Annotated in this window: 78 protein-coding genes and 1 tRNA gene; 41 read left to right on the forward strand and 38 right to left on the reverse strand. The window is 36.7% G+C overall.

Going from position 1 to position 84,910, the window contains the following annotated elements:
- Positions 1-872 precede the first annotated feature (872 nt).
- Positions 873-1,184 carry a thioredoxin gene (gene trxA / locus AB1444_03320; GenBank protein MEW6525681.1) on the forward strand — a complete coding sequence of 104 codons (312 nt, stop codon included), beginning with the start codon at positions 873-875 and terminating at the stop codon, positions 1,182-1,184.
- Between the two features lie 7 nt (positions 1,185-1,191).
- On the forward strand, positions 1,192-1,641 hold the full coding sequence (gene dtd, locus AB1444_03325) for a D-aminoacyl-tRNA deacylase (GenBank protein ID MEW6525682.1): 450 nt from the start codon (positions 1,192-1,194) through the stop codon (positions 1,639-1,641).
- On the opposite strand, the gene AB1444_03330 is transcribed toward dtd, so the two are convergent.
- The 5 genes from AB1444_03330 to AB1444_03350 form a co-directional block, all read right to left on the reverse strand.
- Positions 1,633-2,166, reverse strand: a complete 534-nt coding sequence (locus AB1444_03330) for a tetratricopeptide repeat protein (GenBank protein MEW6525683.1) — start codon at positions 2,164-2,166, stop codon at positions 1,633-1,635. The genes dtd and AB1444_03330 overlap by 9 nt on opposite strands.
- Before the next feature lie 64 nt (positions 2,167-2,230).
- Positions 2,231-3,280, reverse strand: coding sequence for an ATP-binding cassette domain-containing protein (locus AB1444_03335; GenBank protein MEW6525684.1), 1,050 nt, complete (start codon positions 3,278-3,280; stop codon positions 2,231-2,233).
- Positions 3,264-4,067 carry an ABC transporter permease gene (locus AB1444_03340; protein ID MEW6525685.1) on the reverse strand — a complete coding sequence of 268 codons (804 nt, stop codon included), beginning with the start codon at positions 4,065-4,067 and terminating at the stop codon, positions 3,264-3,266. Before AB1444_03340 ends, AB1444_03335 begins: the two co-directional genes overlap by 17 nt.
- On the reverse strand, positions 4,051-4,983 hold the full coding sequence (locus AB1444_03345; protein ID MEW6525686.1) for a substrate-binding domain-containing protein: 933 nt from the start codon (positions 4,981-4,983) through the stop codon (positions 4,051-4,053). The genes AB1444_03340 and AB1444_03345 overlap by 17 nt, the downstream gene beginning before the upstream one ends.
- A gap of 210 nt (positions 4,984-5,193) precedes the next feature.
- Positions 5,194-5,646, reverse strand: coding sequence for a hypothetical protein (locus AB1444_03350; GenBank protein ID MEW6525687.1), 453 nt, complete (start codon positions 5,644-5,646; stop codon positions 5,194-5,196).
- A 471-nt stretch (positions 5,647-6,117) separates the two neighbouring features.
- On the opposite strand from AB1444_03350, the gene AB1444_03355 reads away from it, so the two are divergent.
- Complete coding sequence (locus AB1444_03355; GenBank protein MEW6525688.1) at positions 6,118-8,322, forward strand: UvrD-helicase domain-containing protein; 2,205 nt, start codon at positions 6,118-6,120, stop codon at positions 8,320-8,322.
- A gap of 82 nt (positions 8,323-8,404) precedes the next feature.
- Positions 8,405-8,764 (forward strand): STAS domain-containing protein, encoded by a 360-nt coding sequence (locus AB1444_03360; GenBank protein MEW6525689.1) that lies wholly within the window; start codon positions 8,405-8,407, stop codon positions 8,762-8,764.
- A 2-nt stretch (positions 8,765-8,766) separates the two neighbouring features.
- On the opposite strand, the gene AB1444_03365 is transcribed toward AB1444_03360, so the two are convergent.
- From AB1444_03365 to AB1444_03385, 5 genes are all read right to left on the reverse strand, one after another.
- Positions 8,767-10,665: an aldehyde ferredoxin oxidoreductase family protein gene (locus AB1444_03365; protein MEW6525690.1), complete on the reverse strand. Its 1,899-nt coding sequence runs from the start codon at positions 10,663-10,665 to the stop codon at positions 8,767-8,769.
- Positions 10,655-11,134 (reverse strand): MarR family transcriptional regulator, encoded by a 480-nt coding sequence (locus AB1444_03370; protein ID MEW6525691.1) that lies wholly within the window; start codon positions 11,132-11,134, stop codon positions 10,655-10,657. Before AB1444_03370 ends, AB1444_03365 begins: the two co-directional genes overlap by 11 nt.
- A gap of 116 nt (positions 11,135-11,250) precedes the next feature.
- Positions 11,251-13,215 carry a helicase C-terminal domain-containing protein gene (locus AB1444_03375; GenBank protein MEW6525692.1) on the reverse strand — a complete coding sequence of 655 codons (1,965 nt, stop codon included), beginning with the start codon at positions 13,213-13,215 and terminating at the stop codon, positions 11,251-11,253.
- Positions 13,216-13,270: 55 nt separating this feature from the next.
- On the reverse strand, positions 13,271-14,980 hold the full coding sequence (locus AB1444_03380) for a DUF4389 domain-containing protein (GenBank protein ID MEW6525693.1): 1,710 nt from the start codon (positions 14,978-14,980) through the stop codon (positions 13,271-13,273).
- Positions 14,981-14,997: 17 nt separating this feature from the next.
- Entirely contained in the window at positions 14,998-15,318 is a 321-nt protein-coding gene (locus tag AB1444_03385) for a hypothetical protein (protein ID MEW6525694.1), read from the reverse strand.
- A 322-nt stretch (positions 15,319-15,640) separates the two neighbouring features.
- Between AB1444_03385 and AB1444_03390 the strand changes: the two genes are divergently transcribed.
- Both AB1444_03390 and AB1444_03395 read left to right on the forward strand, forming a co-directional pair.
- Positions 15,641-18,595 (forward strand): tetratricopeptide repeat protein, encoded by a 2,955-nt coding sequence (locus AB1444_03390; protein ID MEW6525695.1) that lies wholly within the window; start codon positions 15,641-15,643, stop codon positions 18,593-18,595.
- Between the two features lie 53 nt (positions 18,596-18,648).
- Positions 18,649-20,340, forward strand: a complete 1,692-nt coding sequence (locus AB1444_03395) for a Na/Pi cotransporter family protein (GenBank protein MEW6525696.1) — start codon at positions 18,649-18,651, stop codon at positions 20,338-20,340.
- Here AB1444_03395 and AB1444_03400 read toward each other — a convergent pair.
- Positions 20,327-20,827 (reverse strand): 3D domain-containing protein, encoded by a 501-nt coding sequence (locus AB1444_03400; protein MEW6525697.1) that lies wholly within the window; start codon positions 20,825-20,827, stop codon positions 20,327-20,329. The genes AB1444_03395 and AB1444_03400 overlap by 14 nt on opposite strands.
- Positions 20,828-21,173: 346 nt before the next feature.
- On the opposite strand from AB1444_03400, the gene AB1444_03405 reads away from it, so the two are divergent.
- Entirely contained in the window at positions 21,174-23,594 is a 2,421-nt protein-coding gene (locus AB1444_03405) for a hypothetical protein (protein MEW6525698.1), read from the forward strand.
- Positions 23,595-23,603: 9 nt separating this feature from the next.
- On the opposite strand, the gene AB1444_03410 is transcribed toward AB1444_03405, so the two are convergent.
- The gene (locus tag AB1444_03410; protein MEW6525699.1) at positions 23,604-24,131 is read right to left on the reverse strand and encodes a hypothetical protein; all 528 of its coding nucleotides are present in this window, start codon (positions 24,129-24,131) and stop codon (positions 23,604-23,606) included.
- 631 nt (positions 24,132-24,762) lie between these two features.
- Here AB1444_03410 and AB1444_03415 point away from each other — a divergent pair.
- From AB1444_03415 to AB1444_03425, 3 genes are read left to right on the forward strand one after another with little or no spacing between them, the layout of a single operon-like run.
- Positions 24,763-25,395: a DedA family protein gene (locus AB1444_03415; protein MEW6525700.1), complete on the forward strand. Its 633-nt coding sequence runs from the start codon at positions 24,763-24,765 to the stop codon at positions 25,393-25,395.
- Positions 25,396-25,442: 47 nt separating this feature from the next.
- The gene (lon, locus tag AB1444_03420; GenBank protein MEW6525701.1) at positions 25,443-27,842 is read left to right on the forward strand and encodes an endopeptidase La; all 2,400 of its coding nucleotides are present in this window, start codon (positions 25,443-25,445) and stop codon (positions 27,840-27,842) included.
- 49 nt (positions 27,843-27,891) lie between these two features.
- Positions 27,892-29,142 carry a hypothetical protein gene (locus tag AB1444_03425; protein MEW6525702.1) on the forward strand — a complete coding sequence of 417 codons (1,251 nt, stop codon included), beginning with the start codon at positions 27,892-27,894 and terminating at the stop codon, positions 29,140-29,142.
- 24 nt (positions 29,143-29,166) lie between these two features.
- On the opposite strand, the gene AB1444_03430 is transcribed toward AB1444_03425, so the two are convergent.
- Genes AB1444_03430 through AB1444_03440 form a run of 3 tightly spaced genes read right to left on the reverse strand, consistent with a single transcriptional unit; the run spans position 29,167 to position 32,901 of the window.
- Positions 29,167-31,338 carry an alpha/beta fold hydrolase gene (locus tag AB1444_03430; GenBank protein MEW6525703.1) on the reverse strand — a complete coding sequence of 724 codons (2,172 nt, stop codon included), beginning with the start codon at positions 31,336-31,338 and terminating at the stop codon, positions 29,167-29,169.
- A 13-nt stretch (positions 31,339-31,351) separates the two neighbouring features.
- Positions 31,352-31,774 (reverse strand): NUDIX hydrolase, encoded by a 423-nt coding sequence (locus tag AB1444_03435; protein MEW6525704.1) that lies wholly within the window; start codon positions 31,772-31,774, stop codon positions 31,352-31,354.
- Between the two features lie 47 nt (positions 31,775-31,821).
- Positions 31,822-32,901 carry a PAS domain-containing protein gene (locus AB1444_03440; GenBank protein MEW6525705.1) on the reverse strand — a complete coding sequence of 360 codons (1,080 nt, stop codon included), beginning with the start codon at positions 32,899-32,901 and terminating at the stop codon, positions 31,822-31,824.
- Between the two features lie 369 nt (positions 32,902-33,270).
- On the opposite strand from AB1444_03440, the gene cimA reads away from it, so the two are divergent.
- The 4 genes from cimA to AB1444_03460 are packed head-to-tail and all read left to right on the forward strand — an operon-like array spanning position 33,271 to position 38,130.
- Complete coding sequence (gene cimA, locus AB1444_03445; protein ID MEW6525706.1) at positions 33,271-34,857, forward strand: citramalate synthase; 1,587 nt, start codon at positions 33,271-33,273, stop codon at positions 34,855-34,857.
- 24 nt (positions 34,858-34,881) lie between these two features.
- On the forward strand, positions 34,882-35,676 hold the full coding sequence (gene murI / locus AB1444_03450; GenBank protein ID MEW6525707.1) for a glutamate racemase: 795 nt from the start codon (positions 34,882-34,884) through the stop codon (positions 35,674-35,676).
- A 4-nt stretch (positions 35,677-35,680) separates the two neighbouring features.
- On the forward strand, positions 35,681-36,622 hold the full coding sequence (locus AB1444_03455; GenBank protein ID MEW6525708.1) for a peptidylprolyl isomerase: 942 nt from the start codon (positions 35,681-35,683) through the stop codon (positions 36,620-36,622).
- 8 nt (positions 36,623-36,630) lie between these two features.
- A complete protein-coding gene (locus tag AB1444_03460; protein ID MEW6525709.1) occupies positions 36,631-38,130 on the forward strand; it encodes a spiro-SPASM protein in 1,500 nt (499 codons plus the stop codon).
- A 184-nt stretch (positions 38,131-38,314) separates the two neighbouring features.
- On the opposite strand, the gene AB1444_03465 is transcribed toward AB1444_03460, so the two are convergent.
- Positions 38,315-39,076 carry a hypothetical protein gene (locus tag AB1444_03465; protein ID MEW6525710.1) on the reverse strand — a complete coding sequence of 254 codons (762 nt, stop codon included), beginning with the start codon at positions 39,074-39,076 and terminating at the stop codon, positions 38,315-38,317.
- Between the two features lie 345 nt (positions 39,077-39,421).
- On the opposite strand from AB1444_03465, the gene AB1444_03470 reads away from it, so the two are divergent.
- From AB1444_03470 to AB1444_03480, 3 genes are read left to right on the forward strand one after another with little or no spacing between them, the layout of a single operon-like run.
- Positions 39,422-40,153: a glycosyltransferase family protein gene (locus AB1444_03470; protein ID MEW6525711.1), complete on the forward strand. Its 732-nt coding sequence runs from the start codon at positions 39,422-39,424 to the stop codon at positions 40,151-40,153.
- Between the two features lies 1 nt (position 40,154).
- Positions 40,155-41,033 (forward strand): hypothetical protein, encoded by an 879-nt coding sequence (locus tag AB1444_03475; protein MEW6525712.1) that lies wholly within the window; start codon positions 40,155-40,157, stop codon positions 41,031-41,033.
- Between the two features lie 19 nt (positions 41,034-41,052).
- Positions 41,053-42,978 carry an aconitate hydratase gene (locus tag AB1444_03480; GenBank protein ID MEW6525713.1) on the forward strand — a complete coding sequence of 642 codons (1,926 nt, stop codon included), beginning with the start codon at positions 41,053-41,055 and terminating at the stop codon, positions 42,976-42,978.
- On the opposite strand, the gene AB1444_03485 is transcribed toward AB1444_03480, so the two are convergent.
- Both AB1444_03485 and AB1444_03490 read right to left on the reverse strand, forming a co-directional pair.
- Positions 42,975-43,541: an HNH endonuclease gene (locus AB1444_03485; protein ID MEW6525714.1), complete on the reverse strand. Its 567-nt coding sequence runs from the start codon at positions 43,539-43,541 to the stop codon at positions 42,975-42,977. The two genes, AB1444_03480 and AB1444_03485, sit on opposite strands and share 4 nt — an antisense overlap.
- 224 nt (positions 43,542-43,765) lie before the next feature.
- Positions 43,766-45,982 carry a 7TM diverse intracellular signaling domain-containing protein gene (locus AB1444_03490; GenBank protein MEW6525715.1) on the reverse strand — a complete coding sequence of 739 codons (2,217 nt, stop codon included), beginning with the start codon at positions 45,980-45,982 and terminating at the stop codon, positions 43,766-43,768.
- Positions 45,983-46,079: 97 nt separating this feature from the next.
- On the opposite strand from AB1444_03490, the gene AB1444_03495 reads away from it, so the two are divergent.
- From AB1444_03495 to argB, 11 genes are all read left to right on the forward strand, one after another.
- Entirely contained in the window at positions 46,080-46,427 is a 348-nt protein-coding gene (locus AB1444_03495; protein MEW6525716.1) for a hypothetical protein, read from the forward strand.
- Positions 46,428-46,546: 119 nt separating this feature from the next.
- The gene (locus tag AB1444_03500) at positions 46,547-47,782 is read left to right on the forward strand and encodes a hypothetical protein (protein ID MEW6525717.1); all 1,236 of its coding nucleotides are present in this window, start codon (positions 46,547-46,549) and stop codon (positions 47,780-47,782) included.
- Positions 47,783-47,804: 22 nt separating this feature from the next.
- Positions 47,805-48,968: a hypothetical protein gene (locus AB1444_03505; GenBank protein ID MEW6525718.1), complete on the forward strand. Its 1,164-nt coding sequence runs from the start codon at positions 47,805-47,807 to the stop codon at positions 48,966-48,968.
- A gap of 273 nt (positions 48,969-49,241) precedes the next feature.
- Complete coding sequence (locus AB1444_03510; GenBank protein MEW6525719.1) at positions 49,242-49,694, forward strand: hypothetical protein; 453 nt, start codon at positions 49,242-49,244, stop codon at positions 49,692-49,694.
- A 559-nt stretch (positions 49,695-50,253) separates the two neighbouring features.
- Positions 50,254-51,204 (forward strand): class II fructose-bisphosphatase, encoded by a 951-nt coding sequence (gene glpX, locus AB1444_03515; protein MEW6525720.1) that lies wholly within the window; start codon positions 50,254-50,256, stop codon positions 51,202-51,204.
- Between the two features lie 19 nt (positions 51,205-51,223).
- Positions 51,224-51,436: a hypothetical protein gene (locus tag AB1444_03520; protein MEW6525721.1), complete on the forward strand. Its 213-nt coding sequence runs from the start codon at positions 51,224-51,226 to the stop codon at positions 51,434-51,436.
- A 279-nt stretch (positions 51,437-51,715) separates the two neighbouring features.
- Entirely contained in the window at positions 51,716-52,906 is a 1,191-nt protein-coding gene (locus tag AB1444_03525; protein MEW6525722.1) for an aminotransferase class I/II-fold pyridoxal phosphate-dependent enzyme, read from the forward strand.
- 257 nt (positions 52,907-53,163) lie between these two features.
- On the forward strand, positions 53,164-53,871 hold the full coding sequence (locus tag AB1444_03530) for a hypothetical protein (GenBank protein MEW6525723.1): 708 nt from the start codon (positions 53,164-53,166) through the stop codon (positions 53,869-53,871).
- 32 nt (positions 53,872-53,903) lie between these two features.
- Entirely contained in the window at positions 53,904-54,623 is a 720-nt protein-coding gene (locus tag AB1444_03535; GenBank protein ID MEW6525724.1) for a hypothetical protein, read from the forward strand.
- A 187-nt stretch (positions 54,624-54,810) separates the two neighbouring features.
- Positions 54,811-56,187 (forward strand): UDPGP type 1 family protein, encoded by a 1,377-nt coding sequence (locus AB1444_03540; GenBank protein MEW6525725.1) that lies wholly within the window; start codon positions 54,811-54,813, stop codon positions 56,185-56,187.
- Complete coding sequence (argB, locus tag AB1444_03545; GenBank protein MEW6525726.1) at positions 56,184-57,041, forward strand: acetylglutamate kinase; 858 nt, start codon at positions 56,184-56,186, stop codon at positions 57,039-57,041. The genes AB1444_03540 and argB overlap by 4 nt, the downstream gene beginning before the upstream one ends.
- A gap of 7 nt (positions 57,042-57,048) precedes the next feature.
- Here argB and AB1444_03550 read toward each other — a convergent pair whose 3' ends face one another.
- Positions 57,049-59,025, reverse strand: a complete 1,977-nt coding sequence (locus AB1444_03550) for a 7TM diverse intracellular signaling domain-containing protein (GenBank protein ID MEW6525727.1) — start codon at positions 59,023-59,025, stop codon at positions 57,049-57,051.
- Positions 59,026-59,395: 370 nt separating this feature from the next.
- Here AB1444_03550 and AB1444_03555 point away from each other — a divergent pair, with 370 nt between their 5' ends.
- Positions 59,396-59,596, forward strand: coding sequence for a DUF2892 domain-containing protein (locus AB1444_03555; protein ID MEW6525728.1), 201 nt, complete (start codon positions 59,396-59,398; stop codon positions 59,594-59,596).
- Positions 59,597-59,683: 87 nt separating this feature from the next.
- Here AB1444_03555 and AB1444_03560 read toward each other — a convergent pair whose 3' ends face one another.
- Positions 59,684-60,286 (reverse strand): SagB/ThcOx family dehydrogenase, encoded by a 603-nt coding sequence (locus AB1444_03560; GenBank protein ID MEW6525729.1) that lies wholly within the window; start codon positions 60,284-60,286, stop codon positions 59,684-59,686.
- 155 nt (positions 60,287-60,441) lie between these two features.
- On the opposite strand from AB1444_03560, the gene AB1444_03565 reads away from it, so the two are divergent.
- Positions 60,442-60,756: a YibE/F family protein gene (locus tag AB1444_03565; protein MEW6525730.1), complete on the forward strand. Its 315-nt coding sequence runs from the start codon at positions 60,442-60,444 to the stop codon at positions 60,754-60,756.
- A gap of 42 nt (positions 60,757-60,798) precedes the next feature.
- Here the strand turns inward: AB1444_03565 and AB1444_03570 are convergent, their stop codons facing one another.
- From AB1444_03570 to flgB, 5 genes are all read right to left on the reverse strand, one after another.
- Positions 60,799-62,703: a long-chain fatty acid--CoA ligase gene (locus AB1444_03570; protein MEW6525731.1), complete on the reverse strand. Its 1,905-nt coding sequence runs from the start codon at positions 62,701-62,703 to the stop codon at positions 60,799-60,801.
- Between the two features lie 240 nt (positions 62,704-62,943).
- Positions 62,944-63,273 (reverse strand): flagellar hook-basal body complex protein FliE, encoded by a 330-nt coding sequence (gene fliE, locus AB1444_03575; GenBank protein MEW6525732.1) that lies wholly within the window; start codon positions 63,271-63,273, stop codon positions 62,944-62,946.
- Complete coding sequence (locus AB1444_03580; protein MEW6525733.1) at positions 63,257-63,427, reverse strand: hypothetical protein; 171 nt, start codon at positions 63,425-63,427, stop codon at positions 63,257-63,259. The genes fliE and AB1444_03580 overlap by 17 nt, the downstream gene beginning before the upstream one ends.
- Before the next feature lie 26 nt (positions 63,428-63,453).
- Positions 63,454-63,918 carry a flagellar basal body rod protein FlgC gene (gene flgC / locus AB1444_03585; GenBank protein ID MEW6525734.1) on the reverse strand — a complete coding sequence of 155 codons (465 nt, stop codon included), beginning with the start codon at positions 63,916-63,918 and terminating at the stop codon, positions 63,454-63,456.
- Between the two features lie 14 nt (positions 63,919-63,932).
- Positions 63,933-64,361 (reverse strand): flagellar basal body rod protein FlgB, encoded by a 429-nt coding sequence (gene flgB, locus AB1444_03590; protein ID MEW6525735.1) that lies wholly within the window; start codon positions 64,359-64,361, stop codon positions 63,933-63,935.
- Positions 64,362-65,274: 913 nt separating this feature from the next.
- Here flgB and AB1444_03595 point away from each other — a divergent pair.
- The 4 genes from AB1444_03595 to AB1444_03610 are packed head-to-tail and all read left to right on the forward strand — an operon-like array spanning position 65,275 to position 67,042.
- Positions 65,275-65,844 carry a class I SAM-dependent methyltransferase gene (locus AB1444_03595; protein MEW6525736.1) on the forward strand — a complete coding sequence of 190 codons (570 nt, stop codon included), beginning with the start codon at positions 65,275-65,277 and terminating at the stop codon, positions 65,842-65,844.
- Positions 65,845-65,874: 30 nt separating this feature from the next.
- Positions 65,875-66,120: a hypothetical protein gene (locus AB1444_03600; protein MEW6525737.1), complete on the forward strand. Its 246-nt coding sequence runs from the start codon at positions 65,875-65,877 to the stop codon at positions 66,118-66,120.
- A gap of 12 nt (positions 66,121-66,132) precedes the next feature.
- A complete protein-coding gene (locus tag AB1444_03605; protein MEW6525738.1) occupies positions 66,133-66,417 on the forward strand; it encodes a hypothetical protein in 285 nt (94 codons plus the stop codon).
- The gene (locus AB1444_03610) at positions 66,404-67,042 is read left to right on the forward strand and encodes a DNA lyase (protein ID MEW6525739.1); all 639 of its coding nucleotides are present in this window, start codon (positions 66,404-66,406) and stop codon (positions 67,040-67,042) included. Before AB1444_03605 ends, AB1444_03610 begins: the two co-directional genes overlap by 14 nt.
- Before the next feature lie 20 nt (positions 67,043-67,062).
- Here the strand turns inward: AB1444_03610 and AB1444_03615 are convergent, their stop codons facing one another.
- A complete protein-coding gene (locus tag AB1444_03615) occupies positions 67,063-67,497 on the reverse strand; it encodes a MarR family transcriptional regulator (protein ID MEW6525740.1) in 435 nt (144 codons plus the stop codon).
- Positions 67,498-67,508: 11 nt separating this feature from the next.
- Complete coding sequence (locus AB1444_03620) at positions 67,509-68,294, reverse strand: MBL fold metallo-hydrolase (protein ID MEW6525741.1); 786 nt, start codon at positions 68,292-68,294, stop codon at positions 67,509-67,511.
- Positions 68,295-68,793: 499 nt separating this feature from the next.
- On the opposite strand from AB1444_03620, the gene AB1444_03625 reads away from it, so the two are divergent.
- Positions 68,794-68,868, forward strand: a tRNA-Pro gene (locus tag AB1444_03625).
- A gap of 84 nt (positions 68,869-68,952) precedes the next feature.
- Here the strand turns inward: AB1444_03625 and AB1444_03630 are convergent.
- A complete protein-coding gene (locus tag AB1444_03630; protein ID MEW6525742.1) occupies positions 68,953-69,486 on the reverse strand; it encodes a YtfJ family protein in 534 nt (177 codons plus the stop codon).
- Between the two features lie 226 nt (positions 69,487-69,712).
- Between AB1444_03630 and AB1444_03635 the strand changes: the two genes are divergently transcribed.
- Positions 69,713-71,269: a hypothetical protein gene (locus AB1444_03635; GenBank protein ID MEW6525743.1), complete on the forward strand. Its 1,557-nt coding sequence runs from the start codon at positions 69,713-69,715 to the stop codon at positions 71,267-71,269.
- A gap of 129 nt (positions 71,270-71,398) precedes the next feature.
- The gene (gene bfr, locus AB1444_03640) at positions 71,399-71,869 is read left to right on the forward strand and encodes a bacterioferritin (protein MEW6525744.1); all 471 of its coding nucleotides are present in this window, start codon (positions 71,399-71,401) and stop codon (positions 71,867-71,869) included.
- Between the two features lie 244 nt (positions 71,870-72,113).
- Here the strand turns inward: bfr and AB1444_03645 are convergent, their stop codons facing one another.
- From AB1444_03645 to AB1444_03660, 4 genes are all read right to left on the reverse strand, one after another.
- Complete coding sequence (locus tag AB1444_03645) at positions 72,114-72,686, reverse strand: flavin reductase family protein (protein MEW6525745.1); 573 nt, start codon at positions 72,684-72,686, stop codon at positions 72,114-72,116.
- 12 nt (positions 72,687-72,698) lie between these two features.
- Positions 72,699-74,078, reverse strand: a complete 1,380-nt coding sequence (mgtE, locus tag AB1444_03650; GenBank protein ID MEW6525746.1) for a magnesium transporter — start codon at positions 74,076-74,078, stop codon at positions 72,699-72,701.
- A gap of 494 nt (positions 74,079-74,572) precedes the next feature.
- A complete protein-coding gene (locus AB1444_03655) occupies positions 74,573-75,451 on the reverse strand; it encodes an SPFH domain-containing protein (protein ID MEW6525747.1) in 879 nt (292 codons plus the stop codon).
- A 12-nt stretch (positions 75,452-75,463) separates the two neighbouring features.
- On the reverse strand, positions 75,464-75,910 hold the full coding sequence (locus AB1444_03660; protein MEW6525748.1) for an NfeD family protein: 447 nt from the start codon (positions 75,908-75,910) through the stop codon (positions 75,464-75,466).
- A gap of 135 nt (positions 75,911-76,045) precedes the next feature.
- Between AB1444_03660 and AB1444_03665 the strand changes: the two genes are divergently transcribed.
- Entirely contained in the window at positions 76,046-76,468 is a 423-nt protein-coding gene (locus tag AB1444_03665; protein ID MEW6525749.1) for a hypothetical protein, read from the forward strand.
- A gap of 78 nt (positions 76,469-76,546) precedes the next feature.
- Here the strand turns inward: AB1444_03665 and AB1444_03670 are convergent, their stop codons facing one another.
- From AB1444_03670 to AB1444_03685, 4 genes are all read right to left on the reverse strand, one after another.
- Complete coding sequence (locus tag AB1444_03670) at positions 76,547-77,041, reverse strand: ureidoglycolate lyase (protein ID MEW6525750.1); 495 nt, start codon at positions 77,039-77,041, stop codon at positions 76,547-76,549.
- Between the two features lie 84 nt (positions 77,042-77,125).
- Positions 77,126-79,111: a cation:proton antiporter gene (locus AB1444_03675; GenBank protein ID MEW6525751.1), complete on the reverse strand. Its 1,986-nt coding sequence runs from the start codon at positions 79,109-79,111 to the stop codon at positions 77,126-77,128.
- A 57-nt stretch (positions 79,112-79,168) separates the two neighbouring features.
- Positions 79,169-79,636: a GNAT family N-acetyltransferase gene (locus AB1444_03680; GenBank protein ID MEW6525752.1), complete on the reverse strand. Its 468-nt coding sequence runs from the start codon at positions 79,634-79,636 to the stop codon at positions 79,169-79,171.
- Between the two features lie 146 nt (positions 79,637-79,782).
- Positions 79,783-80,193, reverse strand: coding sequence for a hypothetical protein (locus tag AB1444_03685; protein ID MEW6525753.1), 411 nt, complete (start codon positions 80,191-80,193; stop codon positions 79,783-79,785).
- Between the two features lie 153 nt (positions 80,194-80,346).
- Between AB1444_03685 and AB1444_03690 the strand changes: the two genes are divergently transcribed.
- Genes AB1444_03690 through tsaB form a run of 3 tightly spaced genes read left to right on the forward strand, consistent with a single transcriptional unit; the run spans position 80,347 to position 82,415 of the window.
- On the forward strand, positions 80,347-81,315 hold the full coding sequence (locus tag AB1444_03690; protein MEW6525754.1) for an RluA family pseudouridine synthase: 969 nt from the start codon (positions 80,347-80,349) through the stop codon (positions 81,313-81,315).
- Positions 81,308-81,736 (forward strand): tRNA (adenosine(37)-N6)-threonylcarbamoyltransferase complex ATPase subunit type 1 TsaE, encoded by a 429-nt coding sequence (tsaE, locus tag AB1444_03695; GenBank protein MEW6525755.1) that lies wholly within the window; start codon positions 81,308-81,310, stop codon positions 81,734-81,736. The genes AB1444_03690 and tsaE overlap by 8 nt, the downstream gene beginning before the upstream one ends.
- The gene (gene tsaB, locus AB1444_03700; GenBank protein MEW6525756.1) at positions 81,717-82,415 is read left to right on the forward strand and encodes a tRNA (adenosine(37)-N6)-threonylcarbamoyltransferase complex dimerization subunit type 1 TsaB; all 699 of its coding nucleotides are present in this window, start codon (positions 81,717-81,719) and stop codon (positions 82,413-82,415) included. The genes tsaE and tsaB overlap by 20 nt, the downstream gene beginning before the upstream one ends.
- Before the next feature lie 652 nt (positions 82,416-83,067).
- Here the strand turns inward: tsaB and AB1444_03705 are convergent.
- Together AB1444_03705 and AB1444_03710 are read right to left on the reverse strand one after the other, a co-directional pair.
- A complete protein-coding gene (locus tag AB1444_03705; protein ID MEW6525757.1) occupies positions 83,068-84,246 on the reverse strand; it encodes a DUF1577 domain-containing protein in 1,179 nt (392 codons plus the stop codon).
- 162 nt (positions 84,247-84,408) lie between these two features.
- Positions 84,409-84,600: a hypothetical protein gene (locus AB1444_03710; protein ID MEW6525758.1), complete on the reverse strand. Its 192-nt coding sequence runs from the start codon at positions 84,598-84,600 to the stop codon at positions 84,409-84,411.
- Positions 84,601-84,910: the final 310 nt, after the last annotated feature.

Here is an 84,910-nt window from a genome sequence, read left to right on the forward strand (position 1 = left end):
TGACGGGGATGCGTTTATACGACAGCACATAGTTTATGAAATTTATAATGAAGGTATGCAGCGGTAATTTATACAGAGGTGCATAGTGTTTGAAAAGTTCTAGATGTTCAGAGGCAATACAGGTGGTTGTTTCTATATTCATATGTTCCCTCCAAAGTATATGTATCGTATGTATCGCAACACTATCACAACTGGAACAAATTGCAACTACAAATTGTTTATGTTAAAAAATATAAAACAATGATCACAGGATATCTACAAGCAAATAGAATTGTATATCCAAGTTAATCAACAGTGTACAGGATTTTGTGGAAAAATAGGATGATAAAAAAGCATTTTTCTTTGTTACTTTCTTTTATTACCCCTTGAACAAAAGAAAGTGGATAATTAAAAGTTTTACTAGAAAGAGATAATTTTTATTTGGAAAAATATTGATAAATACATTTAGTGGTGTTTACATAGATACTAACATATATGGATAACAAAACTGTGAAGAAAGCATTTGGAAAATTTATCCATGAGTGTGAAAATATATTAAAGCAGAAGCCAAAATTAGATACCATTAACTGGATCTATTTTGTGGGAAAGCATTTAAATGGATGGCTAAAAAAGTTTATAAAAGAGCACACCACGATACACCCTTCGATGCACACAGAGAAAATGATTATACTATTTTTGACTGCAGAAAATTCTTATTTTATGTGAAACACTACAATAGGATAGAAAACTTTCTATGCAGTTTTATAGGGTTAAATAAATGTTTCATTTAAAATTTGAACTTTCACAGCAAAAATATTACCACACAAAATATTTATTTGATTTAATAGCCATACTATGCTATTATTGTAATTTGAAATTAATTGGAGGTGTGTATGGGATTGATAGAAGTCAATGATATTAACTTCAACTCTGAGGTACTTGAGTATGGAGGTAGGGTCCTTGTAGATTTCTGGGCACCCTGGTGTGGCCCTTGCCGTATGCAAACACCAATACTTGAAAAACTGTCACAGGATCCAGAAATAAAAACAAAAATAGTTAAAGTAAACACCGACAATAACCCTGAAACGGCGCAGCGCTTTGGTATCTCTTCAATTCCCACACTTATTCTTTTTGAAAACGGCAAAGAGATAGACCGCATGATAGGTGTGCAGCCCGAAACGGTGTTAAAGAAAAAGCTTTCTTAAAAAAACAATGCGTGCAGTCATACAACGGGTAACACAAGCAAAAGTTGAAGTTGAGGGGAATATCATTGCATCTATAAATAAAGGACTGTGTGTTCTTGTTGGTTTTACTGCCACTGACACTGACAAAGATTTACAGTATATTTGCCAAAAAATTATTGGCCTACGTATTTTTGATGATAACAATGCATTCATGAACCTTTCAGTAGCTGATGTTAAAGGTGAGATTCTTTTAGTTCCGCAATTTACGTTGTATGGCGATGCACGCAAAGGTAAAAGGCCCTCATTTTCTGACGCCATGAAGCCTGAAGATGCTTTCAAATTTTTTGACACATTTGTTTCATTATGCAAACAGCATTATCCCAAAGTTCAGCAGGGGAAATTTCAAGCCTACATGCAGGTATCCCTTATTAATGATGGCCCTGTTACTATACTATTAGATAGTTCAAAATTATTTTAAATATATGTCCTGATTATTGTTTTTAATTATTTCCAACTGACGAACAATTTCTTTCAAGTCACCATTATCAGGATTTTCGCTTTGAACTTTTTTTACACCCGCAATAACCTTATCCAACCTGAAGCGCTCTTTTGTATATGAGCTATCAACCATCAATGCTTTTGAATAATACCTATATGCATCTGCAAACTTCAATAAATGAAAATTCACAATTGCCATATTGGATAGTGCCTTAACATAGTAAGGATCTATTGCAAGGGCTATTGTGAGCATACGGTATGCTTCCTGATATTTTTTCATGTTCATGCATGCAACAGCACAATTATTGTATAACAATTTATTGGTTGGATCGTGCTGCAGTGCCAGCATAAAATATTCATAGGCCTTTTCATAATTACCACATTCCAGGTAAAGCAGTCCCTTGCTATTAAGCTGAACTGCTTCTTCTATACGCTGTGCGATAGTTACTGATGTAATAAGACACACTATTGCAGTAATTATAAAGCTATACAGCAATCGCTTCAATGTATACCTCTTGGCAATGATCTTCTAATATTGTATTACCTATTTATGTTAATTCATATCACACTCAGAGCAAGTGTATAGCACTGCCCTTAAAAATTACAACAACTTTTGCTCCTTTTTTAATATTCATTGCCATCAATGAACGCTTGGTTATCACAGATTGTACTATTTCACCTATATCAATGTTCACTCTATACAAACCTTTCATCTCGGTAACATCTACAACAATGCCTCTGAACTGATTGGTTGCACTGCTGTGCAGAAGCTGTCTGGAGATGATTATATCCTCAGCCCTGAGTATTGCATACTGGGAAAAATTGCGGTAACTATCGCCCAAAAAAAATGCAATGCCGTTATCCGTCACAAAATATGCCCCGTCTTTTTTGTGGATGACCCTACCTTGAAAAATATTTTTTGCCCCAACCATCTGTGCCACAAAAATATCACTGGGATAGCGGTAAACATCGGTGACCGTACCATGCTGGATGATTGCACCACTACTCATGACATACAGGTAATTGCCAAGCTGCAGTGTTTCATCAAAATCATGCGTCACATGCAGTATTGTGGGATTATATTCTTTTTTTATGTGTTTCAAAATGCCAATAAGTTCTTCTTTTGATACCGGGTCAAGAGCGGTAAATGGTTCATCAAGCAATAAAAGTTTTGGTGCTGTCACTATGGCTCGCGCAAATGCCACACGCTGTTTTTCACCACCGCTTAAGGTTGCAGGGTTTCTGTGTTGTAAATGGTCAACACCGCATAGCTCCATAACTTCATTAACCTTTTTCGTTACTACCCTGGTTTGACACTTCCTCATGCGCAAACCAAACGCAATATTTTCAAAAACCGTCATGTGGCCAAACAACGCCGGTTCCTGATACACAATGGAAAAGCCACGTGTTTCAGGTGGAATATGCGTTATATCTTCAGTATCACTATAGATAGTACCATTATGGGGTGCAATAATCCCTGCAATGATGGACAACAGTAGCGTCTTCCCTGATCCCGAAGAGCCCATTATCATGGCATGCGCTCCGTCATGAAATTGCAATGATGGAATTTTCAGTGAAAATTGTTTACTGTGCCATTGTATGTTATGCAGTGTAAGCATGTTTTTCCCTATATGCCAGTAAACTCCGTATAAGAACAAAAAACACTATGCAAAAAACTATGAGCACAGCTGCAATTGGTCGTGAACCTTCAAGCCCGTAAGCTGAATATCTATCATACAGCAGGACAGGGGCAATCATGGGGTGGTAGGCAATAATCATAACAGCGCCAAACTCGCTTATGCCCCGCCCCCACATCATAAGACTACCAGTCACAATGGCCCTGACTGAAAGTGGCAGTATAACATGGACAAAGCACTGTGCCTGTGAAGCACCTAATGTTCTTGCCACATTTATAAGACGCCTGTCAATTGAAGCAAAACCATTTTGCACAGCATTAATAAAATACGGTATTGAAACAAAAGCCATGGCTATGACAATGCCTGTTTTGCTGCCAACAAATGATATGTTGAATGACTTAAATAATTGTGATAGATAGCCACTTCCAAATACAAAGAGCAATGCTATTCCGCTTGCTGTATGGGGAATGATCATGGGTATATCAAATAGTGTGATAATGAAGCGCTTTAATGGAAAGTGAGTAAAGGTAAAGAGATAGGCAAGGGGTATGCCAAAAACTACTGCTATCAGTGTGGCATAGAATGCACATTCAAAAGTTAACAGTAGTGATTGCACTACCTCCTTATCAAAAAGCATTTCTATAACTTCACGTATTGATACTGACAGCACCATTGAAGCAATGGGCACCACAACAAGAAATGCTACCACAAACGATAGCACACCAACTATAGTATAAAACACTATATTCTTCTTATTTACGTTTATCACCTGCAATCACCTTCTTAAGTTCCACCGATAATTGTTCATGGTTATTGCTATACGGTTCTATAAATGTAAATCCGTACTCCTGTATTAATTGTTGCCCTTCTTTGCTAAAAAGAAACGACATAAAGGCAATAGCACCTTTTACATTGTTTGCTGTAACTGGAATGGATACACCATAGGTGATAGTGCTGCCACAAAACGTATACTGCTTCTTTGTGTCTGACAGCGCAATACAGGTTTTCCTGTATAACTGCTCGTATGTATGATTGCCTAAATTGATATGCTCATCCAGTGTTATATAGGGGAAATTTTGTTCTACCGCAACTGATTTATATATCCACATTGCATCACAGGCTCCTGTTTCAAGCAATGCAATGCAATCAATTTCTTTTGGGCGCATATATTCTATAGGTGCACGTGCAGCAAAGATCTTTTCTAACTTTGAGTTATTATAAAATTGTGATGCTAATTTCCATACCAAAAGGGTCCTGTACCCACAGGGGTCACGCAAGGGGTCAGAGCGTGTACAGGTAATATTATACGTTGTAAGTGCATCTATCCAGTTAGCTGCAATAGCCTTGGCGTATTGACTCTTTTTATTATATGCTAGCACCATTTCATTCCCTGCAAATGCAATCCAGTATGGACAATATTGTTTGAGCATACTATCAAAAAGCTCAACATCTGCTAGTGCAATCACATCACACGGTTTGTGTAAATCGGTTAATTTTCGTGCTGCATCAACACTGCCTGAAGCCTCAAGAAGTACTGTATAATTATGCCGTTTTTCAAATTCCACTTTGCATTCTTTAAACAGTGCCGATAGGCTGCCGGCATGAAACACGGCAATAGTTTCTTTTTTTGTATCAGCACACTCCATCAACACACATAAAAGAATAATTGCTATTATTTTTTTCATTTTTACTAATTATCTTAAAAAACCATTTAAATTGAGAGTAATATTAGCATGACTCCAATTAATTTTACTTATTTGCATATTGCAACATTAAAAATTTTCCTATCAGAGAATTTTGAAATTGTATTTTCCATCAAAGCAAACCCCAAAGGGGTGACATTATTATAAGTATAGGCACCTTTTATTTTAGATATTTACCTATAATTTTAGGGGCTATTTAGTGGCAAGTTTCACCAATTCTGGGGGTGGTCCCCAATAAAATTGACAACAATGGATGCCTTCTTCAAGATAAAATGAAAATGTGTAGCCACTAAAGCGATAGTTATCGGTATTATCTTCACTGTCTAACGCAGCAAGATAATCATAAAGATAATTCTCAACACAATAGGCTATAACCTTAGCCAGTGACATCTTGCAAACTTTGCGCACATCCATCACAAACTCATACTCATTCTCATACAAATACAGATGTACGCGTTTCCAGGCTTGATATCGCTTTCTATACTGCAACCGTTTATAGCTTTTCACCGGGATATGTTTATACGAAAGCACATAGTTTATGAAATTAATAATAAACGTATGAAGCGATAGTTTGTGCATAGCAGCATATGATTGAAAAAGCTCTAAGTGTTCATAGGCAATACAGGTGGTGGTTTCTATATTCATATATTTCCTCCAAAGTATATGTATAATGCTATAATACTACTATCGGAAAAAATTTCAATTACAAATTGAATATCTCAAAAAAACAACTGAGCGGTGTAGAAAACCGCATAGTGCATAGCAAATATAATCGTATGAAATATTAAGAAAAATGCTTCTTTTGGAGATGCACTAACCACAAGCACCATAGAGCCAACTCCATCTAATCTCAAAGAGTGGATAACATTACTGTCCACAACGACCACAACACCACAAAGCTAACAACCCCCAGAGGGGGTGACATTATTGTATAGTGTTTCACACAAAATAAGAATTTTAACATTCAAAAAATTTTTTATCTTGAATAATTTACTATACTATTAATTATGTCATCCATATATTTTTTATATAATGTAGTAGACATACATTGCACTACATATAATAGCAATGTAGTTGAACACAGATACAATCTAAAAAAATAACGTAATACACAACATGGACTTATTGCAAAAACTTAACGAAGAACAATATAAGGCAGTAACGCATATCGAAGGCCCGCTTTTGATACTGGCTGGTGCCAGTTCAGGTAAAACTCGTGTTATTACCTACAGGATTTCCCATCTTATAAAGAATGCAGGCGTTCCACCTTTTTCCATTGTTGCGGTAACATTTACCAATAAGGCAGCGGAAGAGATGCAAAACCGTATAAAAGCTCTCATTGGTCCTATTGGTGAAAGCGTCATGATAAAAACATTTCATTCTCTGGCAGTGTATATACTGCGTCGACATGGCGAGGCTATAGGCATCCCTTCAAATTTTACCATCTATGATGACCACGATCAGGAATCGGTTATTAAAGATATCCTGCGCACTATGAACATTGATCCCAAAGCAGTAAAACCGTCAATGATTGTAGAAAAAATATCACGCATAAAAGAAAGTAATCACTACATTGAAGGCGGTGATATTACACCGCTTTTGCCAAAATTTCATTCATTTAATTTCCCTGAAATTTTTACACAGTACCATGAAAAACTGAAAACCGCAAATGCCCTTGATTTCAGTGATCTTCTTGTGCGCACTGTACAGCTTTTGCGCAATAAAGATGTGTTACTTAAGCTACAATCGCGGTGGAAATATTTTATGATTGATGAATATCAGGATACCAATATCGCGCAATACTTAATTGCAAAATACTTATCGTCAGCCACCAAAAATATATGTGTTGTTGGTGATGACGATCAGTCCATCTATACATGGCGTGGTGCTGATATCCGCAATATATTGAACTTTGAAAAAGATTATCCCAATGCAACCGTGATTACCTTACACAGGAACTATCGCTCAACCGAACCAATCCTTAAAGCAGCATGGCACGTCATTAAAAATAATTACAAACGAAAAGACAAAAAGCTCACATCACATCGTGGTGATGGCGAACCAATCATTGTGTGTACAACCAACAATGAATATGGCGAAGCAGAATACGTTATTAATACCATTGTTAGCCTTAAACATAAAGAAGGGTATACCAACAGGGACTTTGCAATATTTTACCGCACCAATGCACAATCACGCATCTTTGAGGAACATCTGCGTAAAGAAAACATTCCATACGTAGTTATTGGTAGTGTTAAATTCTATGAACGCAAAGAGATAAAAGACATTATTGCTTACATGCGATTCATTGCAAATCAGCATGATACCGTTTCGCTCTTAAGGATTATCAATACCCCTGCACGCGGCATTGGTGCGTCAACTATCGAAAAAATCCGTGATGCTGCGTATGTACATGCAGTAAGCGAATGGGACATCATTGCTAATAGTGAAGCCTATGCATATAAACTATCGCCTGCTCTCAATGTATTTAAAGATACCATGCAGAAATTAATTGATAAAACCAGAGAAACTCCACAGCATTATAAGCTTTCTGATGTATGTATCAGCATTTTGCATGACACACAGTACTATAAAAGCCTTGAAGCTGAAAATAGCATTGAATCACGGGGAAGGCTTGAAAATATTGATGCATTTGTGAACAGTATTTTTGAATACGAACATCTGCACCCACAGGCTACCCTTGATGAATTTTTGCAGGACATTTCGTTATTAACTCCCGCTGATGAAACAAATGGCACTGTGCAGGATGCCGTTACTCTTATGACTGTGCACAATGCAAAAGGGCTGGAATTTCCCGTTGTATTTTTAACCGGCATGGAAGAAGGGTTATTCCCTCATGCCAATTCCAGCGATACAGAAGAAGGCATTGAGGAAGAAAGGCGGCTTTGCTATGTGGGCATGACAAGGGCAAAGGACAGGCTCTTTTTGACAGGTGCGGAGATAAGAAGAAGCTGGGGTACTATCCAATATAAAGAAGCATCACGGTTTTTAAGTGAGTTGCCATCCCAATTATGCGAATTTAAGAATTATAATTCATCGTATGATTCATGGGATGCCCCCAGATCTTCTTCATTTGATAAATTCATTTCTGGATCTGGAAACAACAGTAGAAACATCCAGAATGAAATAACCGATTCGCGGTTTAAAGTCCATCAAAGAGTTAAGCACCCTTCATTTGGCATTGGGATTATAACAACAATACAGGGGAAAGGAGATAATGTTAAGCTAACCATACAATTTTTAAATGGGTTCACGAAAACATTTCTTGAACGCTACACACCTTTAGAACCTGTGTCATAATTTTTTACTTGACAATGTTTACTAAAAATTGCTTTATTAAATCACTTATAATTAATTACAAAAAAACATTAAGGCGTTAATTATGGAAAAAACGCATCGGGTTTCATCAACGATTCTGAATAATATTCCCGTTCTTATTTTAGAAGGAGATATCACATCTGAGGCGGATAGTGATATTATGAATGCCTATAGGGAACTAAAAGAAAAACATTCTCCTTTTTATCTTATAGTTGACTTTAACAAAACAAAATATATTAATTCTGCAGGCATTGCAACGTTAATTAACATCATTCAAGATTTAGGTGATTTCGGCGGCAAGGTAGTCTTTACCGGTCTGTCACAGCATTTCCACAAAGTGATGGATATAGTTGGCATAACCGATTTTGTAAACATTTATAAGACCAACGAAGAAGCCTTGAAAAATATAGAGACTAAGGCTTAATATTATATAATTTGTAATTTTTTGAGCAATTTCTTTGTTGGCTTTCCTTCATTGTCCCAGCCTCTGAGTTTATAGTATTTTTTAAGCATCCTGTTAAATGGAACCGTATACCCTTTTTTGCCAAACATCAACGGTTCTTTTGTAAATCGTGCAGGCAATGAGTCATCTTTTGCTTTCAACCCTTCCCGTATATTAAACATGCGTTCCAGAGTATATCCTCGTTCACCAACAAGATAGTACCTGCCAAAATCCATCTTCATGCCAGTTGCCAGTTCAATTGCCTTAGTATGAGGTAGTAATGGCACATGAAAGCGCATAAGCCACTTGGGCATGGTAACAGTAAGGTCTATTAGTATCCATGTATGAGTAAGAATAAACTGTAACAGTGAAAAAAGCCATTTCCTGCCAGGAACTTTATATGCAATATTCGGCACAAATGTCCATGAAGTAAAAAGACAATTGCCACCTGCACTCACTGCAGCAAGCAAATTCTGGTCAAGAATGGTCCATGAAGGTTTTGAGCGATAGTGATGGGGATTGAGTGTCACCGGACCAGTTACCTCAAAATAGATCATGTACCCACCATCCAGATGACAGGCACCACGCGATGCAGTGGCATACCCCAACCCATGCCCAATAGAAGCGCGCGGCTCATAGGCAGCCAGTTCTAATCCTTTGACATGCGGGGCATAATCTTCCGCATTAAATTTCTTTGCCAGGTACCTCACCCCCTGGGAAAGCTCCTGTCCTATTCCACGCTTATAGGCAATATCTTCTATCAGCTGTGATATATTTTCCTTTTTACCAAATTCAATGCCACATTTCCATACCCCACGTTCATTGAGCTCTGCTGCAAATCCAAAAAGTGTCCCGGTAGTAATAGCATCAAGCCCCAAAAGGTCAAGCTGATAGTTCCATGTAATGATGGCATCCAGGTCATCAATAAGCATATTGGATCCAAGCAGTGACAGGATTTCATACTCAGGACCTTTAACTTCTTTACCATCAATCTCAACAACCCTGCCACAGCGGATTGGACATGATACGCAACCTGAATTTTTTACCAAAAACTCTTCAGCCAACCGTTCACCGCCAATATTCCATGCTTGTTCAAACCTTCCTTGAGAAAAGTTCTTTGTTGGCAATGCATTGTTCATGGAAAGCGCCGTTAAAAAGCCTGCTGTACCGTAGCGCGGAGCAAATTCACCGGTAGCTGGATGCTTCTGTAACATGGTTATCCACTGTTTTACATGTTTTTTGAACTCATCATTATTGTGAATGGGGATCTTCTCGGAACCTCGTGCAACCATACCTTTAAGATTTTTAGAGCCCATGACTGCACCCATACCGCACCTGCCGTGGCTGCGCTCCTGGGAAACCACTGATGCAAATAAAACCTGGTTTTCACCAGCAGGTCCAATAGCCATGGTACCACCCTGCCCCATTGCCTTTTGAGCATCCTGTGTATTCATTCCCCAGATATTGCCAGCATCCCTGATATGTACAGTACCATTATCAAATTCTATATACACCGGTTTTGGCGCTTTTCCCCGAAGCACCACGCCATCAAAACCGGCACGTTTCAAATGCATGCCAAAGTTGCCACCACTGTTTGAGTGCCCAATAAGGCCGGTAAGTGGGCTTTTAGCGGATATATCATATCTGCTGCTTGATGGCGCACCGGTACCCGTCAACGGCGATGTCATAACAATTAAAATATTTTCCGGTGACAGCGCATCCGCACCAGGGCTTAACTCATCCCATAAAATCTTTGTGGCAATAAAGCGCCCACCCAAATACTTTTCCCTGTCTTCATCAGAAAGCGGATACTCTCCAACACTTCCCGTTGAAAGATTAATATCACAGATTTTTCCCATGTATCCCTTAAACTTACTTGCCATACTGAACCCCTTTTTTGTCATATTGTGGTATTGCTAAAATTTCAGGAATTTTAGCTGCAACCTGTATAAACTTGGCAAACTCACCCGCTGAAACATGAATCATATTATTCATTATTGTATCAAAGCAAAAGTCTTCAATTGCTGTAAGGCACTTTTTACCCTCACGAGTAAGCCCAACATACACCACTCGCTTATCCCGTAAAGACGTTGTACGCTCAACCAGACGTTTTGCATGTAACCGCTGTACAATTCGTGTTGCTTTATGTAACGGAATACTCATAGTATCGGCAATGTCACTGATAGTCTTTTTCCTGCTACCATCAATCAATGTCATTGCATAGTATAACTCATAAGTAATGCCAAAATATTTTTCCTTGAAGCGCTCAAAATGATACACCGCACAAAGCACATCACGCAGCAGTGCATTAATATCCTTTTTTGTTTTTTTTATTTTCTGGCGATAGTTCATAGTAACAACCCTTTGCCACAATCATAAAAAAATACTTGCAGATTGCAAGTATTTTTTTATGACAATGCAACTGTTATTTGCTGATAGCCACTGCGTAACATTCGCATACTAAACTATTATTTGCAAAGTTTGTTATATGCTTCTTGTAACTCTTGCAGTGAATATACTCTTTTTGAATTGGGGAGTGAAGCTAAAAATATTCTTCCATATGACTTACTAACAATGCGGGGATCAAGAATTGCTATGATGCCTTTATCGGTTGATTTGCGTATGAGCCTACCAAAGCCCTGCTTTAACAGGAGAACTGCATAGGGAAGTTGATAGCTCATAAATGGGTTGCCACCTTCTTTTTGTATTTTTTCTATCTTTGCCTGCACCACAGGATTTTCCGGTGCCTCAAATGGCAGCTTCATGATAATGACTGCACGAGCCAGATCCCCTGGCAGGTCCACACCCTGCCAGAATGAATGCGTACCAAAAAGCACTGCATTTTCACATGCAATATATTCCTGTAAAGCTGTGGCTGCATTCATCATGTGCTGTGAAAAGATGGTATAGGGTACTGTATCACATAGTTTTTCATATATTTTTTGAAGCATACCATAGGAAGTAAAAAGGACAAGGCAGCGCCCCCGCACCATGGTAATAATTTCCCTGATTTTTTCAGCTGCATTATGAATGAAGGCTTCTTCTGACGGATCCACATTTTCTCTGTCAATGAACAAAACCGATTGGCTGGAAAAATCAAATGGTGATGGCAATATTACTGTTTGTACATTTGAAAGACCAACACTCTGTATAAAGTAATCAAAAGTACTGTTAACACTCAATGTTGCTGAAACAAATGCTAAATGGTCATAATATTCCACCACCTCTTTATGGATAATTGAAGCAACATCCAGTGGCTGGCCGCATATGGTAACAGCGCCCTGTCCATTTTTTTCCTTTTCCAGCCAGTAAACATAACGATCATCATCCATAAATACAATCATGCCCAGATCATTGCAAGTATTCATAATTATGCTTTTGCGGTACTCATATTCTAAGCGCATGTCTTCATCAAGTTTTTCTGCTTCAACTTTTTCAAGTACACTAATGATCTCTTCCAGGGCTTTCAGTAATGGCAGGCATTGTTTTAAAGGACTTCGTAACCTGAGTGTCTGTAAATCCTGTATCATATCATTGCAGACAGATTTGCATATCTGAATCTGTCGCAATGCATTATCAAATACTTCAATGACATCCTGATGCAGGTTGTGGGGCAACCACCGGTCTACCAGTGATGCGCCCTTTTTTCTTTGAATCATATGTTCCAGTGTTTCTTTAAGATGCTGGCTTGCTATTGTAAATCCCAATTGACCTGAGGCAATTCTTTCCAGTGAATGTGCTTCATCAAATACCACAACCTTACAATCCGGTACCAGCGACTTTGACGCAGCAATATTAGAAAAAAAGAGATAATGATTCATGACAAGGATGTGTGCCTTCTGCCATCGCTTGCGTGCTTCCATGTATGAGCAGGTGTTTTTATACCTGCATTTATTCATTGAACATAATTCCGATTCACGACAGATTATATTCCACAGTGCATCTGGCACCTGAACGTCAAAGCGTGTAAGAGTGTAATTTTTCTTTAGAAGCTTATGCAGGTTTGCTATATCGTTTGAAAATTTTTTGTCAAAACTTCCGGTATCTATTGCATGCTGCAGCCTTCGAAAGCAAGGATAATTGGCACTTCCCAGGCACAGGGCATACTCTAAGGAACTGTCGGTTACGTCTTGGAGTATTGAAGCAACCACAGGTAAATCTTTTATAATTAATTGCTGCTGCAGGGCTTTTGTTTCAGTAACTATCGCCACTTTAACATCTTCATAGAGCGCAAACAGGGCAGCAGGAAGAAGATAACCAAACGTTTTGCCTGTACCGGTTCCTGCTTCAATGACAATGTGCTTTTGGTCATACCATGACCCGGCAATAGCACTTGCCATCTGTTCCTGAATGGCACGATACTCAAAATCTTGGATATAGCCCGACAGCATGCCGCTGGTAAACACAGTATGTATGATAGAATGAATATCCATAGATAGCTATATATATTTTTAGCAGCACTGTAATGAATGCTATGCGGGATGTCTATCAAAAAATAAATGAAGGGTATTTATCAACCAGTCCCATGATGTATGCATTTACCCGGGAATAGTAACGTAAATACCGGTACATGAAATCAAACAACAGGGATGGCCAGCGCTTTGTTGCAATGATGCTGGTGAGGCCAACAGGAATCAGAATAAGCATTCCAAGCGTCAGTACAGCAAGCAACAGCAGATGGGGAAGTGCTGCTATAAGTATCCCAATACCTGTAACCCTTAAAAAAGCTAGCAAGCGTGATGGCTCACCAGGATATACTATGTCAAGCTGCAGGCTATGCTCAACTTTTGGTCTGCCTGCATATACAGGCCTGTCTTCAGTTATCTGGGCTGCGGATGCCAGAATTGCAATATAATACCGTAATGTGTTTTGCTGCATATCTGCAAAATCATCAATGAACTGGCCGGTAAATAACACCACACACCAGTTAAAAAATCCAACTACCGATGATACAAGACTATAGATAAAACTAACTATAACATGGGGAATCAACGTTACTGCATATAACCCTAACAGCCGTGCAACTGCACCAAGCCGTGAATATGACAATGCATAATCAATGGTTAAATTGACAAAACCTGCAGGTATTGAATCATAACTTTCCTTTTCAGCATAATCAAACTCTTCAGGTGTAAATTCTTTAACCTCACCTTCTTCCAGTTCAAATTTATCCAGATCAACTTCGGGCAGTTCTAATTCTTTTGACATTAAGGTTTCTATTTCTGATTCTGTAAGCTCTTTATGCAGGTCATCAACCGTAAGGCCAGGCTCAATTTCATCTAAAGAAAGCTTTAAGTCTTCTTCCTCTTCAAGTGACTGTTTCTTTTCTTCTTCTATAAGTTCATCAATAGTTATTCCAGCATCTTCCAGTGTCAGCTTTTCGTCTTCTTCAATTATCTGTTCACCTGGTAAAACTTCTTCATGCTCTTCCAGCTGAATATCCAATGAATCCAGATCCAAAGTGATGTCATCTATTGGTTCTTTTTCAGGCGCTTTTTTTGCTTTTGGTTTTTGAGGAATTTCTTCATCAGCCACCAGGATATCATCAAAACCAGTATCTTCCACCAATACGTCTTCTTTTTCAAGGACTGATGGCTCCATTGGCATTTCAGCTTCTTCAATTACTGTTGATTCTTCAAGAGGTATATCAAGGGTGTCTAAATCTATAGTAATACTTTCATCAACATCTTTTTCCTTTGAAAAAATCTCATCAGCCTTAATTTCTTCATCAAGCAATAATTCTTTTTCAAGGGGTTCTTCAGGTAGGGTTATTTCTTCGGTAGCGCTTTTCAATTCTTCAGCAGAAAAATCAGATAAATCTATTGTTTCGCTTTCAATAGGCTCAAATTCATCCTTAATTTTTCCTTTTTTATCTTGCGTTGCATCAAATGATTCAATATCTGCCAGTAAATCTTCATCAGTTTTTGAAATTTTTTTTGCTGTATATTCTTTTTCAAATGGTTCTTCGTTAAGTAAAGTATCAAACTCTTCTGCAACCTTTGCCATCTTTTTTGGCTTTTCTTCTACTGCGTGTGCCATGAGCATATCATCAAGACTTGTGTCTGGTGCTGTTTCAATACGATTATCAATAATAACATGAGCCTTGCATTTGGGGCAGGTAAATGCAAAACGCTTGTTGTCTACCTTTTCATCATCAACCTGATAGGCTGCATTACATTCGCTGCATCGTACAATCATGAATGGCTCCTGATGATTTATTGACTGGTGAAATACCGCTCATTAATATTGTGCTGAATAATTAAAAAGCCTATGGGCAAAAATAAAACCATATACCAGGGCATCTGCCTGCCATTGAGCATTTCAGATTTTTGCATATATTTAATGGTTAAATAAATGAGCCACAAGCCAGCCGTAAGAATAGTAAGCAGTATGTTGGTAATAGGGTTGTCATAGAAAATACGGCTTACACGGGCAATCCACCAGAAATAATATAACCCTGCTGTACATACCATTAATACAAATAATACAACAAGATTGTCTTCAGGTATATATTCAAATGCATTTTTTGAGTGCATAAACGCTCCACATAATTCTAATGTATATATATCAAATTTAATAAAATACTGCAACAAAAAAAGTCCAAAAGCTTCTATATATAATTTACGGTAAAATTACGAAAAAATCTTAATAATTATTTACTATAGAAAAATTCTTGTCATTTTTATCGATAGCGTATACTACGTCATAAAAATGCATTCGTTGCTATTGTATCAGGGATTTGTTCAATACTGCGGTTTTCAGTCATCAAGTCATTATATTATCAATCAAGAATTGAGATACTATACCCTGATGGGTTAAAAATAAATTCAGTAGTATGCAGGAGAAATTATTCAAAAAATGAACATAAAAGAATTTAACTATTCCAGTATAACCCAGCGGCGATTTGTGTTACTTTCGATATTTTTCACTATTGCCACCCTGGTGGTGTTTACCATTCTCAGCACCCTGTACGTAAGCTCACTTACACTGTATGCCCCTGTCTGGAAATACACCCTGACCTGTGCGTTTTTGGGGTTACTTGCTGGTATCATTGCTGGCAATAGTATTTTAAAAAGATTACAAAACCACAGGATTATTTTTATTATACAGGAAATCATTGGAGTATGTGTGGCGATAGTACCTGTCATAGGTGCCCTGGTATACCATGATATCCTCAGTGTATATGGTACTATCCTGCAACATTGCTACTGGCTGCTCTATGGGTCAATATTTATACTATATTTTTTTACAGGTATAAAAGCTCCATATTACTTAAAGACTACCATTGGCGACTATATAGATAATAAAAATCCCGCAATTATTGCTATATGTGTTGCTCTGATATCGTTTATTGCATCCGTAACGTTTGGTTTTTTTATATTTTATAATCAATACTATCTCATTCTTTATGTTCTATTACCCATACTATCCAGTGTGTTCACTATACTTTTATCGCTCCCCTTTTGCCCACCAGCAATCATTTCACGTGGTATTGCTGAAGAACGTGTCATTACGTCACGAGATGATATTCTGTTTACATACTGCAATGTCTCATTTATAAGCATATTTATTATTCTTATACTGCTGAGTATCGTTGCACGGTATGGGCTATTCCTGGAAATTATTTTCTATTCAGTGATTGCCATTGCAGCAGGCTTTATTGCAGGAACTATCGCCTCACAGTATATAAAAACAAACAATACTGTTTTTATTTACGGTGAGATGCTCTATCCATTCCTTTTTTTAGGTTTTATTATTATAATCCATAGCAATGATATTCCCTACTATGTCAGTGTTATGACCGCTTTGCCTTTTAGTATTTTTTCGGGGTTAACGTTTGGCACTTCCCTTAAGCAGATTGTCCTTAAAAATAATCATCAGTTACGATATACCATACTGCTTTTTTCCTTCTTTATCATACCAATTCCCATAATAATTGCATTTTTATGGATTGAATTAACGTATCTATGGTTTTTTATTCTCATTTACCTCTTAGCAATAATCACTATAATATTTCCCGGCATGTACCTATTGCAAAATACAAAACGCTCTATACCATCGATACTCTATTTTGTTGTAAGTTTGCTATTTATTCCTGCCATTATCATTACCCATATTTATTTCAAACTGCCATTTTCAAATACACTGGTCAATAGATTCTGCAACGGCTATGACACCGTAGCAATGGCAAATTTTAATGCATCATATATCACACAACCTGCAACAGCATACATACAGGGGATACCTGCATGTTCAATCACCGATCACTTTGCACGCGATATGAAACGGGCAACGGTGCTATCAAGCCTTTTTACAGGTTCTGGACACACCATCATTATTGATGGCTATCATAAATTCTTTACAAACAACCTGTACAGCCTGCTACCTGCCCCTGTTATCCTTGATTATATCCCTGAGCGTATTGTTGATTATCAGAAACCAACAATAACCGGTGTTGAACAGTATGCCACCATTAACAGCGATATCCTCCGTGGTTTATCAGATAAAAAAGGGACCATTATTGATATCCCCAATATTTTTGACCATTATATGTATACCTTCCACTTTTCTGAAAATTACATTGCCAGCATCAAACCGCATGTTGATGATTACTACTTTACAATTATTGACATAACCCATATAGCACCGGAGCAATTAAATAGCCTTGGCAAAGCCTTGCAGAAGCATTTTACTCATTCAATGGTTGCCATATATGGTAATATAATGATCATTGGCGCAACAGATAAACAGGACGGATTTACTATTGGTCAGGCCCAAATGCAAAAATTAGAAAACCTCATCCAGACAACAGAAGTTTCAAATCTTTTCATTAATCCCGAGCATGCAGTATCGTATATACTGTATACATCCGTACAATCGGTTTTACCAAACAATGGGAAAAGCAGTACTGTACTGCTACCGTTTTCTAAACCAGATGCAACACTATACCCAAACAGTTTTATTGATACTGTGATTAATACCAATGATGCCGTTACAGGGCTTGCTGACAAAACCCCATACTGGGCTAATACACTGCAACTGCGTATGTTCTATGCAAAGCGGATTAATCAGCTTTTAAAGCAGGCTGAATATTATGGACTGCAGGAACAATACGAACGCGAGATGCAAGCACTCATGGAATTACGGCGGGCAGGCGAATATACACCCACCTTGAGGCAATACATCATCAATGTAATAGTATACAAAGAAAAACTTTATGAAAATATTGCGCTGGTGTATGAAAAGGACAAGCAATGGGATAAAGCAATTTCATTATATTCTTCATTGCTTGCAGTAAATCCCAATAATTTTACTGCCAACTATCGCATTGGTATTATAAGTGCCACCATTCAGAATATGGACAATGCATATAAATACCTTAACAATGCAATGAGGATGAACCCCAATAATCCTGATGTTCTGTATCAGTTAGGGATATTATTGGTATCACAGGGCAAATATGCTGAAGCGCTGAATTATTTGTTGCAGGCTCATCAGTTAAATATGGCTACGGCATCGTTATTTTTCAACATTGGTCTGTGTTATGAATCGCTTAAAAACATTGAAGAAGCAAAACGCTATTACGAAAAAGCAAAACTGCTTGACCCCAACGACCCCTCAATACAATCAAGTTTAGAGCGTTTTTCAGGCAAAAAGGAAGAGCCTGTGAACCCAAACGCCGATCCCCGTACCAATCAACTTGATGAGGAAAAAGGGGAAAGCTTCCCATTACCCATTAATCAATCAGCGTATGATGTGCGGCTTAAAGAAAATGAGGTAAAAGAAGAAGATAAGCTTGCTATGCCACAATAGAATATTTTACTGTTTGTTTATGAATATAAATTATTAACTAGAGGATAAACACTATGGATGGATTTTCGATAGGTATCACAATCTTTGGTGGATTAGGATTGTTTTTATTTGGCATGAAAATCATGAGTGAATCCCTGCAACAGGCAGCAGGTGACAGACTGAAAGGTATATTATGGAAGGTCAGCAATAACAGGATTAAAGGAGTCTTTACCGGCTTATTTATTACATCCATTATTCAATCTTCAAGCGCCACAACAGTAATGCTGGTAAGCTTTGTCAGTGCCGGCCTTTTAACATTACAGCAATCAATAGGTATAATATATGGAGCAAATATTGGAACCACCGTGACCGGCTGGCTTGTAGCATTGATTGGATTTAAAGTAAAAATTACTGCTGTTGCCCTGCTCTGCATAGGCATAGGCTTTTTTATACGGTTTGTATCCAATGAAAAAGTGCGCTACTATGGTGAGGTGTTACTTGGCTTTGGGGTGCTTTTCTTTGGGCTTGATATAATGAGCAATGCTGTCAAAGACCTGCGCAATTCTGAAGCAATACTGAACATGATGACGCGCTTTGCTGCAGTAGACATATCGTCAACATTGATTGTGGTTGCTATAGGTACTATTGTAACCATGATTGTACAATCATCAAGCGCTACGGTAGCCATGACCATGACGCTGGCAGTAAACGGCCTTATTGATTTTCCCACCGCGTGTGCATTCATATTAGGTGAAAATATTGGAACAACAATCACTGCCAATATTGCAGCCATAGGTGCCTCAACCGAGGCCAAGCAGGCTGCGCGAGCACATTTTTTGTTTAATTTTATTGGAGTAATATGGGCAATTTTTATCTTTCATAAATTCTTTGTGCCCTTTGTTGACTGGTTAGTACCCGGTAATCCGTATTCTGATATTTTAGCAGTACGTTCCAAAGTAATAGCGGACCACATGGCAGCATTCCATACCTGCTTTAACGTTATCAATACCATGGTGTTTTTGCCATTTGTTAATGTCCTTGCAAAGCTTTCAACTAAATTAGCACCAAAACCTAAAGGTGAAAAGGATGAATTCCATTTGAAATATATCACCACCGCATTAGTTTCCACACCCACAATTAATATAAACCAGGCACGTCTTGAAATCAAACGCATGTGCGGCATTGTCCTTGAGATGTTTGACATGGTCATGGATGTATTTCATCACCCAAAGGAAAAATTGGGTACGCAGGTTGAGCACATCATAAAGCTTGAAAACCTCACCGACCACCTTGAAAAGGAGATATCAAGCTTCCTAGTTAATATTTTACAAAACAATATTTCCTACGAGCAGAGTGAAGAAGTCTCATCGCTTCTACATACTGTCAATGAATTGGAGAGAATAGGCGATAACTGTGAATCATTGCTAAAACTTATCCGCAGAAAATATGAGGCGGGGATTGAATTTTCTGATGATGCAGTCAAAGGCATTGATGAAATTGCATCAAAAGTTCGTGAGTTTTTGGTTTTACTAAATGAAAACCTCACTATCCGCAATAAAGATATAATGACTGATTCAAAATTTTTAGAAGACAGGATTGATGAGCTAAGAAACGAACTGCGCAAAGGACACGTAAACCGTTTAAATGAAGGGGTATGTGATGTCAATGCTGGGCTTATCTTTATAGACATGCTATCAAAATTTGAAAAAATTGGAGACCATGCATTCAATGTAGCTGAAAGCATCTCCGGGGTCAGGGTTTTCTGACCCCGGCTTTAGCCTTAATTGCTTCAATAACAACTCCGGGATCTTCAGGAATAAAAACCTCCACGTCATCACAATACTGAACACCAAAATTATGTGCTTTCCCGTGTTCAGGCATTAATATATCAAGCGTAAAACCTTTTATGGCGCTACCTGTATCAAGAGCAACATAATATGCATTATTATATTTTATAATTGAACCCAGAGGAATAACAGACGGGTCAACAGCCACAACAAGAATTCCGCTGTCTAAAAGACCTGTTAATGTCAACCCACCTACAGCTGCGCAGTTGGTATAGTCTTCAATCCCAGTTTCGGTAAATCGAGTATTACAGCATCTACCCGGGCAGTAGGCTGTTATTTTCCATGTTGTTTTATACTGTACTTTTTTTGTGTGCGATAGTTCCGGTAAAAGATTGTGTTTGGGCATTAAATCCTGATACGCAAAAGCCAGTAATGCTACTGTACATACTACTATTAAACTAACCAATACTCTTCTCATCATCTTGTAACCAGTCTATGTAAGTTTTACAAAACCAAATAAAAATATTAAAACCCCTCATTATCCAAAGACAGTGAGGGGTTTATGTTATTAAATTTTTGGCCAAAATCTAATTTTTTTAAGCGAAGTCAATCATTTTTTAATGTGACATAAAATTATGTTGACAAATTTAATTAATTGTTTTATGTATAATTTTAATGTAAAAAGTGCGGTTTTTTGTTCTCTCAGGGTTGCCGTGCAAAGATTAACAATAAATCTTTGTAGTGGAAATATAGTTTTTTAACAATTGTAATGGTGCGTGCAGTTAATTTTCATATAAAAGGAGTGTTAAACAATGATATGGAATATTGTGACGCTGGTATCCTGTTTATTCATGATACTCTTCTTCCGGCGTCTTGACCGCTCCAACTTACGAATAACCAAAGTTAAACGATATACATCAAAAGTGCTGGATGACTTTAAAAAGTTAGCCCAGGAAGAAGAACGCAAGTTCAATGATTCTACCATTGAACTGGATATCATGCTAAAAAAAGCTCAGGCACTTAGCAATCATCTCAATGGTTCAATTGTGGAAATTGAAGAAAAGCTTAAAGGCCTTGATATTGAAAAAACAAACCTTAAAAAAGTGGAAGAGGATCTAAAGGTCATCTCAAATGCAGCACGTGATGTCAATCAGCAGATAGAATATATTGCCGCATCACGGGCAAGTTTTGGTGATATAGCTAAAAAGATTAACTACCTTACTGACAACCTTTCCAGATTAGAAAAAGAAACATCGGTGGTATTGCAAACCTTCAATGACAGGGTCCGTGAACGCTCACGGGAACTATCTGAAGAAATTGCTGAACAGATCAATAAACTCCGTGATACTATCACTATAAAAGAAGAACGGATACTTATGGCTTCTCAGGAAAAGGTTGACCTTTTGACACGCAACTTTTCGGAGTCGCTATCGCGCATGGAACAAAACATAACAAACACTGGCGATGCTATTTTAGAAAATATACGCTTAAAGATAGATACGGTAACAAAATCCGTTGACTCCATTGAGCAGCGTGTTGAATCAGCGGAACGCCGTGTATTTACTGACTTAAACCAGAAAATTGCAACACTGGCTAAATCCATTGAAGACTTTGAACAGGATTTGGACGAGATCAGGATAACCTCAACCACTTCAATGCGAAAAGAGCTTGCCGAAGTCAGCGATCAGATTTTAGAACTTAAATCTTCCGTTACTGAAGTTGAAAACAGTATTTTTGCTGATCTCAAGGAAAAGGCAAATGATGTGAAAACCAGTATATCCAGTTCTATAAAGGAATTTAAGGATATGCGTGAAACCTTACTTGAGCAGGTCAACGGCGATATTGAAAAAGTATATGATAAACTTCGACTCATTGAACAAAATATAGATGAATCAAAAGCTCAACTCATTGCCTCATTTGATGAAGAAGTCAACAAAATACGAACTGCATTTGATGCGTTAAACCTTCATGCTATCTCTAAAAAAGACGAAATTGTAAAAGCTGCTCGTAAAGAGGCTGAAGACATAAAAACCCGCATAGAAGAATTTGGTGAAAAATTTATTGAGATGGAACACAGATTGGTAGATAAATCAGAAGAGCAGCTTAAAACATTAGTTACCGAATACCAGGCCATAGAGCTGCGCTTCCATAATTTAACCGAACGTGCAAACCAGATTGAACGGCAGATGCATCAATCAATAGAATCAAAGATAGCTGAAGCCAGAAATGAATTTGATACCATGAGCCAGCATATTTCATCCATGAAAGAAGAGCTTTTAAGCTTAGAGGAAAACCACAAAATTTTTACGCGTACTGACGATATGCTTAAAACAGTTCAGGGCGCATTAACCGAGCTAAACACCATACTTGCCCAATCACGGGAAGAATCAAAAAAATTAGATGAATTTCTTGAAAAAGCTGAATCAATCAAGGATATACGGCGAACAGTTGAACGTGAACTGAAGGTGTTTGAATCACGAAAAGAAAAACTTGCTACAGTTGAATCTGAAATTAAAGCCCTCATGGAACTGGCAGATATGATTTCAATAAAGGCTGATTCATTACAGGACGGAATGCTTAAAATTGACCAGTTCAATGCACGCATTGATGCCCTGGCAAAGGTTTATAACGATCTGGAAAACAGGATTCACGAATTACAGGAATATGAAACTACCATAACCAAAAATTTGGAATCTGTTAACAAAGCTGATCTCATCATGAAATCAATAGAAACAAGAATAAAAACATTCCAGTCAACAGTAGAAAAATCAGAAAAGAAGATTGAGCGCCTCACCGGGTACCTGCACAGTATTGAAGAAAATACACTTATTCTTAAAACACGTGAGCAGGAAATCAGGGAAGTTAAGGAGCATTTTGCTGAGCTTGAAGGCCTCACTGCACATATAGAAGAGCGCATCAAACAGGTAAACGCTATGTTTCAGAAATTAGAAGATATGCGTGATGAAATCAGCCAGACCGATAGTCGCCTGCAATTAATGTTTACTGAAACCGATAAGCGAATGAAACAGTTTGCTGATTTCTTGAAAGCTATAGATAGTAACACCGTTATCGGCAAAGAGATTAAAGGGATACCAAACGTCAATATTAACGAGAGGCTGATAAAAACTGTCAGAGAGCTATCCAATAAAGGTTGGAGTTCTCAGGAAATAGCCAAAAAACTTTTAATAGATGAAAATGCAGTGCGACTGATAATCAATACTTCTTCCCTGTAACTATGCTTTCTATTGAGTTTTATCTTTTATTTTTTCCCTGATTTGCTGCATTATTTCTTCATCAGAAAGTTTCTTTCTTAAAACTATTCTATATTTTACTTCAAATTTTGTTGGTTCAATCGTTTTTTCGGGAAATGAAAACGTCCAGCGCTGCAGGTCCTGAACTATAAGGTTATCCAGTTCAACCAGAAATGTAAGCTGCGTTGGTCGTATCTTCATTATTGCACCTGAATCAGGGAATAACCACACTGTTACTATGCCCTCTCGTGCTTCATCAATTTGATTATTCTGTGCCACCTCTTCAAGTATATACTTATCACCACTTTCATCATTATTACGTGTGATTCTATCCTGATAATGTAACTGAACTACCTGATAGCTATCCGGAGTTATTAATACTCTGAAAAGCTCCGAACCACTTTTTTCTTCAAGAAATTTTTTATTATCCTGTGCAAATGGATCTTCTTTTTCTTTAATACCTGCAGTATTACATGCTAACAAGGTTATTAGCATAATAAATAGTATATGTTTCCTCATAACCACCATCATCTCCTTTAAAAATGGAATTCAGTGTAAAGCTAAGCAAATGAAGAATTTTGTTGTTTGAAAATATTAATTCTTTGCTTTCAGCTCAGAATGATACATTACAATCATATATCAACATACCATTGTCAATAATTTAATGTTATTGGATGTATATATAATAGACATTATCAATTCATTAAATACCTTTAGCTGAACTAACCTACTTTACGGCTAATGTATATACTGCATAAGCATACTTGACAAAATAATGAGAACATTATAACGTTGTACATGCAAAGGATTTGATGTCCACTTGAGCAATAATAGTATAACAAGTAAATCAATTTTTTCAATACCTTTTTATAGTATTTTAAAACAATCAGTCACAATGATATATGCCATAATCAATACCCTTAGTATCACTATATTAGTTTCAATAATAATACTATGTAAATCATTAATTATTCCTAAATGTTTAAATTTGAATAAAATATAAAATAGTGTACACCCCCGCCGCCTAAGGCGGCGAGGATGTACACTTTATTCTTTATGAAATTTTTTAAGTAATTATTACTGTATGTAAATTATTTTTTTAGCTAAGCACATCCATAATTCCTAACGTTTATAAAAGAATGAAGTTATTATGTTAGATGACCTTATACAACAACTGCCTGCTTTATTAGATAGTAAAAGCAATCCATTACTGTATCTACTTCTGTGTATATCTGCAGTAATGGAAAATCTGATTCCGCCTGTCCCTGGTGATGTTGTTACCGCATTTGGTGCTTTCATGGTAGCAACAGGTAAATTACATTTTTTCTGGGTTTACCTGTCAACAACGGTTGGTTCAGTTATTGGATTTACACTTCTTTTTTTGGTTGGCAAGTTTTTTGGCAAAGAACTGCTGATCAAAAAAAACTTTACTTTCTTCAAAAAAGACGCTATATTAAAAGCTGAGCAATGGGTACAAACATACGGAATATGGCTGGTTTTAGCCAACCGTTTTTTACCCGGTATTCGCAGTGTTATTTCTTTGACTGCAGGCTTTTCAAATTTATCTACATATAAAGTCCTGTTGTTTTCATTTATCAGTTCATCAATATGGAATCTTATTCTTATATACTTAGGATATTCATTGGGCAATAACTGGCTTACAGTACAGAGTAAAGTTAGTCACTTTTTATCACAATATAGCAAAGTAATAGGTCTGCTTTTATTATGTCTTGTAATAATCTACTTTTTTATTAAATTAAAAAAATATGTAGCCAAAAAATAATTATTTTGATAGTATTAAAATCACGTATGTTTTTATGGAGCTAATTAATGAATTTTGAAGAATACTTTGATAATGACACCATTCAGATAGAAAATACCATTCTTGCCAGCGACCTGTCAAAAATTGATACCAATCTACCTTCTACTATACATATCATACCTGTACGATACAGGCCCATATTTCCTGGTATTATTACTCCCCTCATAATTGCAAAACCACGGTTCATGCGATCAATTGATGATGCACTAAATACCTCGCGAGCTATTGGTTTAGCTGTATTGAAAGATGATGATGTTGAAGATGTGGAGATAGATGACATAGAAATGTTTGGCACCGCAGCAAAGATAATCAAAAAGATTAACCTTCCGGATGAAAGCATTAACGTCCTTATAAACAGTATCTGTAGGTTCAGAATCACTAAAATTATCGATGATAAAAAAAGTATTATTGCTAAAGTTGAATACATTTATGATAAAGCAAATCCAAAAAACCTTGAAATCAAGGCATTAACCCGCGCTATTTTGAGCCAGCTTAAAATACTATCCGAAAGCAACCCTCTGTTTACTGAAGAGATGAAACTCACCATGCTTAATGTTGATGAGCCTGGCCGAATAGCTGATTTTGTTACATCCATATTAAACCTGGAAAAACAGGAATACCAGAATATTCTGGAGACAATTAACGTAAAAAAGCGCCTTGAAAAGGTACTGGTACTTTTGCAAAAGGAGCTGGAAGTAGTTTCGGTTCAGCGCAAAATCCAGAACCAGATAAACGAAAAAATATACAAACAGCAACGCGATTACTTTTTACGTGAGCAGTTAAAGATAATCAAGCAAGAATTAGGACTTGATGATGACCGCACAAATGAAATTCAGCAGATGAAATCTAAAATTGAATCCTTACATCTCAAGGGTGAACCAAAAGAAAAGATACAGGATGAGCTTAACCGCCTTTATTACATTGAATCAAATACACCTGAATACATCATAGCCCGTACCTATTTGGATACGGTACTTTCCCTGCCATGGAATACCTATACAGAAGATTGTCTTGACATTACACGGGCGGAAAAAATCTTAAAGAAAAGCCATTATGGGCTTGATGATGTCAAAGAACGAATACTGGAGTTTCTATCGGTCAGAATGCTTAAACCAGATTCAGGAGGCTCAATTCTATGCCTTGTTGGCCCTCCAGGTGTTGGAAAAACCTCACTTGGGCAGGCTATAGCTGATTCATTAAAACGTACATTCTTTAGGGTATCATTAGGTGGTATACGGGACGAAGCTGAAATAAAAGGCCACCGCCGTACCTATATTGGAGCAATGCCGGGAAAAATCATTCAGGGCTTAAAAGTTTGTAAATCCAAAAATCCTGTTTTCATGCTTGATGAAATTGATAAACTGTATCAGAGCTATCAGGGTGACCCTGCAGCTTCGCTTCTGGAAGTCCTTGATTATGAACAAAACCATTCTTTCAGGGACCACTACATTGATATGCCGTTTGACCTTTCAAAAGTACTGTTCATTACCACTGCCAATACCACCGACACCATACCTGATGTTCTGCTTGACCGTATGGAAGTCATACGTATTCCCGGCTATATTGTTGAGGAAAAATACAAAATTGCAAAACATTTTCTTTTACCAAAACAGCTTAAAAAGCATGGTTTGCCAAAAAATTCCATTGAACTTGACAGGGATGCTCTCTTGTATATTATTAATGGTTGGGCACGTGAGGCAGGGGTTAGAAATCTGGATAGACAGTTAGAACGCCTTTGCAGGAAAAAGGCAAAATCAATTGTTAAAAAAGATAACTCATTCCCTCATCACCTTGATGAAGAATCAATACGCTCGTTACTTGGACCGGAATACTATACCGGTGATACAATACCTGATAAACTCAAACCAGGCATTGCAATAGGACTTGCATGGACATCAACAGGCGGATCTGTTCTTCTTGTTGAGGCACTTTCCACGCCAGCACAGGGTTCTTCCACTTTAACGCTTACAGGTAATATTGGCGATGTGATGAAGGAATCAGCAACTATCGCTTATAATTATATTAAAAATTACTTTAATGATGACACTAACGCAATAGACTTTTTTAACAAGAATAATATCCATATTCATGTTCCGGCAGGAGCTATACCAAAAGATGGTCCTTCGGCAGGAATAACAATGGCATCAGCGCTTTATTCACTTATTAAGCATATACCAGTTACAAAACGCATCGCAATGACCGGTGAGCTGACGCTTTCAGGAAGAGTGTTACCTGTTGGTGGAATAAAAGAAAAGCTTATTGCAGCAAAACGTGAACATTGCAATACAGTCATCATGCCACTGGAAAATAAGAAAGAAATGGGCGATATTCCATCGCATATCACACGGGGATTGTCACTATATTTTGTTGCCCATGTGAATGAAGTCTTTGATATACTATTTAAGTAATTTATTTTACCGTACTTTTTGCGTACTATTACAATAGATGGGGCTACCTGTGAAGAAAGTACTGATATTCATGTGTATATGTATACTGAGTTTTTCTGTATATGCCAGTGCTCAGATTGCCGGTACCGCAATGGGGGGCATATCTACAGTTACTTCTGAAGGAGCAATCGATACTACACGAAACCCTGCTTTGCTTGGAACATTACCAGCAGCATCAACTTCATTATACCTTATGGGAAATGTTTATTATAATGAAAATTCAAACCCTGAATTTAATGCATCTGGATTAACCATATATTCCATAAAACAGGAAAACGACTATAATTATTTTATTTCATTATTTGCTGGCTATGCAAAACCAGCAGGCAACGGAGCAATTGGCTACAGCCTGTCCTCAAAAGAAAATTTATATTCAAGAAGAAAAGATACTCAGACACTCAAAGGTAGTATTCCACCCGATTTTGTGCAAACAGAAACAACGACAACCAACCAGATAAACCCTACGCTGAGCGTTGCATACGGCTGGAAGCTTTCAGACAATACGTTTACCGGCATTCAGTTAGAAATAACACCATTTTTTTCAAATAAAAAAACTGACAATAATAACTCTCTGGGAACCAGTTACTCATACACCAAGCAAGAATATGGTGTTATCATCCAGCCTTCTTTGGGATTTTTACTCATCAGCAATGATTCACAGGTAGGGTTACAGTTAAGTCCTTCCACAATAAAGTGTGTAAAAAAGAAAGCGGATGCTGATTTCACCGGCACAAAACTTTCATATAGCGACAGCTGGGATATTCAGCAGTCTGAGGGACCAAAGATAGTTGCCGGTGGATATTCAAAAATACATCCACACGTTGGTTTAGCACTTGAATTTGGATTGTTTTTGCCGTACTCGTATACCAATACCGATATAAATGTCACGGATAACCCCCTCCCTGCAATCAATCATTCATCATTAACTATCAATAATGACCCAATTGTTTCTATGAAAGGTGGTTTTCAGTATGTGTTTACAGAAAAACTTGAATGCATGGCAGGTATTGCATTTTTTCATTTTTTGAATACTGCTGGAAATTCTAAAAGCTATGGGAAAGGCAAAATTAATTTCACATTAATAACATTTGCCACAAATTATTCATTTTCATCAGCAATAGTGCTTTCAACGATGGCCTTGATAACCAATAGTGCATTTGAATCATATTATCATGTTGCAGACACAATGTCTCTGGATGCTAAAACAAAAATAAATTCATGGAATGTAACAGTTGGCGCAGGCCTATCGTATAGATTGTAATTATAGCAAGGGTATGATTCCCTATTACTCATAATCTTTAATAAATGCAGACACCCTGCGTGCCACAACCTTACCTTCTTCACCACGGGTAATCCCATGGCTTTTTGAATGCACCATGGTAAATTCCTTCTTTTCAGAGGGGATCTTCATGAACATTTCAAATGCACCCTTTGGGTCCACAGTCTTATCACCTGTACCCTGCATAATTAACACTGGAATATGTATATCAGTAAGCCGCTCTTCCACAAGGTTCATTAATGATTCCATTTGGTGAATGCCCGAAACAGGATTTCGCAAATAGTTGATATCCGGGTTATCCGGATGATTGGGAATATAATCCAGTCTGCCAATTTTTTTTATTTTTAAAAATGAAAGAAATTTATTCCAGGTATCCACTACTGGAGCAAGGCCTGCAGCAATATTCTGCAGTCTAAACGGTGCGCTGATAGCAATAGCACCCTGCAGCACATCTTTCTTATTGGCAGCATGCAATAGTGTAAGCCCGGCACCTGTTGAGAATCCACACAAAAATATTTTTTGAGTACTATTCTTTAAAACAATGTACCCCCGGTTCACCGATTCATACCACTCTTCAAAGCTTCGCGTTGCTAAATCCTCAGGTGATGTACCATGACCCCGCAATCGTGTACAATACACTGTATACCCTTTTTTATACAGAAATTCAGCCAACTGTCGCATCTCTTCAGGTGCTGCCATATATCCATGAACTAGCACAATTCCAGTGCACGCAAACCATCTTTTTTTATACAAAGGCATCCCAATATGCTTTGGCTTTGTTTCACCCTGTTTAAAAAATTCTTTATAGTCTTTTTCAAATATCTCTATATCTCTTTTATAAAAACTTTTGACAAGCTTACGCCGTATACAAAACATTGGGGTAAAGAAAACTCTATCAAGCTTTTTAACCACCTGATCTAACGGCTCAATCTCATTTTTTAAAACTTCAACAATATTATCTTTCCGTATGGTGTGAAATTCATACAGTCTGGAAAACTTTTCCTTATTTTTATATATAATCCCATCCTTAATTGAAATTAATCCTTCAGATTTTGCTGCATCTATAAAATCATTGTATCTTCCATGAGGATCATCGGTTAATAGATATCCCTGTTTCAGCTGAAGTGACGTGTGACATGTAGCTAAATTCAATTTTTTTACAGCTTCTATTGCACAATACGCTTTAGTTTTAAAATCAGTTTCTTTAATGCAATTCTTTGTTTTAGTCAAAAAATACGAAAATATATGATCATGATTAAGGGTTGTCATACCATAAATATCACGCATATACCGGTACATGATATCAATTGCTATCTTCCTGAGTAACACATCAGATTGTAACTCTTGCGGATCCAAATACAATTTCCTGCTTTTAATTTTTTGTTTTGCAAGATAGCTTTTTAAATAGGGGCTTATGGCAATGGGATTACCAAAATTAATATCAATATCAACCCCTTCAACAAGCATTGTCCCTTCAACTTCAAGTTCCTCTTCAATACGCTCTGGCAGGGATTTTACCAGTTTGTTTGCAATTTTATTGATTACATTGGCACGCGCTCTGATTGGGAAATAGGTAATATTAACAGGTACTATATACGTTTCCTGGTTTGTTATGTGCGATAGTTCCTGCTGAGATATTCCAAAGTGTGCCATCAGATTGTTCAGCTCATCACAGGCATTGCGCTCATTACAACTTTTGAGCTCCTCCCTATAAAATTGTGCACGTAATGCAATAAAAGCTGCTCCGGTATGAGGGGGCCTTCGTATCCCTGAATTGTACACCATATATTTCCCACGCTCAACAAGCTTTTTATCCTTAACCATCTGGCCTTCGGGGAATATGATGCAATCCATATCACCACGAAGCAATGCTCCAATAAACTTTACATCCCGCAGAGGGTCTTTAGTTGACACTGCCCCCACCTTTTCCATGAATTTGCCAAACCCGCCAACAAAGAAGCTATGGTGAGCAAGCGAATAAATATATTTCCCTGTGATTTTATGAATCACATTGGGCAGGAAAAATGTTTCCATACGGGTGAAATGATTTACCACAAAAACTACCGGTGCTTTGGGAATTCTATCAGCATCATGTACGCGTATATCAGCCTTACTGAATTTTGCAAGTATATCAATTGCCTTGCCTGTTAGATTTAATAGATTGTAGGATAAATCCATGGCTCTTCCCTTATTAATATGTATTATGTTTAAAATCTTCAATTATTGATGCATGGTCAAATGCAATAGGTTGCGGTAATTCATTAACATTAAATATTCCTATCTCTTTAGCATCATCCTGTGCCCGTGGTATACCTTTTGCCTTTGCTACATATACTGTAGTGATTGTATGCTGTCGTGGATCCCGTGATGGGTCAGAATATGTGTGAAATTGTTTTAACAATGTCACGTCTAATGAAGTTTCTTCCTTTGCTTCCCGTACTGCTGCCTGCTCTAATGTTTCACCATAGTCAACAAAGCCACCTGGCAATGCCCAGCCATATGGTGGGTTTTTTCTTTTTATCAATATAATTTCATCACTCCTAATAGTACCATTTTCATCTTCCAGTAATATTATTATGTCTACTGTTGGTACCGGATTACGGTATTCAGACATGAGCATATCCTCTTCAATCTGACACAAATTGCATTGGCTAAAAATTACTACGAAAAACGTTTTACCAGTGTAATTTCATTTCCCTTTTCATTAAAAGATACTTCAAAAATATCCTGCAACATGGTCAACCCAACACCATGGTAATTATAGATCAAATTGCCATCAGGAGTAGCTGAAACATATTGTTTCCAATCAAAACCTTTCCCTTCATCGGTAATAATATATTTTACATAATCAGAAAAAAGATAGTATTGTACTTTAATTTTTCTATTTTCTAAATTGTCTTTATTGCATATATCAAGCACATGGTCCCAGTAGTTACCTTCCATTTTTTTCAATCTGCTTTTTGTTTCAAAATCTATCTCTAAATTGCCATGCTCTATTGCATTAATAATGGCTTCCTGCAATCCAAGCTGAATGCGGATAATTTCACGCTTCTCCAGATACGGCTCTAAGTTACGTGTCAGACGGTATGATAGCAGGTTAACCATACGTATATTGTTATCAATAATAAATTCTGCATATTCTGTTTTCAGATAATGGCTGGTGAGAAAATCAGACTGTATAACCCTCCCAATGGCAAGAATATACTGCAAGCTGTTATCCTGAAACACTGGAATTAATTTAAATGCTATTGATTTAATTTCAGAATGATGTTGAACCTTACAGGGCAATACTATCTCGGCTTCATAACCTTTAAAGACATCCCTGAACCGGCTTAACAAAAGGTCCCGCAACCGTATTGAGTCCTCAAAAGATTTTTCGTATAAAATAATCCTGAAAGGCTGATTAACAATGTCTTCTTTATCATATCTAAGAATTGTTGTGAGCGAAGGATTAACACTCAATATTTTACCAAACATATCAAGCAGGATTATGATCTCATCTGAATGCTGGATAATAACATCTTTTAATGCTAATTCATTTTTACTGGTTACTATCTCCCTGGTAGCAGTAATTAAAAACCGTATGGTTGTATAAATACCTATACTTAATGTCGTAATAAAAAGAAAAAATAAAAAAATATATAATGGCACTGAAATTAAATGTTTGCTGACATGGTAAATAAATATATAGATAACCAGCGGAAGAGTAATTATTAACAGTGCTAATATACCATATAACAACGCAATCCATTTTTTTCTGTTTTTGAGTATAAGTATATGTTCTGATCTGTTTCATATCTAACGCCGGCAATACCTATAGCAAAATGATCACTTTTAAATCCTCATAAAGGGTAACAAAACCCGTTACAGTAACCCTAATAGCATTATAGTAAATATTTATTATAAAATACAAGCAAATTGTTTTTAATGGGAAAAAAATAGCTTGAATAAATAGTATACGCTTATTTGATTGCATTACCCTATGTGTTATGGTAAAATGCAAAAAAATATAACACTTATGATAAAATTATTTAATAATATTTGTAGTATATAGTAAAATGTAATATATTTATCTTCATACAATATATCTTAATTTTTTTATAGCTATATATGGATACTGAGAAAAAACACATTATACTCTATGACACCACATTACGGGATGGTGCACAAACATTTGGGATATCCTTTTCCCTGCAGGATAAAATACGGATTGCACTGGAATTAGACAGGCTTAATATAGATTATATAGAAGGCGGTTGGCCGGGTTCCAATCCAAAAGACAATATATTCTTTTCAGAGATCCGTAAAGCCAACCTGAAACATTCTAAAATTGCTGCTTTTGGTTCAACAAAACGTCCAAAGATGAAATTAACAGAGGACACGCTGTTACAGGATCTTATTAATTCCAACGCTCCCACCTTAACTATTGTTGCAAAATCCTGGGATTTTCATGTCACCGATGCCCTGAATATAAGCCTTGAAGAAAATTTAGCTCTTGTATATGATACTGTTGCATATTTAAAGGATAAAGGCTTTGAAGTATTCCTGGATGCGGAACATTTTTATGACGGTTATAAAGCCAACCCTGACTATGCCATGAAAGTTCTGGAAAGTGCGGTAAAAGCAGGCGTTGATATGCTGGTACTGTGCGACACCAACGGCGGCACACTGACTCATGAAATCAGCTCCATAACAGGAACAGTATGTTCTATATATAACACTCCTGTTGGTGTTCACCACCATAACGATGCTGGGGTGGCTGTGGCAAATGGTATAGCAGCTGTATTAAGCGGAGCCATTTCAGTGCAGGGAACCATCAATGGGTATGGTGAACGCTGTGGCAACTGCGATCTGACTACCTTAATCCCTAATCTTGTATTAAAATTAGGGTATAGCTGTAACGCTGCTGAATCACTGCATCATTTAACTGAAACAAGCCGCTATATAAGTGAAATTGCAAATCTGGCACATAATGAACGCGCTCCATACGTGGGCGATAATGCATTTGCCCATAAAGGTGGTATCCATGTATCAGCACTTAAGCGCAATACATCTACTTACGAACATATAAACCCTGAACTTGTGGGCAACAGGCGAAAGGTTCTTATTTCAGAACTGGCAGGTAAAAGCAACATTCAGGTAAAAGCTCAGGAATTAGGTATTTCTATAAATAAAATTGAATTGCCAGAAAAAATACTCAGGCGCATCAAGGACTTAGAAGATCAAGGATTCCAATTTGAAGCAGCAGAAGGTTCGTTTGAATTATTAATCAGGCGAAGCAATGGCGAATATGCACCATTTTTTACCTTAAAGGGTTTCAGGGTAATCACTGAAAAAGATGAATCAGGCAGGGTAACCTGCGAGGCTACCATAAAAGTTGAAGTAGATGGCCAGATTGAGCATACTGCTGCAAACGGAAACGGCCCCGTTCAGGCACTGGATAATGCATTGCGTAAGGCACTGGAAAACTTTTATCCGGAAATCCGTGAATTACAGCTTTCTGATTATAAGGTACGCGTACTCAATGAAAAAGATGGCACAGGTTCTTCCGTCCGCGTCCTAATTGACCAGAAACGCCATACGCAGCATTGGGGCACGGTTGGGGTTTCTACCAATATTATTGAAGCTTCATGGCAGGCACTGGTTGATGGCATAGAATACATGTTGCTTAAAACACGAAAAAACTCAACACATTAGTATAAACAGGCATAATCAACTGTTATGGATTCACGACCCATTGGCATATTTGATTCCGGTATTGGGGGGCTTACGGTATGTAAAGCTATCAATAAGCTCTTACCCGGAGAAAATCTTATCTATTTTGGTGATACAGCTCGTTTCCCCTACGGTACCCGCTCTGCAGAAACCCTTATACGCTATGCACGGCAGATTACTTCATACCTGCTATCACGCGATGTCAAAATGATTGTGATTGCATGCAACACATCATCAGCAGCAGCGCTTCCCACTCTTCAGCAGGAGAATACTATACCCATCATTGGCGTTATTAATGCTGGTGCCCGAGCAGCATGTAAAAGGGTTCATAACAATCTGATTGGAGTTATTGGCACCCGTGCAACTGTAAATAGCAAATCGTATGAAAAAGCAATTCATGCCATTAACCCCGCTATCACCGTAATTCAACAACATGCCACCCTGCTGGTATCACTCATTGAGGAAGGCTGGATTGAAGATGATGTTACCAGGTTAACCATACAACGGTATCTGCACCATATGATTGATCAGGATTTAAAAACCCTCATCTTAGGCTGTACACATTTCCCAATACTGAAAAACACCATTCATGAAGTATATCCCCAGCTTGATTTAGTTGATACAGGGGAAGAAATAGCCAAAGAAGTAAATGAAATTTTAATTAAAAAAAATCTTGCAAATAATTCATCTTCAGGCACAATAGAGCTCTATGCATCGGACATTACTGATACCATGCAAAATTTAAAAAAATTATTCTTCAATGGGCATGATGTCCCTATTGAAAAACTCGTTATAGGATAGCTCAATGATAAAAAAACTTTGCATTATAATTGTAACCATTGTTACAGCCGTGCCTGTTTTTGCCTGGGAAACTTTTGACAGAGTAATTGCTGTTGTTAATGATACTGCCATAATCCAGAGCGAACTCATGCGCCGTTACCAGATAGTTACCAGGAAACAAACACCTAAAAAACCTGAAGAGCTAAATTCCATCCTTGACAACCTGATTGAAAGAGCGCTCATTGAACAGGAAGCCCGTGAACAGGCAATAATCATTAGCGATGAAAAAGTAATGTCACATATAAACAATATTATGAAATCGCAGAAGATTTCTTCTCTGGATGTTTTTAAAAAGATGGTTGAAGAAAAAGAAGGAATCAGTTTTGATGAATATAAAGAAGAAATTCGCCAGAGCCTGCTTACTGAAATGCTTGTGTCACTGGCAATAGGTGTTTCACCACCATCAAAAGATGAGGCATATCAGTGGTATAAAGAAAATAAAAATAAATTGGGGAATGAAGTACATATCAAGCAGATAGTTATACGGCCAAAAAACTCAAGTTTTGCCGAGGAAAAGCGTGCCAATGAATTAATAAAGCAGATACGCGACAGCATTTTAAAAGGTGAATCATTTGAAAAACTTGCCTCACAATATTCAGAAGACCCAAGTGCAAAGAATGGCGGCGACATTGGCTGGCTTGCTTTAGCTGAAATGGATCCGTATATGGCAAACACTGTATTCAGGATGAAAAAACCCGGTGAAATATCACCAGTCATAAAAACACAAACAGGCTATACAATCGTAAAACTAATGGATTCACGGCCAACATCATTTGAAACAGTGCAGGATAGAATCTTGAATATGCTGTATCAACGCAATATGGGCGAACAGTTCAAAAAATGGATTGTAACCCGCAGAGCACAATCCGATATTAAGATATATCTTGAAAATTACAGGCAGAGCTAGGAAATACCGTGAACACGCAAGCCTTAATTTTTGTCGATAGCTCAATTAAAGATGACAATCCTTTAACATTCAACGGACAGTTTATCCCAGATAGTATTGCACAGAAAATACAATCCCTGCCTGCTATTGAATCCATCCATTACTGTATTCCAGAGTCTTATACAGGTAAACTAAAACAGGCTGGTTCAGTTTTTACCTATTCAAACACTGACACCCCTGAAATGTGGCACCAGATTTTTACACAGACAGGTGCACTCCACATCATAAAGATACCTGCTGATGCAGCGTTTTTCCAGCCTTCAATAGTATCTGAAATGCTTGATACACACAGTAAATATCTTTCAGAATTTACCTTTTCCTACAACCTGCCATCAGGCTATGCATGTGAGATTATATCAAAATCAGTTCTTGAAAATCCGCTTGCAAACCCAACGCTACCAAACTCACTTTGCGACATTGTTAAAAGCAATCTTAACCAGTTTGATGTGGAACTGTACTATAAAGAACCGGATTTGCGCTGGCACAGGGTAAACTTTAGAGCCGCAAACATCCGCGACCGGCTTGTCATGCAGAATATTATCGCTGTCAATAACCAGACACCACCATACGAATTGTTGCAGGATATAATCGAAAATCACCCGGAGGTTCTTTTTAGCACACCTTCCTATGTAGAAATTGAACTGTGTGGGCATTGTAACATTGACTGCATATTCTGCTATCGCAATATACTATCGCCTCAGCATGGCATCATGGAACTATCCACACTCCAAACGCTTCTTGAAAAGATGCGATTGTTTAATACACCATATGCTGTGTGTTTTGGTGGAAGTGGCGAGCCTCTGCAGCATCCGCAATTTTATAAGGCACTGGAACTTTGCAACAACGAAGATTTGATACATACCATTGTTATTGAAACAAATGGCATTGCTGCCAACACTGCTTACGCATCAGCTCTGGCTTCTTTTACAAGCAATAAAGTAACCACCATAGTGAATATTAATGGCCATAACGCTGAAAGTTATCAAAAGCTGCATAATGCTGATTATTTTAACACAGTTTACGATAATATACTGAAACTGAAAGAAATTCTTGAAACAAACAACAAACTTAACAACAATCTTTATATCCAGATACTAAAAATCAATGAAACGGAGAATTTTTTAGATAGTTACTATGATTATTGGGAACAGCATAAGATACCTATTATTTTACAAAAGCAAAACACCTATCTTGGACGTATTACCGATAGGCGTTACTCAGACTTAACACCACTGCAGCGAAAACCATGCTGGCACCTGCGTCAGGATTTATATATATTAAGCGACGGCACCATTGCATTTTGCAAACAGGATATAGATGGAGCAGCAAAACGCGGCAATATTACTACTGATGACATGAGTGCTATCTGGAAACAACAACAAGAGCATTTTGTTAATGACTATAAGGGAAACAGGGCAAAAAAACCTGATTGCGCATTGTGCGATGAATGGTATACTTATAATTTATAAAATTTTTTATATTAAATGGATATAAAAACGCCCACCTTTTTTACTGTAAATATGTATAGGTTATCGCGAATTTTTTATTTATTTTATTTGAGGAATTATCTGTTAAATATTATTAAATGTGAGTTACCAAACTTTCCGGTAAATTTTTTTATTGTTGATTAATATTTCAAGTTATTATCTTAATTTACTTTTTTTGAGCTATCCGTTTAACCTGATAGGTTTTAAAGGCATTGATATTATAATTCATTTTACAGTATTCTTCTATTTCAGGGTGGATTGTATATCCAACCATAAATCCAATTACATCTGATTGCAAATATACTCTAAGCCTCTCAAGCATTTTTGCAAATCTATCTATATCCCGTTTACCAGGTTGAGCCTTACATTCACCAATAATATATACATCCTTATCATTTTTTACAGCTTTAACATAAATATTAACTTCGTCATACTTGCCACTATCATATTGTATGTATTTTCTTTCTACCTCCTTAGCTTCTGCACCATATTGATTATAAACAAAATTTTCAATATACGGTATCAAATTATCCTCAATCCCATAGCCTACAACCATTGACAATCCACCTACCTGCTTTTTTAAATCATCAACAGTCAAAATGAGATTTTTCAAAACATCTTCTGTCCTTTTCTGTGCTTCTGCTAATTCCTCAACACGCTGCTCTGTCCTCTTCTGTGCTTCTGCTAATTCCTCAACACGCTGCTCTGTCCTCTTTTGCGCTTCTGCTAATTCCTCAACACGCTGCTCTGTCCTCCTTTGTGCTTCTGACAGCTCAACTACATTTTCAGTTAACACACGAAATTCTTCTTTAGTTACTGATTGATTGATTTCATTATATATTTTTATTAGAAGATTGGTCAATACAGTAGCTTCTTTCTCGCCAAAGGTTTCTTTTAAATTTTGATAAATTTCAAACGTATTAATCATTCCCAACACCTCATTGCCGTATGATACACAACTATCTCCTCATGTTTTGTAATAAATATAGCATTAATACTATAAATATGTCAAGTAAATTGCACATCATATTCACTATTAAAAAAGCCTCTCCCCTGGTCACAGGCATGGGTAAAGCCAATTATTCACCAAAAATAAATTAAATAACACACCAATTACCGCATACACCACTTAAGAAAATATAAAATATGTATTTATACATTAGCTTCAACAATTGTAAATAAAAAGTATTGCAAAAACTCCTGATACCATTACGATACTTATTGTAGAAAGAATACTTTATAGTTTTTTATCATTCTTGCAGGAAGTCATATCATGAAAATTACTGCAATCATACAGGCACGCATGCAATCAACAAGGCTTAAAGGAAAATCAGTCCTTCCGCTTGCAGGCAAACCACTGCTGTACCATGTTATACAGCGTGCAAAAGCCATACAACAGGTCACACAGGTGGTTGTTGCTATCCCCAACGATGATGACAATAACCCGTTAGCTGATATTGCACAGCTTTGTAATGTTAATGTATTTCGAGGACCCTTGCACAATGTACTTGAGCGCTACTTTTTAGCATATAAGCAGTATGGTGGCAACTACATAGTGCGTATCACTGCCGACAACCCTTTTACCGACAGCCATTTTGCATCGGTTGCTATAAAAGAAGCATTACGCACAAAGGTGGATCTTTGTGCAGTAAAAAACCTGCCACTTGGCACAGGAGTGGAAGTCATTGCTTCCACTGCCCTTGAAGAAGCATATACGAACAGTACAAAGCCCTACCATTTTGAACACGTAACACCGTATATAAAAGAAAATCCTGATACCTTCAACATTCATTATTTTGATGTAGCTTATAAAAATCCTTTTCCATCACTTCGCCTGACAGTGGACACACAGGAAGATTATATGCTTGCATCTACAATTTATGATGCGTTGTATAACGAGAGCGTTTTTTCACTGAGCGATGTCATTGCATTCCTTGAAAAAAACCCGCATCTTGTGAAACTAAACGCATCCATACAGCAAAAACCAATGACATCGCATGAATAACATGGACATAACAATCATAACCGATTCAGGCCCACACATAGGCCAGGGCCACTGGCAGCGCATGCTATTCTTTGCATTGTACTGCGCACACAATGGCATACCCGTTACACTGTTACACAAACATGGCGCGTCAACACCTTTAGGCTTTCCTTTAAAGGTAAGCGATAGTATTCCGCAAAACACTCACTGCATTATACGGGACATGCGTGATTCATCAAAAGAAGAAATTGAAAATTTGAGGGCGATAGCACCTGTTATCGTCATCGATGACTGTGGAGAAGGCCGAACACTTGCACACGCAGCTATTGACCTTTTGCCAAATATTTATGGCAACACTGCAAATACTTTTCAAGCCACTATGCCGCTTTTCCTGTACGGCTATAATTTTTACCAGTCACTATCGCAAGCTCCACCCAGTATATCAAAAGACATAGATTGTTTTATATATGCAACCACATTTGATGCAACACCACTGTGTGATTCATTAGGCAAACACTATAGCTTTGTGTGCAGTGATGGCAACACATTCATAACAAACACACTATTATCAAATCGTAGCTATACAAATCTCATTGCACGCAGTAAGGTAGTTATATCCCACTTTGGTATATCTATTTACGAAGCAATGCTGTGTGGTTGCCATTGTATTATTCTCAATCCAACAGCCTATCATGATGAACTATCGCACACATTGCAAAACACCAACGTGCTTGTACACCACCAGCTTTATAATCAGGCAGATATTCCCAAAATCATGGAAATTTTAAAAAATTTTGTTGAACAGGCAAATACGCCTGTTGATACTGCCCATTGCATAAGCACCATCCAGACAAATCTGAAAAACTTTTACGATGCGCTACGATTAATTATCACATCATAAACGGAAAGAGGTTGTACCAATGGGATATTCGGTATGTTATAAAATACTGCAGTCACATCTCAAAGAGGGAAAACTTGAACCGGGAACTGAAATTGGCATTGTCATTGACCAGACATTGACTCAGGATGCAACGGGCACCATGGCGTATTTGCAGTTTGAAGCAATGGGCATTGACCGTGTAAAAACTGAGATCTCTGTGTCGTACGTTGATCACAATACATTGCAGATGGGCTTTGAAAATGCTGATGACCATAAATACCTGCAGACCATGAATGCCAGATACGGAATCTATTATTCTAAGGCAGGCAACGGTATATGCCATCAGGTGCATTTAGAGCGATTTGCAAAGCCAGGAAAAACATTGCTTGGTTCTGACAGCCACACACCCACCGCTGGTGGCATGGGCATGGTAGCCATTGGTGCTGGTGGGTTAGATGTTGCCGTTGCTATGGGTGGAGGACTGTTTTATTTAACCTGCCCAAAAGTTATAAATATTTATCTTACCGGAAAACTTCGTCCGTGGGTTAGCGCAAAGGATATTATTCTTACAGTGCTTCAAAAACTTACTACAAAAGGTAATGTTGGCTATGTGATAGAATATACAGGGCCTGGCATTACAATGCTTTCAGTGCCTGAGCGTGCAACCATTACCAATATGGGTGCCGAGTTAGGTGTAACCACGTCGCTTTTCCCCAGTGATATGGTTACCTATGAGTTTTTAAAAGCACAGGGCAGAGAAAAAGATTTTATTGAACTTCTTCCTGATACCGATGCAGTTTACGATAAGATTATTGAACTTGACCTTTCCAGCATAGAGCCAATGATAGCCTGTCCTCACTCACCAGATAACGTGGTAACTGTTGAATCAATTAAAGGCATGAAGGTGGATCAGGTTGCCATTGGCAGTTGTACTAACTCATCGTATAAAGATTTAGTCACTGTTGCAAAAATTCTTAAAGGCAAAAAGATTCATCCCCATGTTAGCTGTATTCTGGCTCCAGGCTCAAAGCAAGTGTTACAGATGTTAGCCAAAGAAGGGTACTTAGCTGACATTATTGAAAGCGGTGTGCGCATTATGGAATCTGCCTGCGGTTTTTGCATTGGCAATGGCGGTGCACCCATTTCTGGCGGCGTGTCATTGCGCACCAACAACCGCAACTTTGAAGGGCGTTCAGGCACTAAAGATGCAAAGGTGTACCTGGTAAGCCCTGAAACCGCTGCGCTATCGGCCATTGAAGGCAAGCTTGTAAATCCTTTAGATATGCCTGCAAGAAGCTTTCCCCAAATAGAATTGCCAAGCACATTTATAATAGATGATTCTATGATCATTCCACCGTTTCAGTCAGATGAACCTATATTCAGAGGTCCAAACATTGGCCAGCCTCCAAAAACACAGCCCCTACCACAAACCATTCATGCCGTGGTGGGCATAAAGGTTGGCGACAAAATTACCACTGACCACATCATGCCTGCAGGGCAACGTTTGAAATATCGATCCAATATTCCTGAATATGCAAAATATGTTTTTGAAATGGTCGATAGTTCATTTTCAAAACGCGCACTTGATAATAAAGAAAAAGGGCTGGCAACAGTAATCGTTGGCGGTGTAAGCTACGGACAGGGCTCAAGCCGTGAACATGCGGCTATATGCCCTGCATATCTGGGAGTAAAGATAGTGCTTGCTAAATCGTTTGAACGCATTCATACAGCAAATCTCATTAACTTTGGGATTTTGCCACTGATATTTAACAATGAAAGTGACTATGACAGCATACAGGTGGGGGATACCGTTGTAGTGAAGGATTGCATAAAACAGGTTGAAAGCGGTACCATGATTACATTACTCATCAATAACAAATCTGTACACTGTACATTGCTTGCAACTGATAGGCAACGAAAGATTTTAATTGCTGGGGGGCTACTTAATTATACCACACAGCACTAAGGGATCATTTCAACAACCTTAACATTGAATCCACAGAAGGGGAGCCACCCCTTCTTTTTTGCTTTTTCAGCAGTGACAATGATATACGGTATATATTCAGGTTCAAATGGCTCACGCAGCAGGTTCCAGCCTATCTCATGCATAAGCTTGTTACCTTTTTGGTTGTTACACCATTTGCATGCGCACACCAAATTATGCCAGCTAGAAAAACCTTCCTTTAAGGATTTGCCAGTTACCACTTCCCATCTGCTTCGCGGGATAACATGGTCAACAGTAAGGTATTTCATCTGGAAGCGTTTACCACAGTACTGACATTGCATGTCATCACGGTAAATGACATTAAGCTTTGAAAACACAACCTTGCGACGCGGCAGATGATGGTAGTTAAGAATAGCAATAACAGAAGGGACTTTAATTGCTATTGATGGGGAGCGGATAAAAGTATCTTCCTCAACAACGGGCACAGCTTTGTCGGAAAGCAATAGGCATATTGCCTCTTTTACCGTTGTTATTCGGATGGGAACAAACCCTGCATTTAGTACCAGTACCTCAGATTCAATCATGGTGTACCACCTGTACGCACACAAGCGTTACAGGTAATAAAAAAACCTGCTTATAAAATTTGCATAATGATAGCTGTTGTACAAGGTATGTCAACAATATTTAGTAAAAAAATATTATTTTTTTTCACATTAAAAATGAAGCATACAGTTAATAGATTAAAATATTTTGGCTCCCACCGCTGCAACGGTAGTAGTCTACATCAATAAAAAATTCATGCAGTACATTATCCCTTTACCAACAGGGATAGCCTGTCAGACTTTTCACTAATGGATTTTGAATATTCTTTTATTTTGCTGTTTGTTGTGGCAATACTATCAGCCATTGATGAAATGATGTTTATTGATTCCAGTGTGTTAGTCATTACATCTTTAATTTTTTCTGATAACTGGAATATATCATTAGATAGTTTATCAATTTGAATAACTTGCTCTTTAACCTTTTGCAATTCATCAGTCTGATTGTTGACAACCTTTTGAAACGATACTATACCATCTTTAACAGTTCCAATTAGTGAAAAGATATCTGAAAGTGCTGTATTTGAATCCTGTGAAAGTACAACTATGGAATGTATATCCTGCGCAATGCTTGCAACACGCTGACTGATCATCCCTGACTGTTCAGCAGTTGCTGCAGCCAATTTCCCAATTTCGTCTGCCACAACAGCAAAGCCCCTTCCTGCCTCCCCAGCACGAGCAGCTTCTATTGATGCGTTTAATGAAAGTAGATTAATCTTATCCGAAATCTCATCTATTACAGCAACAAATTGCTCAATTTCATGGCTGCCCTGCTGGAGTACATTCATATTAGTGATCATAGTGTTGAGGGTATTTTCAGCATTTTTTGCTCTTGAAACAATAGATTCAATAATACCTATAAATCGTTTATTTTCATTAATAAGTGCAGTATATGCATTTTCCATTGTAACCACATATTCCTGTGATTTTTTCCCCTGCTCTTTCTGAGCTTTCAAAGCGTTATGCAGTTCTTCTAACGACATCTGTAAACCGGAAAACGAATCCTGGATGTGAGTTGTCATTTCAGCCTGTTTACCTGAAACTTCTGAAAAAGTTTTACTGATTAACTCAAGTTCACGACTTACCTGAATAAAATCATTTGATATAACATTGACAGCACTTACAATGGCTTCAAGATGGGATGCTTTTTGTAATGCTTCTGCTTCACTCACTTTCTTTTCTTCATAGAGCATACCAATATCTTTACGCATAACATTGATTCGGTCAGCTAATGCAAAAGACAAAAATAGCACAACAAAAGCAGATCCAATCTGAATACTCCACTGGGTTGCAAATGTGGTTGGCAGTACTCCAAAAGTTTTTAAAGCATATAACAAAACCCCTATGGATAATCCTAAAAAACCAACTGCAAAAAAACGAGCAATCCGTGATTTTTTCAATAATGCATACGCCTGCATGGGAAATAATACCGATACTGCATATATTGTAAATCCAGTTGCTATTTTAATTGCTAATTTATATTGTATTGCCAGACTGGAAAGTACTATTATAATGCCTGGTATAATTATTAATACCATATTAGCTATTATCATTTTCCTGCTTTTCCATAAAACATCAGTTGCACGCAGTAAAAAAATGGAGCAGCTTGTTATAGTCAATGCCATAAAAAACGGCAGTGAATTATTTCCCCACCAAACATGGTTGGGCCACAAATATTGATATGCATAGCCATTCAGGCTCATCTGCAACAATATCCAGGATGCTATGAAAAGAACATACAGTAAATATGAAATATCTCGTATAGATACAAACACAAATAAATTAAATATTACCATAATGATCATAAGCCCGTAATATATCCATATAAGAGGCTGCTCAATATTAAGGTGATCTAAAAATCCTTTTACTGAAAATATGGTTGTGGTAAAATTTAGTGAACTTGTGGTTACAATTTTACAATAATAAGTATTTTCTCCAGGATACATATCCAGCAAAAACACAAAACCTACATCAGTTATCGCTCTTTTTTTAAAAGGGAAACTATCACCCGCCACTTCTTTTCCATAGTTCCCATCTTCAAGAGGTTTATAGAATTCTATATAGTCAATCATGGGATAGGAAATGCGTAGAAACGCCGTATGATGTACTTTGGAAAAGTTGTTGATGGTAAACCTGAACCAGTATGCACTTTCAGTAAATCCAAAATTTGCGGTTTCTTTTCCCACCGCTTCCCATTTTTTTATGTTAATAATATCACTCAATACAAGCTTGTTGTTTCTGTCTTCAACATATTCTAACATAACTGGAATTTTATCAGGCATTGTATCATGTATTTGTATCACCTCAGCATATGTGTAACAAGGAGCCATGCAAAGTATTAATGGCATAATGGCAGGAAAGAATATAAATTTTAACAAAGTAACACATCTACTTGCAATTTTTATTATGGCATTACTAGTTTTCATGGTGGTACCTCATGGAATATAGATACATCCATATTTTAATCATCTACAATTATAACCCCAAGTATGCATACACTTTATTATGTCATGCTAAATCCCAATGTATCCGCACTATAAAGATGCATATCGTAAAACGCAGGGAAATGAAAGCTTTATTATCAAGCTTCAACTATCGCCGTTTACTATAATTTCAACAATCCTTGTTACTATTGTTCATAGTACAATTACCATACACCAATACTTGCTCAATAGTATCATCATAATGCCACTTGAATGTCATGCGTTACCATACAAAGAAAAATCAGTGCATAATATTAATATTTCATATAAATGCATCACAACCACGTTTATTAAACAATGGGATAATTTGCTGGCAAGGAGAACATTGGATTTTTTAGTACTGACATGTCAGTACTTTTTTGTCAATAAAAAAACTATTTCCCGATAACTATCGCACAAAAATATTTAAAAATAAATCTTGATATTTTATGCTATATACACTATTGATAGTTCTATTAAACGTATACAGGATAGCAAGATACAATCTTTGTAAAGGAGATATTCGCCATGAAAAATATTTTTTGCTATATGATTGCTGCCTGCATCACACTTTCCATTGGATGTGCTTCTGACCTTCCTATACGAGATATGTCCAAAGCTCGCTATGGGATAACCGAAGCTGAAGAAGTAAAGGCAGACAAGTATGCACCTGAAGAACTGGAGAAGGCAAAACAATACCTTTATGACACGCATACATTGTTAAAAGAAGATAAAACAAAGGACGCTCAAAAAAAATCAGTAGAATCACTGGCAGAATCCCAAAAAGCTATTGAAAAGTCTCTGCCACTATATGCAAGCGATATGCTTACAGAAGCCAATGAAAGCCTGCAGCAGGCTGAAATGCTTAACGCCAAAGAATTTGCAAATGTTGAATATGCACAGGCTGCAAGCTCTCTGGATGAAGCAACCAGGCTTAATGCCGATAAAAACTATCGGCCATCAATTCAAAAATCGAAAGAGTCAATTGGCTTTGCTAATGAGGCAAAAGCCAAATCACTGGCAATGATTCCGCAACTTAAAGAACAGCTTGTAGTACTGGAAAATGAAAAAGAATCACTGCGCACCCAGCGTGGTGATGAATTTGCAAAAGACGAATTGTCAAAAACCGAGCAAAAAATTAATGAAGCCACTACAAAACTTGAAGAGCAAAACATAGTTGCAGCAATTGCAGCAATGCAGGGGGCAAAAGAATCTTTACTACAGGCAAAAATAGCTATTGAAAAAGGAAAAGCATCTGAATCCCTGGAAGCCGCAAAAAGCCTTTACACACAGGTCAGTGAAAGGGAATCTTCCCAAGAGATGGCACAAACACTTACTGAAGCTGAAAAACTTATAGCAAATAGTCAGGATCTCTTTTCAAAAGAAAATTATATTGAATCATACGACGCTTCACAGCAAGCAATAACGGTACTAAATTCAATGCTCATAGCTATGGAAAAGAAGGAAGAAGCCATTGCAATGCAAGAAGAAGCTAAAGAAGGAGAAGAAGTTATTACTAAAGAAGAGCCAAAAAAGGAATACAAAGAATATATTGTCCAGTATAATCCCAAAGCACGTGATTGCCTGTGGAGAATAGCTCTTAAAGTATATAACAATGCACGCCTGTGGCCTCTTATTTATATAGCCAACAAAGATCAGATTAAAGATCCTGATTTAATCTTTCCTGGTCAGCGATTTATCATTCCTGCAGTAGAAAAGGAAAAGAAGGAACCAGGTACTGAAGAAAAAGCAAAATCTAATTAAACTAGTGCACATCTATTTGCCAATGCGTGTAATGCACATTATCCTGATGGTGCTTGCTTTGAGGCTGCCCCTGTATGCTCGTGGCATACCGCTTGATTCGGTATACCTGAGTACATCTTCAGCCGAATACCAGAAATTGTTTTTCACACGCCTTGATTACTATCAGAGTATTGGGGCACAGTTTATAGATTCTGGTATTGCATATGCAGGATGGCTCAACGGGAAACAAGTTATCTATATAAAAGAATACGGTAACACAAATGTTGTTATCATCAATACTATCGCTACCCGCAAAGCATACCCGTTGTATCAGTTCAAAGGAACAGTTATATCAGCACGCATTTCATCTAACGGTGCATACATTGCTGTAAAATATTTCAACACCAATAAAATTCCCCAGCCACAATTGCTCTTGATTCATATACCAAAGAAAACCATCAAAGTATTACAAACTTCATCTGCAGGTATGGATTATTCTTTTTCCCGGGATGGCAATTCAATCTATTTTAAAAATAACAACTGCATTGTTGAGGTTATGGGCGATAGTTACCCGGGAAAAGAAATCCTTTGTCGTGACAGCACCCCACAGTGGGATGAAAACACAGTGATTTTAGATCACAGCAGTCACAGGCTTTTTGTCAGTGGATCATCCGGCAATTATGATGTCTATGTGCACAACAATCTATCATGGAAAAAGCTTTTTACTGCCATAACCCCGGCCGAAGTCTTTATTACCAATAATTCTGTCTTCTATACTGCAGGCTTTCCCGGAGGTTATACGGTGAACCTGTATTCATTGCAATCGGGAAAAACACAGAGAGTTTTACCCGGTTCATTCAATCCATCATTGCATATGATGGGAAATACTGCTATTTTCCTGAATAACGCATTTATCACGCTATACGATAGTTCTAAGAATAAACTATTGCCAACTACAATTGAAAGCGATGAGGCAAAACTGTCCCCTGATCTTTTTTCTATTGCTTCAACCCTGTACAGTCGTCTCTTTATACTACCCACTGCCAATATTCTTACATTAGACCCTCAATCAAAACGATACCTTGCCACAATGGAATCACAATACACCTTGATTTTGCAAAAAAAGAGTATGTATACATCCCCATACAGCTTTACTTACATACAACAAAAAAAGGCAACGATAGCATCATTGCTCAAATTATTTTAATACGAGTTCATTATATAGTATAATGAATACAAAGTTATTTATGGTATTTAATAGTAAATGGCGTTTTGCAATAACACATTTGTAGTATAGATTTCCATCATTCCTTCCATTTCCTGTTTTGGATGGCTTTATGTTTATTATCCAATAGAACATATCCCTATCAGCATTGCTGATTATTATTTGCACAGTTTTTTATATTATATTTCAATTTGTAGTTGCAATTTGTTCCGATAGTAGTATGATTGTGTTATACATATACTTTGGAGGGAACATATGAATATAGAAACGACCACCTGTATTGTTTCTGAGCATTTAGAACTTTTCAAACACTATGCACCTCTGTATAAATTACCACTGCATACCTTTATTATTAATTTTATAAACTATGTGCTCTCGTATAAACGCATCCCGGTAAAAAGCTATAAACGGTTGCAATATAGAAAGCGGTATCAAACCTGGAAGCGGGTACATCTGTATTTGTATGAGAATGAGTATGAGTTTGTGATGGATGTGCGCAAAATATGTAAGATGTCACTGGCTAAGGTTATAGCCTATTGTGTAGAGAATTATCTGTATGATTTTCTTGCTGCATTAGACAGTGAAGAAAATACCGATAACTATCGCTTTAGCGGCTACACATTTTCATTTTATTTAGAAGAAGGCATCCCGTGTTGTCAATTTTACTGGGGACCACCGCCAGAATTGGTGAAACTCGCCACCCAATAGCCCCACAACTAAAGCTGATAGCTTAAAATAAAATATAAGTATACTTTTACACAGCTAATAGTATATCAGCCTATTATCTTAGTTACTCCATTTATAACAAAGACAAACGTTTTCTTTTCTACGCTTCTGTCGGTTGTATCAGTATTCCTCAACTAAGCAATATGAAGATATCTTTTAACAGTATTTGTTATTATGTTACCACACATCATGATTATTGGCCTTATCTGTATTATTCTACAAACTACAATGCCACCGCCTAAATTGATGTAATACCTATAATTTGATGAGCATACAGCGTTATGCACTCCTTATTATATGTGCATTGATATATGTTTTGGTTTATGCTTTGAGTAATATGATGCGCACATATATATTATTGCGATGGTAACTCATATACACATTTTTGCATTATTACTCAAAGTCAGTTCCTATATGAAAAGATAGGGTTACGCTAAGTGGCATTCTACACCACATAGTGGTAATCAAATATTAATTTGACAATTTTTGATTATATTTATACAGATTGAGACTGTATCAACACTGGTTGCTGGAGAAAGCTATGGATCGCAATTTAGCATTGGAAGTTGTCCGTGTTACCGAGGCAGCAGCTCTGTGGGCTGCCCGTTACTATGGCAGAGGCGATGAGGCAATTGCTTCAAAAAATGCCGTGGAAGCCATGTACAAGGTATTTTCAACAGTATCATTTAAAGGACATATCATTATGGGAGTAAATGATACCCACTCGCCTTTAGCGCAGGGAAACATTATGGGTCATGCTGATCATCCAGAGGTAGATATTGCTCTGACCCCCATTGATGGACATGCTACCTTAGCGCAAGGTGGGTACAATACCATATCAGCTATCGCCATTGCCGAACACGGGTCCATGCTCAATGCGCCACCAATTTATATGGAAAAGATTGCTGTGGGCAAGGAAGGCCGTGGAGTTATTGATATCACCCAATCCCCTGAAGTTAACATAAAGCGCGTTGCCCGTGCAAAGGGGAAGTACATAGAAGATATCACCGTGTGTATACTGGACCGTGAGCGCCACAGGGAACTGGTGGAACGCATACGGGCCTTAGGGGCAAGGATTAAATTAATCAAGGATGGCGATATTTCAGGAGCCATCGCCACGGCACTTGATGATACCCCTATTGATATGCTTATGGGTGTTGGTGGTGCTCGTGAGGGAATACTATCGGCAGCAGCATTGAAATGCCTGGATGGCGATATGCAGGCACGGTTTATCTATCGCGATGAAAACGATAAGGCGATGGTAAATGCCATGGGCATTAGCGATTTAGATAAGATTTACACGCTGTCAGACCTTGCAAAAGGTGAGAACATTATGTTCTCAGCAACTGGCATCTCCGATGGGGAGTTACTTCCTGGTGTGCGCTTTATGGCAGGAGGGGCAAAGACGCATTCCATTATTATGCGCTATAAAACCCATACCATCCGTTACATTACAGCAATACACCGCTTTGACTACAAGCCAGTATATTAAATGTTTGGAGATAGTTACCATGGATATAACCTCGTATATTCTACACCATACAATGGAAGCAATTTTAGTTGCAGGAATACTGATTGCTCTTTCTGGATTTATATTGCGCAAATATAAAATTTTGTCGATAGTGCTTATAGTGATAGCATCGTTAATTATATATGTGTTGCTGTATAAAACATCTCCACTACCACAACAACCACAAACACAGGAGAAAAATGCCATTGAATAATGATGATAACAATTACATTGAAATTATAAAATTTTTATTGCAGAATTATATACAATATTGTATATTATATTTTATTATAATGTTCTGGGTATGCCTGTTTATGGTGTTTATACCAAAACGTATACTGTAAGGTAATACAGCAAACCTGATGCATGTACTTATATTGTCATTTTGACAAATGTAGTTGGGGGAAATCTTAAATTTAATTTCTCTTTTCAAAAAGTCACAAATTGGAAATGATACTAAGAATTAACTCTATATAATATTACGGAGCTGTTCATGAAATTGCACTTAGTCAAATCGCACAGTACTATAGAAAATTGTATATCAGACAATGTTAAAACGCTCCCACCTTCAGGTATCCGTGAATTCTTTGATATTGTATACAATACGCCTGACTGCATCTCATTGGGAGTTGGCGAACCAGATTTTGTTACACCCTGGCGTATCTCTGATTCAGGCATTTATGCCATAAAAGATGGTAACACCCATTACACATCCAACAAAGGTTTGTTAGAGCTCAGGCAGGCTATTGCAGCACACATTAAAAAAAATCATAATGTTGAATACAACCCGGAAACCCAGGTGCTTGTAACCATCGGTGTTAGCGAAGGCCTTGACATTGCACTGCGAAGCATTGTTAATCCCGGTGATGAAATTATCTACTTTGAGCCCTGCTATGTTTCATATTCAGCAACCATTAAATTGGCGTATGGAAAAGCGGTTCCTATCGCCACCCATTTTAAAGATGGATTTGCCATTGATATTGATGCTTTAAAAAAGGCCATTACCAGTAAAACAAAAGCCATAATGCTCAACTATCCTTCAAACCCAACCGGTGCATCCATCAGTAAAGAAAATTTAGAGGCGATAGCTGCCATTGCTATTGCCCACAATTTAATCGTTATTTCAGATGAAATCTATGATGCCATTACGTACAATGGAGAACACTTTTCAATCATATCCATACCCGGAATGGTTGAGCGCACAATTTACCTAAACGGCTTTTCCAAAGCGTATGCTATGACTGGATGGCGCCTGGGATACGCATGTGGACCTGAACCCATTATCAGCGCAATGAACAAGATTCACCAGTATACCGCACTGTGTGCCCCATCCATAGCGCAGTATGCTGCATTAGAAGCCTTACAAAGGGGACAGCGCGATGTTGCGTCAATGCGTTCGCAGTACCTGAAACGTCGAAATTTCATCACTGCACGCTTAAACGAGATGGGACTACCCTGCCTGCCACCCAAAGGTGCGTTTTACGCTTTTCCTGATATATCACCAACAGGATTATCCTCACGGGATTTTGCCCTTGGGCTTTTAAAAAGCCATAAGGTTGCTGTGGTGCCAGGCACTGCCTTTGGAAGCGCCTATGACAATCACATTCGCTGTGCCTATGCCACATCTATGGAACAGCTCAAAGAAGCCATGGACCGCATGGAAGATTTTGTAAAGGGATTGTGATTAAGGCTGATGCACGAATGTATAAACATAAGAAAATAAATAAAAATATTAAATAAAGTGCGCTCCCACCGCCTTTGATAGCATGGTTTATTATCAAACATTTTTAAAATATTATTATTTACAAAATTAAAAAAGCATGTACTATATCTTTTTAATTTGTATCAATAAATGATTACTAATTTATGTAATTGTAAAAATTTAATTTCATGATATGCTACTTACGCAGATTTTGAAAACTCTTGTTATGGAGGAAAGCTATGAAATTGCGCACAATGATAATTGTTTTATTTTTATCAATAACTGTTACATTACCACTGCATGCAGGTGACCTTGGTGTGGGAGTTTCCGGCTGGTATGCTGATTGGAAAATGTATAACCCAGATAGCCCTGATGATAAAACCACCAAAATGGATCCTGCTTTTTGCATTGGTCCATCTATTTCATATCAGTTTACTCAATCGTGGAGCACTACACTGGTAGCATTGTTTACGCCTATACCGTATGAAATGACAAATGAAAATAGCGAAACAACAAAAATCAGACGCTATGATTCTGATTTAGTTATAAACTATCAATTACTAAGATACCTGAAATTTTTCTTTGGTGGTAAATATTTAGGTTTTACATACAATGATGGTATACATCATGGCGCAGGGCCTGGTGGTGGTATTGGGTTAACTATTCCCGTTATTGGCAATTTTTATTTTCTTGGAAATGCTTCAGTCCTGTATTTGTGGGGAAGCCATAAAGATAATGCTGGCACAAGAGATTTTACTGAATATGGCTATAATACAGCAGTACAGTTAGCATATTATGCAGCTTCAGCAGGTTTAACCACTTCAATTGGCTATAGATATCAGCTTATAAAATCAAAATATGATACTGATGATCCTTATGGTAAAAAGGACGAGCATACATTTAAAGGGTTTACTTTCCTTATAGTGAAATCGTTTCACTGGGAATAAATTTTTAATTCTATTATAAAGGAGTTTTTATTGTGAAACTAAAAATATACATTATGATGTTTGCAATTCTTTTTGCTGCATCAACACTATATGCTGCTGATCTTGGTGTTGGTATATCAGCATGGTATGCCGACTGGAAAATGGAAAGCAAATTGTTAGGTACTTCCAATCTTGAACCAGCTTTATTTGTGGGCCCAACTATCTCTTATCAGTTTGAAGACAAATGGAGCATCACTTTAATTGCTCTTGCAACCTTAAATAAATATGAACAGAAGATTTCTGCAAATAATTCTTTAAGATACAGGAGATACGATGTAGATTGTACCCTTAACTATCAGATTTCCCGGTATATCAAGTGCTTTGCAGGAGTGAAGTATTTAGCTTTTGATTTTAATTCTGACAATGATAATGGCATAAATCATGGAGTTGGACCAGGTGCAGGTATTGGTTTTTCATTCCCAATTATTTCAAATGTGTATCTTCTTGGTATAGTATCTGGCATCTACGGTTATGGACTGGAAACAGTTGAAAACCCGCCTCCAGGTAGCCCGGAGAATAGAAATTTTTATTCATTTGGAATTAATTCTTCCCTACAACTGGCATATTACCTTCAGGCTGTCGAAACAACAATTACAGCTGGGTATCGTTATCAGTACATTCAGCTTCATTACCTGGATTATGGAACTGATGAAGACAACAAATATGATAATCATTTTAAGGGGTTTACAGCATCAGTTGCTAAATCATTCTAGTTTTATAGTAATATAAATACCAATAACCATTTTGCGGCAAAATAACTTAAGTAAAACTATACATAAATTGGGATGAGAACAACCTTTGATAAATTCGCCGAAGTATTTGTTAAATCAATACTTTTTTGTGAAATGCATATGCATTTTGCTACTATAACATATATATGAACCAGTGGATGGGCTTACCATGATTTCCTTTGAAGGCTACGATAATATAATAAATAAAGTGTATCAGTCAGGCAATGAACATGTGTTTGCCTTCTGGGATCATCTGACCAGTGAGCAAAAAAGACATCTTTTACAGGAACTATCGCTCATAAATTTTGATGAATTGAACCAACTATTTGTTCTTACCAAAAAGCATACCATACCAATGGATTTTGAACCTGCTCCTTTCACCCGTCTGCCACAAACGCCGGAAGAACACAAAGAATTTGAAAATGCAAAACAGGTTGGAATTGATACTATCAAGAAGGGCAAGGTTGCCGCATTTGTGGTTGCCGGTGGACAGGGAAGCCGTTTGGGATTTGATGGTCCAAAAGGTATATTCCCAATAGGACCAGTGAGCAATAAAACACTATTCCAAATTCACGCTGAAAAGATAAAAGCATATGAAAATAAGTATGGGATTGATATCCCATGGTGCATCATGACATCAGAAGCTAATCACAATGCAACGGTGGACTATTTTGAAAAAAATAACTTCTTTACCTTGAATAATGACAAAGTTTTTATATTTAAACAAAATATGATCCCTTCCCTTGATGAGCAGGGAAAACTTATTTTAGAAACACCATATTCAATTTTCAGGAATCCTGATGGTCATGGGGGAAGTTTAACGGCATTATACCAGTCGGGTACGCTTTCTAAACTTTTAAACATGGGTATTGAAGTGCTGTCATACTTCCAGGTTGACAACCCGCTGGTTCGCATTATTGACCCTGTTTTTATTGGTTTTCATGTAAAACATAATGCCGAAGTTTCAAGTAAGGCATTACAAAAAGCATACCCTGAAGAGAAAATTGGCGTATTTGTAAAATTTTCCAATGGCAGGATAGGTGTTGTTGAATATTCTGACCTGCCACAGGAAAAACAATACGAAAAAGATGAGCGGGGCAATTTACGGTACAGTGCAGGTAGTATTGCTATTCATCTTTTTGATACACACTTCATTGAAAAAATAGCACAAGGTAATATTTCACTACCCTTCCATGTTGCTAAAAAATCCATTCCACAATATTCAAATGATGGAAAAAAAACTATCACCGGCTATAAATTTGAAAAGTTTGTTTTTGATGCTCTGCCATTAACTGAACACAATTTCATCATTGAAACGAAACGCGAAGAAGAATTTGCTCCCGTAAAAAACAAATCAGGTGTTGATTCGGTTGACACTGCGCAGGAACTTATGATAAATCTTTACAAAAAATGGCTTTTACAAAAAAATATAGTAATTCCAAAAGTTGTTGAAAAAATAGAAATTTCGCCATTATATGCCGTTGAACCTGATGATGTGCCTGGTTCACTTCCAATACCGCAGCAAAAAGAGGTATATATTTCATGAAACGATACATTGAAAAAGTTAATACTCTCATTGAATCATTTCCCTATATCAAAGAATTTTATGGCAAAACCATAGTCATAAAATATGGTGGACATGCCATGGAAACTGATGAGGGCAAACGTTCATTTGCACAGGATATGGTTTTGTTAAAATACGTTGGCATTAATCCAGTAATAGTGCATGGCGGTGGACCACAGATAAACACACTCTTAAAACAGGTTGGAGTCGAAAGCTCCTTTGTTGGCGGCATGCGAGTGACTGATGCTCCAACCATGGAAATTGTTGAAATGGTGCTTGTGGGAAAAGTAAATAAAGAGATAGTTAATTATATAAATCTGGCTGGCGGAAAAGCTGTGGGATTATCAGGTAAAGATGGCAATCTTTTTGTTGCCCAGAAGATATATCATGACGTGAATGGACAGCAGATGGACATCGGGCAGGTGGGTACCATTAAGCAGGTTAATCCCCTGATTATTGAAACATTAGACAGAGAAAAATTTATTCCAGTTATTGCACCCATTGGATGCGATGAGAATGGTGTAACCTATAATATCAATGCAGATATTGCAGCCGGCAAACTGGCCGAAGCACTGAAAGCTGAAAAATTAATACTTTTGACTGATGTTGAAGGCATTAAGATTGATAATGCACTTATATCAACACTGCGTAAAGAAGAAGTAAATAATCTCATTGTAAACAACAAAATTACCGGAGGGATGATACCAAAAGTCAATTGTTGCTTAAGCGCATTAAAAGAAGGTGTTGGCAAAACTCACATTATTGATGGCAGAGTTGAGCATGCGGTACTTTTAGAAATATTTACAAATGCAGGCATTGGAACAGAAATAGTATAAAATACCTTTATAGTATATCTACAATTATCAATGTAAAATCATCTTCAAATTTTTTCTTGGGGTAAATCCATTTGTATGCAGCAGTTACTATTTCATTCTTTAAAGCTAAGATGTTTTTCTTTTTAGACTCACGGACAACCTCAAGCAATCGTTCTTCACCAAACAGTTCCCCTTTAGCATTTCTTGATTCAATTATACCGTCAGTGAATAATATAATCCTGTCGCCTTTGCTAATTTTTTCCTCTTCCACCGAAAAAAAAGGATTCTGATAAAAACCAATAGCTCCTCCTTTAGGCCTGAGCTGAAGAATAGAATCATTCCCCTTACATAGTATTGTTGCGTAATGCCCGGCATTACTGGTTTTTAAAATCATTTCTTTTGTATCAATAACAGCATATGCAGCAGTTATAAACTGATTCCCAATCCTACTGCATAATGCTTCCTCAATTGCTAGTAAAAACTTATCAGGTAAAGCAGCGTATTGATTAGCACTACCACATGCCATCTTAACCATTGCTGCACCAATAGAAGCAGGTATACCATGCCCGGAGATGTCAGCAATAAGTATCCCTACCTTATGTTCATCTATTTGTTGAATTTCAGCAATGTCCCCACCTATTACTTCAGCAGGTAGTATTACTGCTTCAATTGAAACATCTGGCAATTGAGGAATCTGAGTCTGTACTATAGAGTTATAAATTGTTTGTGCTATTTCAATTTCATTTTTTAAAATCACAAGCTTTTCATTTTCATCTTTTATGAGGTTATAGCGGTATCCTAATGCTATCGACAACAAGATGACATCAATGCTGGTACCTAAATGAAAACCATATCGGGTTATAAATACATCAGGCAGAATACCAAAATTACGTAAACTGATAAGACTCACACCAAAAAAAACAGCAACCATTGATGCTAAGTAAAAATATGCTGGTCTGTATTGATTTTTAATCGCTATTAAACATGCTATAAATGCAAGTAAAGTTGCAGCAATTACTACAGTATTGAGGCAAATAATTGAAAACGAAAGAGGTGCAAGTGGTATTGCAATTATTACAGGGACAATTAATGCAATAAATATTTGTATAAGAGTGTCATACCACTGTAAAAAATTACGGGTCATCAAGAAATTACGTGTAAATAGCATAAAAGAAATAACAGCAAGATTTCCTAAGAATACTATTGAAACATTATGAAACCATGGGGAGTTGGGCCAGAAAAATTGATATGCTAATCCATTAAAACTGATATTGCTTAAAGCTGAAAATAATACATATAGTATATAATAAAGATAGCTAATGTCTCGTAAGGTTATTAATAAAAATAAATTGTACAAAAACATTGCTATCATTATGCCAAAATAAAACCACAGCCCACCATATTCTTTTATGCTATTTTCCAATAGTGATGAATATGTCCGTATTTTTAAAGGGATGATAACTTCGCTTGTTGTCTTAACACGTATAAGATAGTGAGCTTTTTCATTATAATCCAATGTCAGGGGAAGTATAAAATTATTGAGTGCAATTTTTCTGTGATAAAATGGGAAAATATCACCTTCTTTTGCAATACAAGTGATGCCTTTTTCATTTACATGGTAAAATTCAAAATAATCCATTGTTGGGAATGACAAATCCACTAACCAATGTGTATGCGATGACCTGTTATGTACAGAAAAATAAAACCACCATGAAGAATCTGAATAACCTTCATTAATGCCTTTTCTTGTATTATCTTTAAATTTTGTTAGAAAACCATGCTTTATTATATCCTCTGCAGAAAGCTGTGAGGTTGTATCTTCCAAAATACTAATATATGGAGTGGTATCATAGGTATCGTTGGTATCATCAAGTACTACCGTGCCCGCAAAAGCCTGTAACGCTGATAACAGTATCATTACTACGATAGCATATATAAAGGCTTTATACGGCACTATATGGCAAACAGTAATTTTTATTACTTTATTAAGATGAATACAATTCATGGTAACAATATTTCAAATATCCTTAGATATTTTTTATATTCAATGTTTTCTTATTCATTTTGATTACTATACTATTTCATTACAAATTATTCCGGATCGCAAATTTATTAATATACATTGAATGATACACACCATATATAATAAGAAGCCGGCAAATATACATTGTATTATTCACTCAACGTTTTATATATTATTGTAGATAGTTATAATAAGAAACATTCTATTTTCAGATTGTACTCATGTCAAGGGATTATTATCAAAAAGGACAGACGTTTTAATTTTTAAAGTGCAAAAAAATATCAACGCAGCTTGACCTTTACTTAATATTTCAGTATAATACTATATACTATAATACTACAGGAGGATGACAATGAAAAAAAATATGGGTACAATTGACAGATTATTACGAACCATAATTGCCATAGTAATCATTGTGCTTTACTTTACCGGGCAAATTACAGGCACTGCAGCCATTATACTAGGTATCCTTGCCGTGGTTTTTTTATTAACCAGCGCAGTAAGCTTTTGCCCTTTATATGTCCCACTGAAGATTAATACTAAAAAACAATAGTAAATTTACCATTACCTGAAACACTATTCAGGAACAATGACTGTAAAATTGAATACCCCAGCAAATAAGGGGTATTCAATTATTTATTTATTCAGGTTTTCCAACGGGAATAATATAGAGTGGCTCTTCACCTTTTTCTAATGACAATATATCTTTAACCATGTCATCATGAAAAGCCCCAACCATGACGCAGCCCAATCCCAATGCAACAGCCTGTAAACTAATATTGTGTCCCGCATGTCCTGCCTCCATATGTACATACTGTATACCTCGATTTCCATAACGCCCGGTAGTTCGTTCATAGACAGCAGTTATTACAATAACCAATGGTGCCTCTTCAATAAACGTTTGATGCAAAGCTGCCCTGCACAGAGCACTGCGCAAATCATACGGCATCATGCGTTGTAATCCATGGTTTTTTACACTATACCAATACACACCTTTTTCTAATTTTTCTACATCTCCAATTATCGCATAGCAGTTTAAGGGATAGGTTGCACCTGCCGATGGGACAGTACGATAGCTACCCTGTGATATACCATTGGCAGCCCACAGTATTTGCGATAGTTCCTGTAAAGTGAGCATAGTATTAGAAAAGCTTCGCACCGAACGGCGCCTAACAAGCGCTGTTTCCACCGACATTTCACCATCAAATGACGGTTGTGGAAGGTTAATGATATCTCTATTCATAAAACTTCACCCAAAGGAAATTTTTTATCCATGCCCTCACGTTGTGGCAAGATAATAGATACATTCCATCTACTATTCTTTTGTATTTATTCTATTGATACATTAATGCAAAGTCAACCTTTTATACAACATGTGTTGTAGCTTGACAATTTAAGATATTCTATAGCGCTAATCCAGATTTACCGTATAAAGACGCGTTTAAATCTGTTCTGAATATTGGTACAGATATATTAGGATCAATGGTTAATACATTAATACTGGCTTATGTAGGAAGCTCGCTGTCATTAATACTACTTATCTCTATGCGCATACAACCAGGAATGCCTGTATGGATGATATTTAACTACAATCCTATTTTAAGTGAGATAGTTAAATCAATCATAGGTAGTATTGGTATGTTTCTATGTATTCCAATCACTGCATATATTTCAGTACATTTATATGGAAAAAAGGATGGTACCTTGAGATGAATTTCACCCCACCATTTAAATTGGTAGGGTGAAATAGAAGGACTACTTTTTAAACAACTCGTTAATTTCTTTTTCAAAATTTTTCATGATGATATTACGCTTGACCTTAAGAGTTGGAGTCATTTCCCCGGTTGCCTCAGTAAACTTCCTGTTTATTATCACATATTTTTTTACTCTTTCATACTCTTCAAGTTCCCTGTTTGCTAACTGGATATCCTCATCAACCAATTTTTTCAGCTTTTCATTCTCAATAAAATCCTCCCCAACACCAACACACATCCTGGCCGCACCCTCGCCAAAGAATACCAGTTTTGATTTATCGTATGGTATTCCTTCTTTATCAAACATTTCAATAAAAACATCAAATTTAGGAACAACCAGCGCGCCAACAAATGGCCTGTCATCAGCTATTGGGAATACAATATCAACATATCGTGATACAGAAAATAAACTTTCTATCTTTGCAGCAGGGACGTTTTTACCAGTATCCAGAACCATTATCCCTTTTTTCCTGTCTACAATTTTGATATATCCATCAGGCCCCATCTGAACTACATCACCGGTTTTATAAAAACCATCTTCAGTAAAAGCCTCTTTTGTTGCTTCAGGATTATTCCAGTAATTCAGGAATATATTGTCACCACGCACCTGCCATTCGCCATCACTTGCCACACGCCCTTCTACACCATTGCACACCGGCCCTACATAGCCAGGCAACACTTTATGTGGCAGGTTCAGATTAACAGTATTACAGGTTTCAGTAGCACCATACCCTTCATAAATCCTGACCCCCATGGCCATAAATACCTTGCATAAATCTGCAGGCAAGCTACCCGCTGCTGAAAATGCAAATCTGAATCTGCCGCCCAATTTTTCACGTACCTTGCTGAAGACAAGCTTATCAACCAATTTGTATTTAAATGCCAGCCACCTGCCAACACCTTCTGTAAAATCAATTCCTTCGGACATATCAACAAATCCATTTTCATCTGCACGGGCTTCTGTGAGTTGTAATCCGGTTTTAATTGCAAAATCAAAGATTTTCTTCTTGATTGGTGATTTTGCTGCCATATCACGCATTGCCATAAAAATGCGCTCATATATTCTTGGAACCGACATAAAAACCGTTGGCCTGAAAATTTGTAAATCTTCAACCAACGTCATTGGCGACGAGTATGCAATGGTTGCAGCAGCCATCATAGCGGTACCGTGACCACATTCTCTTTCATACGTATGCGCAAGTGGTAAAAATGAAAGTAACACATCATCTTCACGATATTCCGGAACAATACGCAAATCCCTGCAGCATGCTGCATTGATACTGAAATGAGTGTGTACAGCACCTTTTTGCCTTCCAGTGGTGCCTGATGTATACACAATAGTCATTGGGTCAAGTATGTTAACCGATCTCCATCGTCGCTCATACGCAAGCTTATCTTCAGCCAACAGTTTAATTCCTAAATCCCTTACCTGTTGTAGCGTTATAATACGTGAATCATTGCCTTTGTACTCATCTTTCAGTATGATGATTTTTTCCAGTGTTGGCATTTCCTGTATTGCACTCAGAGCTCGTGATAAAATTTCTTCATCCTGCACATATAAAATTTTAGATCCGGAATCATTGATAATAAAACTCATTTCTTTTGCTGAAAGTGTTGGATATACACACACCGTAATGCCACCAGCGCATAGTATTGAATAATCAGCCCATAACCACTGTGGCGCTGTATGAGAAGCTATTGCAACGCGATCACCTTTTTCAACTCCTAAGCTCATAAGGCCAGCAGTTAACTGTTTTACTATAATTCCTAACTCTGCGTAGGTTATGGATGTTGTAGTGTTTGGACCAGTTTTCCACCATTGTGCACGCCGGGTACCAAACCGTATTGCATTCCTGTTCAGCAATTCAGGGAATGTCAGTTGTTTTATATACCACTTATGTATCATAAAAGCCCCCTTGTAATTAATAAGAAAATCCGAAAAATACATAGCATATTTTATTACAATATTATATTAATTTGTATATGTCAAGTTGAATATTATAAATGTTGTTTTAAACAATAAAATATAATATACTGTATACCCCCGCCGCCGAAGGCGGCGGGGGTATACAGTATTTTATATTTTGTTCAAATTTCCATATTTAGGAATAATTAATGAAAAATTATGGTAACAATGCATCATTCTTTACCTGAGATTAATAAGTTCACGATATGCCCTGATTGCCTCATCACGAATTGCTTTTGTTAAGCTTAACGCAATCTCGGCTTTTTGCTGTGCAATCATCACCGTGTGAATATCCACCGATTCAGGTTCATATATCATCTGCTGTGTTAGATCTTCAGCATCCACCTGAAGGTCATTAACCTTCCCTAAAGCGTTTTTCAGTGCATCCATAAATGAACTGGCAACATCATCATCCTGCTGTTTTTGCGGCTTATCGCTGTAATGCAAAGGATGCGATGTCTTCATCACAAAGATATTTGATTTTGTTATTCCATTATTTTCCTGAATCATATCGCACACTCCCTGAAAGTATTCTTGATTCTATTATAGGTCGCTCACCAATCCCCATTTGTTGCCACTGACTTTTTCGCCTGTTTAATGTGGGTGGAGTCGATAGTTCATGTGAGCAGTTTATTTCGTTTATATATCCTTTTTCAAAATACATGTCATTACTCCTTTATTAAAAAAAATTTATACGCCACCTCTGCCAATTTCCAGTGCCTTTGAAAACATCGATTTGGCATTGTTAATCATCATTACATTGGCTTCATACGAACGTGATGCAGATATTAAATCAGTCATTTCCATAACCACGTTTACGTTTGGCATTTCAACATATCCCTGCTTTGGTCCTGTTTTAATTGCATCGGGATGTGACGGGTCATATACAAGCCTGAATTCTGAATTATCATCTTCTATCTTTACAACCCGTACGCCTTTTGGCTCACCATGATCTATACGTTTGGGAACCAATGGGGATTTATAAAATGGCCTTATATTGACTGGTGCAAATATCACCCGTTTGCGTTTATACGGTCCACCTTCAGGTGTGCGTGTGGTTGTTGCATTGGCAATATTATTGCTGATAACATCCATCCGCAATCGCTGAGCGGTTAATCCGGTAGATGCTATGTTGAAGCTATCAAACATTCCCATATAATGTTACCTCACTATACTGTTCTCATTACCATTTTTAACATTTTATAATTCTCATTTAAACTTGTTACGTATGCATTATATCTCATTTGATTTTTTGCCGCATCAACCATCTCTTTTTCTACATCCACATTGTTGCCATCATTTCGGTATGTGGTTGTATAATCTAAATTAACACGAGGTTGTACGCTGGTTATATCTTTTGGTTCAAAGAAATCGTAATGTCGAGGATCAGTTTTAAGGGCTTTAACATTCTTCATTGGATCCATATTATGAGCTATTGCCCTTTTTAACTCACTTTCAAAATTAACCTCACTGCGCTTAAAATGGGGCACATCTACATTAGCAATATTGTTGGCTATCACCTTACGGCGCAATGACTCAACATCTAACGCCTTTTCAAGTAGATAATTGGTTTGCATCATTTTGCTGTATTCAAACATTCTGACATACCTCGTGCTATTCGTTTCCATTTAGTGTATCGGCATATTGCAAAAAAGCTTTATTATATTTTTTGTGACATAATCGTATTACCCTCTTCCAAGATTGTTGGGAAACCTTATCCATTAATAAGTGATTTCTCACTCTTTCCGGATTGTTGGGAAACCTTATCCATCATAAAGTGATTTGATTTCTTTAAGATTGAACTGTTGAATTATCTTCAACCTGAAATATTCATAATCTTTATATCCACAGGCCATTTACGGTATGACTATTTTAGTATTTATCCCTTCCGCAAAGCTATTTGAAATTTTCGCGCAATGAATTCCTGATATACTGTTTCCATTTTTCAATCTGCCTTCCAAATTTTGCCAGCTCCGGTATTTGGATCAATTTCATTATCTCGTTACAATAAGATTTATAAGCATTTTAAACAACAACCACCGTGTCTCTTTATACAATCATCTATTCTCGTTGCCAGACCTTTTTAACCTCCCGAATTCGTAATTTATCAATAGTTTTTAAAAAGTGCTGTGTTAGATGAAAATGATCAAAGCATATTATTTTATCAAATACTGATAAATCTTCAACTTAGTGGTAACGCCTATTTTTCATTTTGTTCAGGAAAGCTTTCCCTCTTTTTGGATACTCTGAATATCCTTCTCTCTCTACCGTTAAAATAATATTTTTCCCCGTCATGCTATTTCCTTGACAAAACAGCCGTACAGTTCTACTAATTCTGTTAGTAAGTCCAATCTCATCTCACTTTTTTTAGATTTTTTTTGTGGTAAAAAAAGCATCTTAAAATCTATGATGTGATTAGTTACTATTTTCTTTTCATAATATTCAATTTTTTGAAATAATACAGAATGAGTTCAAATATTTAAAACTATTTATACAAGGTTACCATACATCATGACACATAAATATGATCCCACACATGCCCATCATCTTGACAGTCTTTTCAGGCGGTTGATGTATCCACCAGTCAAAATTCTTAAGCACATTGGATTGCAACCTGATGACATTTTCTGTGATATTGGTGCTGGCACAGGATTTTTCTCCATACCTGCGTCAGGATTACTTCCAAAAGGTAAAGTTATTGCAGTTGACATCCAGCCAGCCATGATTCAGTTACTATCGCAAAAAATAATGGATTTGCACATTAATAACATTGAGACTGTAGTTTCCACTGAAAATGATCTATTGCTTCCACAAGAATCTATCACTTTTGCATTTATGAGCTTTGTGTTACATGAAGTTGAAAACAAAGAGCAGATGCTTTGTACTATTTATAATGCATTGCGCTCTGATGGGAAAATTGCAATCATAGAATTTTCTAAAAAAGCACTTTTTGGCCCACCCAAACATGAACGTATTTCTGAAAATGAAATAAAGAAATTACTTGAAAACGCAGGATTCAATGATATTTCTTTGGAGAAATATAATTTTTTTGCTTACCTGGCAAAAGCAAGAAAATTGTGATATATTAGTAACAATTAAAAGGATTAAAATATGACAGTAAGTTATAACGCAAAGATGATATTGCAGGCTTTCAAAGATAAATATGGCAATGACATTAAAGCTGGCGTGCCCATGCCAGTAGATATACTTAATGACATCCCACAGTCAGAACGCCACTTAGTCCTTGATGAACTGGTTAATAAATTAGAATTCATTGAAATGATTGAATCAAAATTCCCGGGCAAGCTTTTTTTAACACACAAAGGCTATCATTATATTCAGAATATAAAAGAATAGTCTGGTACAACTATGGATGCTCTTCTGTCAATGCTTGTTGACCTTTCACGTACTTTTTTGCAGGATGTTAGCGATATTCAGGAATTATCGCATCTGAATCATAAATTGCAAACTACACTCCATGACATTGTTGCTGATCCAACACACAAAAGCACATTGAACGCTTTACTGCACCAATATTACAGTGAGATCATGACACTGTATTCTCGATATCCCCAGAGTACATTTCTTGATACCCTGTTGCACAGGATTGAAAGCTTAATACAGGTAGCCAATACCATTGATGGAAAATTGTGACATTCAAACACTTCATCAACTTTGCTATCAATTGGAATTTCAGATTCAACTACGCCTTAATTCTTTCAAGCGACTGTGGCATGAAACACCTGCTCACTATCTTTTGCTTGAACTGGTATTCTGTCTTCTTACTCCACAGAGCAATGCCATCCTGTGCTGGGAAAAGGCATTAGCGTTATTTAATTCAGGAAAACTTTTTACCGCCACAACTCAGGAACTGAGTGTCATTATACACCCTGTGCGCTTTAAAAATAATAAAGCCAAATACATTAAAAAAGCTGTTAATGTATTTGGCGATAGTTCATTAAAAGAATTTCTGCAGGGGAATGACATTTACACAATAAGGGATAAGCTGGTTGCCACTATTGACGGTATTGGCTATAAGGAAGCCAGCCATTTTTTACGAAATATTGGCATTGGACTGGAGCTTGCAATCCTTGACAGGCATATTTTACGATGCCTTAAGGATTTTCACGTTATTGATACAATTCCCAACATTCTGACACCACAACGCTATAAAGAAATAGAACATGGAATGCAGGATTTTTGTAAAAGTATTAACATTCCAATATCACACTTAGATTTTATTTTCTGGTTTATTAAGAAGAAATCTTTATTTAAATAATATACACATATCAAAAGAACTCATTTCTGTAATTCTTCACGCAATATGCCATTTAGTTCATCCAAAATTTCTTTAAATGCAACAAGACGTTCTTTCTTTATTTTACTTTCTATAAAATTATTAATTTCTTTGATAACTTTTTGTGCTTTCTGTATTTCAGACAATCCTAATTCCGTAATTTCTATTGAAAATTCTCTTCGGTCATTATTGTTAATGACTCTGTTAACAAAACCAAATTTTTCCAGCCTGTCTATACTTCTTGTAATAGCTGAATTATCTAGTTCAAGCACATTGCTTATATAACTCATTGATACATTATTTTTTTCCTGTAATAAAAACATTATAGCTAATTGAGCAGGTGATGCCTTCAGCCCTTTTTTTTGTAATATGTGTTTTACATACTGATGAAGGCTATTTTGTGTTTTGGTTATACTATAATATAATCGTTGTTCCATGTTTAATACTCTTAATATACTGTTTTTATAATATTAAGTGATGACCACTCCCCTCCTGACACTATTGTCCATAGGTTTCTTTTTGGGAAAAGTTTTTTATCTATTTCCTCTATTGCATACCCTTTTTCTTTTAGTGTATTTACTTTTGACTGAATATCCACAAAATACTCCATTTTCCTTTTCATTTTTTCTTTACCGTTTTTATGCACCCCTGAATGACCACAGAATACCATATCAAAATCTAAAGAGAGTAATTTTTGTAATGATACTACGGTATCTTTGATATTTTCATCTTTGAAAGCAACCATCTGGCGTATATTGACAAAAAGGTCACCAGTAAAAAGCCAGCCCATATTCTTTTCATGCAATACAATATGATAGGGATGATGACCGGGAGCATCATACACATCAAATGTATAATGTTCTGTTTTTAAAACATTAGGAATGGGCTGTGCATTAAATCCTTTTCTATTTCCCCATACTATCCTTCTATACAATGGGATATTGCTGTTCTGTGATGCTTCTGCTATTGAATTTTTGTGTATATATATGGGAATATTCTTTTCTTTCTGCACCCAATGAGCTACTCCGGTATGGTCCTCATGGACATGAGTCAAAGCCACAGAAGTTATAGTTTCATTTTTAAGTACTGATGATGCTTTTTTTAATATATTAGCAGATCCTGCATCAATCAAAAGCCCATCGGCATTATAAAAATAAACAACAAGCTGGAAAGGTGGCATAAATCCCGATAGACAAGCATAGACTTTGCATTTATCAATTAATGTAATTTTCATAATTAAATCCCTGACATATATTTGATTTATCAATATTTGATTATGCAAATATTTGTCAAGAATTTTATATCTTTATCTGGATTTTTTTACAATAATTATCCCTAAAATGTGGAAATTTGAATAAAATATAAAATAGTATACCCGGGGGTGTCCCAAAACAATCCGTGGAGTTCTCAATGACGCGGGTGCAAAGTCATTGCGTGCGTAGCGAAGCAATCTAAATAGCACAGAAGACAAGATTGCTTCGTCACTTCGTTCCTCGCAATGACAGTATGGCAAAAGTCATTGCAGAAGGTGTCTTTTGGGACACCCCCTATATTCATGTGGTATCGTATGTTTGAATGATTATGGAAAAATTGTTATATTTTTGTTTTCTTTATATATTGTGCTTTAATATTTCTGAATTTCATTTTTTAATCATTTTATGTATAAATCGTAATCTCTTTAAAAAATTGTTGAATTATTTACTACATTAAATAACTATAGTTAAAAACTTAATCGGGGCGTGGCGCAGTCCGGTTAGCGCACTAGACTGGGGGTCTAGGGGTCGCTGGTTCAAATCCAGTCGCCCCGAATAAAATAATTTTTTTTGAACAATAAAAAAAGGGATGTGTTTTTACGACATCCCTTTTTTTGACTTAATACAATATAATACAAACTATTTGATTAAATCCTCTACCATCTTTACGACTTTGTTAATTTCTTCTCCACGTACTGCTCCTTTATGGACATATTTAACCTTCATATCCTTGCCAATGAAGATTACTACGGATGTATTATTGCAATCTCCAAGATTCCAGGCTTTGGCCAGGATAAGATCAGGATCTGTTAATATGGTTGAATTGTACTTTTTGATTTTACCCTGTATTATTTTTCTGATTATAAAGTTAGGTGCCTTGGAATCTTTCAAATTTGCTATTCCCATACCTTCATACTTTTCTTTTGGGAAATTCTTTGCCTTTAATGCATCTGCCAGTGGATCATTAAGATCAGCAGCGTCAGCATCATTATAAAAGATTGATACTAATTTTGTTCCCAATAATGGTATCATGGTAGGGTTGTTTTCAGCATCTCTCAGTTCAATATTCTGAACTGTCTGTCCAACTGTTAATGCATATGCAACCGCAATCCCTAAACATAGTGCCATTGTCACTATAATAGCAACTATTGGCGACCTTCTTAAAAACTTCATAGGAAATCCCCCTTCTGTTTTGTTAAAATATTATTATCGTTTTCTATTTAATTGAAAAAATGTTTTATGTCAAGTGAAATATAGTTAAAAAAATTATTTTCTTTGACTGATTTCTTTGTATAATGTAATGTATTTTTTGCTCACTATCCTATCATAAATGTGTTTGATATTCATATCTATTGAAATTGCAAATGGAATCATGCATAGTAAAAGATACATAATCTACATGATTATAATTTTATCTTTTATTTCTTCTGTCAACTCACAATCCCCAACGTCATCATTGTATAATAACTTTTATTTTTTGCCTGAGGTTGGACTTTCACTGGATTATAGCATAATAGAAAGCGATATTGGCTTTACTGCAAAACAGGTTAAAGAAGTTGATCTTCAGGTCTTTTGGTATAATTCGTGGAAAGTTTCAATGTATGTAAAGGAAAATGTTTACACCTCAAAACGACACGATGCTAATTATTATCCCTATCGCATTTCTTATTATATGGATTTTGCCTACATTTCCTATCAATTACAAAATTCACAGATAGGAATTACTTTTAATCATATTTGCAATAATACAATTGATAAACCCCAAAGGGATATTGGCACTGAGCTACGATGGTATGGAATTGGAATTAAATGGTATAGTAATGGGATTCAAGTTGGATATGTTCATACATATAGCTATAATTCCTCTTGGCTTTCTTTTAATAATTTTCATTATGGTGTATATATTGGATATCCATTTTTAAGCAAAGTACCTGAATACAAATACATGAGCAGCGGTATCATTAGATATGACATTCCATGCCTCCCATATGGTATTCCCTTTATAAAAATTCAGATAGATGGATTAGTCTATACTGATAATACCATATCGTTAAACAGGTTCATTGAATTGGGATGCATGATGCCATCATCCTCTGTAACATTTATTCCTTACTGGTGTTATGGCATGGTGCACGATAGTTTATACCCGGGAATAACCGATAGATATTTTGCGTTTGGAATTAAAGCACAGTCATTAATTGGAAATTATTATGACAAGGATTTTAGGGATAATCACCATGAAACAAAAACAAAAAACACATCACTCCATTTTTTGGCAGGATATGCTAAAACAATTAGCAGTGAATATTACAATTTCACAACAGATCTTGCAATAACATTGCAACAATTGATTTGCAATAACAATTATGCATATTTCACTTCTTATCTTAATCACAGCTCAGAAGACCAACCAACTGCACTGTATCCAAGATTCATTAATATCTCTATTAAATCAGGATATGCACAGTATATTTTCCCCTGTCACCATTTAATTATATCGTATGAACACTACCGCCGTCATGATGGCAATGAATACAGAGGACAATCCGAAAATTACCATGCAATCGTGTTATCGATGAAACATCATTTATTATGGAGCATGCTTTTAGACAGCCCAAAACCTTCTCAATTTGAATACATCAACAATAATATAGATTATGAAATAGGCTTTGCATATATTTTTTCCAACCAACATTACCCTTATTTATTTATTATAAACCCTATTGTTTATTATTACTTTACGTGTTGTAACGCAGGCAGACCTTTTGTTGGCATAGAATTACTTTACTATATGGGAAAAGAGAACAACTATGAATACAGCCTTGAATCAGGCATGGTCTTAAATACAACTATCCCTTTAACTATATATTATTCATTTAAACGTGATATTGATATTGACTTTACAGGTGGTGCACATGATTTATATCATGTCATTGGAATAAGATTAAAATTGTAATTTTTGTAATTTATTTATTGATTAATGCTTGATTTTTTTATTTAATAATTATTGGCTATAACAAGCTCCACTATCAATAATAGTGGTGTTACGGTTATATAATAAAAATTTACTGTAAGGAGAAATGCCATGAAAGGGGATCCAAAATTAATTGAGACATTGAATTCACTGCTAGCTGATGAATTAACAGCAATCAATCAATACATGGTGCATTCAGAAATGTGCGATAACTGGGGCTATGAAAAGCTTCATAAACACTTTGAAAAAAGGGCTATTGATGAAATGAAGCATGCTGAAAAACTCATTGGAAGAATATTATTCTTAGAAGGTTTACCGATAGTAACTAATTTAAGAAAAATCTTTATTGGTGCAGATGTACCTAAACAGCTTGAGCATGACCGCAAAGCTGAAGAAGAAGCAATCAAAGCTTATAATGATGCAATTGTATTAGCTGGTGAAGTCAAAGATTTTGCAACCCGTGAAGTGCTTGAAAGCATATTAAAAGATGAAGACAGGCATATAGATGAAATAGAAGAACTGCAGGATCAGATTAATCAGATGAGTATTCAGATATTTTTAACAACTCAGGTTAAGGAATAAGATTGTTAAAAAAGGGGACCAAAATACACATCATTGCAATTACACTGCACCCGCGTCATTGCGAGGAACAAAGTGACGAAGCAATCCCATAGTTGCAAGTGCCGCAGGCGCGTGGCAATCTCATCTTCTGCGTCATTGAGATTGCCCACTTAGACAAGCTTGAGGACAAGCGCTACGCTCGCAATGACATTGCACTCACGTCATTGCGAGCCCCCACGGTTTGTTTTGAGACGGTCCCTTTTTTTTAATTTTTCTTCTTACGTTTTTTTACCGAAAATCCAAACTTTCCAATCTGTTTATCCACAACACAATAATATCCATGATTATAACACAAAAGCCCTGCCCTTTCTAAATGCAATGCCCCTCTTTTATCAAGCAGAGTATTGTCAACATGTACCACAACGACTTTTCCAATGAATTGATAATGACTTCCCAGTTGAATAATTTTTGTCACCTTGCATTCAATTGATACAGGACATTGTTCTATTAAAGGTGCTTTTACCTTTTTGGCGGGCAGCTTATTAAGATGAGCTATCGCAAACTTATCAATATCCTTTCCCGAACGCACACCGCAAAAGTCAACTGCTTTTACCAGTTTCTTATCAGGAATATTTACTACAAATTCTTTTGATTGCTGTATCAGTTGAAAAGAATATCGTTCCGGGCGAAGGGATATACTTATCATTGGTGGCTCAGTACATACCGTTCCTGCCCATGATACAGTACAAACATTATCAATGTCGTTATAATGTGATGTTACCAATACTGCTGGTACTGGATATAGCATTGTTCCAGGTTTCCAGGCTACTTTTGCCATTATACTATCCCCTTATAGCAATGTTCCTTTTAATATTAAATATGCAATGTTGAAATAAATTATTAATCCTGATACATCAACCAGTGTTGCTACAAATGGTGCTGATGAGGTTGCAGGGTCAAGGCCTAAGCGTCGTAAAATAAAGGGTAACATTGAACCCATAAGTGTTCCCCACATGACAACACCAATTAATGAAAATGACACCGACAATGCCACCTTCAACCAGTGTTCTCCATACATTCCAAAAAGTTTCTGCCAGATACTAATACGCAAAAAACCAATGAATGCAAGAATTGAACCAAGCATAAATCCTGATTGAATTTCCCGTATTAAAACACGCCACCAATCACGGAGTTTAATCTCGCCAATTGCCATGGCACGAATTACCAGTGTGGATGCCTGCGATCCTGAATTGCCACCACTGGAAATAATGAGTGGAACAAATAATGCCAGCACCACTGCCCGTGCAATCTCTTCTTCAAAATATCCCATAGCTGTTGCGGTCAGCATCTCACCAAGGAAAAGAAATACCAGCCAGGATGCACGTTTCCTTGTTAACCGTAACAATGGCTCTTCAATGTAAGGCTCTTCTAAAACTTCAACTGCGGCCATTTTATGAATATCTTCGGTTACCTCTTCTTCTTCAACATCCAGTACGTCGTCTATCGTTACAATCCCTAAAAGAACTCCATCATTATCCACAACAGGCAAAGCATAATAATCATATTTTTTAAACACACCTACCGCAGTTTCCTGATCATCAAAAGCATTGAGACTCACAAATTTATGGTCCATTAATGTTTTTATTCGTCTTGTTGGTTGTGCTAAAAGTACCTGTCTCATTTTTATATCATCAATAAGTTTGCCTTCATCATCTATTACATAAATCACGTTCAGTGTTTCACTATCTTTACCATATTTACGGATATAATGTAAAACCTGGGCGATAGTCATATTTTCCTTGACGGCAATATAATCCGTTGTCATTAAACGGCCAACACTGTTTTCGGGATACCCAAGGAGACTCATTGCGGTTACACGTTCTTCCCTGGACATCAATGCTAACATTTGTCGCAGTATATCAGCTGGAAGTTCTTCAAACAGTGCAGTTCTATCATCAGGCGACATGTCATTCAATATATCTGCTATCTGCTTTTTGGCCAGATTTCCCAGAAGGTGCGATTGAACCTCAAAATCTAAATATTCAAAAGTTTCAGCCTGCAGTTGTTTTGGTAAAAGTCTAAAAATAATTACCTGCTCATCTTCAGGCAATTCACTGATAAGCTCGGCTAAATCGGCAGGAGCCCATTCACTGAACACTTCTTTTAATACACTGAACTCTCTTTTTTCAATCAGTTCTTTTATTTCAGGCTGGATAAGAGGTGCAATCATCATAACATGCCTCTAAAAATATTTTAAAAGATTTTATCTACGATAGTTTAGTGCAACTTTAAACTTTACAATCTTAAAAACAGGTAGGAAAGAATTTTACAAAACATTTTCCATTTGAGAGTAATTGTACCAGATTATTACATTTTATTCAATAAATAAATCAATAATTATTCCATAAAATATTTAAATAATAAGCCCCACCAATTTTGGCAGGTAAATGTCGTATTTTAAATATTATTATAAGCAAAAGAGGTTTCGTCAGCACTTCTTACGGCAGCGCAGGCAATTATTCTTAAAGTATCTTTTATTAATTATCATTGGCAATCATCATTATTCTTTCTATCATTCCTAACTTCCTAACATAGATAAGTGCTATCTGTATGGAATTTATGTATACATTTTTATTTCATAATATTTGCGTATTTATTATAGCAGGAAAAGCATTACAATTGCCTTTCCTGCAAGAAGTTAAAAATATTCTTTTGATTCAATGTTTACTTCAATTTAAACAGATTCTTTAAATTTTCTACAAGATCTGATGGCAAAACAACTACATGGCTGCTTTGTGATTCACCCAATTTTATTAGCCCCTTAACATATTCCATGCCCAAAAGATATAATAACGGATCGCCGCCTGTACTTTTTAGTGATTTTGCCACATATTCAATTGCATTTGCTTCAGCCTGAGCTAAACGTTCTCGTGCTTCTGCATCACGTTGTGCTGATTCTTTTCGTGCTTCTGCTTCAAGTATCTGTGCTCTCTTAAAACCTTCAGCTTTTCTTTCCTGTGCTTCCTTTTGTGCTTCTGCTTCCAGAACTGTTGCACGGCGCTCTCGCTCTGCTTTCATCTGCAAAGCCATTGCCTGCTGGAGATCCTGAGGTGGTACAATATCCTTGATTTCAACACGCGTAATTTTGGTACCCCATGAATCAGTAGCCTGATCAAGAATTGTTAGCAATTCAGCATTTATTTTGTCACGGGATGATAGCGACTGATCCAGTGTCATTTTCCCCATTATTGAACGGAGTGTCGTCAATGCTAAATTGGAAATAGCCATTTGCAAATTTTCAATACCGTAGAAAGCTTTATAGGGATCAAGTATCTTATAAAAGACAACCCCATCAACTTTTACTGTTGCATTGTCTTCTGTAATAATTCCCTGTGGCGGAAGATCAAGTACCTGCTCACGAATATCAATTTTGGCAGCTACCCGTGAAAAGAGTGGATTGATAAGATTTAATCCTGGCGACAGTGTCGCAGCATATTTTCCAAACCGCTCAACCAGCCAGTTTTCCGCCTGTGGGACTATCCTAACACCCTTGTAAATCAGAATTACCAAAAGAATTGCAATAGCTATTACCAAACCTTGCATAAAAACCTCCTGTTATAATTTTTTTACGATCAGTTTAATACCATCAGCGCCTTCAACTACTATCTGCTCATCTTTATGAATTAATTCATTTGATTGTGCTTTCCACACCGTAACACCATGATATGGTTCAAATAACTCGACCTGGCCAATTTGTGGAGGGATGATATCCTGAATACACTTCCCTTTTTTACCTGCCAGAGTGACATCAAGCGCATCATCAGCTGTTTTGACTTTTACCCTATCTTTTAAATAACCAAACCAGAAAACTAAAAAAGCACCCGATGAAATAAAGAAGCAAAACCACTGCGATATTTCAGACTGCAAAAGCCCAATATACACAAGTGCAGCTGTAATCACCGCCCCTATACCAAACCAGAATATTATAAACCCTGGCATGATGATTTCAACTGCCATTAACACAATGCCCACAGCTAACCAAGCAACAGGTGATAATGCCATAGTATAACCCTTTATATGTTTTGTTTATTTATTATATTCTGCAGCTAAATTATTACTAATGTCAATAAAAAAAATTATTATTGAACATATTCACTATCATGATATACTGCTATCTATACTAATTAAGGAGGTTTTATGAAAAAATATTATCTTTCATTTCTATCATTATGTGTGATAGTTTTTCTTATTAGCTGTGGCTCATCAACTGGCAAATACAGTGATGTTCGTGCCCTTATGCAGGATTCAATCACTGCACAGGAAAACCTTATCAAGGATATTGATGCAGCTTCAAACGCAGGTGATATTGCAAAAGCTATTAACTCGTATGCCGATGCAATAGAAGGTCTGCAACCAAAGATCAAACAATTGCAGGCAAAATACCCCGAATTAAACAACGCAAATGCACAAATGCCTAAAGAATTGTTTGATCTTGAACAAAAACAGGCAGAAATAAGTCAAAAACTCACAACAAGCATGATGGAAAAGATGCCTAAGTATGCAACCGATAAAGAAGTTATGAAAGCATCAATGCGATTGGCAAAGATAAGCCAGATGTAACAAAACAATAAGGCAGGGATTAGCTCTCTGCCTTATGTTACTATATGGAGAAATAAACACATTAACAGTTACTATCGCTTATACTAAAATCTTTAAATGAAATTCTTCAGGAATATCCACACGTATACAATCATTGGCATAAGTCCGCTCAGGAAGTATTATTAGCGCATTAACAGTGACATTGACAGCAAATGGTGCGTGATGCCATACACCAGCTTTTAATACTACCATTGTATATTGTGGCACTAAAAATACTGTAATGTCATCAAAGGGATACACGTTATTCTGAGTTGCATGTGCCACATGAATAAGCACATCGCCATCCATTGGTAAAATGCCTTCGTAGCAGTAGCTGTGGCACTCAATTTTTTGAATAACAAAATCACGCTTTTCAACCTGGCATATTGAAAATGAAACATTTGCCATGGAAATAACAGGAAGCTGAATAATGTCACGATAAAATTTAACCGGTGAAGTACCAAAATGTATAGTGCTGGGATTCTGCATCTTTGTAAAATATCCATAGGGGGAAAATTTTTCCAAAGTTAAATCTAATGGTTTAATTGTTTTCATAACGATGTCTCCCAGGCAATGGAATTATACGTATTTTTTAATACACGCAATTTCTTTTCATAAGATTTTCATTAGAATACGGTATTACATCTCACAGCTTGTAGCATTATCACTCAAACGCAACTCCTTAACTGCTTTTGATATATCTTCACGCTTTCCAACAACATACAGTATATCATCACTTTCTATTTTATCATCAGCACCTGGATTGGTAATTATATCATTGTGGCGTTTAATGGCAACAACAGAAAATTTATAGAGCTTCCTGAATTGCATATGCCCTATAGTTTTACCAGCAACCGGCGAATGAGAACATACCCGTATTGCCTGCATATCAATTTCTGCAATGGGCAAATCTTTATATACGTCAACATGCAATTTCCTGAGCATTGCATATCCTTTAGCTCTAATTGACTCTATCATTGCTTCAATATCACCACGTGGCACACCATAGTAGTGCAATACCCGTGCAAAAATTTCAATGGATGTTTCATACTCTTCAGGAATTACTTCGTTAGCACCTAATTCTATTAATTCCTTCATATCACCTACAAAACGTGCACGCACAATAATATGTATATGCGGATTGATCTGCCGTGCTAATACTATAATTCTTTTTATTGCACTTCTATCGGCTATTGCTATCACCAGAACCCTGGCTGTTGGAATATTACAATAATGCAATAGGTCTTCCTGGGAAGCATCACCATAGATAATATTTTCACCTTCTTTTTTTTCTTTTTTTACTGTTTCAGGATTCATCTCAACAATAATGTATGGAATCTTTATACTTTTAGCAGCTGCTGCAACATTTCTGCCATTGATGCCATACCCTACAATAATAATATGGTTATGTAAGGCTTGAACTTTTTCTTCAGAATTATATGCAAATCCTTTTTGTAACTTTTCAGGGAATGGCAATTGCAAGAGCATGTCAACCAGTGCCGGAGAATATTTAATTAGATACGGTGTGATACCCATCGCAAAAATAGTTATTGAAAGAAACAACTGGTATTCTTCCTGTGACAACAATGCATACGATATCCCAATTTGAGCTAAAATGAAGGAAAACTCACCAATCTGTGGTAAAGCTAAACCAGTTAAAAAAGCTATCCGTAATGGATATCCAAGTGCAAGTACAACTGATACTATAATAATAATTTTTATAATAAGTATTAAAACTGAAAAATTAGCGATAGTTACTATATTAGAAACCACAATGATAGGATTAAGTAACATCCCTATTGAAATAAAGAAAAAACTGGTAAATAAATCCCTGAACGGCATCATTGAACTAAACGTCTGACCACTGTATTCGGAAGCAGCAATGATAATGCCTGCTAAAAATGCCCCCAACTCAACTGACATCCCCATTGAATACGTTGCTAAAGTGACAGCTAAGCATATCGTTACAATGGTAATAATAAACAATTCACGACTTCTTGTTTTAGCTATCTCAAATAACAACCTGGGAACCACATACCGCGCAAGAACAATAACAACAATAACAATTAAAGCACCTTTAACAATAAGTTTAAACATCTCAACAGGAATTGAATTCTTAGAAACGCCAGCCAATAAGGGAATAAATAACATTAACGGTACTATAGCAATATCCTGAACAATAAGAATTGCCAGTGATATCCTGCCATGCGGGCTTTCAGATAATGCTAATTCCTGAATTACCTTTAACACTACTGCTGTACTGCTCAATGAAACAATAAATCCAAAGAAAATAGCCTGTGAAAAAGAAGTCCACACGAGCATTATACCAGTAACAATAATAATTGTTAGGCTAACCTGCATTACACCCACAACTATTGCTCGTTTCAGTGATACAATTTCATCAAATGATAATTCCAATCCTATGGTGAAAAGCAGGGTTATAATACCTATCTCAGCTAACAGATGAACATCTTCAGTAGATTTAATAACTTGAAGTCCATACGGTCCCACAACAATACCAGTAATAAGCAATCCTATGATGGTAGGAATTTTCAAGCGATTGCATACATATATTACTGCAATTGATATTGAAAATATTATTAATATGTTTAAAAGAATGTTCATAGGTAATACTATGATAAGATTATATAATTGGATATTACATTCATAGAGATAGTAACGTTAGTATTGGAGCACTAATTGCATCTCATCGGTTGTTGATACAAAACCAGCTTTTTCATAGATACGTTTATCTTTTCCAATAGCATGGAGCAATATTCTTCCTGCTTTTCTTTCTTTAGCATGTTCAATTACTTTTTCCAGCAATTTTGATGCAACACCTTTTCCCCTATACTCAGGTTCGGTATAAACATTCATTATATATGCTTCAATACCATGAGGGTTTTCATATAATGGTGGTCTTTCTAAAAACTGAATACCGGTAGTAGCAATAATTGTATCATCTTTTAATGCGCAAAAAACTTTAAACTCACCCGTCTGAAATTTACGTATAAAGAAATCCCTTGTTAATGACCTCAATTTCCTGGTTCCATCTTCAGTTTCTAGCTTCCCCAATTCAAACAGCATCTTCATTCGTATGGTGACAATATCATCAATATCACTCAATGTAGCTTCACGAATTTCGTACATAAAAAAACCTCCACCATTACACAAATCTCAATATACTAACCATTCAAATAAGATTAATTTTTTCGTCAAATCATAAAGTATATTACATTCATTGTTTTGCACTTTCTTTTGTCACAAACAAGCACCCAAAAGAAAGCCAAAAAAAATCAATCATCTTTCGTCATGGCATATACCAGAAGGAGTTCTATAACTGCTATGATATCCCGTACTATCACTATCAGTAAAGCAAACCAGGTGGCACCTGATAATATAGTTGCTATTGTCAAACCTGCTGCAAAGGCAATGTGTACATCCATTATCATTACATGGATTGTAACATTAATGATGTTGCCAATATATAGCTTCAGTATATGTATGCTTAAGGCAATACCCACTATAATCCCAACCAGTGAAATTAACATTGGCGGATAAAAAAATATTGCTATATTCATCATATACAAGAGTTCAATGTAGTACCATATAGCCACAAATGCAGCTCCGTGATGAGGTTTATGTACTACATGATTCCATGTAGATAAAACTATAGTAATAAACGATTTATACAATACATCATTCACTCATTTGCCTCATGTAAAAATGGATTGACTAAACGTAGCAAAACATTTCCTCTTATTGCATCAATGGCATACATCCTACCCTGCTATAAGTGGAAATGAATGATGTCATGTTTGCATTATCTTTATAGCACTTCAGTATTTCAAGGCTTTTTTATGGTAAATGAAAACAATATAACACTAACAGTCCCCGAAGAATATGCTGGGACCCGCATTGATGTGTTTATTTACAATGCACTTGAAGAGGAACTATCGCGAAGCTTTATACAAAAACTATTAAAAAACAACCATATTACAATACACGGAATGCCTGTAAAACCAAATTACAGGGTAAAACCAGATCAACAAATACATATTCTCATCCCACAGCCTGAAAAATCAACCATTGAACCCGAGGATATACCCTTGCATATTTTGTATGAAGATAACGATATTGCCATACTCCATAAACCTGCAGGGATGGTAGTGCATCCTGGTGCCGGCAACACCCAGCACACATTGGTAAATGCTTTGCTATATCACTTTAAGGGCCTTTCTTCAATTGGTGGTGTTGAAAGACCAGGTATTGTCCACAGGCTTGATAAAGACACTGAAGGCCTTATGATCATAGCAAAAAATGATACTGCACACAATGTGCTTACAAAATCATTCCAGAGCAGAAATGTCATCAAAAAATATGAGGCGATAGTTACCGGAAAACCATCCATACCAACCCTTACAATCAACAAACCCATAGAACGCCATCCCAAATATGGCCATAAAATGACTGTACGTGATGATGGCAAAGAAGCCATAACTCATTATACACTTCGCCAAGTATGGCACACACCGCACGGTGTATTCTCACATCTGAACATACAGATATTTACAGGAAGAACACACCAGATAAGGGTTCATTTATCTTCGATAGGGCTTCCCATTGTTGGCGACAAGCTTTATTCCAAGAAATGGGAAAAATATAATGTCCCATTCATGTTGCTTGCTTCAACCTATTTAGCATTTGAACATCCAGTTACGGGGAAACTTCTACAATTTTCTATTGACTTACCACAGCACATGAAGGATTTTATAAAAAAGATTAACACGATGGCATTTGAACACATAAAAACAGAGCACTATGACTAAAACTACATACATAACACAATCACCAGAGGAAACATTAACATTAGGCATTGAACTGGGTAAAAATGCAAAACCTGGTAATATTTTTGCACTTATTGGCAATTTAGGAACAGGAAAAACTATCCTTGCTAAAGGCATTGCACAAGGCTTGGGGATAAAAGAAGAAATCACCAGCCCAACATTTACCTTGCTTGAAGTGTATGAATCAACATTGCCTTTATATCACTTTGACCTTTACCGAATATCTGATGATGCTGAGCTTGAAAACCTATTTTTTGAGGAATACTGGTTTGGTGATGGTGTTTCGGTTATTGAATGGGCTGACCGAGCCCTAAAACGACTTCCCCAGGACACATACATCATCACATTGGAATACATGGATACACAAAGGAGGAAAATTACCATTGAACATTCTGCTTCTTGATACAGCAACAAATATTGAAATTGTGGCACTGAGCTACAACGGTGTAGTAGCAGATAAAACCATGCAAACGCACCATTCACATTCAGTTACCCTATTTGACACTATTGACAGTGCATGCAAAGAGGTAAACACCACAATACACAGCATCCAGTGTATAGGCGTTGGCATTGGGCCCGGTTCATTCACTGGAATCAGAATAGCAGTTACCACTGCGCGCATGCTGGCACAGATTTTACAGGTACCGCTGGTAGGCATACCAACCCAGCTTCTTTTTGCATGTGCGATAGTTCCTAGTAATGCCCATTGCATCGTAGCATTTGATGCAAAGAAAGGAAGAGTCTTTGCTGCTCGTTATCATCTAATAAATAATTCCCTGCCGCAAGAGATATTGCCACCCGGTGATTACACTGTAGAGCAGCTTTTCAATGTGCAAAACAATCATGAAGTTATTGCAGTTGGCGATGGTAGTATAAAGTATCAGGAGCAAATGAAGCAGTTATGTAACGGTATACAATTTGTACCGGATTTTATCCCTGAAGCAGAAAGAATGATACAGCTTGTGGAATCACTATATACCCAAAATCCATCTCACCATACCGACTATCGTAATGTATTGCCCTATTATTCACGTAAATCAGATGCTGAAGTAATGAAGGAATTAAAAGAAAAAAATAATTAATAAAACACCCCTCTATCTTTTTCTGATACTATAACCTCATTGAGGGTGTCTTAAAAGACACCTCTTTGCAATGGCTTTGCACCCGCGTCATTGCGAGGAACGAAGTGACGAAGCAATCTTGTCTTCTGTGGCATTGAGATTGCTACCATTCGACAAGCTCAGGGCAGGTTCTACGCCCGCAATGACAGTGCGCTCACATCATTGCAAGCCCCGCAGTTTGTTTTACGACGGCTTAAAAAATCACCTCTCTTTCTTTTTCTGACGCAATAACCTTATTTTCCCCTTGCAGCAGCAAAGAGAATAATCCTTCTTATTCTGAAAATATTATCTTATTTCATCCTGTGGTAACAAGGAAAACGTCCCTATTTCTTTTTCTGACGCAATAACCTTATTTTCCCCTTGCGACAGCAAAGAGAATAATCCTTTTTATTCTGAAAATATTATCTTCTTTTATCCTGTGGTAACAAGGAAAACGTCCCTCTTTCTTTTTCTGACGCAATAACCTTATTTCCCCCTTGCGGCAGCAAAGAGAATAATCTTTTTTATTCTGAAAACATTATCTTCTTTCATCCTGTGGTAACAAGGAAAACGTCCCTCTTTCTTTTTCTGACGCCATAACCTTATTTTCCCCTTGCGGCAGCAAGGGGAAAAATCACACCTCTTTCTTTTTCTGACGCATTTCTTTTATGAGCCTGTTTCTGTACTCAATTTCCATTGGCTGGATAATTGAGTAAAAGCGCTTCATTTCGTCTTTACGGGAAGAATTACCAGCAAAATCTACTCCAATTATAAGGTTATCCTCTGAATCAATGTATGTATATCGTATGTCACCATATATAGTGATAGGAGCCTGAAGTTTAAAGACTATATCAAAGATAAAACCTTTAGATTTTAAGATATATTTCTTCAAATTATTATCAGTAATCTTTAACTTAGCTCCACCCCTACTAATATCCAGTATCTCCTGGTGGACAGCAATCATTAAAGTATTTGCATCACGTATTCTATCAACAAGCTTGAAGGCTAAATCTTGAATTTCAAGCACTTTATCCATTGAAAATAGTTTGTCTTTTGAAATGTACTGTATAAATGCAAATGGAATGAGCCGTTCATCATCTTCAATATATATGACAGGGGATATAATTATTGATTTATACCCACTATCTGTTAGTTTTTTTATATACTGCGATGTTTGTTCCTGGAAAACTTCTTTTATATCAATAAATGCATCATTAATTGGAGTAAATGTTGCAGGATTATTCAGATCTTCAATATATAACGTTGACCTTGTTTTTTTGATTTGTGCAAGTAATGTATCACGATCATCCAGAATATCAACTTTCACAATGTCAGCATTTTTTGAAATCTGGTTTTCAAATTGTTCAATAATGACTTTTATACCGGTAGGAATACTGTAATTTCGAATATCAATGGTATGCTTTGAAACCCTGAAATTAGTAGCAACAACTTTTTCAGGATTCATCTTAAACCTCAAATCCCGCCTTCCATGCGCAGCTTTCCGTGCACTCACCACTTTACATTTAAAATATCCAGGTCCTGTAACTTCAATGACATCACAATCTATCTCAATATATCTGTCCACCAACCCATATAGAATAATTTTATTGTCAATGGGAACATAGTCAGGGTCCGTTACGATCATTATTGTCCGTTCATCAATGAATTCATTAATTTCAACTGTAGATTTTTCAAGGGTAAATTTAATACCTAATCGTTTCTGGAATTGCTCATCTTTCAACAATTCCATGATATCATCTAATGTTGACAGTCCCTCAAAGGTTCGTTGTTTTCTTTGCTTTATATCTTTCAAATTCAGCCTCAATTTACAAAAAGCACTTTGAATATACTTTATTTTCTTATCGAAAAATTATTTTATTTCCTTCAGTATAAAACTGCAATTACTTTTTATATAAAAAAGAGGTGGTTACCCACCTCTTTACATTCAATTCTATGATAGGCAAATATTAATAACTTATTTCTTCTTTGCTGGCTTTTTTGCAGCTTTCTTCTTATTTGCTTCTGCTTTCTTTGCTGCTGCAATAGCTTTTGCCAATGCACCTAATTCTTTTTTTGCTGCATTGAGCTCGGCAGTCAATTTTTTGACTTTGTCTTTCTTTCGTGCTTCATCTGCCTGAAGCTGTTTTAATGACTTTTTCTGTTCCATCGATTACACCACCTCGATTTTAAAATTTTTCATGCATAGTGCATGTTAAAAAATATAAGCAATTAATCCTAATGATGAACATATAACATATATATTTTAATATTGCAACAAAAAAATGTTTTTGATATATGAAAATATAAAAAATTTTTAGCAATAATTCCTTAAAAAATTTCATAATGAATTGGGGCCGTCTCAAAACAAACTATGGGACGGCCTTTTTTTTTATTTTAAGTACTTGATACTGAAAAAAATTAAAAAATCCCATTTACTACTCATTTTCATGCAGGAATTTTCATCATATTATGGGCTA

Source organism: Spirochaetota bacterium, assembly GCA_040756435.1.
GTDB lineage: Bacteria > Spirochaetota > UBA4802 > UBA4802 > UB4802 > UBA4802.

What these genes read in the sequence shown, in the direction of transcription:
- trxA (MEW6525681.1), top strand. Translation starts at nt 873, where the DNA reads ATGGGATTGATAGAAGTCAATGATATTAACTTCAACTCTGAGGTACTT.
- dtd (MEW6525682.1), top strand. Translation starts at nt 1,192, where the DNA reads ATGCGTGCAGTCATACAACGGGTAACACAAGCAAAAGTTGAAGTTGAG.
- AB1444_03335 (MEW6525684.1), bottom strand. Translation starts at nt 3,280, where the DNA reads ATGCTTACACTGCATAACATACAATGGCACAGTAAACAATTTTCACTG.
- AB1444_03345 (MEW6525686.1), bottom strand. Translation starts at nt 4,983, where the DNA reads ATGAAAAAAATAATAGCAATTATTCTTTTATGTGTGTTGATGGAGTGT.
- AB1444_03350 (MEW6525687.1), bottom strand. Translation starts at nt 5,646, where the DNA reads ATGAATATAGAAACCACCACCTGTATTGCCTATGAACACTTAGAGCTT.
- AB1444_03355 (MEW6525688.1), top strand. Translation starts at nt 6,118, where the DNA reads ATGGACTTATTGCAAAAACTTAACGAAGAACAATATAAGGCAGTAACG.
- AB1444_03360 (MEW6525689.1), top strand. Translation starts at nt 8,405, where the DNA reads ATGGAAAAAACGCATCGGGTTTCATCAACGATTCTGAATAATATTCCC.
- AB1444_03365 (MEW6525690.1), bottom strand. Translation starts at nt 10,665, where the DNA reads ATGGCAAGTAAGTTTAAGGGATACATGGGAAAAATCTGTGATATTAAT.
- AB1444_03370 (MEW6525691.1), bottom strand. Translation starts at nt 11,134, where the DNA reads ATGAACTATCGCCAGAAAATAAAAAAAACAAAAAAGGATATTAATGCA.
- AB1444_03375 (MEW6525692.1), bottom strand. Translation starts at nt 13,215, where the DNA reads ATGGATATTCATTCTATCATACATACTGTGTTTACCAGCGGCATGCTG.
- AB1444_03380 (MEW6525693.1), bottom strand. Translation starts at nt 14,980, where the DNA reads ATGATTGTACGATGCAGCGAATGTAATGCAGCCTATCAGGTTGATGAT.
- AB1444_03385 (MEW6525694.1), bottom strand. Translation starts at nt 15,318, where the DNA reads ATGCACTCAAAAAATGCATTTGAATATATACCTGAAGACAATCTTGTT.
- AB1444_03390 (MEW6525695.1), top strand. Translation starts at nt 15,641, where the DNA reads ATGAACATAAAAGAATTTAACTATTCCAGTATAACCCAGCGGCGATTT.
- AB1444_03395 (MEW6525696.1), top strand. Translation starts at nt 18,649, where the DNA reads ATGGATGGATTTTCGATAGGTATCACAATCTTTGGTGGATTAGGATTG.
- AB1444_03405 (MEW6525698.1), top strand. Translation starts at nt 21,174, where the DNA reads ATGATATGGAATATTGTGACGCTGGTATCCTGTTTATTCATGATACTC.
- AB1444_03410 (MEW6525699.1), bottom strand. Translation starts at nt 24,131, where the DNA reads ATGAGGAAACATATACTATTTATTATGCTAATAACCTTGTTAGCATGT.
- AB1444_03415 (MEW6525700.1), top strand. Translation starts at nt 24,763, where the DNA reads ATGTTAGATGACCTTATACAACAACTGCCTGCTTTATTAGATAGTAAA.
- lon (MEW6525701.1), top strand. Translation starts at nt 25,443, where the DNA reads ATGAATTTTGAAGAATACTTTGATAATGACACCATTCAGATAGAAAAT.
- AB1444_03430 (MEW6525703.1), bottom strand. Translation starts at nt 31,338, where the DNA reads ATGGATTTATCCTACAATCTATTAAATCTAACAGGCAAGGCAATTGAT.
- AB1444_03435 (MEW6525704.1), bottom strand. Translation starts at nt 31,774, where the DNA reads ATGTCTGAATACCGTAATCCGGTACCAACAGTAGACATAATAATATTA.
- cimA (MEW6525706.1), top strand. Translation starts at nt 33,271, where the DNA reads ATGGATACTGAGAAAAAACACATTATACTCTATGACACCACATTACGG.
- murI (MEW6525707.1), top strand. Translation starts at nt 34,882, where the DNA reads ATGGATTCACGACCCATTGGCATATTTGATTCCGGTATTGGGGGGCTT.
- AB1444_03455 (MEW6525708.1), top strand. Translation starts at nt 35,681, where the DNA reads ATGATAAAAAAACTTTGCATTATAATTGTAACCATTGTTACAGCCGTG.
- AB1444_03465 (MEW6525710.1), bottom strand. Translation starts at nt 39,076, where the DNA reads ATGATTAATACGTTTGAAATTTATCAAAATTTAAAAGAAACCTTTGGC.
- AB1444_03470 (MEW6525711.1), top strand. Translation starts at nt 39,422, where the DNA reads ATGAAAATTACTGCAATCATACAGGCACGCATGCAATCAACAAGGCTT.
- AB1444_03475 (MEW6525712.1), top strand. Translation starts at nt 40,155, where the DNA reads ATGGACATAACAATCATAACCGATTCAGGCCCACACATAGGCCAGGGC.
- AB1444_03480 (MEW6525713.1), top strand. Translation starts at nt 41,053, where the DNA reads ATGGGATATTCGGTATGTTATAAAATACTGCAGTCACATCTCAAAGAG.
- AB1444_03485 (MEW6525714.1), bottom strand. Translation starts at nt 43,541, where the DNA reads ATGATTGAATCTGAGGTACTGGTACTAAATGCAGGGTTTGTTCCCATC.
- AB1444_03490 (MEW6525715.1), bottom strand. Translation starts at nt 45,982, where the DNA reads ATGAAAACTAGTAATGCCATAATAAAAATTGCAAGTAGATGTGTTACT.
- AB1444_03495 (MEW6525716.1), top strand. Translation starts at nt 46,080, where the DNA reads ATGTATCCGCACTATAAAGATGCATATCGTAAAACGCAGGGAAATGAA.
- AB1444_03500 (MEW6525717.1), top strand. Translation starts at nt 46,547, where the DNA reads ATGAAAAATATTTTTTGCTATATGATTGCTGCCTGCATCACACTTTCC.
- AB1444_03505 (MEW6525718.1), top strand. Translation starts at nt 47,805, where the DNA reads ATGCGTGTAATGCACATTATCCTGATGGTGCTTGCTTTGAGGCTGCCC.
- AB1444_03510 (MEW6525719.1), top strand. Translation starts at nt 49,242, where the DNA reads ATGAATATAGAAACGACCACCTGTATTGTTTCTGAGCATTTAGAACTT.
- glpX (MEW6525720.1), top strand. Translation starts at nt 50,254, where the DNA reads ATGGATCGCAATTTAGCATTGGAAGTTGTCCGTGTTACCGAGGCAGCA.
- AB1444_03520 (MEW6525721.1), top strand. Translation starts at nt 51,224, where the DNA reads ATGGATATAACCTCGTATATTCTACACCATACAATGGAAGCAATTTTA.
- AB1444_03525 (MEW6525722.1), top strand. Translation starts at nt 51,716, where the DNA reads ATGAAATTGCACTTAGTCAAATCGCACAGTACTATAGAAAATTGTATA.
- AB1444_03530 (MEW6525723.1), top strand. Translation starts at nt 53,164, where the DNA reads ATGAAATTGCGCACAATGATAATTGTTTTATTTTTATCAATAACTGTT.
- AB1444_03540 (MEW6525725.1), top strand. Translation starts at nt 54,811, where the DNA reads ATGATTTCCTTTGAAGGCTACGATAATATAATAAATAAAGTGTATCAG.
- argB (MEW6525726.1), top strand. Translation starts at nt 56,184, where the DNA reads ATGAAACGATACATTGAAAAAGTTAATACTCTCATTGAATCATTTCCC.
- AB1444_03550 (MEW6525727.1), bottom strand. Translation starts at nt 59,025, where the DNA reads ATGAATTGTATTCATCTTAATAAAGTAATAAAAATTACTGTTTGCCAT.
- AB1444_03555 (MEW6525728.1), top strand. Translation starts at nt 59,396, where the DNA reads ATGAAAAAAAATATGGGTACAATTGACAGATTATTACGAACCATAATT.
- AB1444_03560 (MEW6525729.1), bottom strand. Translation starts at nt 60,286, where the DNA reads ATGAATAGAGATATCATTAACCTTCCACAACCGTCATTTGATGGTGAA.
- AB1444_03570 (MEW6525731.1), bottom strand. Translation starts at nt 62,703, where the DNA reads ATGATACATAAGTGGTATATAAAACAACTGACATTCCCTGAATTGCTG.
- fliE (MEW6525732.1), bottom strand. Translation starts at nt 63,273, where the DNA reads ATGATTCAGGAAAATAATGGAATAACAAAATCAAATATCTTTGTGATG.
- AB1444_03580 (MEW6525733.1), bottom strand. Translation starts at nt 63,427, where the DNA reads ATGTATTTTGAAAAAGGATATATAAACGAAATAAACTGCTCACATGAA.
- flgC (MEW6525734.1), bottom strand. Translation starts at nt 63,918, where the DNA reads ATGGGAATGTTTGATAGCTTCAACATAGCATCTACCGGATTAACCGCT.
- flgB (MEW6525735.1), bottom strand. Translation starts at nt 64,361, where the DNA reads ATGTTTGAATACAGCAAAATGATGCAAACCAATTATCTACTTGAAAAG.
- AB1444_03595 (MEW6525736.1), top strand. Translation starts at nt 65,275, where the DNA reads ATGACACATAAATATGATCCCACACATGCCCATCATCTTGACAGTCTT.
- AB1444_03600 (MEW6525737.1), top strand. Translation starts at nt 65,875, where the DNA reads ATGACAGTAAGTTATAACGCAAAGATGATATTGCAGGCTTTCAAAGAT.
- AB1444_03605 (MEW6525738.1), top strand. Translation starts at nt 66,133, where the DNA reads ATGGATGCTCTTCTGTCAATGCTTGTTGACCTTTCACGTACTTTTTTG.
- AB1444_03610 (MEW6525739.1), top strand. Translation starts at nt 66,404, where the DNA reads ATGGAAAATTGTGACATTCAAACACTTCATCAACTTTGCTATCAATTG.
- AB1444_03615 (MEW6525740.1), bottom strand. Translation starts at nt 67,497, where the DNA reads ATGGAACAACGATTATATTATAGTATAACCAAAACACAAAATAGCCTT.
- AB1444_03620 (MEW6525741.1), bottom strand. Translation starts at nt 68,294, where the DNA reads ATGAAAATTACATTAATTGATAAATGCAAAGTCTATGCTTGTCTATCG.
- AB1444_03630 (MEW6525742.1), bottom strand. Translation starts at nt 69,486, where the DNA reads ATGAAGTTTTTAAGAAGGTCGCCAATAGTTGCTATTATAGTGACAATG.
- AB1444_03635 (MEW6525743.1), top strand. Translation starts at nt 69,713, where the DNA reads ATGATTATAATTTTATCTTTTATTTCTTCTGTCAACTCACAATCCCCA.
- bfr (MEW6525744.1), top strand. Translation starts at nt 71,399, where the DNA reads ATGAAAGGGGATCCAAAATTAATTGAGACATTGAATTCACTGCTAGCT.
- AB1444_03645 (MEW6525745.1), bottom strand. Translation starts at nt 72,686, where the DNA reads ATGGCAAAAGTAGCCTGGAAACCTGGAACAATGCTATATCCAGTACCA.
- mgtE (MEW6525746.1), bottom strand. Translation starts at nt 74,078, where the DNA reads ATGATTGCACCTCTTATCCAGCCTGAAATAAAAGAACTGATTGAAAAA.
- AB1444_03655 (MEW6525747.1), bottom strand. Translation starts at nt 75,451, where the DNA reads ATGCAAGGTTTGGTAATAGCTATTGCAATTCTTTTGGTAATTCTGATT.
- AB1444_03660 (MEW6525748.1), bottom strand. Translation starts at nt 75,910, where the DNA reads ATGGCATTATCACCTGTTGCTTGGTTAGCTGTGGGCATTGTGTTAATG.
- AB1444_03665 (MEW6525749.1), top strand. Translation starts at nt 76,046, where the DNA reads ATGAAAAAATATTATCTTTCATTTCTATCATTATGTGTGATAGTTTTT.
- AB1444_03670 (MEW6525750.1), bottom strand. Translation starts at nt 77,041, where the DNA reads ATGAAAACAATTAAACCATTAGATTTAACTTTGGAAAAATTTTCCCCC.
- AB1444_03675 (MEW6525751.1), bottom strand. Translation starts at nt 79,111, where the DNA reads ATGAACATTCTTTTAAACATATTAATAATATTTTCAATATCAATTGCA.
- AB1444_03680 (MEW6525752.1), bottom strand. Translation starts at nt 79,636, where the DNA reads ATGTACGAAATTCGTGAAGCTACATTGAGTGATATTGATGATATTGTC.
- AB1444_03690 (MEW6525754.1), top strand. Translation starts at nt 80,347, where the DNA reads ATGGTAAATGAAAACAATATAACACTAACAGTCCCCGAAGAATATGCT.
- tsaE (MEW6525755.1), top strand. Translation starts at nt 81,308, where the DNA reads ATGACTAAAACTACATACATAACACAATCACCAGAGGAAACATTAACA.
- AB1444_03710 (MEW6525758.1), bottom strand. Translation starts at nt 84,600, where the DNA reads ATGGAACAGAAAAAGTCATTAAAACAGCTTCAGGCAGATGAAGCACGA.